Origin of the sequence: Azospirillum melinis, assembly GCF_013340935.1 — a bacterium.
Classification (GTDB): Bacteria; Pseudomonadota; Alphaproteobacteria; order Azospirillales; family Azospirillaceae; genus Azospirillum; species Azospirillum melinis.
In genome coordinates this window covers 1-80997 of record NZ_WHOS01000032.1, presented here as the reverse complement: position 1 = coordinate 80997, position 80997 = coordinate 1, and the positions used below count along the sequence as shown (strand labels likewise).

At 68.8% G+C, this 80997-nt stretch carries 68 protein-coding genes; 34 read left to right on the top strand and 34 right to left on the bottom strand.

Going from position 1 to position 80997, the window contains the following annotated elements:
• Positions 1 to 19: 19 nt before the first annotated feature.
• Positions 20 to 2308: an HlyD family efflux transporter periplasmic adaptor subunit gene (locus GBZ48_RS22200; RefSeq protein ID WP_343049628.1), complete on the top strand. Its 2289-nt coding sequence runs from the start codon at positions 20 to 22 to the stop codon at positions 2306 to 2308.
• Between the two features lie 10 nt (positions 2309 to 2318).
• On the opposite strand, the gene GBZ48_RS22195 is transcribed toward GBZ48_RS22200, so the two are convergent.
• From GBZ48_RS22195 to GBZ48_RS22180, 4 genes are all read right to left on the bottom strand, one after another.
• Positions 2319 to 5303, bottom strand: a complete 2985-nt coding sequence (locus GBZ48_RS22195; protein ID WP_246307372.1) for a M10 family metallopeptidase C-terminal domain-containing protein — start codon at positions 5301 to 5303, stop codon at positions 2319 to 2321.
• Between the two features lie 250 nt (positions 5304 to 5553).
• Positions 5554 to 6882, bottom strand: coding sequence for a tetratricopeptide repeat protein (locus GBZ48_RS22190; protein ID WP_174472995.1), 1329 nt, complete (start codon positions 6880 to 6882; stop codon positions 5554 to 5556).
• 2 nt (positions 6883 to 6884) lie between these two features.
• Entirely contained in the window at positions 6885 to 10004 is a 3120-nt protein-coding gene (locus GBZ48_RS22185) for a glycosyltransferase family protein (RefSeq protein WP_343049626.1), read from the bottom strand.
• Positions 10001 to 11608 carry a tetratricopeptide repeat-containing glycosyltransferase family protein gene (locus GBZ48_RS22180; protein ID WP_174472994.1) on the bottom strand — a complete coding sequence of 536 codons (1608 nt, stop codon included), beginning with the start codon at positions 11606 to 11608 and terminating at the stop codon, positions 10001 to 10003. Before GBZ48_RS22180 ends, GBZ48_RS22185 begins: the two co-directional genes overlap by 4 nt.
• Positions 11609 to 11784: 176 nt before the next feature.
• On the opposite strand from GBZ48_RS22180, the gene GBZ48_RS22175 reads away from it, so the two are divergent.
• Positions 11785 to 13128, top strand: coding sequence for a hypothetical protein (locus tag GBZ48_RS22175; protein ID WP_174472993.1), 1344 nt, complete (start codon positions 11785 to 11787; stop codon positions 13126 to 13128).
• Between the two features lie 40 nt (positions 13129 to 13168).
• On the opposite strand, the gene GBZ48_RS22170 is transcribed toward GBZ48_RS22175, so the two are convergent.
• Both GBZ48_RS22170 and GBZ48_RS22165 read right to left on the bottom strand, forming a co-directional pair.
• Positions 13169 to 13720, bottom strand: coding sequence for a hypothetical protein (locus tag GBZ48_RS22170; RefSeq protein WP_211105845.1), 552 nt, complete (start codon positions 13718 to 13720; stop codon positions 13169 to 13171).
• Positions 13721 to 13843: 123 nt separating this feature from the next.
• Positions 13844 to 15049, bottom strand: coding sequence for an RNA-guided endonuclease InsQ/TnpB family protein (locus GBZ48_RS22165; protein WP_174472992.1), 1206 nt, complete (start codon positions 15047 to 15049; stop codon positions 13844 to 13846).
• Positions 15050 to 15490: 441 nt separating this feature from the next.
• On the opposite strand from GBZ48_RS22165, the gene GBZ48_RS22160 reads away from it, so the two are divergent.
• The 3 genes from GBZ48_RS22160 to GBZ48_RS22150 all read left to right on the top strand — a co-directional run bounded on the left by GBZ48_RS22160 (position 15491) and on the right by GBZ48_RS22150 (position 18721).
• On the top strand, positions 15491 to 16078 hold the full coding sequence (locus tag GBZ48_RS22160) for a D-sedoheptulose-7-phosphate isomerase (RefSeq protein ID WP_174472991.1): 588 nt from the start codon (positions 15491 to 15493) through the stop codon (positions 16076 to 16078).
• A gap of 8 nt (positions 16079 to 16086) precedes the next feature.
• The gene (locus GBZ48_RS22155) at positions 16087 to 17823 is read left to right on the top strand and encodes an O-linked N-acetylglucosamine transferase, SPINDLY family protein (protein WP_174472990.1); all 1737 of its coding nucleotides are present in this window, start codon (positions 16087 to 16089) and stop codon (positions 17821 to 17823) included.
• Positions 17824 to 17887: 64 nt separating this feature from the next.
• Positions 17888 to 18721: a class I SAM-dependent methyltransferase gene (locus GBZ48_RS22150; RefSeq protein WP_174472989.1), complete on the top strand. Its 834-nt coding sequence runs from the start codon at positions 17888 to 17890 to the stop codon at positions 18719 to 18721.
• A 73-nt stretch (positions 18722 to 18794) separates the two neighbouring features.
• Here the strand turns inward: GBZ48_RS22150 and GBZ48_RS22145 are convergent, their stop codons facing one another.
• The 3 genes from GBZ48_RS22145 to GBZ48_RS22135 form a co-directional block, all read right to left on the bottom strand.
• The gene (locus GBZ48_RS22145) at positions 18795 to 19451 is read right to left on the bottom strand and encodes a hypothetical protein (RefSeq protein WP_174472988.1); all 657 of its coding nucleotides are present in this window, start codon (positions 19449 to 19451) and stop codon (positions 18795 to 18797) included.
• A gap of 142 nt (positions 19452 to 19593) precedes the next feature.
• Entirely contained in the window at positions 19594 to 20625 is a 1032-nt protein-coding gene (locus GBZ48_RS22140) for a ParB/RepB/Spo0J family partition protein (RefSeq protein ID WP_174472987.1), read from the bottom strand.
• The gene (locus GBZ48_RS22135; RefSeq protein ID WP_174472986.1) at positions 20622 to 21365 is read right to left on the bottom strand and encodes a ParA family protein; all 744 of its coding nucleotides are present in this window, start codon (positions 21363 to 21365) and stop codon (positions 20622 to 20624) included. Before GBZ48_RS22135 ends, GBZ48_RS22140 begins: the two co-directional genes overlap by 4 nt.
• Positions 21366 to 21864: 499 nt before the next feature.
• On the opposite strand from GBZ48_RS22135, the gene GBZ48_RS22130 reads away from it, so the two are divergent.
• The 13 genes from GBZ48_RS22130 to GBZ48_RS22070 all read left to right on the top strand — a co-directional run bounded on the left by GBZ48_RS22130 (position 21865) and on the right by GBZ48_RS22070 (position 34461).
• A complete protein-coding gene (locus GBZ48_RS22130; protein ID WP_174472985.1) occupies positions 21865 to 22200 on the top strand; it encodes a hypothetical protein in 336 nt (111 codons plus the stop codon).
• Positions 22201 to 22281: 81 nt separating this feature from the next.
• Complete coding sequence (locus GBZ48_RS22125; RefSeq protein WP_174472984.1) at positions 22282 to 22959, top strand: lytic transglycosylase domain-containing protein; 678 nt, start codon at positions 22282 to 22284, stop codon at positions 22957 to 22959.
• Positions 22960 to 23003: 44 nt separating this feature from the next.
• Positions 23004 to 23372, top strand: coding sequence for a TrbC/VirB2 family protein (locus GBZ48_RS22120; RefSeq protein WP_174472983.1), 369 nt, complete (start codon positions 23004 to 23006; stop codon positions 23370 to 23372).
• 1 nt (position 23373) lies between these two features.
• Positions 23374 to 23712, top strand: a complete 339-nt coding sequence (locus GBZ48_RS22115) for a VirB3 family type IV secretion system protein (RefSeq protein WP_174472982.1) — start codon at positions 23374 to 23376, stop codon at positions 23710 to 23712.
• Complete coding sequence (locus GBZ48_RS22110; RefSeq protein WP_174472981.1) at positions 23705 to 26092, top strand: VirB4 family type IV secretion/conjugal transfer ATPase; 2388 nt, start codon at positions 23705 to 23707, stop codon at positions 26090 to 26092. Before GBZ48_RS22115 ends, GBZ48_RS22110 begins: the two co-directional genes overlap by 8 nt.
• 31 nt (positions 26093 to 26123) lie before the next feature.
• On the top strand, positions 26124 to 26852 hold the full coding sequence (locus GBZ48_RS22105; RefSeq protein ID WP_174472980.1) for a type IV secretion system protein: 729 nt from the start codon (positions 26124 to 26126) through the stop codon (positions 26850 to 26852).
• Positions 26853 to 26855: 3 nt separating this feature from the next.
• A complete protein-coding gene (locus GBZ48_RS22100) occupies positions 26856 to 27266 on the top strand; it encodes an EexN family lipoprotein (protein WP_174472979.1) in 411 nt (136 codons plus the stop codon).
• Positions 27267 to 27272: 6 nt separating this feature from the next.
• Positions 27273 to 28334: a TrbL/VirB6 family protein gene (locus GBZ48_RS22095; RefSeq protein WP_174472978.1), complete on the top strand. Its 1062-nt coding sequence runs from the start codon at positions 27273 to 27275 to the stop codon at positions 28332 to 28334.
• Between the two features lie 220 nt (positions 28335 to 28554).
• Positions 28555 to 29274 (top strand): VirB8 family type IV secretion system protein, encoded by a 720-nt coding sequence (locus tag GBZ48_RS22090; RefSeq protein ID WP_174472977.1) that lies wholly within the window; start codon positions 28555 to 28557, stop codon positions 29272 to 29274.
• Positions 29271 to 30131, top strand: a complete 861-nt coding sequence (locus GBZ48_RS22085) for a TrbG/VirB9 family P-type conjugative transfer protein (protein WP_174472976.1) — start codon at positions 29271 to 29273, stop codon at positions 30129 to 30131. The genes GBZ48_RS22090 and GBZ48_RS22085 overlap by 4 nt, the downstream gene beginning before the upstream one ends.
• Positions 30128 to 31243, top strand: coding sequence for a type IV secretion system protein VirB10 (gene virB10, locus GBZ48_RS22080; protein ID WP_174472975.1), 1116 nt, complete (start codon positions 30128 to 30130; stop codon positions 31241 to 31243). The genes GBZ48_RS22085 and virB10 overlap by 4 nt, the downstream gene beginning before the upstream one ends.
• Entirely contained in the window at positions 31240 to 32313 is a 1074-nt protein-coding gene (gene virB11, locus GBZ48_RS22075) for a P-type DNA transfer ATPase VirB11 (protein ID WP_174472974.1), read from the top strand. The genes virB10 and virB11 overlap by 4 nt, the downstream gene beginning before the upstream one ends.
• Before the next feature lie 15 nt (positions 32314 to 32328).
• Positions 32329 to 34461 carry a type IV secretory system conjugative DNA transfer family protein gene (locus tag GBZ48_RS22070; RefSeq protein WP_174472973.1) on the top strand — a complete coding sequence of 711 codons (2133 nt, stop codon included), beginning with the start codon at positions 32329 to 32331 and terminating at the stop codon, positions 34459 to 34461.
• Between the two features lie 523 nt (positions 34462 to 34984).
• Here GBZ48_RS22070 and GBZ48_RS22065 read toward each other — a convergent pair.
• From GBZ48_RS22065 to GBZ48_RS22015, 11 genes are all read right to left on the bottom strand, one after another.
• The gene (locus tag GBZ48_RS22065; protein WP_174472972.1) at positions 34985 to 35470 is read right to left on the bottom strand and encodes a response regulator transcription factor; all 486 of its coding nucleotides are present in this window, start codon (positions 35468 to 35470) and stop codon (positions 34985 to 34987) included.
• A 69-nt stretch (positions 35471 to 35539) separates the two neighbouring features.
• Positions 35540 to 35812 (bottom strand): LuxR C-terminal-related transcriptional regulator, encoded by a 273-nt coding sequence (locus GBZ48_RS22060; RefSeq protein WP_174472971.1) that lies wholly within the window; start codon positions 35810 to 35812, stop codon positions 35540 to 35542.
• A gap of 93 nt (positions 35813 to 35905) precedes the next feature.
• Complete coding sequence (locus GBZ48_RS22055; RefSeq protein WP_174472970.1) at positions 35906 to 36385, bottom strand: hypothetical protein; 480 nt, start codon at positions 36383 to 36385, stop codon at positions 35906 to 35908.
• Between the two features lie 149 nt (positions 36386 to 36534).
• Entirely contained in the window at positions 36535 to 36975 is a 441-nt protein-coding gene (locus GBZ48_RS22050; RefSeq protein WP_174472969.1) for a glycine-rich domain-containing protein, read from the bottom strand.
• 14 nt (positions 36976 to 36989) lie between these two features.
• On the bottom strand, positions 36990 to 37805 hold the full coding sequence (locus GBZ48_RS22045) for a helix-turn-helix transcriptional regulator (protein WP_174472968.1): 816 nt from the start codon (positions 37803 to 37805) through the stop codon (positions 36990 to 36992).
• 461 nt (positions 37806 to 38266) lie between these two features.
• On the bottom strand, positions 38267 to 39157 hold the full coding sequence (locus GBZ48_RS22040; RefSeq protein WP_174472967.1) for a DMT family transporter: 891 nt from the start codon (positions 39155 to 39157) through the stop codon (positions 38267 to 38269).
• An 11-nt stretch (positions 39158 to 39168) separates the two neighbouring features.
• Positions 39169 to 39441, bottom strand: a complete 273-nt coding sequence (locus GBZ48_RS22035; protein WP_174472966.1) for a ribbon-helix-helix domain-containing protein — start codon at positions 39439 to 39441, stop codon at positions 39169 to 39171.
• Between the two features lie 325 nt (positions 39442 to 39766).
• On the bottom strand, positions 39767 to 40873 hold the full coding sequence (locus GBZ48_RS22030; RefSeq protein WP_174472965.1) for an SLOG family protein: 1107 nt from the start codon (positions 40871 to 40873) through the stop codon (positions 39767 to 39769).
• A gap of 501 nt (positions 40874 to 41374) precedes the next feature.
• A complete protein-coding gene (locus GBZ48_RS22025) occupies positions 41375 to 42220 on the bottom strand; it encodes a DUF932 domain-containing protein (protein ID WP_174472964.1) in 846 nt (281 codons plus the stop codon).
• A 103-nt stretch (positions 42221 to 42323) separates the two neighbouring features.
• The gene (locus tag GBZ48_RS22020) at positions 42324 to 43094 is read right to left on the bottom strand and encodes a hypothetical protein (RefSeq protein WP_174472963.1); all 771 of its coding nucleotides are present in this window, start codon (positions 43092 to 43094) and stop codon (positions 42324 to 42326) included.
• Positions 43043 to 44194 (bottom strand): ParB/RepB/Spo0J family partition protein, encoded by a 1152-nt coding sequence (locus GBZ48_RS22015; RefSeq protein ID WP_343049627.1) that lies wholly within the window; start codon positions 44192 to 44194, stop codon positions 43043 to 43045. Before GBZ48_RS22015 ends, GBZ48_RS22020 begins: the two co-directional genes overlap by 52 nt.
• A 26-nt stretch (positions 44195 to 44220) precedes the next feature.
• On the opposite strand from GBZ48_RS22015, the gene GBZ48_RS22010 reads away from it, so the two are divergent.
• From GBZ48_RS22010 to GBZ48_RS21995, 4 genes are all read left to right on the top strand, one after another.
• Positions 44221 to 44412, top strand: coding sequence for a hypothetical protein (locus tag GBZ48_RS22010; RefSeq protein ID WP_174472961.1), 192 nt, complete (start codon positions 44221 to 44223; stop codon positions 44410 to 44412).
• Between the two features lie 63 nt (positions 44413 to 44475).
• Positions 44476 to 45381 (top strand): relaxase/mobilization nuclease domain-containing protein, encoded by a 906-nt coding sequence (locus GBZ48_RS22005; RefSeq protein WP_174472960.1) that lies wholly within the window; start codon positions 44476 to 44478, stop codon positions 45379 to 45381.
• A gap of 291 nt (positions 45382 to 45672) precedes the next feature.
• Positions 45673 to 47184 (top strand): tetratricopeptide repeat protein, encoded by a 1512-nt coding sequence (locus tag GBZ48_RS22000; protein WP_246307371.1) that lies wholly within the window; start codon positions 45673 to 45675, stop codon positions 47182 to 47184.
• Positions 47181 to 49166 (top strand): O-linked N-acetylglucosamine transferase, SPINDLY family protein, encoded by a 1986-nt coding sequence (locus tag GBZ48_RS21995; protein WP_174472958.1) that lies wholly within the window; start codon positions 47181 to 47183, stop codon positions 49164 to 49166. The genes GBZ48_RS22000 and GBZ48_RS21995 overlap by 4 nt, the downstream gene beginning before the upstream one ends.
• Before the next feature lie 44 nt (positions 49167 to 49210).
• Here GBZ48_RS21995 and GBZ48_RS21990 read toward each other — a convergent pair whose 3' ends face one another.
• Together GBZ48_RS21990 and istA are read right to left on the bottom strand one after the other, a co-directional pair.
• Positions 49211 to 49462 (bottom strand): ATP-binding protein, encoded by a 252-nt coding sequence (locus tag GBZ48_RS21990; RefSeq protein WP_281362464.1) that lies wholly within the window; start codon positions 49460 to 49462, stop codon positions 49211 to 49213.
• Complete coding sequence (gene istA / locus GBZ48_RS21985) at positions 49462 to 50766, bottom strand: IS21 family transposase (RefSeq protein WP_174472957.1); 1305 nt, start codon at positions 50764 to 50766, stop codon at positions 49462 to 49464. Before istA ends, GBZ48_RS21990 begins: the two co-directional genes overlap by 1 nt.
• Positions 50767 to 50802: 36 nt before the next feature.
• On the opposite strand from istA, the gene GBZ48_RS21980 reads away from it, so the two are divergent.
• The 4 genes from GBZ48_RS21980 to GBZ48_RS21965 all read left to right on the top strand — a co-directional run bounded on the left by GBZ48_RS21980 (position 50803) and on the right by GBZ48_RS21965 (position 53134).
• Positions 50803 to 52044, top strand: a complete 1242-nt coding sequence (locus tag GBZ48_RS21980) for an ISL3 family transposase (protein WP_174472956.1) — start codon at positions 50803 to 50805, stop codon at positions 52042 to 52044.
• Positions 51984 to 52352, top strand: coding sequence for a transposase (locus tag GBZ48_RS21975; protein WP_174472955.1), 369 nt, complete (start codon positions 51984 to 51986; stop codon positions 52350 to 52352). The genes GBZ48_RS21980 and GBZ48_RS21975 overlap by 61 nt, the downstream gene beginning before the upstream one ends.
• A gap of 18 nt (positions 52353 to 52370) precedes the next feature.
• Positions 52371 to 52727, top strand: coding sequence for an IS66 family transposase (locus GBZ48_RS21970; protein WP_425486009.1), 357 nt, complete (start codon positions 52371 to 52373; stop codon positions 52725 to 52727).
• Between the two features lie 68 nt (positions 52728 to 52795).
• Positions 52796 to 53134: a hypothetical protein gene (locus GBZ48_RS21965; protein ID WP_174472954.1), complete on the top strand. Its 339-nt coding sequence runs from the start codon at positions 52796 to 52798 to the stop codon at positions 53132 to 53134.
• A 271-nt stretch (positions 53135 to 53405) separates the two neighbouring features.
• On the opposite strand, the gene GBZ48_RS21960 is transcribed toward GBZ48_RS21965, so the two are convergent.
• Together GBZ48_RS21960 and GBZ48_RS21955 are read right to left on the bottom strand one after the other, a co-directional pair.
• On the bottom strand, positions 53406 to 54005 hold the full coding sequence (locus GBZ48_RS21960; RefSeq protein ID WP_174472953.1) for a hypothetical protein: 600 nt from the start codon (positions 54003 to 54005) through the stop codon (positions 53406 to 53408).
• A 38-nt stretch (positions 54006 to 54043) separates the two neighbouring features.
• Positions 54044 to 54484, bottom strand: coding sequence for a hypothetical protein (locus GBZ48_RS21955; RefSeq protein ID WP_174472952.1), 441 nt, complete (start codon positions 54482 to 54484; stop codon positions 54044 to 54046).
• Between the two features lie 630 nt (positions 54485 to 55114).
• Here GBZ48_RS21955 and GBZ48_RS21950 point away from each other — a divergent pair.
• Positions 55115 to 55348, top strand: coding sequence for a hypothetical protein (locus tag GBZ48_RS21950; RefSeq protein ID WP_174472951.1), 234 nt, complete (start codon positions 55115 to 55117; stop codon positions 55346 to 55348).
• Between the two features lie 39 nt (positions 55349 to 55387).
• Here GBZ48_RS21950 and GBZ48_RS21945 read toward each other — a convergent pair whose 3' ends face one another.
• The 3 genes from GBZ48_RS21945 to GBZ48_RS21935 are packed head-to-tail and all read right to left on the bottom strand — an operon-like array spanning position 55388 to position 60345.
• Positions 55388 to 56740 carry an SEL1-like repeat protein gene (locus GBZ48_RS21945; RefSeq protein ID WP_174472950.1) on the bottom strand — a complete coding sequence of 451 codons (1353 nt, stop codon included), beginning with the start codon at positions 56738 to 56740 and terminating at the stop codon, positions 55388 to 55390.
• Positions 56741 to 56742: 2 nt separating this feature from the next.
• Entirely contained in the window at positions 56743 to 58176 is a 1434-nt protein-coding gene (locus GBZ48_RS21940) for an HlyD family type I secretion periplasmic adaptor subunit (protein ID WP_174472949.1), read from the bottom strand.
• 12 nt (positions 58177 to 58188) lie between these two features.
• Positions 58189 to 60345: a peptidase domain-containing ABC transporter gene (locus tag GBZ48_RS21935; RefSeq protein ID WP_174472948.1), complete on the bottom strand. Its 2157-nt coding sequence runs from the start codon at positions 60343 to 60345 to the stop codon at positions 58189 to 58191.
• A 363-nt stretch (positions 60346 to 60708) separates the two neighbouring features.
• On the opposite strand from GBZ48_RS21935, the gene GBZ48_RS21930 reads away from it, so the two are divergent.
• Positions 60709 to 62682 carry an O-linked N-acetylglucosamine transferase, SPINDLY family protein gene (locus tag GBZ48_RS21930; RefSeq protein ID WP_174472947.1) on the top strand — a complete coding sequence of 658 codons (1974 nt, stop codon included), beginning with the start codon at positions 60709 to 60711 and terminating at the stop codon, positions 62680 to 62682.
• Positions 62683 to 62768: 86 nt separating this feature from the next.
• Here GBZ48_RS21930 and fcl read toward each other — a convergent pair whose 3' ends face one another.
• On the bottom strand, positions 62769 to 63785 hold the full coding sequence (gene fcl / locus GBZ48_RS21925; protein ID WP_281362463.1) for a GDP-L-fucose synthase: 1017 nt from the start codon (positions 63783 to 63785) through the stop codon (positions 62769 to 62771).
• 180 nt (positions 63786 to 63965) lie between these two features.
• Here fcl and GBZ48_RS21920 point away from each other — a divergent pair, with 180 nt between their 5' ends.
• The gene (locus GBZ48_RS21920) at positions 63966 to 65147 is read left to right on the top strand and encodes a glycosyltransferase family 4 protein (RefSeq protein ID WP_174472946.1); all 1182 of its coding nucleotides are present in this window, start codon (positions 63966 to 63968) and stop codon (positions 65145 to 65147) included.
• A 26-nt stretch (positions 65148 to 65173) separates the two neighbouring features.
• Complete coding sequence (locus tag GBZ48_RS21915) at positions 65174 to 65845, top strand: formyltransferase family protein (RefSeq protein WP_174472945.1); 672 nt, start codon at positions 65174 to 65176, stop codon at positions 65843 to 65845.
• A gap of 13 nt (positions 65846 to 65858) precedes the next feature.
• On the opposite strand, the gene GBZ48_RS21910 is transcribed toward GBZ48_RS21915, so the two are convergent.
• Positions 65859 to 67670 (bottom strand): tetratricopeptide repeat protein, encoded by a 1812-nt coding sequence (locus GBZ48_RS21910; RefSeq protein ID WP_211105843.1) that lies wholly within the window; start codon positions 67668 to 67670, stop codon positions 65859 to 65861.
• 214 nt (positions 67671 to 67884) lie between these two features.
• On the opposite strand from GBZ48_RS21910, the gene GBZ48_RS21905 reads away from it, so the two are divergent.
• Positions 67885 to 69507: a tetratricopeptide repeat protein gene (locus GBZ48_RS21905; protein WP_174472943.1), complete on the top strand. Its 1623-nt coding sequence runs from the start codon at positions 67885 to 67887 to the stop codon at positions 69505 to 69507.
• 168 nt (positions 69508 to 69675) lie between these two features.
• Here GBZ48_RS21905 and GBZ48_RS21900 read toward each other — a convergent pair whose 3' ends face one another.
• Genes GBZ48_RS21900 through GBZ48_RS21890 form a run of 3 tightly spaced genes read right to left on the bottom strand, consistent with a single transcriptional unit; the run spans position 69676 to position 73393 of the window.
• Positions 69676 to 70611, bottom strand: coding sequence for a class I SAM-dependent methyltransferase (locus GBZ48_RS21900; protein ID WP_174472942.1), 936 nt, complete (start codon positions 70609 to 70611; stop codon positions 69676 to 69678).
• Positions 70604 to 71362 carry a class I SAM-dependent methyltransferase gene (locus tag GBZ48_RS21895; RefSeq protein ID WP_174472941.1) on the bottom strand — a complete coding sequence of 253 codons (759 nt, stop codon included), beginning with the start codon at positions 71360 to 71362 and terminating at the stop codon, positions 70604 to 70606. The genes GBZ48_RS21900 and GBZ48_RS21895 overlap by 8 nt, the downstream gene beginning before the upstream one ends.
• 54 nt (positions 71363 to 71416) lie before the next feature.
• Complete coding sequence (locus GBZ48_RS21890) at positions 71417 to 73393, bottom strand: tetratricopeptide repeat protein (protein WP_174472940.1); 1977 nt, start codon at positions 73391 to 73393, stop codon at positions 71417 to 71419.
• 238 nt (positions 73394 to 73631) lie between these two features.
• Between GBZ48_RS21890 and gmd the strand changes: the two genes are divergently transcribed.
• The 3 genes from gmd to GBZ48_RS21875 all read left to right on the top strand — a co-directional run bounded on the left by gmd (position 73632) and on the right by GBZ48_RS21875 (position 76252).
• Positions 73632 to 74687, top strand: a complete 1056-nt coding sequence (gmd, locus tag GBZ48_RS21885; RefSeq protein ID WP_209798318.1) for a GDP-mannose 4,6-dehydratase — start codon at positions 73632 to 73634, stop codon at positions 74685 to 74687.
• An 80-nt stretch (positions 74688 to 74767) separates the two neighbouring features.
• Positions 74768 to 75763, top strand: a complete 996-nt coding sequence (locus GBZ48_RS21880; RefSeq protein WP_174472938.1) for a GDP-mannose 4,6-dehydratase — start codon at positions 74768 to 74770, stop codon at positions 75761 to 75763.
• A gap of 60 nt (positions 75764 to 75823) precedes the next feature.
• Entirely contained in the window at positions 75824 to 76252 is a 429-nt protein-coding gene (locus GBZ48_RS21875) for a hypothetical protein (RefSeq protein ID WP_174472937.1), read from the top strand.
• A 31-nt stretch (positions 76253 to 76283) separates the two neighbouring features.
• Here GBZ48_RS21875 and GBZ48_RS21870 read toward each other — a convergent pair whose 3' ends face one another.
• Both GBZ48_RS21870 and GBZ48_RS21865 read right to left on the bottom strand, forming a co-directional pair.
• Positions 76284 to 76538, bottom strand: a complete 255-nt coding sequence (locus GBZ48_RS21870; protein ID WP_174472936.1) for a hypothetical protein — start codon at positions 76536 to 76538, stop codon at positions 76284 to 76286.
• A gap of 357 nt (positions 76539 to 76895) precedes the next feature.
• The coding region (locus tag GBZ48_RS21865) for a beta strand repeat-containing protein (protein ID WP_174472935.1) at positions 76896 to 80997 on the bottom strand (4102 nt) is incomplete at its 5' end.

The following is an 80997-nucleotide window of genomic DNA, read 5'->3' as shown; positions in this document are numbered from 1 at the left end:
CCTCGCGGTCGGCCCTGGCATAACGGCCGGGCTTTGCGGCTGTTGCAGGCTCGGTGCCGGCGGGCCGCGCGGGAGGGGCTTCGGCCAGATAGGCGCTGGGGACGTAGCCCTGCGGCTTGCCGCCCCGGCCGATCCGCTGGCGTCCGTGCGGCTGCCGGGGTTGCGCGACGATCTGGCCCTGCTGCCGGCGCCGGCGGGACAGGACGGGGCGCCGGGCTGGACCGTCCACGACCCGGTGCGCAACCGCTATTTCCGCATCGGGCCGGAGGGATTCGCGCTGATCGCCCACTGGCACCATGCCAACCCGCGCGCCATCGCCGCGGCGGTGGCGGAGCAGAGCCTGTTCGAGCCGACGGTCGAGGACGTCATCGGCTTCTACCAGTTCCTGGCGGCCAACAACCTGACCGTCACCGCCGACACCGCCTTTCTGGCGCGCCAGGCGGCGGCGCGGCACACGGGCTGGTTCTGGTGGCTGATCCACAACTACCTGTTCTTCCGCATCCCGCTGGTGCGGCCGGACCGCTTCCTGTCGGCGACGGTTGGGCTGGTGGCGCCGCTCTACAGCCGGGCCTGGATGGCCGTGGTGCTGCTGACCGCGCTCCTGGCCGGGTTGCTGGTGGCGCGGCAGTGGGATGCCTTCCTGCACACCTTCCAGCATTTCTTCTCGCCCGAAGGGCTGGCGCTCTATGGCGTCACCCTGCTGGGCACCAAGATCTGCCACGAGCTTGGCCATGCCTACACCGCCAAGCGCTTCGGCTGCCGGGTGCCGACCATGGGGGTTGCCTTCCTGGTGATGTGGCCGGTGCTCTACACAGACACCACCGACGCCTGGAGGCTGGTGTCGCGCCGGCAACGGCTGGCGGTGGGGGCCGCCGGCATGGTGACCGAGCTGACGATCGCCGTCTTCGCCACGCTGGCCTGGAGCTTCCTGCCCGACGGACCGCTGCGCAGCGCCGCCTATTTCCTGGCGACGGTCAGCTGGGTCACCACGCTGGCGATCAACCTCAGCCCCTTCATGCGCTTCGACGGCTATTACCTGCTGTCCGACGCCCTGGACGTGCCCAACCTGCAGGAGCGCGCCTTCGCCATGGCGCGCTGGAAGCTGCGGGAATGGCTGTTCGGCCTCGGCATGGCTCCACCGGAGGAGATGCCGGCGGGACGGCGCCGCATCCTGCTGGCCTATTCCTATGTCACCTGGGTCTACCGGCTGGTGCTGTTCCTCGGCATCGCTCTGCTGGTCTACCACGTCGCCATCAAGGTTCTGGGGATCCTGTTGTTCGCCATCGAGATCGGCTGGTTCGTCGCGCGCCCCTTCCTGACCGAGGCCAAGGCCTGGTGGTCTCTGCGCGACCGTTTCCATGTGAACCTGCGCACCGGGCTGACGCTGGCCGGGCTGGCGGTGGCGGTCGGGCTGACCCTGCTGCCGGTGACCGCCACCGTGTCGGTGCCCGTTGTCTGGCGGGCGTCGGGATTCGCCACCGTCTACGCTCCCTTCCCCGCCCGGCTGGAGGAGACGCTGGTCGCCCGCGGCCAGAGCGTGGTGGAGGGCGAACCGCTGTTCCGCCTGACCGCCCCCGACCTGGAGGGCAAGCTGGGCCAAGCCGAACTGCGCATCGACTGGATGCAGGAGCAGATCGCCCGCATGACCGCCAGCCGCGAGCAGCTCGACCGCGTGCGGGCGATGGAGGAGGATCTGGCCGCCGCCCTGGCCGAGCGGCAGGGCATTCTCGACAGCCGCGACCGGCTGGTGGTGCGCGCTCCCCTGTCGGGCACCGTGCGCGACATGGAGGATGCGCTGATCCCCGGCCGCTGGATCGGTCCGAAACTGCCGCTGGCGACGGTGGTGGCGCCGGGCAGCGGCGAGCTGGTCGGCTATGTCGGCGAAGGCGATTTCGACCGGCTGAGCCCGGGGGCCGGAGCGCAGTTCCACCCCGACGACCCGCTGGCCCCCCGGCGCGCGGCGACGGTGCGCGCGGTCGACCCGGTCGCCGTGTCGGTTCTGGACGTGCCGGCGCTCGCCTCGGTCAATGGCGGTCCGGTGGCGGTGGAGGGGCAGGCGGGGCCCCAGCCGGGCCAGCAACCCCATGGCGGTTCCGCCCGCAGCGCGCTCGCCCCGGTGGAGGCGGTCTACCGCATCACCCTGGACGTCGAACCGGTAAAGGTCGGGCCGGACGCCCCAGGCGGCGCACAGGACGGGCCGGAGCGCGTCAGCCGCGGCATCGTCCGCGTGGCGGGCGAGGCCCGCAGCATCGCCGAGCGCTTCTGGCGCATGGCCGCGTCGGTGCTGATCCGCGAGACGGGATTCTGACCGGGCCGGATCACCCCAGCCCCGCTGCCAGCATCCCATCGTCCGACGCGGCGAAGCCGGCCGCGGCCGGGCGGACATAGCCGATCGGGTTGGGGCGCGTCTCGTTGCGGCCATACTGGATGAAGTGGACCAGCGCCTGCTGCTGGTCGCTGCCGAAGGCGCGCTGGAGGTCGGGGTTGGCCATCAGATAGGCAAGCGCGTTGAACCGGGTCGGGCGCCCGCCCGCCTGGCCGATGGACTGGTAATGGGCGGTGGCGGCGGCGGTGTCGGTGCCGAAGGTTGCCGCCAGATCCGGGTTGGCGGCCAGATAGCTCAGCGGGTCGAAGCCGGCGGCGTCGCGCCGCGATGTGTTGCCGTAGAGCACGACATAGAGCTTCACCTGCTGCTCGCTGCCCGAAAAGACGCTCAGCAGATCCGGATTGGCCAGCAGATAGTCATGGGCGTTGAAGCTGGTGCTGCGGTTCTCCAGCCGGCCATAGCGGATGTAATGCTCCTCCGCCCGCACCGGATCGTTGCCGATTGCGGCGGCGAGGTCGCGGTTGGCCGCCAGATAGGAGAGCGCGTCGAAGCTGGTGCTGCGCCCCTCCCGCCGGCCGCTGGACAGGTAATGGCCCGCTGCCCGCGCGGCGTCGGTGCCGAAGGCGGCGGCGAGGTCGGGGTTGGCCGCCAGATAGGCCAGGCTGTCGAAGGTGATGCCGCGCCCCTCGGCCCGGCCGGAGGTTACGTAATGGCGGGCCGCCGCCGCCGGGTCCAGCCCGAAGGCCGCCGCCAGATCCGGGTTCGACACCAGATAGCCGTAGCCGTCGAACCGGGTGCTGCGCCCCTCCCGCTGTCCGCTGGACAGGTAATGGCGGGTGGCGGCCGTCGCGTCGGTGCCGAAGACGGCGGCGAGGTCGGGGTTGGCCGCCAGATAGGCCAGCGGGTCGAAGCTGCCGGCCGACCGCCCTTCCCGGCGGCCCAGGGTCAGATAATGCCGGCTCGCCGCAGCGAGGTCGTAGCCGAAGGCCGCCACCAGATCGGGATTGGCGGCGAGGTAGGAGAGCGGATCGAAGGACCGGGTCCCCCGCCCCTCCGCCCGGCCGGCGGACAGGTAATGCGCACGCGCCGCCGCGGCGTCGGTGCCGAAAATCGCCGCAAGGTCGGGGTTGGAGGCGAGATAGGCCAGCGGGTCGAAGCCGGCCATCGTCTCGGCCAGCGTGGTCACCCGCAGGGTCACGGTCTGGCCGCTGACGGCCCCCTGGCTGTCGGTGACGGTGTAGGAGAAGGACCCCGGCGATGCCGGGGTGCCGGTCGGTGCCTGATAGGTCAGGCCGGCCAGATCGGCCGTGCCCAGCGTCATCCCGCCGGTGACGGCGCTTCCGTTGGCAAGCCGGAGCGTGCCGGCGGACGGCAGGCGGACCAGCGTCACCGTCATGCTGTCGCCTTCGTCCGGATCGCTCGGCCGGTCGATGCCGAGCGCGATGGCCGGCCCGGCCTCCAGGGCGGTCAGGGTCTTGTCGCCCTGGACGGCCGGCGGCCGGTTGGCCGGGCGCGAGGCGATGGTGAAGCCGATCCAGCGGCTCCACGCAATGCCGTTGTAGGCGCGCACCGACAGCTCGTCGATGCCCGGCAGGGTGGAGGCGGCGAAGGTGATCCCGGCGAAGGCAGCCGCGGTCAGCGGCACCACCGCGCCGGCACCTTGAGCCGTGCCGCCGACCATGATGGAGCCGGCGCCGTCGGTGTTGTCGACCAGTTCATACTGGGTGACGAGGCCCCCGGCCGGATCGGTCGCCGTGATCAGGCTGGCGATGCCGACGGAGGAGCCGATGGAAACCCGGCCGGCCCTGGCGGTGACCGCCGGAGGCAGCAGGCTGATGCGGGTGTCGGCGAACAGGGCGAATTCAACGTCGGTCAGCGTGTCGGTGCCCTCGCCGCCGCCGGAGATGGTGGCCCCGTCGGAGGTGACGGTGATGGTGTAGGAGGATCGGCTGCCGTTGTAGACCGCGGTGTCGGTTCCGCCGCCGCCCTGCAGCGTGTCGTCGCCGGCACCGCCGGTCAGCGTGTCGTCGCCGGCACCGCCAACCAGCAGGTTGTTGGCGCTGTTGCCGATCAGGATGTCGCTGCCGCTGCCGCCGATGGCGTTCTCGATGGTGACGCCGGTGGCGATCGACACATTGCCCACCGCCAGCCCGCCCGAGCCGTTGGGGCCGATGGAGCTGAAGGCGCCAGGGGTCAGGTCGATGCTGACCGCCGATGCCTGGCCGCTGGCATCGATGGTGTCGGTGCCGCCGGCATCCCAGATGGACTGGCTGACCGCGACCGTGTTGCTGCCGAAGGCATAGCGGTCGTCGCCGATGCGGGTGTTGGCGTTGGCGCCGTAGAGATATTGGGCCGCCGCGATGTCGTACAGCGCCGGCCCCGTCGCCAGCCCGTTCAGTCCCAGGCTGGGGTGCCTGTTGTAGGACATGATCGTGTAGCGGTAATTGTCCTCGGTCGAGGACAGGTAGGGCGGCTCGCCCCCGCCGCCGGTGGCGTTGTAGTTGCCGGGATGCTTCAGCCCGATGGCATGCCCGATCTCGTGCAGGATGGTCAGGTAGCCATAGGTTCCCGGCGTCGGGCTGGTGTTGGTGGCGCTGCTGTTGGAAAGGTAGATGTCGCCGCCGCCGTCATAGAGCGAGCCGCTCGGATAATAGGCGTAGGCGGCGCTGGAGCTTTGCCGGTTGGTGCCGATGCGGATCGACCCGCCCTGCCCGCTGTTGGCGCTGTCGGAGGTCTCGACGAAGAAGATGTTGGCGACGGCGCTCCAGGCGGCGAAGGCCTGGCGCACCGCGTCGCGCTGCGTGGCGGACAGCGGCGCGAAGCCTGTCCTGTCCGAGCTGGTGGCGTAGGACGGCAGCTGCTCCATGAAGCTGTAGGTGACGGTTGCCCCGCTGCCGACGCCGCCGCTGCCCCAGCGCGGCGTCCCCGACGCCAGCAGGGCCGAGACGGTGGCGGAAGCAGTAGCCTGCGGAAGCATGCCCTGTGACGCTCCCTGCAAATCCGGCGCTGCGGCGATGGCGGGAGCGCTCCAACCGGCAGCGCTGCACAACAGGCAGGAACAGGCGGGCATCGTGCCGCCTGGGGCGTCGGGCAGGTCGGAAAGGGTGAGTGTCATGACCGGGAGGAAAACCGCACCGCGGACTGCGGCACGGCCACTCTACAGCCTTTCATTCTCCTATCGAAAGGGGCGGTTATCCCGGACCTTTTTTCTCACCGGCTGGTAATTTTCAGAAGCCGTTGGCCCGCAGGATGTCGTCCCGCTTTTCGCTGTAGGGGCTGTTGCCGTGCTTTCCGGACAAGGCTCCGGTCAGGATGAGCGGAAGTTCGTCCCCCGGCCGCGCCGGCAGGACAGCGTCGGGCCAGACGGCATGGGTCATCTCGCTGCCCAGCAGCTGTGCCGCCCGTTGGACGCAGACGAACAGCGCCACCTGATCGATCATCCAGAGATAGAAGCGCTCGAAATTGGTCCTGAGGAAATCCGCGATCATCAGAAGCGTCAGATAACCGGCCGGACCATGGCGGAAACAGACGAAGGACGCGTTGTAGCGGCTGCACAGGGGTTCGCCGCGATAGTCGGTGTGGAGGACGTCGCCGTCCGCTGCCGCCCTGACGATGTCCTCCGGCTTTTCGCGGAACAGCACGTCGGCGTCGCACACGATCACATTCGCCTTGTGCCGCAGCATCGCCTCGGGCGCGACGAGGAAGCGGGAGGAGGCATAGTGAGGCTTGTCGAAGGCATCTCCCCGGAGCGCCCAGGTCTCATGCGTGAAGACGAGGGGCATGGTGCCGACCGCCTCGCGCAGACGCCCGATCAGCCGGTCGACCTCATCGTCGCCGTTGATGATGTGGTAATGGACCGTGACCGCCGAACCCAGCTCATGCAGGTTCAGGATCTGGGCGGCGGCGTAACGCTTGAAATAGGCGGCGTCCACCGACACCAGCAGGACGGACGCCTCCGTCCGTGGGAGCGGCAGGACCTCGTCGGCCTTCGCCAGAACCCAGGCGGCGCGGCGGAGGGCGAGAGACGACAGATCGATCGCGCACAGACCGTCCCGGACATATTTGCCCTGGCGGAACAGGGCTTCGGCGAGCCAGAGGTGGAAGATGACGTTTTGGCTGCCGGCAGCGGCACGGCCATGGGTCTCGGCCAGTTCCGGACAGCCGGCCTCATTGTACAGGAAGGACAGGTTGGCGTGAATCTGCAGCCGCAGGGGCGACGGCGCCGCATGCTCCAGCGCGCGGTGGAGAAGGGCGATGCCCTGGCGCGGAATTCCGGGGTCGCGCTGAAGGACGCCCATCCCGGCGAAAGCCATCCGGTCGGCGAGGGCAAGATACAGCTCCCCGTCATCGGGCCGGCAATCGATCAGCGCGTCGGCCAGCCGCCATTTCTCCGCCTCGTCGCCGATCTGGCCGATCAGCAGCGCCAGGACCGTGTAAAGCTGCCGACGGTCGCCGCCCGCCTCGATGATGCGGAAATTGAGCTGGAACGAGGCCGGATCGCCGCCCAGCGCCGCGGCGATGCCATCGACCACCTGCTGGAACCTGTGCCGATCCATGGTCAGGCCCGTATGCCTTCAAGCTCCGCCTTCCGCCCGATCAGCTCCTCGAACACCGCTTCGATGCGGTCGACGGAGCGGGCGACGGTGAAGTCGCGGGCGCGGTCGCGGCCCGACAGGGCCATGCGCTGCCAGGCCGCGCGGTCCTTGACCAGGCTGCGCAGGCGGCCGGCAAGCGCCTCATGGTCCTCCGCGGGAAACAGCAGGCCGTCCACGCCGTCGCGCAGCACCTCGCCGCTGCCGCCGGTGCCGCTGCCGACCACGGTCAGGCCGGCGGCCATCGCCTCCACCTGCGAGATGCCGAAGGGCTCCTGGAAGACGCTTGGGAAGACCAGGACGTTGCAGCGGGCGAACAGGCCGGACAGGCCGCGGCGGTCGAGGAAGCCGGTGAAGCGCACCTTGCCGGCCATGCCATGGCGCGCCACGAAGTCGCGGCAGCGGGCGGCGAGGTCGGCGTCCGGCGCCTCCCCGGCGAAGGTGCAGTCGAAGTCGATGCCCTCGCGATGCAGGATCGCAAGCGCGTTGATCAGCGTCTGCGGCCCCTTGTAGTTGACGAACAGGCTGGCGAAGGCGATGCGCAGCCGGTCGATCGAGGGCATCGCCGCGCGGTGGAAGTAATCGACGCGGGCGCCGGGGTGGATCACCGTGGCGGACAGGCCGTAGCCGCCGGCGGCCAGCCGCTCCGCCACCCAGCCGCTGGCGGGCCCGGCACGGTAGAGGGGGGAACGGGGTGCGGCTTCCGGCGCGTAGCCGGGATGCTGGTTGCCCAGGCAATGCAGCACCGGAACCCCCATCTCCCGGGTCAGCGGGTCGAGAAACTCGGTCGCCAGCATGTCGAGGTTGCCGACCAGGCAGGCGTCGGCGCGGAAGTCGCGGGCGGTCTCCAGAACGCGGCGGATGTTGGCGCGGATCAGGGCCGAACAGTGGGCCGGGTCGTCATGGGTGAAGGCCCGTCCGGACTTCCAAGTGCCGTAGAGGGTCAGCGACCGGTCGACCTGCGCCTCGATGTCCTCGGTGCCGGCGATGCCCGGCCGGGCAAGCTCGGGTATATCGGCGGTCAGCACCTTCACCGCATGGCCGCGGCGGATCAGCTCGGCCGAGAATTCCCACAGCTTGCGGCCATAGCCGCCGAACTCCTGCGGCGGAAACAGGTTGGTGACCCCCAGGATGCGGCGCGGCCGCCCGGTGGAGGAAACCGTCGCCTGCCGGAACAGCGCGCCGTAGCGCTCCAGCCCCGGATGGCCGCCGGCCGCGGCGGCAAGCGCACCGGCGTCCAGGTCGGGGGCGGGATCGGCCTCCCCGGCAAGGCCGGCGGCACGCCGGGCCTCGCCCAGATAGATCGACGCCTCCACCGGGCGTCCGCCCGCCGCGCACAGGCGGGCCAGCCCGGCGAGCGCATCCGTCAGCCCACGGTCCAGCCCGACGGCTTTCAGCAGGAAGCGCTCGGCCAGATCGTTGTCGCGGAAGCGGGCGGCCAGTTGGGCGACGCCGACCATCTGGTCGGGGGTCTGCAGCACCGGCTCCAGCGCCGCGAGGCGCGCGCGCCTCAGGCCCGGTGCCAGCTCCGCCGCCAGATCCGGATCGGACAGCGAGCGTCCGGCATAGCGCAGCACGTCGGCGCACTGGAACAGGATGCCGCCCGGTCCGCCGGAGCCGGCGTCGGCCGGCGCGAAGCCCCAGCCGGCAAGATAGGCGGAGGCCTCGGCATGGTCCCGCGCCGAGGCGGTGGGACAGAGGATGGAAGCGCCGGGCAGCCGGACCATCCGGCGGTCGGTTTCGGTCCTGTCGGTTTGCGCCCTGTCGGTTTGGCGGCCTGGCCAGGGCAGCAGCATCACCGCCTCATCGCGCACGCGGGCGGCGGAGGGGGGCAGCGGCAGGGCAACCGGGTCGGCCGGATCGGGATTGGCAGCGTCGCCCGGTGTGGCGAAGGCCACCCGCGGCAGGTCGCGGACCATGAGGCGCAGGTCGACGGCGAAGCCGTCCTCTTCGGCGGCATGGACGGTCAGCCGCGACGCGGTCAGCTGCAACCGCTGCAACGCCTCGTAGGCGGCGAGACGGCAGCGGAAGCCGGCACCCCGGACAGGCAGGGCCGACAACCCGCGCCGCTCCCCGCGGACCTCCAGCGCCGGGTCGACGCGGTCGTCGAACACCGCGGCGTGGAACTGGGCGCGCTTGACCTGCGGGCTGTGGAATTCCAGCAGATGCGCCTGCCCGGCCCGGCGGATCGCCATCGCCTGATCCGGATGGTCGAGGTAATGGCGCACCAGCTCCACCAGCTCGTCCGGCGAACGGTAGGTCGCGAGATGGCGGCCGGGGATGAAGCAGCGCTCCAGCCCGGCATCGTCCGACAGGGCGTCGGTGACGAGGAAGCCGCCGGCGCCCAGCGCCTCGAAGACGCGCAGGTTGAGGTCGCCGTTCAGCGAAACGTTCAGCGTGATCTGCGAGCCGGCATAGATGTCGGCCGCTGTTTCCGGCGGCGCCTGCATGCCCACCAGCGGCAGCCCGACCTCCACCAGCCGGTCCAGCACATGACGCCGCCAGGGATGGAAGGCGCCGATCTGGCCGACGAAGGTGAGCGGACGGTCGGGGACCGCGGGAATGTCGCGCCGGCGCAGCGCATAGTCCACCGCCGGGATCCAATAGACGCGGTCGAACCCCGCCTCCAGGAAGGCATGGGCATGCTGGCGGGTGTGGTCGAGCACCACCGCGTCGAAATTCTCCATCGCGCCATAGGCCAGCAGCGTGCGCAGCGGGCTGGCGAAATGGTGGCTGTCGCCGACCAGCAGCACCTTGGTCCCCGGCAGCCGGTCCAGCCCGCGGGGAAGGTTGCGCCGGGTGGCGTCGGCCTTCACCACGATCAGTTCCGGACGCTGGTGCGCCGGCAGGCGGGCGGTGATGGCCGGCAGATCGAACTCGCCGGGCGGGGTGTTCAGCGAGGCGAAGCCGTCGCCCGTCTCCACCGTCGGGCAGTCGGGCCCGCAGAACACCTCGCGCTCCGAGAACAGCGGCCGGCGGTAGTAGTCGGGCGGAGCCAGGCAGCAGAACAGCGTGACGGGGTTCGGCAGGCGGGAGGCCGCATCGGGCGCGGCCGGACCCAGACCGGGGGCGGCGAGGCTGGTCACAGCGCGTCCAGCTCCCGCAGAAGGGCGATCAGCCGGCGGGTCGCGGCCTGCCAGCTGAAATGCTCCAGCAGATGGGCCTGCGCCGACCGGCGGGTGCCGGCGGGGTCGTCGATGACCGCGCGCAGCAGCCGGGCGGCTTCGCCCTCGTCGGGGCTCCACCAGCTCTGGCCGACATAGGCGCCGATGCCGGGGGTGACGGCGCTGGGGATCATGTGCGCCACCTGCGCGTCCAGATAGGCGTGGTAGGCGCTGTGGTCGGGGGCCAGCAGGGTCAGTCCCATCGCTCCGGCCTGGGCCATCGGCAGATCCCAGCCCTCGCCGTGCGACATGCTCCAGTAATGGGTGGAGGCGGCGTGGAGCGACGTCATCTCCGTATCCGACAGCTTGCCTTCCACCAGGAACACCGGAGCCGCCTGTTCCGTCGTCCGGCCGGTCTGCGCCGACACCCTGGCCAGAAGATCGCGAATGCCGCCGGAGACCCCGGCGGCCTTGCCGGGCTTCAGCAGCAGGGCGGCCGGATCCTCCTTCCGCGTCGTGCGCAGCCAGACCCGCAGGACCCCGTCCAGATTCTTGCGGTCGTTGAAATCGGAGACGTTGAGGATGCGCACCGGATAGTCGGCCAGCCGGCGGCCCAGATTGTCGACGATGACGGCGGGGGCGGCGCGCGAGGCGTCCCCTGGGGCGTTCGTCTCCACCCCGGCGGGGCAGATGTGGATGCGGTCCGGCGGATGGCCGGCGCGCAGCCAGGCCATCCGCGAGGATTCGGTGGCGACGACGACATGGTCGTGGCGCCGGCTGTGGCCCGCCCACAGCGGCGGGATGTCGACCGCCTCGAACATGCTGAAATTGATGGTCTTCAGCCCCGGAACACTCTCCACCGCCGGCGGGGTGGTGACGGTGACCACCGCCTTGGCCCGCACCGGCCGGTCGAGCGAGAGCAGAAGCGGGTCGATCTGGCTGTCCGGCAGGTTGTCGGCGCCGCCATAATTCAGATCGACCAGCCGGACCCGGATCCCGGCCGCCACCAGCTCCTGGACGAAGCGGCGGACGACGTAGGCATAGCCGCTGCTGTCGCGGAAGACCCCGCGCACCACCAGCCCGGGCGGCAGGGACGGGTCGGCGGCATCGTCACGGATCGCCCGGGCGGTGACGCAGCGCTGGAGGGCATGGCGCAGCAGGTCGGCGGCTTTGTCCCCGGTCTCCATCGCGGCGGCCCGGCGCAGCAGCCGCTCGGCCTCATCGAGCCGCCCGCAGGCAAGCGCATCCCGTCCCAGGCGCGACAGCGTCATGACGCAGTCCGGCTCCACCTCCAGCTTGCGGCGGAAATGCGCCATGGCCGCGTCCAGCCGGCCCATCTGCACCAGGGAGTTGGCTTGGTTGAACAGGGCGCCGGAATGGGCCGGCACCAGCCGCAGGGCGCAGTCCACCAGCATCGCCCCGTGCAGGGGGGCGGTGCGACGCCCCAGCAGCCCAAGCAGATGGAGGGCATCCGCCTGGGCCGGATCGACCGCCAGGATGCTGCGGTAGAGCACGATCGCCCGGTCGGTTTCACCGGCTTGGTGCAGGCCGACGGCCCTGGTCAGGAGGTCATGGAGCGTGGTCATGGCACAGGCGCTGTTCTGGAACCGGGGCAGGGAAGATCGGACATCCGGATCGATGGAGCCGGAAAGCGCAGGAAGATCGGTGAAATTCCTGAGCCTTGCAACAAGGCAGCTTGACCCCCCGGCCGGCGCGGGTGCAATTCAACGCGACTCCGCCCCATCCTTTCCGGGTACCCTTTATGGTCGCCGCCAGCGAAACCGCCGCTCCCATCGAGATCGAAACCCTGCCGGGGCAGCGGAAGGCGGTCCCCGATGCCGTCAAGCAGGCGCTCGACTATTGCAATTCGGGCTGGCTCGACATCAGCATGGACATCTGCGGCCGCATCCTGGCCGTCGATCCCGGCAACGCCCATGCCCTGCTGGTCCAGGGCATAGCCGCCTACAAGAACCGCGAACCGGCCCGCGCGGTGGCAATCCTGGTGGAGGCGTTGCGCCGCAATCAGGGGTCGGTCGACATCCTCCATCACCTGGGGCTTGCGCTGTTGCAGTGCGGGCATCTCGACCGGGCGGAACTGGCGTTCGACTGTGTCCTCCAGGGATCCTCCGACCATGCCGAGGCGATGGCCGGGCTGGCCGACGTGCGCCGGGCCAGGGGCGATGCCGATGGCGCCTACGAGCTGCTGAAGCGCTCGGTCGCGCTGAAGGGCAATTATTCGCCCTCCTACATCGCCTATTCGCTGATGCGCTTCGACCGCTCGCTGCCGCCGGGGGAAGAGGGGGGATGGAACCGGCGGCGGGAGGTGCGGCGCGACCGCCCCCGGCTGACCATGGCCTCGCTCGGCTCCTACGGGCGCTTCGCCCAGACGGTGAACGAGTATGTCGCCGTCCGCCTCTATGCCGAGAAATACGGGATGGAGTTCCTGACCCCCGACTGGGTCGGGCATGCCTTCTTCTCCCTCGACGATCCGCGGCTGGACCCGTCGGCGCTGCCGGAATTCCAGGGCTGGCTGCAACAGCGCAAGGACTTCGCCCGCGGCTTCGACGACCGGGTGGCCGACCCCTTCCGCGACCGCGACCTGTTCCTGGGCGGCTCGCCGGTCAACCCGATGCTGACGGAGCGGCGGGCCGACATCCTGTCATGGCTGACCCCGCGCCCCTGCTGGGACCGCTTCCTGGAGCCGCCGGTGGAGGCGCTGCGCCGCCGCGGACGGACGCTGGTCGCCGTGCACATCCGCCAGACCGACTGGTGGAACCGGGACTACACGCCGCTGTCGCTCTATCTGGACTGGCTGGACGGGCTGTGGCCGACGCTGGAGGATCCGGTGCTGTTCGTCGCCACCGACGAGCCGAGCGTCGTGCCCGAGTTCGCCCGCTTCGACCCGGTGACCCCGGCCGACTTCCCCGTCCGCTGGGAGGGGCTGGAGTATCTGCAGGATTTCCACGTGATGACGCGGGCCGACATCCTGGCGATCAGCACGGGAGCCTTCGCCGCCACCGCCGCCGCGCTGAACCCCTCCCCCCGCCTGCTGGTCCATCCCGAAGAGGGCAACCGCGGGCTGGTGCCGTTCAAGGTGTGGCTGTAGGGGGCGGAGCGCTGCTCCCGCTCCTTCGCCTATCCCTTCTTCAGTCCGCCGCTTCCGGCGGCTTGGCCGCCTCGGTTGCGGAGCCGCGCGCCGGGTTCCGCATCGGGTTCCTGGGGTCGAACAGGCCAAGCCGCTGGAGGGTCTGGGCGAAGCCTTCGGTCAGCATGGTGATGCGGTCGCTGATCTCGGCGATCTCACGGGCGGAGATGACCGGGGCATCGGCCGAGATGCGGCCGTGGGCGCGGTAGTTCAGGCGGATGGCGACGTCGTCCGTCTCGCCCTGGATCCAGGAACCGTGCAGAATTTTATTGCGCTCGCGTCCAAGCTCCAGCGCCTCGTCGCAGCGGGACACCAGGGCCTTGGCTTCGTCGGCGGGCAGGCGCAGGCCGGCGATGGCCTTCAGCGCGTCGAAACGGGCCTTGACCTGCATGTTGGAGGCGATGGGAAGGAATTCGGTGTGATCGGCGCCGAGCAGCCGGGAGATGCACAGCGATACCATGTCCTCGAGCTGGGCCCAGGACACGGCGATCATGCCGATCGCGCAGTACATCTTCACGCTGAGGGGGCCCAGCCGGACCGTGCGCGTCGTCATTGGCCACCCTTGCCATTTTCGTCCCGCCGCCGGGACACAGGACCGAAAATAAGCGTTCCGGACGGTATGGGAAAGCCCTGACATCCCCTCCGCCCTGATGGGCGAAGGTTCCAGAGAGCCGCATCATGCAGCCCCCTGGCTGGTTCCTGCTTCATCGGGCCGCTTGGTGCGGTGTTCCTCCACAGGCTTCAACGCGCCGCCCGCACGCCGTAGAATGTTGATCGCCGCGTTGGTGTCGGCGTTGGCCCTATGGCCGCAACGCCCGCACACGAAGACGGCTTGGCTCGGCCGGTTGGCGGCATCGACATGGCCGCAGCAGGCGCAAGTCTGGCTGGTATAGGCGGCAGGCACCTCGACCAGCGTGCCGCCGCGATCCGCCAGCTTGTAGGCCAGCATGGTGCGGAACAGACCCCAGCCTTGATCGAGGATGGCCCGGTTCAACCCCGCCTTCTGCCGGACCCGGCGGCCCGGCTCCACGACCGTTCCTTGTGCCGACGCGGACATGGCCCGCACCGGCAACGCCTCCACAACGACCACGCCGTGGTTCTTGGCGATGGCCGTGCTGTGCTTGTGGAGGAAGTCCTTGTGGGCGTCGGCAACCCGCTTTTGACGTTTGCCGACCCGCCGCACCGCCTTGCGCCAGTTGGCCGACCCCCGCGCCTTGCGGGCCAGGGCACGCTGCGCCTTGCGCAGTTTCTTCAGCGCTGCCTTGCCGTGGTTGACCGGGGCGATGCTGGTGCCGTCGCTGAGGGCGGCGAACGCCGCCACGCCAAGGTCGATGCCGATAGGTGGCAGAGGGGATGGGACGGGTTCGGCACCCTCGCGCTCGCACTGCACGGCGGCGAACCAGTGCCCGGCGCGGCGGGATACCGTGATGTTGCGAATATCGCCCGGCAGTGCCATCCAGCCGCGCAGGCGGACCCAGCCCAACTTGGGCAGCTTCACGCGGCCTGACGAGGCGCCTGTGCGCTCGACCGCCAGCGAAACCGGATCGGGAAAGCGGAAGCTGTCGTTCACGTTCTTTCGGCGCGGGGTCGGCGCCCGGGCGCGGTCGGCCCACCAGTTCTGATACGCCCGCTCCAGATCGCGCAACGCCTGTTGCAGGGGGTGGACCGGCGCCGTCTTCAGCCACGCCACCTCGGCCCGCAGCTGGGTGAGCTCGCGGCATTGGCTGGCAAAATTGAACTTCCGGCCAGGACGGTACCAGTTCCGGCGCTGTTCCAGGGCAAGGTTGTAGACGAATCGGCACGCCCCCGCGATCTGCGCCATCTGGGCGGCCTGCTCGGGTGTTGGGTAGAGGCGGAACAGCACCGCCTTGCGGTCGATCATGCACAGCCTCCTGACAATGTCCTGTGATGTGAGGAAAGCGACGTCGGGCACTGACTGGCTCTGTATTTTCGCCACGCACATTCAGATCGTCTTCGTGACCAAAATACCGTCGCCGTGTGCTCACCGCGACCATGCTGGACGACACCCGAACCATCTTCGCCTCAGCCTCGGCCGACTTCGTCGCTGAGCATGATCGAGAGGGAAAACGAGGGCGACCAGGTGCATCGTCTCGAGGACCGCCGCCCAAGGTGGCGGTCTCGACGCTGGTGAACAGCCTCAACGGCGTGTCATTGCGCGGCTTGCAGTTGACAGGCCACCGCGTTCCATAGGATGCACTGGCCGCTGCACAGGGCGCGTGCCTGGATCCATGCTCCGATCCTGTCCCATCGCCGCCCCCTCGCCGCCGAAACGCACCATCGGTCACGCAAAGGTAGTCACCCCATGGACTCACAGGACATCGCCGCCCCTTCGCTGCACGGCTGCCTCACCGCCGCCATCGACGTCCTGCGGCGCACCATGGACAGCCTGGACCCCGCGAGGGTCGAGGCGGCGGTCGCGGCGGTCACGGCGGCGCTCGGCGCCAACAAGGCACTGCTGGTCTGCGGCAACGGCGGTTCGGCATCCGACGCGCAGCACATCACCGGCGAACTGGTCGGCCGCTTCCTGAAGGAGCGGCGCGGGCTGAAGGCGATCTGCCTCAGCTCCAACGCGGCCGTCCTGACCGCCTGGAGCAACGACTATTCCTACGACAGCGTCTTCGCCCGCCAGACCGAAGCCTATGGCGAGCCGGGCGGCGTCCTGCTGGGCATCTCCACCAGCGGCAACTCGCGCAACGTCATCGCCGCCTTCGAGGTGGCGAAGCGCCTGGGCATGACCACCATCGCCATGACCGGCGAAGGCGGCGGCAAGATGGCGGCCCTGAGCGACATCCTGCTGGACGTGCCGTCGCGCTCCACCCCGCTGATCCAGCAGGTCCATATCTGCCTCTACCATTACCTGTGCGAGCAGGTCGAAGCCCGTCTGGCCTGATCCCCTCCATGACCTCGTCCACCCTGGGCACGCTGAAACGCCAAGCGCTGGACGCTTTGGGCGCGGGGCGGCTGGAGGAGGCGGCGGATCTCTACCGCCGCCTGCTGGCGCAGGACGCCGGCGCCGCCGACCTGTGGAACAATCTGGGCGTCATCCTGTCCGAGCTGAAGCGCCCTGCCGAGGCGGCGGCGGCCTTGCGTGCCGCCCTGATCCTGCGGCCGGACTACGACAAGCCCTGGGTCGGGCTGGGGGGCGAGGCCTATGGCGGCGACCGGCTGGACGAGGCGGTGCGCTGCTGGACCCGGGCGATCCGGCTGGATCCGCAACAGGGTGCCGGGCTGTGGTTCAACCTGGGCGTGACCCGGCAGATGCGCGGCGAGGCGGCGGAGGCCGCCCTGGCCTTCGACAGGGCCGAGGCGCTGTTGCCGGACGATCCGCGCGTCGCCAGCCAGCGGCTTCTGTGCCTCAACTATCTCGACCTGTCGGGCGAGCGCCTGCTGGCCGAACACCGGCGCTTCGACGAGAGATTCGGCGGGCGGGCGGGCGGCCGGACGGGCGAGCGGGCGGAGGGCGGAGCCAGCAGCCGGCCCGCGATCCCGCACGCCAACCGCCCCGATCCGGAGAAGCGGCTGCGCATCGGCTACCTGTCGGTCGAGTTCCGCGAGCATCTCGGCGCCTATTTCCTGACGCCCCTGTTCGAGACGGCCAGCCGCAGCCGGTTCGAGATCGTCTGCTATTCGATCCTGCCGGTCGCCCATGGCGACGCCCACACCGCCCGCTTCAAGGCACAGGCCGACGGCTGGCGCGATGTGGGCCATCTGGACGACGAGGCGTTGGCCGCGCAGATCCGTGCCGACGGCATCGACATCCTGGTCGATCTTGCCGGCCATTCCGGGCTGAACCGGCTGCCGATGCTGGCGCTGCGCCCGGCGCCGGTGCAGGTGACGTGGCTGGGCTATCCCAACAGCACCGGCATGACGTCGGTCGACTACCGCATCGTCGATCCGGTCAGCGATCCGGTCGGCCCGACCGACACCCATGCGGTGGAAACGCTGGTCCGGCTGCCGGCGCCCTTCCTGTGCTTCCGCCCCCCGGCCTCCGCCCCGCCCGTGGTGCCGCTGCCGGCCGGTGCGACCGGAGCCGTCACCTTCGGGTCCTTCAACAAGCTGTCCAAGATCACGGACGGCACCATCGCGCTGTGGGCCGAGGTGCTGCGCCGGGCGCCGGACGCGCGCCTGCTGCTGAAGGACCGGCCGCTGTCCGATCCCGGCACCGCCGCCGCGATGAAGGCGCGCTTCGCCGCCGTCGGCGTCGACCCGGACCGGCTCGACCTCGTCGGCTTCATCAGGGACGCGGCCGGACATCTGGCCGCCTACAACCGCATCGACATCGCGCTGGATCCGCATCCCTACAACGGCACCATCACCACCTGCGACACGCTGTGGATGGGGGCGCCGCTGGTGACGCTGGCCGGCTCGCGCCACGCCGCCCGTGTCGGCGCCAGCCTGATGACCGCCATCGGCCTGCCCGAACTGGTCGCCGCCACCCCCGACCGCTATGCCGCCATCGCCGCCGACCTGGCCGGCGACCTGACCCGGCTGATGCGGCTGCGCATGGGCATGCGCGAGCGGGTGAGGGCATCGGCGCTGTGCGACGAGACGCGCTTCATGCGCAACCTGGAAACCGCCTACCGGCTGATCTGGCGGCGCTGGTGCGACGATGCCGCAACCGGGCGCTTGGCTTGACAAGCCCGCCCCCCGGCTTCTACCGATAGCCCCTTCTCCCGATCCACCACACCGGACCGCCGCGATGAGCGAAGCGCCGCCCTCCTCCCCCGCCCCCGACGCCGCGTCCGCGGTGCACAGCGGGTCGGCCGACCGCTTCGGCTACGAATGGGGCCGCTATGCCGAGCTGAAGGGCATCTACGAGGAACAGTTCCGCCGCTGGACGCCCTTCATGGCGCCGGAGGACTGGCGCGGCCTGACCTTCGTCGACGTCGGCTGCGGCATGGGACGCAACAGCCATTGGCCGATGAGCTATGGCGCCGCCGGCGGCCTGGCCATCGACATCGACGAGCGCAGCCTCGCCTCGGCGCGGGCCACGCTGGCGCCGCATCCGGCGATGGAGGTGCGCCGCCAGAGCGCCTATGAGCTGAACGAGGTGGAGCGCTTCGACCTCGCCTTCTCGATCGGCGTCATCCACCATCTGGCCCATCCAGAAACCGCACTCGCCAACATGGTGCGCGCGGTGAAACCCGGCGGCCGGGTGATGATCTGGGTCTATGGCCGCGAGAACAACGGCTGGATCGTCCGGTTCGCCGACCCGCTGCGCAAGGCGCTGTTCAGCCGCCTGCCGATCGGGCTAGTGCATGCGCTGTCCCTGCCGCCGACCGCCCTGCTGTGGCTGGCCTTGCGGCTGGGGCTGGACCGGCTGGAGTATTTCCGCCTGATCCGGCGCTTCGACTTCGCCCATCTGCGCTCCATCGTCTTCGACCAGATGCTGCCGAAGATCGCCAACTACTGGCGCCGCGACGAGGTCGAGGCGCTGATGACGGGCGCCGGGCTGGAAGACGTGCAGCTCGCCTGGGTCAATGAGATCTCCTGGGCGGCGATCGGAGCGAAGCCCCGCGACGGAGTGCTTTGATCGATTTCAATCCGGTTGGCGCCGCTTCAATTTGCGTCCACCGCGCATCACGCCAGCCCTGTGCCCGCGCATATCATCCGTCCTCACGGCAGCGCGCGGCCAGCCGCCGCGGCCGATTCTTCCGACGCTTTTCGGCCATGCGGATTGCGGCTGCGGCACGCTCGGCCGCCCCTGGCGCCGCATCCGGGCGCTCGGCATCCGGCAGGCCCCAATAATCAAAGTTGCCGGTCATCACCGCGACGAGGCGGCGCATCTCGATCCGGACCAGATCGCCGGCCTTGCGCGCGGCGTCGCGGTGTTCCCACGGACACAGGCCAGCATCGGCAGCCTGGGTCAGCGTGCGAATGCTGCGCTCGAGGCTGGTGCCGATGGCCCGCAGTTCACGGAACACCGCGCGCAGCGCCTCCACCTCCGCCGGATTCCACTGCGGCCGCCCCATCAGGTGCACCAAGGCCAGCGAGCGTAGCCAGGTCGCGGAACTGGTGCCATGGGCCCGGGCGGCCTCGGCCAGAGCCGCGCGCTCGGCGTCCTTGAAGCGGACCCCGACTTGGTGGCCCGTTCCGCTCCCTTGCGGCGCGGCCGGCGTCTGACCGTCCATCGCCTGGAGGATGAGCCGCCGCAACGCGGCAGAGGCACCACCGTCGGTCCGCCGCGCCCAGGCCTGGAACCGCTCAGCCAGAGCGGCATCGACATAGCCTCCAACCATCTTCTGTCCGGGCTTTGGCGGCATCACGCCAGCCTCGTTTCAAACCTGCTCCCACCAAACATATCCTGCCCTCCCCCTTCCCTCCCTAATCCTCGATGCCGTCAAAGACCCGCTTGCGTTTGCACCGTGCAAAACCTGCGATGCGCTTCGCCTCCCAATAAGCCGGTCACTCGACGCGCACGATGCGCAGATCGGCCGCCTTTACCTCCGCGACGCCGCTGGCGTAGGCCACCAGCACCAATCCGGCCCCGCCGGCCCGCCGATCGACGATCAGGCGGCCCTCCGCCCCGTCGCCGGCCGTAACAAGGAACACCGGCTGCTGCACCGTGCCGACCGCCGTTGGTCCCGGGGCTGCCTTCAGCTTCGATTCGTCCTTCTTCCGCCCATACCCCTCCGGCATGGTGGGGTTTGTACCGTGGAAAAGGTCACCGTGCGGGAGGCTGGCAGCCGGCACGCTGGTGCCGTCATGAACTGGATCCGGGGCCGCAGATGCTGGCATCGGCCGATCTGGAACGAGGCTGCCGGTCGGTCGGCCGGTGATGGCGCCGACAATCCGACGCGCATCGGTGATGGTGAGGACCACGTCGGCCGCTGGCAGGGCGTCGAGCACGGCGTCGGGGGTCTTGCGCCATTGCCGATAGAGGTCGTAGAGCGCCCGCATGTCGGCATGGTCCATGCGCGCCCGCAGTTCGGGCGGAAAGTTGACGGCTTGGCGGAACGCCGAAACTTCATACCCCTTGAGTGCGCAGATTGTGGCGATCTGCTTGCCGGTGTGCCCGTCTGCCGCCAGCCGCCTGATGGCGGTTGCGAGATCGCTGTTGGACAGGGGGGCGCGGTGCTGGTTCTCGATCACTTGGCCAGCGAAGTCGCCGTCGCCCGCCCGCCGGATCACCGCTGGGATGTCGGCAAGGCCGGCCAGCCGGGCGGCTCGCAGCCGCCGCGCCCCGAAGGCGAGCCGGTACCGCCCGTCCACCGCCGGCCGCACCACCACCGGCTGCACCACGCCGTGCGCGCGGATGGATGCGGCCAAGAGCGCCAACTCCTCTTCCTCAAAGAGGGTGCGCGGCTGACCGGGGTCCTCGTCGATGTCGGCGAGCGGCAGGTGCAGCACCTCACCCTGCCCTTCGCCCAACGCCGCGCGCAACGCCGTAAAGCTGGCCGCGGCGAAGGCGGCACGCGGTTTGACCGGCCCGCTCATGGCCGGAGTTCCATCCGCTCGGCCACGGTGGCGAGCACGCCGCGAATCTCCGAAGCCGCCTCGCGCGCCGCACTGCCCGGCATCGCCCAGACCGGCGCGCGGTCGCTGGCGGCACGGGCATAAGCATCGCGCTTGGCCAGCAGGCCGGGAAACAGCAGCTGGCCGAGGTCGGCGGCCAGGCTCTCGAACAGCGCGCGCTCGCGCCGGCTCTTGCGGTCGAAGATCGAGGGCAACAGCCCGAGAAACAGGGGCTCAGGCCGGTCATAGTGCCGCGCCACCCCTTTGATGGCGCGTAAGAGTTCGGCCACCCCCTGGAGCGAGTAATCGTTGATGCCGATTGGCGCCAGCACCGCGTCGGCTGCCAAGAGGGCGCCAAAGGTGCGGTTCGTCAGCGCCGGTGGGGTGTCAATCACGCACACGTCGTAATCGGTCGCCATCGCCGCAAGGCTGTCGCGGAAGGTGGCGATGCAGGCGCGTTCCGCCCCTTCCACGCCGAGCAGGTCGCGGGTCGAGCGGGTGACGGTCAGGCGGCCGGCTTCCGGCACCCGGGTCGGGCGGACGAACAGGTCGACGCTGTCGACCCGCCCAAGATGCGCGCCCAGCGTGGCGGTGAGGTTGGCCTGCTGGTCGAGGTCGATCACCAGCGTGCGGAAGCGCTCGGCCAGATACCAGCCGGCATGGGCGGTGAGACTGGTCTTGCCGACCCCGCCCTTCTCGTTCATCACGGCCAATGTTTTCATCGGACCTCCTCAAAGGGGGGTGCCCAGCCGCACGCCGTCCCCAGGCCGGGCCCGCACCGGGGCGTTTTTACAAAATCGCTTTGATCGTCGGCGAAATGTCGGCTCAGCGTGCGTGACTACAAAGGCGACCGCCGTTCGCGTCCTCCTTGCACGAACGAGTCCCGGAAGACCGGCAGAAAGCCGCTTTTTGTCCCACCCCACTGCGTGTTCGCGCGGCAATGATTTTCCCGTTTCCGCTGTATCCAGCCTGCCCTCCGCGATTGGTGTTTTTATAAAAACACCGTCCTTTTTTTCATTCTAAACGCCTGTGCGCTCTTCCAAGGGAGGCCCACGGAATGATGAGGTGCCTATCCGCAAGTACCACTCGCTCCAGCTGCGCTTGCGCTGGTAAGACAGCAGCGGCAGGCGGGACGCCTCACGACACTGGCTGGCTGCGGCCGGTCGACCGGGCCGGGCCGCCCTGTCGGCGCGCAGGGGGGCGGAACGGCGGGAGCGGGGCTTGGCGACCGGGTTGCAGGAAGGCGAGATCAGGCAGGCCCTCCAGGAGGGCGGTCGCATCCGCAATGTTCTGGTCGTCACCAAAAGCATCGGCCGCGCAGTCGAGCATCTCGCCTATCTGCGGGCGAGTTGGCGGCGCGACTTCCTGCCCTTGCGCACCTGGAACGACCGCGGCGACCGCACCTACCGCGACCTCGACCGCCTGCTCACCCTCATCCGGGTGGAGTTCGGCTTTGCCGGCTGCGTTCCGGTCTACCTCGCCGGCGACCCCGAACTCGCCCGCTACAAAGCACTCGCCCAAGACTTGGCGGCGACCGGACCGCTGCCGCTGGACTGAGACGCCGGGCCTTGCCCACCCGTCGGCCCGGCTCTGGGCGGCCGGTGCCGGTGCCGCCTCTCTCCGGCCGGGAGAATGGCGATGACCCTCTCAATGGCGCTTTTCCTCCAGCTGGCCGCCACCTGCGGCCCAGGGGTGCATGTCGGCACGCTCGCCGCCGTCGCCCACGCCGAAACCGGCCTCGATCCGCTGGCGATCGGCGATGCCAGCGCTGGCTGCTCCCACCGCCCGTCCAGCCCCGCCGCCGCAGTCGCCCAGGCGACCGAGCACTTGCGCCGGGGTCATTCTCTCGATCTTGGCTTGATGCAGTTGAACAGCACCACCCTGGCCCAACTTGGCCTCAGCGTGGCCGACGCTTTCGAAGCTTGCCGTAACATCGCCGCCGGCGCGCGGGTGCTGGCGGGCGGCTTCGATCTCCAGGACGGCGAGGATGGTCAACAGGCGCTGGTGCGGGCGCTGTCGCGTTACACCGGCTCGCCCTCCCGCGGCGTCGCCAACGGCTATGTCGCCCGCGTTCATGCCGCGGCAACCGCGGTGGTGCCGGCGATCCGGCTGGAGGGGACAGCAAATTCCGATCCCGAGAGGCCGGCACCCTCGCCGCCCGCAGCCGCGGCGGTCCTCGAGCCGGAGCCGCCGGCCTGGGATGTCTACGCGCGGGCCCGTCGCGACCGCGAGCGCGCCCTGAGGCCACCGCCGCTGCCGGCCATACCCGCTCCGCACCCGCCGGACCGCCCGCCGGCACCGGAGGGCCGACCCTAGCGTCCTGACAAGCCCCCAGCCCAGTTTCGAGGAGGCCTTCGTCCATGGTCAACTTCCACTCCGTGCCCGCCCTGCGCCCGGCTGCCGGGCCCGCCCTCATCAGCGCCCGCGCCGGCCGCATCCGCCACTCCCACCTGACGGCGCTCGGCGTCGGATTGCTGGTATTGCTGGCCACCGCCCCCGCCTTTGCCCAGGCGGCCGGCGGTGGCGGCGACCTCAGCACCTTCCTGCAGAATCTCGTCAACCTCCTCACCGGCACCCCCGGGAAGCTGATCGCGGTGATCGCTATCTGCATCCTCGGCATCGGCGCGGTGATGGGCGCGCTCAGCCTGCGCACCGCCGGCGGCGTGCTGCTCGGCATCATGCTGATCTTCTCCTCCGCCTGGATCGTCACCCAGATCGTCGGGGCCTGACATGGAGGCCGACATCCTCGTCGAAGACCCGTTGTTCCTCGCCTGCACCCGCCCGGCGATGTGGCGCGGCGTGCCCTTGGAGGCGGTGGCGGTCAACGGCATGGCCACCAGCATCGTCTTCGTCCTGGCCGGTAACCCCGCCTGGCTGCTGATCGGCGTCGTCCTCCACCACGCCCTGCGGGTTCTGGTGGCCCGCGACGTCCATCTGTTCGGCACACTGCGGCTGTGGGCCGACACCAAGGCGCGTGCCCGCAACACCGGCTATTGGGGCGGCTCCTCGGTCAGTCCGCTGCCGCTGAGGGCCGCCCGCAGCACCCGGGAGGTCCGCATCCATGCCTGACACGGCGCTTTGGACGCGCGAGCGCGAGCCCGACACCTATGTCCCATATCTCGGCCACGCCGCCCCCGGCACGCTGCTGCTCGATGACGGCGCGCTGCTCGCCATGATCGAACTCGGTGGCGCTGGCTTCGAGATGGCGGCGGCCGCTGAGGTCAATGCCCGCCACGCCCGGCGCAACCTGCTGCTGCGCAACATCGCGTCCGACCGGCTGGTGCTTGCCACCCACACCGTCCGTACGCTGGACAACGACCCTTGCTATCCCGCTGCCCCTTGCGCCAGCGCCTTCGCCCGTGAGCTCGACGCCGCCTACCGGGCGCGCCTGCTGGCCGGCGGGCTGTTCTGCAACCGTCTTTACCTGTCGGTGCTGCTGCGCCCGGCCGGAGCCGGCGAGCGCAGCCGGCTGGCCAGCCTCTTCGCCCGGCGCCGGCGCGGCGACCTTGCCCGCCCGGCCAGCCCCGTGTCCCTGGAGGCGCTTGATGCCATCGTCGCCACTCTCCTCGCCGAACTCGACGACCACACAGCCCGGCGTCTGGGCTTGCGCGAGCAGGGCGGCGTGCTGTTCTCCGAGCCGGCCGAGGCCTTGCGGCTGATCTTGACCGGGCAATCGCTGTCGGTGCCCTTGGTCAGCGGCCATCTCGGCGGCGCGATCTACACCGACCGCGTCATCGTCGGGCGCGAGGCGATCGAAATCCGCGGTCCCGGCGGCTCCAGCTATGCCGCCGCCTTCGGCCTGCGCGAATATCCCGCCACCAGTTGGCCCGGCATGTTCGACGCGGTGCTGGCCGCCCCCTACCGCTGCGTGCTGACCCAGAGCTTCGGCTTTCTCCCCAAGCAGGCGGCCCAGGCCGTGCTGACCCGCAAACAGAACCAGATGGTGACGGCTGAGGACAAGGCGGCCAGCCAGACCGCGGCGCTCAGCGAGGCGGCCGACCTCCTGGCCTCCAACGCCTTCGTCATGGGCGACCATCATCTGAGCCTGATCATCTTCGCCGGCACGCTGGCGGGCCTGCGCGAGGTCGCCGCCCGCGCCCGGCGCGATCTGGCCGAGAGCGGTGCTGTGGTGGCACGCGAGGATTTGGCGCTGGAGGCGGCCTACTGGGCGCAGCTGCCAGGAAACCTGCGGCTGCGCACCCGTCCCGGGGCGATCAGCTCGCGCAACTTCGCCGCCATGGCCAGCCTGCACAACTACCCGGCCGGGGCGGCGCAGGGCCATTGGGGCGAGCCGCTGACCCTGCTGCGCACCAGCGGGGGCACCGCCTACCGCTTCCACCTGCACGCCCCCACCGGCACGGTGAGCGACCTCGGCAACGTCTTTGTCGCCGGGCCGGCCGGTTCGGGCAAGACGACGCTGATGCTGTTCCTGGCGGCGCTGGCCGGACGCCAGGGGGCGCAGGTGGTGTTCTTCGACAAGGATCGCGGCGGCGACATCCTGGCCCGCGCGCTCGGCGGCACCTACCTCGTCCTGCCGGCCGGTGCGCCGTCGGGCCTGGCGCCGCTGAAAGCTCTCACCGGCTCCCCCGCCGACATCGCCTTCCTCAAGAGCCTGCTGCGGCCGCTGATCAGTGAACCGGGCGTCGGACTCGGGCCGGAGGCCGAGCGCCGGCTCGACCTGGGCTTGCGCGCCGTGCTGGCGCTGCCGCCCGAGGCGCGCGCGCTGGGCGAACTGCGCGCCTTCCTCGGCCAAGCCGAAGCCGGCGGCCCCGGCGCCCGGTTGGAGCGCTGGTGCCGTGGCGGCGCGCTCGGCTGGGTGCTCGACAATGAGGCCGACGCCCTGGCGCTCGACGCTCCCTTCTTGGGATTCGACGTCACCGCACTCCTCGACGACCCCATCGCCCGCGGCCCGGTGCTGGCCTACCTGTTCCACCGGGTGGAGCGCCTGCTCGACGGTCGCCGGCTGGTGCTGGTGATCGACGAGTTCTGGAAGGCGCTGCTCGACCCCGGCTTTCGCGAGCTGGTGAACGACAAGCTGAAGACCATCCGCAAGCTGAACGGGCTGGTGATGCTCGGCACCCAATCGCCGGCCGACGCACTCAAAAGCCCGATCGCCCATTCGATCATCGAGCAGTGCCCGACTCAGATCCTGATGCCGAACCCGCGGGCCGACGCCGCCGACTACCGGGACGGGCTGAAGCTGACGGAGCCGGAGTTCCGCGCGGTGCGCGAGGACCTCACCGTCGGCGGCCGGCGCTTTCTGCTCAAGCAAGGCACCGCGTCGGTCGCCTGCGCCCTCGACCTCGGCGGGCTCGACGATCTGGTGGCGGTGCTGTCGGCCCGCGCCGGCATGGTGCGACTGGTAGAGCGGCTGATCGCCGAGCATGGCGCGGCCCCCGCCGCCTGGCTGCCGCACTACCGTCGGCAGTGGCGCAGCGCCCTCACATGACACCGCCCTCACCAAGGATGGAGATCCGGTGATGACCAGACGCCTTGCGCTTCCCACCCTGGCACTCGCCGCCACGCTGATCCCGGCGGCTCCGGCCCCGCCTGCCCGAGCCCAGCTGGCGGTGATCGATCCCGCCAACCTCGCCCAGGCGGTGCAGCAGGTGCAGCAGATGGCCCAGCAGCTGCAGATGATGCAACAGCAGTACCAGCAGCTCCAGCAGACCTACCAGGCGGTCGCCCATGCGCCGTCGGACGCACTGACCGAGCTCGGCCGCCAGCTCGACGTCGAGGCGTTGCGCAACGCCCTGCCGGCGCAAAGCGGCGAGTTGGGCGCGGTGATGACCGGCACCGCGCTCGGACCGGGCGGCTTCGGCACGGCGGCGCAGGGCAATCTGGAGCGCAACCGCGTCTATGCGCCGTCCGGCGCCGACTTTCAGGCGCAGGAGATGCAGCGCAGCGCCACCAGCATTGCCGGGGCGCAGGCGATGGCGAGCGGGCTTTACCAGTCGGCGGCCAGCCGGATCGCCGCCTTGCGGGCGATCGAGGGCCAGCTCGCCAGCGCCGGCGATGCCAAAGCGGTGGCCGACCTCGCCGCCCGCCTCACCGCCGAGCAGGCCTACATCCAGGCCCAGCAGGTGCAGGCGCAATCGCTGGTGCTGTGGCAGCAGGCGCAAATGCGCAACCAGGACCAGCGCGAGCAGGAACGGCGCCGGCAGTCGATTGACGCGCTGATCGACCAGGCCAAGGCGCGGGGAGGCTGAGCGATGAGCGGCACACCATTCCGCCAGTGGGCCCAGCCCGCCCTTCTCGTCCTGGCACTGGCCGGCGGACCGGCGACGGCGCAAGGCTCGCTGGCCACGGAACCGCGCACCGTAAGCTGGTACGCCGACCACCCGCGAGAGCGCGCGCAAGTCCAGCTTGCCTGCTTCGACGACCCCGGCCGTCTGGGCCGCGACCCCGACTGCGTCAATGCCCAGCAGGCCAGCGTCGAAGTGGCCCTGCGCGAGGCGCGGTCGCGCACCGGAACCATGGATCCCAATGATCCAGCCTTCTGGTCAAACGATCCACAAACCCGGCAGGGCAAACTCATCATGTGCCGGCGGACTCCTAGCCTTGATCATTGCGAGGCCGCCAAACGCTCGCTGCTTATCGAAGCTGGAAAAATTCAGAGGTGATCCTCTATGGGCGACATCCAATGGCAGATTTTTGCTTACATCGTCTCCCAGGTAGAGACCCCGCTGGTAGATGCGGTCGCTGATGTGCTGACTGCATTCTTAATCTTCGTGGCTACGCCGCTACGGATCGCTTTGGTGCTGTACATCGCGCTCACCGGCCTGCTCGTCATGCGCGGTGAGATGACTGAGACCGGTGCAGTGCTATTTGGCCGCTTGCTCAAGATGATTCTAGTGGTCTGGGTTATCACGGGAGCCGGTATTTATCAGCAGTATATCCATGATCTCTTTTTCACGACACTTCCCGTAAGTCTCGCAAATGCTCTGACTTCGTCTGGAACTGTCAGCACGGTCAATGCAAACAGCTTCGATCAAGTATGGTTGAAAGCATGGCGGGCCGGTCTTGAGGTATGGCGCACGCTGGGCTGGAGCGACATCGCCGAAAAGGCCGTCGTCGTGCTGTTCTGGGCTGCCGCCATCCTGTCCACCGGCTTCTGCTTCGCCATCTGGCTGATCTCGCGGGTGATCCTGGCGCTCTACATCGCACTCGGCCCGCTGCTCGGCCCGCTGGTCCTGTTCGCCGCCACCCGCGCCATCTTCGAGCGCTGGATCGGCTCGCTGATCTCCTGCGTCATCCTGCAGATCACCACCATCGTCCTGCTCTACATTGTCCTTAGTGTGGAACAGCAGGTTGTCGGCCGAATTGTCATTATGGGCTCGGTGGACCCGATGGTGATGCTGCAGGTGCTGCTCGCCGGGATGATCTTCTTCGCCGTCGCCGCCTATGTCGCCTTCCAGCTGCCGGCTTTCGCCGCCTCGCTGTCCGGCGGCCTTGCTTTCCACACCGGCGCGCTCGCCCGCGCCGCCCAGGGTGCCCTTGGCTCCGTCGGGTACAGCCGGGGGGATGCCCTGGGCGACAGCCACCGTGCCGGCCGTTCCGGTGCGCTCGGCGCGTTGCACCTCGCCGGCTCGGCCGGCTGGCGGGCGGCCGCGGGGGCCGGCCGCGCGCCGCGGCCGCCACGTCGCACGCCTGCCGGCGGCTCCCTCTCCGACCGCGGTCCGCCGGTTTGAGGCGGCGCCGCTGTGCGCTATCGCCCGGAGGCCGCCCTGTCCCTAGGACACCCATCATGAAACAGCGCCTCGCCTGTGCCGCCCTTCTTCTCGCTCTGTCCGCCTGTGCCGGCCAGTCGGGAGCCCCCGAGCCTTCAGGCCCTTACCGCGTGCTCAATCCTGGCCGCTGGACGCCCGCTGCCGGCGACCTGCAGCCTGGGCTGCCCGGGGAGGCAGACCGATGACCGCCCCACCTCCCGCCGACGCTTTCCTAGCCCGCCCGGTCGCCGCCGATCCCAAATTGCTCGACGCCTATTTCGCTCAGGTCGCCAGCTACGAGGCCGACCGTCTGCGCGCCCACCGGCGCACGGCGCGGATCGGCGTGGCGATCGGCGCCGCCGGCGCTCTGGTCGGGCTGGCCGGGGCGCTCGCCGTCGCCGCGCTGACCCCGCTGAAAAGCGTGGTGCCGCTGGTCTTCCGCGTCGACAACACCACCGGTGCGGTGGAGCGCGTCTACGACCTGCAGGGCGGCCCGCTCGAGGCCACCGAGGCCGAACGGCGCTATTTCCTCTGGCAGTATGTCCGCCTGCGCCAGGGCTACAGCGCCGCCGAGGCGCCCGCCAACTTCGAGGCCGTGGCCCTGCTGTCGGCGCCGCCGGTGCAGGCCGACTATGCCGCCGAGTTCCGCGGCTCCAACCCGGCGAGCCCGCAGGTGTTGCTCGGCCGCGACGGCACGGCGACGCTGCGCTGGGTTTCCACCAGCTTTCTCGGCCCCCATCTGGCCCAGCTCCGCTTCGTCCAGCACGAGCGCAAGGGCGATGCCGCGCTGCCGGTCAAGCGCATGGTCGCCACCATCGGCTTCGACGTCGTGCCGGGTCCGGTCAGCGCCTCGGCGATCAACGTCAACCCGCTCGGCTTCGTCGTCACCAGCTACCGCGCCGATGTGGAGGCCACGCCATGATCCCCCTCCGTCCCGCCAGGATGGCCGCCGGCCTGCTGGTCGGCGCCGTCCTGGCTGCCGGCGCCGTCCGCGCCGAACAGGCGCCCAAGTCCGGCGGCTTCGACACGCGGGTCCAGCTTGTCGTCTACAATTCCCTGGACGTCGTGCGCATCGTCGGCTGCCCAACGACCTCGACGCAGATCACCTTCGCCACCGGCGAGGAGATCACCCAGGTCTCCATCGGCGACGCGGAAGCCTGGCTCGCCCAACCGGCCGCCAACATGCTGTTCCTCAAGCCGACCGAGGTCCGCGCCGCCACCAACGCCCAGGTCGTCACCAGACGCGCCGACGGCAGCTTGCGCTCCTACCAACTGCATCTCATCGCCGAGCAAAGCGGGAAGGACACCGGCTGCGCCATCTACGCCGTCCGCTTCCGCTACCCACAGGACGAGCGCGCCGAGCGCGCCGACCGCCGGACCCAGGCGGCGGAGCAGATCCGGGAGCGCGACGCGCAGGCCCGGCTCGCCGCCGCCTGGACCGAGGGACCGCGCAACTGGCGCTACGTCGCCCAGGGCTCGGCCGCGCTGGAGCCGGCCGAGGTCAGCGACAACGGCCGGCAGACGGCGTTCCGCTTTCCCGGCAGCCGGCGCGTCCCGGCGATCTATGCGGTGGCCCCGGACGGCAGCGAGGCGATCGTCCCTGCCAGCATGGCCGGCGACACCGCCGTCGTCCAGACCACCGCCCGGGCCTTCCTGCTGCGCGACGGGCAGGAGGTTCTGCGCGTCGTCAACCGCGGCTTCGATCCGGCCGGCCGCGATCCCGGCACCGGCACCGGCACGCCCGACCTCACCCGCAGCGTCAGGAGCACCGGCCCATGAGCGACGATCCCGGTCCCCCGCCGACTGGCGGCGCGCTCGCCGGCGAGCGTCACGTTTCCGACGTGGCCGGCCGCGGCCCCGGCGTCGGCCGCAAGGCCGGCATCGGCGCGTTGCTCGCCGGCACCGTGCTGGCCTGCGGCGCCATCCTGCTGACCGCTGAGAAACCCAACCTGAATCCGCAGGACGGCCCGCCGCCGCTGGCGCGCCCGGCCATCCGCTACGAGCCCCCGCCACCGCCACTCCCGGTGCAACCGGCGGCCTTGAGCGTACCGCCGTTGCCGCCACCGCCGCTGCCCGAGACGCCGGCGGCGGCACCCCCGGCCCAGACGGCGCCGCGGCAGCCGCCGCGCCTTCTCGTCTACACCGCGACCGCAACCGGCGCCGGCACGGCCGCAGCGGGCGGCCTGGGCAACCCAAACGGCACGGTGGCGCTGGCCGGTGTTTCCGGCGTGCCCGGCGGCGGGCAACCGGCCGCGGGCGCGCTGGCCGCGCGCCTGGAGCCGACCCGGCTGACCGGCGTTGCGGCCGGCCTGCTGAGGAACCAGCCCTATCTGCTGACCACCGGCACCGTCATCCCCTGCATCCTGCAGACCGCGATGGACTCCACCCTGCCCGGCTTCGTCACCTGCATCGTGCCGCAGGATGTGCTCGGCAAGACCGGCCTGACCCTGCTCGACCGCGGCACCAAAGTGGTCGGCGAGTTCCGCGGCGGTGTCCGCCAGGGGGTGGAGCGGATGTTCGTCCTGTGGACCCGCGCCGAGACGCCGCAGGGCGTGGTGATCGCGCTCGACAGCCCGGCCACCGACCCGCTCGGACGCTCAGGCCTCGACGGCGAGGTCGACCGCCATTTCTGGCAGCGCTTCGGCGGGGCGCTGCTGCTGTCCTTCGTCGACGGCGCGATCCAAGCCGGTGTCGCCGCGGCGTCGAAGGAGGGCAGCACCACCATCAACACCGGCCAGACCCAGTCGGTGATCGCCGAGAGCCTGCGCGGCAGCATCGACCTGCCGCCCACCCTGCGCAAGAACCAGGGCGAGCCGGTCAGCGTCTTCGTCGCCCGCGACCTCGACTTCTCCACCGTCTACCGGCTCCAGCCGGCCGGGGCCCCACGATGACGCGCCCTGCCATACGCCTTGGCACGCGACCCGGCGAGACCACCTTGCGCCTGCTGCTGGAACCGCTCACCGCCCTGCTCGCCGATGTGGACGTCACCGAGCTGGTGGTCAACCGGCCGGGCGAGGCTGGGGTGGAGCGGGCGGGCACTTGGTCCTGGCACGCGCTGCCGGAACTCGGCTTCGAGCGGCTCGACGCCATCGCCACGCTGTGCGCCGCCCTGTCGCAGCAGGATGTCGGACCGCAGCAGCCGCTGTGCGCCTCGGTGCTGCCGGACGGCGAGCGGGTGCAGATCGCCCGCCCGCCGGCGGTCGCCGCCGGCACGCTCAGCCTGACCATCCGCCGGCCGTCCCGCAGCACCCCCACCGTCGCCGCCCTGGCCGCCGGCGGGCTCTTCGCCCGCACCCGACCCTCCGGCCGCGCCCCCTCTCCCGCCGACACCCGGCTGAGGGCGCTGCACCGGGCGCAGGACTGGCCGCGCTTTTTCCCGCTGGCGGTCGCGTCGAAGAAGACGGTGGTGGTCACCGGCGACACCGGTTCGGGCAAGACGACAGTCGCCAAGGCGCTGATCGGCGCCATTCCGCTGGAGGAGCGGCTGGTCACCATCGAGGACACCGCCGAATTCATCGGCCTGCCCCAGCGCAACCGCGTGGCGCTTTTCTACAGCAAGGGCGGCCAGGGCCTGGCCCCGGTCGGGCCGGAGGCGTTGATCGAGGCGGCCTTGCGCATGCGCCCCGACCGCATCCTGATGCAGGAGCTGCGCGACGGGGCCACCTTCACCTTCCTGCGGGCACTCGCCGCCGGCCATCCCGGCGGCATCACCACCTGCCATGCCGGCAGCGCCGCCGGGGCCTTCGACGCGCTGCGCCTGATGGTCAAGCAGAACGAGGCCGGCCGCCACATCGCCGATGCCGACCTGCTGGCGCTCCTGCGCCGGCACATCGACGTCATCGCCCACTGCCGGCGCGATGCCGACGGCTTTGCCATCGAGGAGGTCTTCTTCGACCCGCCGGCCGGGGCTCCTCCCGGGGACGCCCCCGGGGGCGCCGTGCCAGTCCACACCGCCGGCTGAGGAGGCGCCCGAGCGATGGATGGCTTCCAAGACTGGCCTCCGGCTGCCAAGGCGCTGGCCGCCCTGGTGGCGGTGCTGGTGTTGGCGCTGCTGTGGTCGGCCATTGCCTCGCTGGTTTTCCTGGCCGGCACCGGCCTGCTCACCGCCGACACGTTGCCTGTGGCGCAGTTTTGGCTCTATCTCCAGCATTACGGCCTGCACCACCCGGTGGCCGGTCCCTGGTTGCGGCTGGCCGCCGCCACCGCCACCGCGGTGCCGGTGCTGCTCTTGCTCGGCCGGCTGGCACGCGGCGGCTGGCCGCGCAGCAGCCGGCCGCTGCACGGCGAGACGCACTGGGCCGGGCGGCGGGCATTGGCTGAGGCCGGCTTTTACGCGCCCGGCGGCGGGCTGTTCGTCGGGCGCGACCGGCGGGACCGCTTCCTGCGCTTCGGTGGACCCGAGCATGTCGTCTGCTATGCCCCGACGCGCTCGGGCAAAGGGGTGGGGCTGGTCATCCCCAACGCCCTGCTCTACGAGGCCTCGCTGGTCTGCCTCGACGTGAAGAAGGAAACCTGGGCGGCGACCGCCGGCATCCGGGCTGCGGCCGGACAGCGGGTGGTACTGTTCGATCCGCTCGCCCCGGATGGGCGCACCGCCCGCTACAACCCCTTCAGCTATGTCCGCCGCGGCACCGTCGACGCCTTCGAGGACATCCAGCGCATCGCCCAGATGGTCTTCCCCCATGCCGGCGGCGACCAGCAGTTCTGGACCGACGCCGCGCGTTCGGCCTTCACCGGGGCGGCCGGCTTCCTGGCGGAAAGCCCCGAGCTGCCCTTGACCTTCGGCGAGGTGCTGCGGCTGCTGTCCAGCGTCGACGGCGCGCGCTCGATGATCGAGCGCATCGAGGCCAGGCGTCGGCGCGGCCGGCCCTACACCGAGGCTACGGTTAAGGCGCTGGAGGATTACCTGAAGGGCTCGCCCGACCTGGTGAACTCGATCCGCAAGACGATCACCGCGCGGCTCTCCTTGTGGTTCAACCCGCGCATCGATGCCGCCACCGCCGCAAGCGACTTCGATCTGCGCACCCTGCGCACCGCGCTGCACGCCGTCTACATCGGCGTCACGCCCGACAACATCGCCCGGCTGCGCCCGCTGCTGGCGCTGTTCTTCCAGCAGCTCATCGACCTCACCGTCCGCACGCTGCCCCAGCACGATCCAAACGCGCGCCACCAGCTGCTGCTGCTGCTGGACGAGTTCGCGCTGCTGGGGCCGATGCCGATGCTGGCCGACGCCTTCGCCTATGTCGCCGGCTACAACATGCGGCTGATGCTGATCCTGCAAAGCAAGGCGCAGCTGCGCGACCGCGACCTCTACGGCCCCGACAAGGCGGCGGCCATCCTCGACAATTGCGGTCTGGAGGTGGTGTTCGGCACCAAGGATTTGGCGCTCTGCGAGGAGCTGAGCGCCCGGCTCGGCTACGACACGGTGGAGGGCACCGCGCGCAGCGGCCCGCGCTTCTGGCGGCTGTTCCGCCGCGACCGTCTGACCCGGACCGAGACCGACCAGCGCCGGGCGCTGCTGCTGCCGCAGGAGATCGCCCGGCTGACGCCGCGCGACGCCATCCTACTGCGCCCCGGGATGGAGCCGATCCGGGCGCGGCGCATCCGCCACTTCGAGGACCCCACCTTCACCCGTCTGCTCCGCCCGGCCCCGGAAGTGCCGGCGATCGACGTTCCGGTGCGCCTCGACCAGGGCAAGGGCTTCGAGCCGATCGCCGCCGAGGCGGAAGCCGGCTCCCTGCGGCCGCCGCGGCCGGTGCGCCGGCGGGCGGCGCAGGCGGCGGGAAAGCCTCGGACAGAGGAGACGGCCAACCAAACCGGCGGCGACGAAACCGGGGCGTCCGGCACCGACGGCCGTCCCTTGCCCCCGGCCGACCGTCCCGCCTCATGGACGCCCTCCGCAGCGGCGCTGCGGCCGCACCAGGCGGACGGGCTGATCGCGGCCATCCTCCGCACCGAGGTCGACCTCGGCGCCTACGGGCTGGAAAACGCCCAGGCGGTGGTGGCGGCCATCGTCGACGCCGCGCCAACCGTCGAAAGCCCCGGCCACAGCCGCGCCACCGACGGAGCGCCGGGCACCGCCATCCCGTCTCCAACACCGAAGAGGTGAGCCGCAGAACGTGTGGACCGCCTGATGGATACCGGCCGCTTGACCGGCAAATCCCTCCTGGCCCCATCCCCTAGCCCGGGGCGTCACCCGCAGGGCCGAGACAGGACCGGGCCTGGAGCCGGCGGACGGCAGCGCTCCAGCTGCCCCGGTGCTGGCTCGGGGAGGAGGCGCCGCCGGCGCCGACGAGTAGGACCGGAGAACCGTGCCCGGTCCGCTGCGGCTTCGCACGCTTCGAAAAACCTTGCGACCGCCGACACGCCACCGGCAGGAAACTTTCCTGTCGCGCGCCCGGCCTGCCGCAGGGCCGGCGGCTCCCGCGGCACAATCGGTGCCTCGCCGCCGGGAGGCCGTCACTGCCCGTCGCCGGCACCGCCGACCCTTGACGAGACTCGACGTCCCCGCCGCCCCTGCGGAGGCAGACGGCTCGACCGGCGGGCCCGGAGCGCCCAGGCATTCCGGCCAACAGGGAGGCGTTGCCGGTGGGCCTGGTGCCGAGGGAGGCATGCGGGTCGGGGCTGTCCGCTCAGACCGTCATCGGACCGGCAGACGAAGCCGGACATCCACCATCACCAGCGGAGAGTGCGGCTTCCCAGAGGCGGCCAAGCTCAAACAGACTGTCGCAGTGAAGCTTTTTCATGATCCGCGATCGATGGACTTCAACCGTCTTCGGACTGATGTTCATCTCGAAAGCGATGGCCTTGTTGTTTTTTCCGTCAGCGAGCCCGCCCAGGACGTCCGCTTCTCGGGGGGTGAGCTGGAAGAGCCGCTCGACGGCCTCTCGCCGTCTGTTCTCGACACCGACGCCGGCTGTTTGCAGAAGCTGTGCAACATGGGAGGATGGGGCACCTGCCTTGGCGATCAGCGCGTCGAGCTGCTCGGAAACGTGGGCGTCCATCACAGTCAGAGCGTAAGCCAGTGCGGGAGATTGCTCCCCAGGCAATGGAGGGTCTGACATCCATAAGGGTTCGTGCTGAGAGATGATGGGGGAGTTTCTGCGGTCGATCGTCATAGGCTTTTCCAGGCTCTGCGGGGGTGCGCTGACGCTGTTCTGCGGGACGGAAGGCGCATGGCCTTCACATCAGCCGGGCATGGTCCGGCCCGCTGTTTTGCGGCCGGACGCCATCTGTGTCGCTGTCGCCTCCCGATTGCTGCCGGCAGCGGCTTCCCACGCGCGCCCGAGCTCGAAGAGGCCGGAACATCCCAGCGTCTCCATGCTGCCGGACCGGTGGCATTCCACTGTCTTGGCGCTGAGGCCGAGATCGGCAGCGATGGCCCTGGTGCTTGTGCCGGCGACCAGACGCGTCAGCACGTCGCCCTCGCGCGCCGTCAGCTGGGCGAGGCGCCCCATCATATCCCGCCCAGCGGACTGAGGGGGGTCCACTCCCCGCCGTCAGCGCCCTGCTGACCGGAACGGCTGACGGCAAGGCGGGCGCGATGTCGGACATCATCGCCCCCTCACCGTCAGGGAGACCAGGGATCGGACGGCGGCGACATAGGCGGCCTCCAGCGTCGGCTGGGGGGCAGACTGCAGGCGGCACCAGGTGCTGTCGGCGCAGTGGGCCACGAAGGCATAGGCGGTACCGCGGTCCATGTGGCGCCGGATGACCGCGTGGATCGCGGTGATCGGCGAAGCCGGGCGGCCGGGCTGATCGCCGACCATGCGCCCGCGCGCCGCCTGCACCAGCTGGGTGAGGGCGGTTTCGATCGTCAGCCCGCCCAAGCCGGCGGCGATGCTGCCGCCGCACCGCTGCTCGAGCATCGTCGCCCGCGCTTCGCAGCGTTCGGCATCCTCCAACAGCATGGAGACGGTACCGGCAGACACTTGATCGACCATCGCCAGCGCGTCGGCGCGGTCATAGGCCGCCCGACGGCGAAGCTGGTCGACGGACAAATGATCGATATACGGTAAATGTGCATCGGGCATGCGCTTGCCCTTGCACCCGCCGACTACGGCGGTATGCTCATGGTTGATCATCACGGCTCCCAAGCTATGTGTGATCGGTTCGATTCGGTTACCGGATTGAACGGCTGCGCCCGCCTGGGCCAACAGGCGGGCGCATGCCGTGCATCGGCTTAGGCAGCCTTGGTCGCGAGCGGATCCTCCTGGTCTTCCCCTGGCTCCTTGCGGAAACAATCGGCGCCGGCCATGTCGTCGTTGGCGTACGCACATTCCGGCATCGACTCACCGAACGGTGCCAGCTTTCGCGTCGCAGCGTATGCAGCCTCATATTCGGCGGTTCCCGTCACGCCAGGCGTATGGTCAATGATCTCGCCAAAGGCCAGCATGCAGTCCTGATGATATTTCTTCGGCCGGCACATATGTGCGTGCCACGCCTTATCGATCAGTTTGGTGGGAACCACAGCAGCGGCCGGATGGGCTGCGATGGTCGCGAGAAAATCGCGGTAGAGCGAAACGGCACGCTCCGCCTGTCCTGCATCCAAACCGGATCGGGTGAGATCAAAAACGATCTCAGAAAGATCGAGTTCATATGCGTTCGAGGTCTTATGCTTCATTTTTCTCTCATATTTTATTGGTTGCCGCTCTTCCGGGCGGCGCCGGTAATCGACGCCAGAACGGATACCCACCTTGACAGCTCAATCTGTCCTTTAACGGCGATGTTCTGACGAGCGAGCTTCTTGAATATATTGTGAAGTTGCTCGCGACCTGTTGCGGGAGACTTTCCAAGAATTTTTGATACTTGGTCATTTGTCTTCCCGCCGCCGATTTCCACTGCGAGCGTCGCCTCAGCCGAAGTCAGACCGAATTGATCGCGCAACAGTCGCGTCACCGCCACATCATCGAGTTTCGCGGACGATATGGCTACAATCGCAGCCACACCCGGCTGATCGGCACCAGCGGTAATGGAGACCGCATGCGGCGCCCCAGGTTGACAGCCCGCGATATGCAGCAACGACCGACCTCCAGGGATTTCCCCCATGGCCGCCATGGCCACTGTGCGCGCAAAGAATGGATCAACCGTTGGATCTATGGCGCGCAGGCGGCCATTGTCATCAACCAAGAAGCCATCGTTACGCTGACACAAACTCTTTGCCGCATCATTGGAGTGAAGCACCCCAGCATCTGGTCCCACCACCACCACGGCCAAAGAGACGCTATCGAGGGCGCGGGCACAACGCTTGGCTTGCTCGTGGCGGCGTATTGCCTCCACGATGCCTGTAACTGGCATGTCTGCGGTAAAGTAGTGCTCAAGGCCGGCACGTTCCGGCTCCACGCGCAATTGTGCGCTCCAGCCCGACCCGATGCGGACATGATTGCAAATCAATCGACGCGGCTGAGTGCGAACAAACTCCAACCTGATGCGTTGCCGGCTGGCCCGCGCCATCGCTAAGCTAGTCTCAAGATCAGGGGGCGCACCAACCTCCCGATTCCCGCCATATTCCCATGCGCGCCGCAGAATTGCCTCGAAGTCGGCAGGGCGTGAGAAGTCGCAGAACTCGTAAACTCTGCGCATCCACTCGCTTGTGTATCTGCATTGATCCTTCTCATCAAACACGACCAATGGCGCCCTTAAACGGGCAGCCATCACCGCCAAATCGGAGAAAGGCGTCGGTATGTCTGACGGAATTGCGAGCATTAAGAAATTTAAATTCCATAGCTGAGTGCAACGCCTGGAACCTTACCAGCGGTTGGCGCCAATCATACCCCATATGCGTTGGGTATGCTCAACTGTAGGCTAACAAAGTTGCCATCACATACTCTGGTATATCGCCATGTCCAATTTGGATAATAATCTTACACAGCACATCCATGCCGCGTATCGCCGCTTGGAACCGTAACCATTTTTTATGCTGCGACTCGGATGCGTCTCGGACGTGCATCCGTCATGGATGTGACATAGGCTGCCGCTGCGATGATGATGACAGCTCCCACCACAGCGTTGACGCCCGGCATCTCACCGAACAGCAAATAGCCGGCCGACAGCGCCACCGGCACATCGATCAGGGTGATAGGCATGAGGACAGCCGGGCTGGCGTGCTTGTAGCTGCGGACGGTCGACCATTGGGCACAAGCCGACAGCACGGCGATTCCGGCCAACCACGGCAGATCGTCGGCCGGCGGTTCCACCATGACAGAGGAGGCCGGCACCGCCACAATGGCGCTGACGAGGATTGCGGCAACCGCCACCACCACAGAAGCGGGGTTCGTCCTGGCAAGCCGGCGCATGGCGATCTGGCTCCCGGCCCCGGCAAAGGCAGCGATGACGAGGGAGGCGACCGCCCAATCCCAATGCGGGGTGCCGATTGCCATCAGGCGCGGCCACAGTGCGACCAGGGCACCGACGATGCCGATCCCCGCGGCGATCCACACCCGCCGGCCGGCCCGCTCGCCAAGGAAGACTCGCTGCATCGGGATGACCAGCAGGACGCGCGTGTACATGAAGGCGGTCACCAGGGCGACCGGGAGTGCCGGCGAGCTGTAGGCATGGACCAGGGCCATGAGGGACACCGCTCCCACCGCGGCGCGGATCAAGTGTCCCTGAGGGTCCTGAAGCTGGCGCAGATGCAGGAAAGCCCGCCATGCCACCACGACCAGGATGAGCCCACCGGCCGAGCGGAAGAGTGCCATCTCCAAGGCTGGAAGCTTCGCAGACAAGTGCTTGATGAGGAGGTTGGCGGCCATGAAGCTAAAGGCAGACGCCAATGTCCAGAGGGCCCCCTTGGTCGCGTGACCCATGGTGAGCTTCCTCAAACGTTTGTTGTCCAGAGGGCTGGCATACCGTGGCTCTGAACTTTCTCGCGTCCAAAACCGCCATGGTCGGGCGACTTGTTGAGCAATTCACGAAAGTGTGACACGGCGGTTACCCGCAGTTTCCTGGTAAGCGGCGCTTCGCCGCGCCCCTCGTCAATCTGGGATACCAGATCGGTCATCGTGAGCCTGCGGTGCTGAGCCACATCCTCCAGGGCTTCCCAGAAGCCCCGTTCCATCCGCACGCTGGTGCGTCGACCATTGATCGTCATGACCCGGCGTATCATCGCATTTCCCTTAAAGTCGATGCATGCGTTGGTAATCAGAGTTCAGAGATGAATCTGTGAAATGGTTTACCCGTGAAAATGGTTCTGATGCGACCGAACGCCGCTGCGGCACAAAATGAGCCCGCCGACCGAAGCCAAACCGTCGGCCCTCATCGGCCCTGCCGGAGGCCCTGTGCGGTGATGGCCGCGAACGCGGCCGCCCGGCGGCGCTCCGCGCCGCCGGGCAAATTTTCCAGGCTTTTGCGTGTTTCCCGCATTTGCCATGCCGGCGGCGAGCCCCCGCCGGACAGGGTGGGGGCTGCCGGTGCGCTCACTGCTGGGTGGGGGCCGGCCGGTAGGCGACGTCGCCGGGCTCCAGCAGGCGGCGCTCGGCGAGGCACCAGACGCGCATCCCCTGGCGCAGGCCGGCGGCGGCAAGGTGGCGCGAGCCGGTGTCGTCGCGGTCGGCGACCAGCACCATCCGCCCCTCGCCGGTCAGGGCGGCGCGCACCATGGCGCCGTTGCGCTCGAAGCCGGCCGCCTTGCCGCCCGCCTGCCAGCGCGGGGCATGGACGATGCAGGGCACGCCGTGCTCCAGCGCCCATTGTGCCGCCAGTGTCTGGACGCCGCGGCGGTTGCCGGTGCGCAGCACCAGCGTGTCGGGGTGCTGGGCGAGCGCGCGGTCGAGTGCTGCGGTCAAGGCAGCCGCGTCGGCGGTCTCGCCGCCCATGACCAGCAGCTGGAACCCCTCCACCACCCGACGCTCGTCGGCGGCACGGCGGGCGGCGCGGGCCTCCTGCCAGTCGCAGGCAACGACGCGGGCGGCGGTAACCTGGGGAACCGCCTGGTTGAAGGAGGAGCGGTGGGCATAGACGTCGCCGGTGACGCGGGCATAGGCGGTGGCGGCGCCGATGGCGGCGGCGCGGGCGAGGTCGCGCATCGCCTCGGCCTGGGCCAGCTGATGCTGCAGCCGCTCCAGGCGCAGGCTGCCGATCTCGGAGGCGGGCTGCAGCCCCTCCTCGTCGAGCTGCTGGCGCAAGGACAGGGCGAGGCGGTCGATGCGCTGGTCGGCCAGTTCCAATTGCCGGTAGAGGGCGTGGCAGAGCGCGCCGAGGATGCCGGCGGCCGGCAGCAGGGCGCGGTCGGGATCGAGCTGGCCGTCGAGGTCCTGGCCGAACACGGCACCATGGTCGAGGAAGGGCTGGGCGATCGCCTGCACGGCCTCCTCGGCCTGCAGGCGGACATCGTCTTCGCTCCAGTCCGCGTCGGGGGCGGGCAGGACCGGGCGCATGGCCTGGGCGACGGCGGGAAGGCGGGCGCGCTGCTCCTCCGCGCGAGCGCGGCCCCGGGCGGCGCGGTAGGCCTGCACCGGGTCGGGGCTGACGGGAGCGGTGTGCGGATGCGTCCTGGCCGGACGGGTGGCGTCGGTGCTATGCATGAATGTCGTCCCTTTTGAGCTTGAACCGTTTGAAGGGATGGCCGGGCGTGGGGAGTTGCCGCTCCCTGCGCCCACCTTTTTTGGGGAGACCGAGAAGACCCCGATCGCTGGTCCCTCCGCCGTCCTCACAAGACCTATTATGCCAGAGGCGCCAAACAAAACAATGGCGCAGAGGATCTAGTTGCCTATCTTTATTTGCATCTTCCAATCATTTCATTGCAATATATCGACAAATCGCGCCGCTTCTCAAGTAACGATGCAGCAAATAATCTGATTTTATTTCTTACTTTCTTCGCCTGATATCCCTTTGTTCGACTGGAAAGGATCATCCCTCCGTCCCGACCTCGGTCCCGCAGGGCGACGCGCGCAGGGGCGGTCAAGGAGGCCCGACAGGCACCGCGAAAGCGGCGCGCGCCAGCGCGTCCTTGACGGCCCCGAGCACGGCGCCACACTGGCCTCACGGGCGGAGGATGACAGGCGAGAGCTGCCGCGTGGCGCATCTCAGACGGCCCTGCCCTCCAACTCCGCCCACGGCTTGCTGTCGATCAGCCGCGCCACCCGTTCCTGGCGGGTGTGCACCGTCGCCATGCGGTTGCCACCGCGCGTGGGATCGTGGGTCGCCCAGTGGGTGAGCGTGTTGAACAGTGCCCACAGCGTGTCGTCCTCACGGCTGCCGACCCAGGCGGTGGTCAGCTGACCGACCAAGGCGTCGCTGGCCCCGGGCAAGGCGCCCAGCACCCGCACCGCCCGGTCGGTGTCGACCGGCACCGCCGCCCAGCGGATCCAGCGTGCGGTCTCGGCGACATAGAGCGCGCAGGCCGCCACCATGCCGCGGGCGAGCGCCTCCATGTCGAGCCCGGCGGAATGGCGGGCCTTGGCGGCGGCGATGTCGCGGCCGATCACCGTGGTGTTGGCGCAGACGAAGCGGTAGCCGCCGCCACGCCAGGACACCGCCAGGCTGCCGTCGTAGCTGTTGAAACCGACGATGCGCAGCGCGGTGACGTCACCGGGGCGGACCTCGACGCTGTGGGCAGGCAGAACATACTGGCGGAACAGCCGGCGGCCGTCGTGGGTGAGGTCGGTCGCCACCAGCATGCCGGTGGTGTCGAGCCCACCGGCGCGCAGGGCGGCGTCGAAGGCGGCGGTGGCGTCCGCGTGCGGCACCAGCTTGTAGCCATCCTGCCAGCAATGCAGCACCCTCCCGGTGTCGGCACGCATCAGGGCGCGCCAGCCCTCGATCGTCCGCCCGGCCGCCCTCATCGGCACCAGCTCAACGGGAAAGAAATTCGGAGCCCTGTGGTTGGCGGGCACGAAGCCGTAGCGCTCCATCTGGTCGATATGGCCCATGGCGGAAGCTTCCTGTGGGGAGTGGGGTTGAGGGACGGTGTGCCCGGACGCTCCAGGCACCCCTGCGTCTTGTCGCGTCCTGACTGGCTGAGCGGCCCTTGTGTCACTCCGCCGCGATGGCGAGCGGAGCGGCACCGGGGGCGTCACCGGCGGCATCGGCGGGAAGGGCGGTGCCGGGCGGCAGCCAAGACGCCGCCGCCGCTTGCGCCGCTGCCAGGGTGCCGCGGGAGACCGACACCGCGCCGCCGGTGAGGTCCGGCCACGCAGCGGGATCGCCACGATGCTCCAGGCAGCGCCCGACCCGCTCGGCCATCTCCGCCTTGCGCAGCCGGGCGACGGCCTGGGCGAAGCCGGGGGCGATGGCCCGGGCGGCCTCCTCGATCAGCGCCTTGGGCAGACGCTCTAGGACAGCCGGACCGGGACGCCAGTCCGCCGCCACCGAGGCGCCGAGCGCGCGCGCCACCTCCAGGCCGATGCCGGCCTCGCCGTGGCCGAGATGGCAGCGCACCGCCACCAGGACGGCGAACAGGCGGGACAGGTCGACCGCCGGGTCGCCGAGGGCCACCCACAGCGCCGGCGGATCGGCGGCGTAACCGCCCGCCTCCAAACCGAGCCGGCCGGCCCAGGCCGCCTGCACCTCCTCCACCCGCCGCCACGCCTGGCTGGCGTACTGCTCGCGCGTTCCGGCGGGAAAGCGGTGCGCGGCCCCGAACAGGCCGCACGGCCCGGCCCCGGGCGCCAACAGGGCGAAGCAGGCCAGCCGCAACGCCATGGCGGGCGTGCCCAGGACAGCCGCCTGGAGGCTCGCCGTGCGCACCGCGCTCAGCTCCCCGCGCACCGCCGCCGACAGCGTCGGCGCCTCAGGCGTGTCCACCGCCCCCCGCCAGCCGGCGGGCCCTCCCAGGGCGGCAGATCGTCGTCCTCCACCGGGGCCGGCTCGGGCTCGCGGCGGCGCAAGCCCTCCACCCACTGCACCGCTCCGTCCGGTGCCAGCACCGCCACCACGCCGCAGGCGCGGCGCTCGTACTCCGGCTCGATGGCATCCAGCCGGTGCTCCAGGAGGGCGCGCTCCGCCTCGGTGAGGTCCGGGCGCTCCAGCTCCCTCTGAAGGCCGGCGACGAGCACCTGCTGCTCCGGCGTCAGCGCCGGCACGGCATGGCTGAAGGCGCCGCGCCAGCTCCAGGCCTGGGGACCGTCCTGCACCTCGACGAAGGCCCAATCGCTCCGCCGCCGCTCGACCTCGGCTTCGAGCGCCGCCCGCTGGCTGGCGAGGAACAGCGCCGGGTCATCGACCAAGCCGTCGTCGGCACCGTCGAACAGGTCGCGGGTCAGCGTGCCGCCGGCAGCCGCATAGGCCTCCAGCACGCCGGGCAGCGCGTTGCCGGCCGGCAGCCGCGCCCGGCGCAGCGCCTCGCGCACATAGCGGGCGGCGTCCACCGGCGGGCACTCCACCACGCGCAGCAGCAGCTCCTCCTGACGGGCATGCGAGGCGGACAGGGTCAGCGCCTCGGCGACCGCCAGCGGGATGCGGCCCTCGCGCAAGCCCTCCAGCACGGCGGGACTGAGGGCGGCCAACGCCAGCCGCTGGCGGACGTAGCGCACCGGCCGGCCAAAGCGCGCCGCCAGTGCCGCCGGCTCGGCGCCGTCCCCGACCAGCCGGGCGAAAGCCAGCGCCTCGTCGGCGGCGCAAGGGGCGACGCGTTGCAGGTTCTCCGCCAAGCTCAGTTCGCGGGCCTCGGCCTCGCGAGCGCGGCGGCACACCGCGGCGAGCCGGGCGGTGTCGGGCCATTTGCCCTCGGTGACCAGCGCACGGGCGGCCAGCGTGCGCCGGGCGCCGGCGACGACCGCGAAGCCGTCAGCGTTGGGGGCTCGGGTGACGACGATGGGCTGCAGCTGGCCATGCACCAGCAGCGAGGCCTTCAGCTCCTCCAGGCCGGCGTTGCGGTGGGAGGTGCGCATGTTGGTCTCGGCCAGCTGCAGCCGGACAGGCCCGCAGCACTGTGCGCGGGCTGACCGGCAACGCGCTCCTCCAGGTCGGTCAATGCCTCGGTCAGGCGGTCCAGCGGTCGGTCCGCGATGGGCTGAGTGCGGCACAGCGCCCGGCAGGTGTCGAGCCGGACGCACAGGCGGTGCATTCGGAAAAGACCGGGGTCCATTGGATGGTCCGGCTGGACACGGCCCTGGCGGCATGACAGTTCATTCACTTGGCCGCCGCCGTCGGCGTCGGCCAGGGCCACTCTTCGCGGGCGCAGACCATGAGCGACGACGATGTCTGGCGACTTCCGCCAACCCGACACGGCCGCGACATCCGGCTCGGACGGGAGCGCGCCCCGCCGTCCCTGCCCTCCGGCGCCAAGGCCCGGTCCGGGGCTCCCGCGGTCAAGACACCGGAAGCGGTGGTGAAGCTGACCGGCCGCGCCCGGGGCGTTGCCGGCCATCTGCTCGCCCAGTTCGACTACATCACCCGCAACGGCAAGCTGCCCGCCGAAACCCACGAGGGCGAGTGCATCACCGAACGCACGCAGTTGCTCGCCCTCCACGACGACTGGCTGCTGGCCAACGCCGTGGACGGCCGGGGCCGGGATGCGGCGAACGCCGCGCAGAGCGTCGCCCTGACGCTGTCGATGCCCCCCGGCACCCCGCCCGACCGGGTGGAGGCCGCAGCCCGCCGATGGGCGCACGACACCTTCGCCGGCACCCACGACTGGGTCATGGTCCGCCACGACGACACAGAGCACCCGCACGTCCACATCGCGGTCCGCGCGGTCGGTGCCGGCGGCCGGCGGCTGGCGCCCGGCCCCGCCGACCTCCAGCTTTGGCGCGAGCGGTTCGCGCGTGAGCTGCGGCGCCTCGGCGTGGACGCCGAGGCCACACCCCGCGTCGCCCGCAACCGGCTGCGCGACGCCGATCCCCCGACCGCCCACACAAGGCGCCGCCACAGCGCAGACCCGCACGCAGCCGATACCGGCGCCGGCCCATCGTCGCCACCGTTGATCGACGAGAGCTGTGATCCCAGAGGGCGGCGGGGGCTCGCCAGCATCCCGCGAAACCCGCAAGACAGCGAGCGTGAATCCGTGCCCCGCTTTCCCCCCCAGTCCGATGACGCATACGAACTGGATGCCCCCAAGCCCACCCGATCCCCTCCACGAGGACGGCGCTGATCCCCAGTTCAGCGCCGCGACGAGGGGAAAGCGCTGATGACGGGCGCCGGGCTGGAAGACGTGCGGCTCGCCAGGGTCACCGAGATCTCTTGGGCGGCGATCGGCCGGAGATCACAGAGGTAAGGTCCCGGCCGCCGCAGGGGGTAGATCAAAGACGTGCAAGAGGCAGCGCTTTATTGCTGATGGCCGGGGTCTTGGGTTAAGAAGCCGCGGGTCCGTGCGACAATCGATCCGCGCCGCCGGTCATCGGTGCGATCGAGCGTCAGAGGCCAAGCGTTGGGGTCTGAAGCGTTGGGGGTTGCCATTTCCGAGTTCTCACCGGCCTTCGTCGAGGCCTTCAACGGGGGCGCCGCCCTGTTCCGGGACGGCCGTTTCGACGAGGCCGCCGCGACCTTCAGCCGACTGGCCGACGAGCATCCCGACATCGCCAACCTGCACGGCAATCTCGGTCTGTCGCTGCGGGCCGCCGGCCGGCCGGACGAGGCGATGGAGCCGCTGCGCCAGGCATTGCGCCTGCGCCCCGCCTATCCGGACGTTCTGAATGCGTTGGGCAGCATCCTGCTCGACCGGCGCAACCTCGATCATGCGCTGGTCGCCTGCCGCGAGCTGGCGCGGCTGCAGCCGGACTATCCGGGGGCGCTGCTGACGCTCGGCAACCTGTTCATGTTCACCGGCGACGGGGAACGGGCGCGCGCCGTCTACCGGCTGGCGCTTGCCGTCGAGCCGGACGTCGCGGTCAACCACAACAATCTGGGCGCGGTCAGCCTCAGCCTGGGGTCTCCGCATGACGCGGCGCTGAACTACCGCCGGGCGCTCGCCATCGCCGTCGGCAAGCCGGAATACCGCAAGAATCTCGGCACCTGCCTGCTGATGGCCGGCGACTACGCCAACGGCACCGTCGCCTATGAGGGCCGGCTGGAACAGCCGGTCTGGCGCAAGCGCAACATGCCGGGCACGCTGTGGCAGGGCCAGCCGCTGGAGGGCCGGACCCTGCTGGTGCATTACGAACAGGGGCTGGGCGATTCCTTCCAGTACATCCGCTATGCCGGCGTGCTGAAGCGCATGGGCGCGCGGGTGCTCTACGAATGCCAGCCGACGCTGAAGCGGGTGCTGTCGACCGCGCCGGACCTGGACGGGCTGTTCGCCTTCGGCGAACCGCTGCCGCCTTATGATTATTACATCTCGCTGATGAGCCTGATGCACCGGCTGGGGACCACGCCGGACACCGTTCCGGGCGGCGTGCCCTATCTGCGGGCGGAACCGCCGCTGGCGGCCCGCTGGGCGGACCGGCTGGACCGGCTGGAGGGCGGCAGCCGCCCGGCCTTGCGCGTCGGCATCAACTGGCACGGCAACGAGACCGGCAAGTCGATCCCGCTGGAGTGTTTCGAGGCGATGGCGCGGCTGCCGGGCGTCCGGCTCTACAGCCTGCAGAAGGTGTCGGGCCTGGACCATCTGGCGCGGCTGCGCGACCGCGTGGCGGTGACGGAGCTGGGGGCGGATTTCGACGCCGGTCCGGATGCCTTCCTCGACACCGCCGCGGTGATGGCCAACCTGGACCTGATCGTCTCGTGCGACACCTCGGTCTGCCATCTTGCCGGCGCCATGGGGCGGCCGACCTGGGTGGTGCTGAAATGGTTCGCCGACTGGCGGTGGATGCGCGACCGGCTCGACAGCCCCTGGTATCCGACCATGCGCCTGTTCCGTCAGGCGAGATCCAACGACTGGGCCGAGGTGATGGGCAGGGTGACGGCGGACGTGGCGGCGGAAGCCGCCGCGCGGGTCGCCGGAGGGGCTGGGCGATGACGCTGAACGAAGCGCTGCAGGCGGCGCTGACGCATTTCCGCGCAGGCCGGATGGCGGAGGCCGAAGGGCTGTGCCGCGCCATTCTGCAGGCCGCCCCCGGAACGGGCGAGGTCGCCCAGCTTCTGGGCGTGACGGTGATGATGCAGAACCGGGCGCAGGAGGCGGAGGCAATCCTGCGCCAGGCGATCGCCATGCGCCCGGACCTGCCCGACAGCCACGGCAATCTCGGCACCGTGCTCCAGTCGCTGGGCCGCATGGCCGAGGCATTGGCGGCCCATGACCGCTGCGTCCAGCTCTCGCCCTCCACGCCGGAGGCCTATGTGAACCGCGGCTCGGCCCGGCTGGCGCTGGGCGACCGCAACGGAGCGTCGATCGATTTCGCCCGTGCGCTCCGGCTCAATCCCATCAGCGCGCTCGCCGCCGCCAATCTGGGCGTGGCCCTGCGCGAGAGCCATCGCGTGGCCGAGGCCGACCGGGCGCTGCGCCGGGCGCTGGTCGTGGAGCCCGGCCATGCCGAAGCGATGCTGGGCCATGCCCATACCCTGCGCGAGCTGGGCAGGCTGTCGGAAGCGAAGGCCGCCTATAGCCGTGCGGTGGCGCTGTCCCCGGCCAAGACCGAGGCGCTGTGCTACCATCTGTACCTGATGCAGACGCTGTGCGACTGGGACGATTATGACCGGCTCTGCGGCCGGGTGAGGGAGATCATCGATCAGGACGGGGGCGTCGTCATCCCGCTGGCCGCCCTCTCGATCGAGACCACACCGGCCCAGCAGGACCGCTCCGCCCGCCTGTTCTTCGACCGGGTGGTCAAGCGCCCCTCCGTCGCGTCCCTGCAGCCGCGCCTCCCGTCGCCAGGCGGGCGGCTGCGCATCGCCTATGTCTCCGCCGACTTCCACGAGCATGCCACCGCCTTCCTGGCGGCCGAGCTGTTCGAGCTGCACGACCGCGAGCGGTTCGAGGTGCTGGCCTATTCCTACGGCCCGGACGACGGCAGCGCGATGCGCCAGCGGCTGGTGAAGGCCTTCGACCGCTTCCGCGACATCCGCAGCGTACCGCTCGACGCCATCGCCCGCTGCATGGCCGACGACGGCGTCGACATCATGATCGACCTGAAGGGCTACACGAAGCAGACCCGGCTCGACCTGCTGTCGCGCCGGCTGGCGCCGGTCGAGGTCAGCTACCTGGGCTATCCCGGGACCATCGGCTGCCCGCACATGGATTACGTGATCGGCGACCGCTTCGTCACCCCGCCGCAGCACCAGCTCTTCTATGCCGAGCGGCTGGTGCTGCTGCCGGACGCCTACCAGATCAACGACCGGCGCCGGCCGCTGCCCGACAGCGTCCCGTCGCGCAGCCAGTGCGGCCTGCCGGAGACGGGTGTCATCTTCGCCGCCTTCAACACCGCCTACAAGATCAGCCCCACCATGTTCGGCTTTTGGATGCGCATCCTGAAGCGCGTACCGGGTTCGGTGCTGTGGCTGTTCGAAGCCAACCCGCTGGCGGCCGGCAACCTGAAGACCGCGGCGCAGGCCCAAGGGGTCGATCCGGCCCGCCTGGTCTTTGCCCCGCCCCGCCCGCTGGCCGACCACATCGCCCGCTACCGCATCGCCGATCTGGCGCTCGACACCCTGCCCTACACCGGCCACACCACCACCAGCGACGCGCTGTGGGCGGGCTGTCCGGTGGTCACCTGCCTGGGCGGAACCTTCGCCTCGCGGGTGGCGGCCAGCCTGCTGAATGCTGCGGGGCTGCCCGACACGGTGACGCAGTCGCTGGCCGAGTACGAGGATCTGGCGGTGGCGCTTGCCGGCGATCCCGCCCGCCGGGCCGGTTTCCGCAAGCGGCTGGAGGATGGGCGGATGACGGCGCCGCTGTTCGACAGCCACCGCTTCACCCGCAACCTGGAACGCGCCTATCAGGTCATGTGGTCGCTGCACAGCGCCGGCCGCCCGCCTCAGGGCTTTATACTGCCGTCAGGCTGAAGGCAGCGGAGCGGGGATGGGAAAGCCTTTCCCCGCCCGGCACCTTATAGCGAGGGTTGGGCGGCGAAGTCGAAGCCGGCCAACTCCCGCACGAAGGGGAAGCGGGCCAGCCCGAAGCCCATGTCGATGCGGCGCTGGTCGCGTCGGGCGATCTCCCGCTCGCAAAACAACGCCAAGGACTCGCGGATCGTCAGTTCCCGCCGCCCGGCCTCGTCGATCAGACTGTCAAGCTGGTCGCGCAAGGCCGTCAGCTTCAACCGGTTCAGCATGGCGATCAGATGATCATGGTCGGTCATCAGAAACCTCCCCCGGCCACGGCTTCGTATTCGGCCAGCGGGCGCAACAGCGCCGGCACCGCTGCCACCGCGCCGTCGTCCTCGGGCCGGACGACGCGGACCGGGCGGCCGTCCGCCCCGGCGACGCCGACCAGATGGGCATCCTGCATCGAGCGCCCGTGCCGCCCCTTCAACTCGGCATGGATCGCCACCTCGCGGCCGGCATGGAGAATCCGCACCGTGCCGGCTTCCACCATCACCCGGACCCGCTCGCCGATCAGCCGCCAGGGCACCGAATAGGCGTTGCCGTCCACCTCCACCGCGCAGTCCGTGCCGACCCGGCGAACCAGGTCGCGCGCCGTGGTGAAGGGCTGGATGCCGGCCAGCGGTTTCAGCGCCTGGGTTTCTTCCCGCCGGTAACGCTCGATCGGTGCTTCACCGGTCGTGCCGTGACACCGCTGATCGGCGATGTCCCTCGTCCAGGCCTCCAGATGCGCTTCCAACTCCGCCCAGGTCGCAAAGGACCGGCCGGCGATGGCGTTGCGCTTGACGTAGCCGACGCCACGCTCGTCCTTGCCCTTGGTGCGCGCCCGGTATGGCGCGCAGGCCCGCACCCGGAAACCCCAGTGCCGGGCGAAGGCGTGCAGGCGCGGGTGCAGAACCACCTCCCGGCTGGCCGCGTCGTGGTACAGGACCAGCGCCCGCGCATTGTCGAGCAGGACCTCCTCGGGCACACCGCCGAAGGCCCGGAAGGCGCTTTCCAGGCCGTCGAACCAGCTGTCCTGCTTCTCATGCCCGTAGGCCCGCACATGCAGCCGGCGGGAAAAGCCCAGCGTCGCTACGAACACGAACACCATCGTCGTCACCCCGCCGATCTCGATGCGCCGGACGCCGAAGACGATCTGCATCTGCTCGCCCGGCCGCGTCTCGAAACGCACCGTCGCCCGCGCCTGGGCGACCAGTTCCCGGCGTAGCGGCGCCACCGCCCGCTCCACCGTGCGCAGGCTGACCGCGATCCCTTTCTCCCGCACCAGTTCCTGCCGGATCACGTCGGCGTTGCCAGCATGCCGCCGGAACCGATCGGCCAGCCAATCGCCATGTTCATCCAGCCGCTTTGAGCGCGAGGGCGACGCGCATGGACGCCAGCCTCCCAGACCAAGCCACCGTTTCACCGTGTGCTTGGAGCAGCCCAGTTCCGCCGCAATCCGCTTCACGCCCCAGCCCAGCGCCTTCAGCTTCAGCATCGCCAACACATCATCCGGCGCCTTCATCACGTCCCTCCGCGGTTCACAGCCCCGCGGAATAGCCTCGTTCAAGCTCGCCATCCCTCAAGTCCCCTTCTCTCAAGGGGGCAATTCCTCATGGCGCCAGGGGGGCAGTTTGACGGGTCGCCTGACAGCCCTCGACGCTCGTCAGTCCCGTGCCCACGTTGCCACGCGCCTTCATCGCGCGTGTACAGCCGTTATGAGCGCCGGTTGGCCGATCTGCCATGGCAAGGCCGGCCGGTAATTCTCCGCCTCCAAGCACGCCGGTTCTTGTGCCGAGAGGCCAGTTGCCCGAAGCGCACCTTCACCGAACGGCTGCCGGGGATTGTACAGCCCTCCGCCCGGCGCTCCGAGCGCCTCGTTGATATTCAGCGCCACATTGCCCTCGCCCTGGGCGGCGAAGCCGGCGGGCGACTCGTCCAGCGCCTTGCCATGCCGGTCTCTGCCGACACCCTCCTGCGGCTCGCCACCACCGCGCTACGCATCGACACCCCTGCGCCTCGGGTGCTGGGGGTGGGCGAGTGGGCGTGGCGCAAGGGCCATCGCTATGGGACCATCCTGGTTGACCTCGAGCGTGGCGACCTGGTGGACCTACTGCCGGATCGGGACGCCTCCAGTTTCGCCGCATGGCTGCGCGCGCACCCTGGGGTCGAGGTGATTGTTCGCGACCGGGCCGACGTATATGCCGACGGCGCCCGCCAGGGCGCAGCGAGTGCGGTCCATGTCGCAGACCGGTGGCATCTCCTGCGCAATCTCGGTGACGCCGTGTGCGCGGCGATCGGCGCCCACCACGCTGCTGTCCGACGCGCCGCGACTCCTTGCGCATCGGCAGGCGCACCTCCGGTTACTCGGGCGCCCGCAAAGCCGTCGGCACGGGACGTGAGGAAGGTGGCCACGCACGCTCCCCGTCTCGCCCGCTACGCGGAGGTCCGACGGCTAGCGGACGCCGGCGCCACGGTCAGTGCGATTGCCCGGAGCTGCGCCCTGGATCGCAAGACGGTGCGTGCTTGGCTGCGTGACGGCGGCCCCGGCACCTGGGCTCGCCCATCAGGCGGCGGGGGGGGGGCCTCGCGCCGTACCTCGAGCACTTGGAGCACCGCTGGGCCGAAGGTCAGCGAAACGCCACCGCGCTGTGGCGTGAGATCGGCGGCCGGGGTTTCACCGGCGGCCGATCAACGGTGCGGGCGTGGGCCGCAATTCGGCGCCGGAGGTCCTCGGATCCGCTGGACGCCGGACCCTCGAAAACGGACAGATGGAAGCCTCCGTCCATCCGGGGCGTGGCGCGCCTTCTGCAAGCCGACCGGAAGGATCTGGCGGAGGCTGACCGGGTGTTCGTAGACACGCTGCTGGCCGATGTCCCCGCGCTCAGCGACATGCGCAATCTCGCGCACGGCTTCGCCGCGCTGGTGCGCAAGCAAGGGACGGGCACCCTCGACGATTGGCTGGCGGCCGCCGCCGGGACACCGTTGGAGGGCTTCGCGTCCGGGCTCCGGAAGGACTTGGCGGCCGTGCGGGCGGCACTGGAGACGCCCTGGTCGACCGGCCCGGTCGAGGGGCGGATCAACCGACTGAAGACCATCAAGCGCACCATGTACGGCCGAGCCGACTTCGAACTCCTGCGTAGCCGCACGCTATATGCAGCGTGAGCGGAGCCTTCACGCAAAGTGCGGGAGAACCAAACTTCATTCGGCCTTTACAAGGCCGAACGCCGCCTGGATGCCCTGCTCGGTGTGCCCGCCGCCCATCCAGCCGGACGTGAGTTGCAGCGCCAAGTCAAGGCGTGGCGCGGCAAGTTCTTCGTCTTCCTCAGCGACCGCCGCGTGCCGCCCACCAACAACGGCAGCGAGCAGGAAATCCGCCCGTCCGTGATCTTCCGCAAGGTCACCAACGGCTTCCGGGCCGAGTGGGGGCCGGGTATTCACGCCGGCTATCGCTCCGTCACTGGAACCGCGCGCCGCCAAGGCCAGTCCGCCTGGACCGCCATCCGCGATCTTGTCGACGGCACCTTCGCCGTCGCTTAACGGCTCAGCTGCCGCCACCCGGGTGAGCAATCACTCCCTCCGGGGCACCGGTGACCCAGACGGTCCCCGTGTTCGACGAGGTGGAGGTGGAGACCATCGTCCAGCCGGCGGTCCAGCGCCTCCACCGCCGCCTGCACACCGGCTTCGGCGCCCGTCAGGTCCGGGATGCCGTGGAGAGGACCGGACAGGACTATGCTTGCATCATCCACGACCCCGAAAGCGGCGGCTATGGGCTGCGCTATCAGGAGCTGAGGCGCTGCTGGTACGCGCGGTCCAGCAACTGCATGAAAGCGTCGCGGTTCTGGAAAGTGTGCGCCATACGTGATGTGGACCGGTGGCAACCGCTGGCATTGCGCCTTTCCGGCGGTTGCGCCATAGCATCCCGACTTTCCCGAAACGACGGATGATTGACGGGGATGATTTTCTCAGCACTGTCCGATGATGCGGAAGGAGTGGCGCCATCGCCGCATGAGGATTCTCATCACAGGCGCCACCGGCCATCTGAACCCGATTCCCGCAGAGGAGGAGGCACGAAGGTTACAAAGTCCAGATATCCTGGCCAAGCCACCCCTGACACTGTAAGGCTGAGTCAGTGAGTTCAGGCATCCTCATGAGTTGAGAGACGACAGCGATGAAGCGGTTGCAGTCCCAGAGCCGGTCGAACAATCGCTGTGATCTTTACTTGCTCAAATGAAGATCATGGTAATAGTACAGCGCCTCAGAAAGGTATGTGACCACCTCGTCTACGCTTCGATCATTCTCTATGAACACATTAAGCTCATCAGCGGACTGATCCCGACGTTCACCTTCCTCTGAGAAAAATATATCCCGAACTTTTCCAACCAAGTCATTATAACATTTATTGGAAATAGAGTCACTTTTTCCAGACTTGTCTATAAGAAATTGCCTGATTACCTCGCACCTTATCGCATCTTGGCCAATAAATTTCCAGAAAAGTGGAAACGCAGAAATTAGACCTTTCGGCCAGCCGACATTGATAAATTGTGGTGGCATTACGCTGGGAACTTCAGGAACTGGCAGCCCTATAATTTCGTAAAAATCCGAAACTGTATCTCGGACATTTTCCTCGAGTGTAAATTTTATCGAGCTTTGCGAGAGCCAGAAATTTTTCCAATCTTCTATTGCCAGCAGATTCCCCCAGTATGATTTTTCCAAGCCGCGGAAAAAATCCATAGCTGGGGTTGGCTGGAGGTACTTCCGTATCCATGTTGAGAGCGACTCTTGCTCAATCCAGCCCCACTGGAGCCATGACTTCAAAGAATGCTCAACAATGTTTGGATAGTAGAAAACAACGTTTACATTATATGATGCCGCGAGGATGCGCAAAAATTTAAGAAAAAAACATCCTTGAGAACGATGGATGCCTCAAATCCTTCCGCAGAAACAATTATATGGTCAAATTTTTCTGTTAGATTGTGTATTTTTCTTTCAAGAATACCCGCAAAGAGCCGCAATGACCGATAGTCACGGGAAGCTCTAAGCCTCTTATAGATTTCATAAGGAATTTCAAATGAGGCTGTATAATCCTCAACAGAACCATTATCTACGTTTCCAATATCGATGCACCTCTCAAGATCTTCCAATCTCATTTCAGATTTATAGATCTCGCGAGTCAAGATAGCTGGCGATATGGAGGCGGCACGAAGGCGCTTCATATCCATAACCATATAACTTTGGATTGCCGTCGATCCATTTTTACTTGATCCGCCGTGTATCGTTATCGTCTTGCGTTCCATCTACACACCTTTTTAGGCAGAATCATTCGATAAACCGCAATCGATTTCGCTGAATCGACGATTCGAGTTTCTATCAAAAGCCCAGAGAGTGAACTCAAGCTATTGACCTGCCTCGGCACTACATAGCTTTGCTCCACCCTTTTAACACAAGGTGACCAAGCGGATTACCGAATGCTCATTGGAAATCTGTTTTAACCCTAACATTTTTGGGATGCAATTCCAGTCTTGCCCGGACAATATCGCCGAGGCAGAGTGCTTGTCGCACAGCTCCACACTAGCAATCTGCGGTGCGGCCTTTCTAGCCCATGTGAGCTTCAGAACCAGAGTTGAAGGCGGCAGCCTACAACGCTTCGCGCAGCCTCATCTTTGGAAGGCGGCCTGAACCTTGGTGCCGGACTGCGGATGGCAAGGCCGCATTCTGTGCTTCAATAGACCTACCCGGCGCACGATGAGTGACAGGTTGATCCGCCTTGAGCGGTTCCGGTGTCCTCGTCGGTATAGACGATCCCGACGCCCCCCCCCCGGCCAGAGACGCCTGGACCAGGGGAAGGAAAGCCGGATGCCGCCGGGCACCGTCGCCACCGGCGCATCATCGGCTTCGATGTCGAGAAGCGTGGAACGGCCGGGCGCATGCTCGTCGAAGGCCCAGCCGTGCAAGGCGCCATGCTCGGACGCTTCGACCAGACCATGCAGGTGCGGCGGGAAGAAGATGTCCCCGACATCCCTGGCCGGTGCCGACCCGCTGCTTCTGTCGACGATCCGGATCAGGTGCGGGCGACCGTCCAGCACCGTGTCGGGCAGTTTGACCGCAAAGCCATCCAACCGATCCCGTGGAGCCGCTCGATGGCCTTGAGTTTCCCCTGAACTGCCAAGACGCCCTCACGTGCCCCGAACGGTTCCGGATCAGGCCACCGCCATCGACTTGGGATTCTTCTTCCACTCTTCCATGATGACCTGGGCCTTGTGCCGATCCTCGCTGCCGAGGCTGGCGCCGAGTTCATGGGCCTTGGCCTCCAGCCCGTCACGGTCGGGACCGGGTTGGGTGGCGGCGGCGGCCATGATGGTCCAGACATAGGCCTGGATCGGGTTGTGGGCCTTGCTGTCGCGGTTGGCGTAAAGGGCGCCCAGATTGGTCATGGCACCGGCATGACCCTGCGCCGCGGCCTTGCGCAGCCAGTCCACGCCCTCGACCAGATCGGGGCGGCCGGCCCAGCCATGGGCCAGCATCAGCCCCAGATTGACCTGGGCGCCAACATTGCCCTGTGCGGCGGCCTTGCGGTACCAGACCGCCGCCTCGCTATAGTCGGGGGCGCCGGCCAGACCGTTGGAATGGATCAGGCCGAGATTGAACTGGGCGTTGACGTTGCCCTGCTCGGCCGACCGGCGGCACCATTTGAGGGTTTCCGCATAGTTCTGGGGCACGCCGTGGCCACGGGCGTACAGCAGGCCCAGATTGACCTGGGCCACCGGATGCCCCTGCTCGGCCGCAAGCCGGTACAGCTCCGCCGCCTTGGCCGGATCGGCCGGCACGCCGGTGCCGTGCTCATGCATGATGGCGAGCGCAAGCTGCGAATTCACGTAGCCCTGGTCGGCAGCGCGTCCATACCAGAAAAGCGCCTGCCCGATGTCGCGCTCCACCCCCTGGCCGTTGGCATAGAGCGAGGCGAGCGCATGCTGGGCGATGGCGTAGCCCTGCTCGGCCGACCGGCGGTACCAGTCGGCGGCGGCAGCGACGTCCTGGGCGACACCCTGACCGTAGGCGTGGAACAGGCCGATGTGGTGCTGCGCCTCGGCATGGCCGCCCTCGGCAGCCTGGCGGTACCAGTGCAGCGCCTGGGCGATGTCCGGACCGATCCCCAGGCCGTTGGGATAGAGCAGGGCCAGGTTCGCCTCGGCCGTCGGCGGGCTGGCCTTCGACACGGTCTTGTACCAGCGCACCGGCAGGGCAGTGTCCTGGGGCGCGCCTTCGCCGTTGGCATAGCACAGGCCGAGCGAGAACTGCGCCTCGACATGGCCCTGCTCGGCCGCCTTGCGGAACCAGTGGGCGGCGTCGCCGAAGTCGCGCACCACCCCCTGGCCGCGGGCATAGAGCTGGCCCATGCGGTACTGCGCCTCGGCATGGCCGTGTTCGGCCAGCGGCATCCAGTCGGTGACGGCGGCGGCATAGTCCTCCGCCTCGAAAGCGGCGAGGCCACGCTGGAAATCGGGCTTGCGGGTACCGGTGGATTTGCTTCGCTTCAACAGCTTGCCGAACAAGGTCAGGGCTCCCGCAGGCTTTCGTCGACCCCGCGCAGAATCGGGCGGAGGAAATAGGTGATGATCCGGCGCTCGCCGACCTTGATGTCGGCCACCAGCGGCATGCCGGGGATCAGGCGGAAGTTGGAGGGGACATTGTCCAGCGTGGCCGTCAGCAGCTTGATGCGCGCACGGTAGAAGAGCAGCCCGCCGGCATTGTCCTTGTTAGAGAAGGAGTCCTCGCTGATCGTCGCCACCTCGCCGTCGAGCGAGCCGTGCTGCATGTAGGGATAGGCGTCGAGCTTGACGCGCACCTTGTCGCCGACCTGGACGAAGGCAAGGTCGCGGGCATCGATGTTGGCCTCGACCTCCAGGGGCGCTCCGACCGGGACCAGGGTGAAGAGCGGCTCGGCCTCCTTGGCGATCGAACCGGGGGCGGCCTTGGGCGAAACCTCCAGAACGATGGCGTCGACCGGGGCGTCGAGCTGGACCAGCGACTGGCGCTTGCGCGCCTTGGTCAGCTGCTCGCGCAAGGCCTCGCGCTCGTTGCGCTGGGAGGTCAGTTCCTCGATGATCTTGCCGTTCCACTGCTGGACGAAGACGTCGCGGTCGGCGAGCAGAGCCTGCAGATCGTGGCGGTTGCCCTGCAGCTCGTTCTGGTTCAGGACCAGATTGCGCTCGATGTCGATGCGGTCGCTGGTGGCCTGCAGCAGGTTCAGCTTGCTGCCGACCTGGGTGGCCAGCAGCGTGGACCGCATGGTTTCGATCTCGCGCACCACCTTCAGCCGCTCGTTCAGATGGACGCGGTCCATCTCGTACTTGGAGACGTTGGACTGAAGCCGGGCGAGCTTCTCCTCGTAGCTCTGCATCTGCGACTGGTACTGGGCCTGACGCTCGCGCCACAGCGACTGCTGCAGCGTGCCGTAGCCGTAACGGTCGCTGCCGCCCACAAAGGTCTTGCCGTCATGCTCCGCTTCCAGCCGGGCGATCAGCGCGTCGGCGTTGGCGAGGCGGGATTCGAGCTGGAGGACGTCGGCCTGGGTGAAGGTCGGATCCAGCGTCGCCAGAACGTCGCCCTTGCGCACGACATCGCCGGGACGGACGAGGATCTGCTTGATCGCCGCCATCTCCAGCGGCTGGACCATCACATTGGGCTCGGTCGAGATGATCTTGCCCTGGGAGGCGACGATCTTGTCCAGGTAGGACAGCGACGCCCAGGCGATCAGGCCGATGACGAACAGCGCCAGCAGATGCAGAGTGACGCGCGCCAGGAACGGATCGGGGGCGTTCTGGATCGCCTCCGTGTCCTTCTGGAAGGCACCGATGGCCGCCTTGCCGCGTGCCTTGGCGCGCTTGTCGAGCGGAGAGGCCGGCGTGCGCGGAGCCACGTCGTTGGCGGGAACGCGCACCGTCTCGATTTTCGCAAGCTTTTGTGCGGTCGGCTTTTGTGCGGACACGGGCGCGCGCTCCTAGATGTGCCGGTTCTGCTGGTGCCAGAGATGCTGGTAGATGTCGCAGCGCTCCAGCAGTTCATCGTGCTTGCCGCTGTCGACCACCTTGCCGCGATCCATCACCAGGATGGTGTCGGACGGCACCAGGGACGACAGCCGGTGCGAGATGATGATCATGGTCCGGCCACGGGCGATGTTCATCAGATTGGCCTGGACGATCGCCTCGCTCTCGGCATCGAGTGCGGAGGTCGCCTCGTCCATGATCAGGATCTTCGGGTTGGTCAGGAGCGCACGGGCGATGGCCAGACGCTGGCGCTGACCGCCGGACAGATTGGACGAGCCTTCCTCCAGCATGGTGTCGAGGCCCTTGGGCAGCCGCTCGACGAACTCGTCGGCGCCGGCCAGCTGGATGACCTTCAGGATCTCCTCGGTCGTCGCCCCCGGCTTGGCGGCGGAGACGTTCTCGCGGATGGTGCCGGTGAACAGGAAATTGTCCTGCAGCACCACGCCGATCGAGGCGCGCAGATGGTCGAGGTCGTATTCGCGCAAGTCCCGGCCGTCGATGCGGATCAGCCCTTCCTGCGCCCGGTGCAGACCCTGCAGAAGCCTGGTCACCGTGGTCTTGCCCGAACCGGAGCGGCCCATCACCCCGAGGATGGTGCCCTCGGACGCGGTGAAGGACACGCCGTCGAGCGCCGGCGGCGACGAGGGGGAATAGCGGAAGCGGACCTCCTGGAAATCCACCGTGCCGCGCAGCGGCGTGCGCAGGCCGCGGCCGGTGCGGCCCTCTTCCGGAGCGTGGTTCATGATCGTGCCCAGCATCTGGACCGAGATCGACACCTCCTGGAACTGCTGCACCAGCTGCGCCATCTGCAGCAGCGGCTGGGTGACGCGGCCGGCCAGGATGTAGAAGGCGATCAGGGCACCCATCATCAGGTCGCCGTTCAGCGCCAGATAGGTGCCAAGCCCCAGCAGGCAGGCCATCATCAGCTGGTTCAGCGGCTGGGCGATGGTCTGGCCGATGATCATGATGCGGCCGACGTCGAAACGCTGTTCGGCGGCGCGGGCGACGCGGTGGTCCCATTCCAGCTTCTGACGGCCATCGAGCGCCAGCGACTTCACCGTGCGCATGCCGTGGATGTTCTCGATCAGGAAGGACTGCTGGCGCACCTCGGCCTGATACAGCTCCTTCAGCCGGCCTTTGATCAGCGGGATCATGATACCGATGTTGATCGCCATCAGCACGGAGAAGGCCAGGACCAGGACGGTCAGCGGCACGCTGTACATGAACATGATCGGCAGGAAGATCACCAGCGAGACCGTGTCCAGCAGCGTCATGAAGAGCTGACCGGTGAGGAAATTGCGGATGCGCTCGGCCTGCTGGGCGTTCTTGACGATCTCGCCCGACGACACCCGCTCGAAATAATGCATCGGCAGGCCGACGAGCTTGTTGAAGACCTGGACGTTCATCTTCGCGTCGATCTTCTTCGTCGCGTAGAGCATCAGGTACTGGCGCAGGTAGGAGAAGGCCGCCTCGAACAGGATGACGCCGACCATGCCGATCATCAGCACGCCGAGCGTGCCCATGCTGCGGTGGACCAGCACGCGGTCGATCACCAGCTGGAAGAAGATCGGCACGGCGAGCGCGAACAGGCTCATCAGGATCGCCGCGATGCCGATGTCGCGGAAGATGCGCTTGTGGCGCAGGATCTCCACCAGGAACCACTTCAGGCCGAAGGGCTGCTCGGCGTCGGTCAGGCCGTAGTCGCGCTTCAGCAGCACGATCTCACCGGCCCAGGCCTGGCTCAGGCGGATGCGGTCGACCGGGAGAATGAGTTCCTGGCCGGCCAGCGGATCCTGCAGGATGGCGACGTCGGTGTCGCCCTGTTTGCCGAAGCCGAGCACGACCATCGAGTTGCCGTTGCGCAGGCGCAGGATGGCCGGGAAGGCGTCGTGGAGCTTTCCGAGATCCTCCCAATCCAGCGTCGTCGCTTCGGCCTTCAGGCCGATGGACTTGGCGACGCGCAGGAGGCGGGCGGTGTCCAGCTCCTCGTTTCCGATGACGTTGCTGTGCTGAAGCCGCTCGGCGGAAACGTCCAGGCCACGCTGGCGCGCGACGGCAGCCAGGGAGTGCAGCCCGGTGTGGGCGCAAGGGACTTCGGCAGCGAGTGTCATGGGAACCGCCATAAAGGATAAGGAGTGCGTCGCGAAAGCAAGGTCTTCATACCGCCTGATCACCCGGTTTCGATCGACCGTACGCTCCTTGGGATCCGGGGCGCGATGAAGCGCGTGCGTCCGCCACCCGCGGACGATGCATACCCACGCGATTCCGCTGGAATAGCAGAATTGGGCCAACAGCGGCAAGCCATCTGTCCCCAATGGCATCCCTCATCCATCATATGTCCCCGGTTCGTGTGTTCGTTGCGGCACAGCGGACCGTAGGGGCGAGATGCCACTTGCGGACAGTGTGCGGTCGTTGCTATCGACCGATGGCACGGTTCTTTGCCGACAAAGACTTAACGCCAAGCGGTCAGCCCGATGAAAAAGCCTTCACGAAAGCAGGCCAAGGCGAAACGCCCGGCCGTCCCGGCCCCCTCCCCGCGGGCCGCAGCCCCAGGGATACCCGCCGGGACGGTTCCGGCGGCGGAGGCCGGCTTCGCCCGGGCGCTGACCCTGCACCGGGAGGGCCGGGTTGCCGAGGCGGAGGCCGGATACCGCACCGTGCTGGCCGCCGATCCGGGCCATCCCAACGCCAACAACAACCTTGCCATCGTCCTGCGCGCCCGCGGCGACTGGGACGAGGCGCTGGACTGCTACCGCCGGGCGCTCGCCCGCAACGCGGCCGATCCCTTCGTCCACAGCAACCACGGTTGCCTGCTGCTGGACATGGGCCGGGCCGCGGAGGCCGAGGAGGCGCTGCGCACCGCCGTCCGGCTGAAGCCCGACTATGCCGAGGCCCATTTCAACCTGGCCAACATCCTGCGCAACCGCGGCGACCGCGAGGGCGCCCGCGCCGCCTACGGCGAGGCGCTGCGCCTGAAGCCGGACATGGCGGCGGCCCTGTGCAATCTGGGCGACCTGCACAAGGGGGCCGTCGAACTCGCACGGGCGGTGGAATGCTTCGTGGCCGCCCTGAAGGCGGACCCGAAATCGGCCGAGGCCTGGAACAACCTGGGCGAGACGCTGAAGGAGATGGGCCGCATCGAGGAGGCGATCGGCGTCTTCCAGAAAGGGCTGGAGGCCAACCCCACCCACACCCTGATGCATTCCAACCTGCTGCTGGCCCTGCACTACACCCCGGCCGTCCCGCCCGAGACCGCTTTCAAGGCCCATGCGGGATGGGCGCAGCGCCATGCCGATCCGCTGCTGCCCGCCGGCAAGCGCCACGCCAACCCGCGCGATCTCGAACGCCGCCTGCGCGTCGGCTATGTCTCGCCGGACTTCTGCGCCCATTCCGTCGCCTTCTTCGCCGAACCGCTGATCCGCGAGCATGACCGCGACCGTTTCGAGGTGTTCTGCTACCACGCGGCCGCGCGCTCGGACGTGGTCACCGAACGGCTGAAGGGGATGGCGGACGGCTGGCGGTCGCTGGTCGGGGTGGACGACGCGCGCGCCATGGCGCTGATCGAACAGGACGGCATCGACATCCTGGTCGACCTGACCGGCCACACCGCCAACAACCGGCTGACCCTGTTCGCCCGCAAGCCGGCGCCGGTCCAGGTCAGCTGGCTGGGATATCCCGACACCACGGGCATGCGCGCCATCGACTGGCGCCTCAGCGACGCCATCGCCGAACCGCCGGGCGAAGCCGACCGGCTGAGCGCCGAGCGCATCGTCCGCCTGCCGCACGGCTTCCATAGCTACCGCCCGCCGGTGGACGTCGCCCCGCCGGCCGGGCCGCCGTCGCGCGCCAACGGCCATGTCACCTTCGGGTCCTTCAACAACACCTCCAAGGTGACGGGGGAGGTGGTGCGCGTCTGGTCGGAGATCCTGACGCGGGTGCCGAACTCCCGCCTGATCGTCAAAAGCGCCCAGATGGGCGACGAGGAAACGCGCCGGCGCTATTTGAACACCTTCGTCCAGTACGGGATCGACGCCGGCCGCATCGAACTGCTCGCCCGCATCGACGCCGCCGACGGGCACCTGCGCGCCTACGACCGCATCGACATCGGGCTCGACCCCTTCCCCTACAACGGCACCACCACCACCTGCGAGGCCTTGTGGATGGGCGTGCCGGTGGTGACGGTGGCCGGCGCCAGCCATGTCGCCCGCGTCGGTGCCAGCCTGCTGACCCATTGCGGCCTGACCGAGCTGATCGCCGCCGACGAAGCCGGCTATATCGCCACCGCGGTCGCCCTTGCCGGCGATGCGGACCGCTTGGACGAACTGCGCCGGACCATGCGCGACCGGCTGAACGCAGCTCCGCTGACCGACTACAAGGGCTTTGCCCATCAGGTCGAGGCGGCCTACCGCGCCATGTGGCGCGACTGGGTGGCCCGCAGCGCCGCCTGAGGGAGCGCTGCCCGGGAGCGTGAAGAGGAGACGGCACGGCTCGCCGGCGCCGTCTCCCGCTCCCGGCAGGCTTTAGCGCCCGGGGGTCACAGCCCCCCCCGCAGACCGCCGTGGCCGGCCGTCTCCAGGAACCAGCGGTAGGTGGTGGCGAAGCCGTCGCGCAGGGACGTAGGCGCGGTCCAGCCCATCCCGGTCATCCGGCTGACCTCCATCAGCTTGCGTGGGCTGCCGTCCGGCTTGGAGGTGTCGTAACGGAACTCGCCCTCATAGCCGACGACGTCGCGGATCAACTCGGCCAGTTCCCGGATCGACACCTCGATCCCGGTGCCGACATTGACGTGCGGCTCACCCGAATAATGCCGGGCCAGGAAGACCAGCCCATCGGCCAGATCGTCGGCGAACAGGAACTCGCGCTTGGGCGCGCCCGTCCCCCACAGCTCGACGAAGGGCAGTCCCTCCACCTTCGCCCGGTGGATCTTGGCCAGCAGGGCAGCGGCGACATGGCCCCCCTGCAGGTCGAAATTGTCGTTCAGGCCGAAGAGATTGGTCGGCATCGCCGAGATGAAGTCGCAGCCATACTGGCGCCGGTAGGCCTGGCACATCTTGATGCCGGCGATCTTGGCGATGGCATACCACTCGTTGGTCGGCTCCAGCGGGCCGGTCAGCAGGGAGTCCTCGCGCATCGGCTGCTCGGCCAGCCGGGGATAGATGCAGGAGGATCCCAGGAAGACCAGCTTCTTCACGGCCGTCCGGTAGGCGCCGTGGATGATGTTGGTCTCGATCGCCAGATTGTCGTAGAGGAACTCGGCCGGCCGGGTGGAGTTGGCGAGGATGCCGCCGACGGTTGCGGCGGCGACGAAGACCACATCCGGCTTCGCTTCGGCCATCCAGTCCTCGACCTCGGCCTGACGGCGCAGATCGACGCGGTCGCGGCCGACGGTGAGCAGGTCGCACCGCTCGCGCTCCAGACGGCGGACGATGGCCGCCCCCGCCATGCCGCGATGCCCGGCCACCCAGACCCGTTTCCCTTCCAGGGAGAAAAGCGATTCCGTCCCCACCCTTGCGCCCCATGCCGCTATGAAAAGCCACCGCTGTCGTAGCATCGGGCCGGCGGGGAATCCAGCCCGCTCCACTCGACTTGACAAGCGCCGGTCCGGCGCGGGATCGTCCGCCCGCTCTTCGGGCCGGCGCCCGGCAGCCGCCGACATGGGCAGACGATGCGGAGCGCCGATGCGGGCCACCGGTGCGGGCGGCCGGATTTGCGCAGAACTGGGGTTTCCATCATGATTCCGAATTTGGCCTTCACCTGGCAGCTCACGGAGGTCCACGGCTGGGGGCTGGTGGGTGTCCACACCGCCCTCTACCTCGCCGATCAGGGCCGGCCTCCGCTGTTGCTGGAAAAGCCGCTGATGGGCACCCTGCGTCCGGAGAACCGCGCCAGGCTGCAGACGCTGGAGGCGCCCTACCAGCAGATCGCCGCCATGGCCGACAACGCCAAGGGCCACATGCTGCTGCTGAAGGAATTCGACGTCCTGCACGCGCTGGGCAATGGCTTCACCGCCGGCGGCCCGTCGACGCGCTTCCGCGGCCGGCGCAACATCGGCGTCATCGCCTATGAGGAAACCCGCTTCACGCCCGAGGTGATGGCCCGCGCCCGCCAGTACGACCGCATCGTCGTGCATTCCACCTACAACAGGCAGCTTCTGGAGATTTGGGGGTTCGACAATGTCGGCCTCGCCTTCCAGGGCATCGACCCGACGGAGATGGTCGAGGCGGAGCCGAGCGGCCGCTTCGGCGACCGCTTCGTGGTCTTCTCCGGCGGCAAGCTGGAGTTCCGCAAGGGCCAGGACATCGTCCTGGCCGCCTTCCGTGCCTTCCGTCAGCGCCATCCCGACGCGCTGCTGGTCACCGCCTGGCAGAACGCCTGGCCGGAGGTCGGCATGACCATGGCGGAATCGCCGCTGGCGCCGAAGCCGCCGCGCATCCTCCCCAACAACATGGTCGACGTGAAGAGTTGGGCTTTGGAGAACGGCGCCGACGAGGAGGGCTTCGTCGATCTGGGCTTCCTCGGCCGTCATCAGATCGCCGGGATCCTGGCCGACTGCCACGCCGCCGTCTTCCCCAACCGCTGCGAGGGGGCGACCAACCTCGTCGCCATGGAGGCGATGGCCTGCGGCGTGCCGGTGGTGCTGTCCAACAACACCGGCCACCGCGACCTGCTGAAGAGCCCGACCCAGGGCGGCGACCTGTGCCTGACGCTGGACCGCCAGGTGCCGGTCGCCGACCGCGACGGCAGCCGCTTCGGCTGGGGCGAGTCCTCGGTCGACGAGCTGGTGGAGGCTCTGGAACGGCTCTATGCCGACCGTGCCGCCGCCAGGGCCCGCGCCGCCCGCGCCAAGACCTTCATCCGCACCGAGCGCAGCTGGCGCGCCTTCGCCGAGGCGTTCGTCGACGCCACCCAGTAAGCCCGCCGCCGAAAGGCATTTGCCGGATGCCCGCCACCCTTGCCCTGCTCTGTCCCCAGGAGGATGCCCGCCATCTCGGCGCGCTGCTCGCCGTCGCCAACCGGGAACTGGTCGTGGTGACGGCGACCGACGCGGCACAGCTGGAGCGGACGGTGGCGGACGCCGAAAGGGTCGACCGCATCGTCGCCTTCCGCACCGACAGCATCGTGCCGGCGGACCTGCTGCTGCGGGTCCCGGGTCCCTCCTACAACTTCCACCCAGGGCCGCCCGGCTATCCCGGCCGGCATCCCTTCGCCTTCGCGCTGTATGACGGAGCGGCGCAATATGGCGTCACCGCCCACGAGATAACGGAACGGGTGGACGCCGGTGCGATTGTCGGCGCCCTGTCCTTCGCGCTGCCGGACCGGCCGGATGCGGATTGGCTGATCGACCGGACATACACCGCACTGGTCCACCTGTTCGTGATGCTGGCCCCGCAGCTGGCCCGGACCGACGAGCCGCTGCCCCGCACCACCCTGATCTGGGATCAGAGCCGCCGCTGCACGCGCAAGGCGCTGGACGCGCTGCGCGACCTGCCGCCCGACATCGGGGGCGAGGAGATGGAGCGCCGCATCCGGGCCCTGCGCAGCGTCCGGCACGAGGGCATCCGCCCCCACCTGACCCTGCACGGCCGCCGCTTCGTGCTGGACGGGGATTAGAAGAGGACGGGGATCAGCGCCCCACCCCGTCCAAGGCGTCGAGCAGCCGCGAGGCGGCGGCGTCCCAGGTGAAGCTGTCCATGAGATGGCGGGCGGCGTCGCGGCGCTCGCCCACGGGGTCGCGGATGACGCGGGCCAGGATGTCGGCCGCGGCGTCCTCGTCCGGATGCCACCAGTCCAGCCCGTGGAAGGGCGGGTAATAGGCGTTGCTGTAGGGCATCAGCGCCGGGCCGGTGGTGCAGGGGATCAGGTGGGCGACACCGTCGTTCAGATAGGCGGTGTAGGCGCTGTGCCTGGGAGCGATCAGACCGGCGCCGAGGCAGCCGGCACGGGTGATCGGCAGGTCCCAGCCCTCGCCGTGCGACAGGCTGAGATAATGGGTAGCCATGGCGTAGAGACTGGCGATGCCCTGCTCGTCGTAGCGGTCGGTCAGCAGGGCGATGGGAGCGGCCTCCTCCACCCGGCGGCCGGTGGCGCGCATGCCCTGCTCGACCAGCCGGCGCACCTCTCCGGCCAGGGAAGCCCCGCCCTTGCCCACCTTCAGGATCAGGATCGCGTCGTCGTCGGCACGGGTGGCCCGCAACCAGACCCGCAGAAGCCCGTCCAGGTTCTTGCGCGCGACGAAATCCGAGATGTTGAGGACGCGCACCCGGTAATCCATCACCGGCCGGCCGCGCGGCCCCATGATGGACGGCGGCATCGCCCCGGCATCCGCCGGATTGGGGGCGATGCCGGGCGGGCAGACATGGATGCGGTCTTCCGGATGGCCGGCGGCGATCCAGGCCAGTCGGGAGGAGTCGGTCGGCACGATCACCATGTCGTGCCCCCGGCTGCAGACGGCCCAGCTGTCGGGGATCCGCGGCCCTTCGAACATGGTGTAGTTGACGGTCGGCACGCCGGGGATCGGTTCGACCAGCGGCGGGGTCAGCACGCTGAGGGCCAGCCGGGACCGCAACGGCTCGGCCAGCCGGCGCGATGCCGCCTGGAGGATCGGGTCGGCGAAGAACGGGCGCCAGCTCTCCTCGCCCTTCAGCCCGGCAAGCCGCAGGGTCTGCCCCCGCTCCATCAGGCTGCGCACGAAATGCTGGGCGAAGTCGCCGTAGCCCGACAGGACCGAGAAGGGCGCGCGGACCAGCAGCCCGTCGGGAAGCTGCGGCCGGCCGGCCTCGTCGGCGATCCGGCGGTAGAGCCGGGCGCGGGCGATGACGTCGGCATCGGCCCCCGGCATCGGACCGCCATCGCACAGCGCCTGTTCCGCCAGATCGGGACGGCCGAGCGACAGCAGGCATGCCGACAGATGGTTGCGGGCGTCGGTGTGGTCGGGGCGCTGCGCCAGCACGCCGGTCAGGATGGTGCAGGCCTCGGCATGCTCGCCGTTCGACATCAGCGACACCGACAGCAGCACCCGGCGGTCGGGGTCGTCGGGGGCGAGCCGGGCGGAGCGGCGAAGATGGCGCGACGCCCCGGCATAATCACCCAGCCCATGCAGCAGGTTGCCCAGCCGGTCCTGCACTTCCAGCCGCTCGGGCATCAGCGCCGCGACCATGCGGAACTGGGCGACGGCCTCCATCCGGGCGCCTTTCGCCTGCTGGATCACCGCCAGATTGATGCGCGCCTGGAAGAAGAGGGGATCGAGCGTCACCAGACGCGACAGGCGCCCCTCGGCCTCGTCCAGGCGTCCCATCCCGTACAGGATGACGCCGGCGAGGTTGAGCGCCGCGCAGTCGTTGGCGTTCTCGTGCAGGGCCTGCTCGACCAGGGCCAGGGCATCGTCGTGGCGACCGGCCCGGTAATGCTCTGTGGCATGCGTGATGTCTTGACCCATGAAGCGGCTATCCACTGACCTGACGGGACGAAGGGCGGGAGGAGGGACGGGCGATGCAGGCTTGGCGGAAATCGCGGCTCTCCAGACTGCGGCCATAGCACGGCATGTTTTTTCCGGTCAACCGACCGCGACCCGCTTCCCCGGTCAGCTTGTGGAATTGCAATCCCCGCCGCCCACCGGCCATAAAGGCGTCCTGCCCTTTACGAGCCAGTCCATGACCCAGCCGCAGATCTTTCTCATTCCGGCCATCCAGGCCCACCAGACCGACCGGCTGGACGAGGCCCAGCGGCTGTACCGCAAGGCGCTCATGATCGACCCGGCCCAATCCGACGGGCTGCAACTGCTGGGTCTGGTGGAGAAGCGGTTCAACCGGACCGGCGCCGCGGTGGCGCTGATGCGGCGGTCGCTGCGGCTGGTCCCGGACTTCACCACGGTGCGGCAGAATCTGTGCCGCACCTTGCAGGGGACCGGCGACCACAACGGCGCCCTGGCCCTGCTTCGGCAGTTGGTGGCCGAGCTTCCCGGCGATGCCGAAACCCTGTACCAGCTGGGCAGCACGCTGCTGCGGCAGGAGCGGCGGCGGGAGGCGGCCGTGCCGCTGCGTCGGGCCGCCCGACTTCGCCCGGACCATCTGGAGACCCGCATCGCCCTCAGCGAGGTGCTGCTGCTCGAACCCACCTCGCAGGGCGCGGAGTTCGAAGAGTCCCTGCGCAACGCCAGGGCCGCAATCATGCTGAGTCCCGGCAACCCGGCCGCCCATCTGCAAATCGCCCTGGTGCTGGAGGAGATGGCGCGCGCGGCCGAATCGCTGGCGGCCTGCCGCCGGGCGCTGCGCCTGGAGCCAGGCATGACCGACGCCCGCCACATCGCCGGCATCAACCGGCTGCGGCTCGGCGACTTCGTCGGCGGCATGGCCGACATGGAAGCGCGCAAGAACAATGTCTGGTTCCATGCCGACGGCAGCCCGATCCCGGTCTGGGATGGCCGGCCGCTGCCCGACGACAGGGTGGTCCTGGCGGCAGAAGGCGGCTGGGGCGACATGATCCATTTCATCCGCTACGTGACGCAGGTCGCCCGCATCTGCGGCGAGGTGGTGGTGGTCTGCCCGCCGCGCCTGCAACGCCTGCTGTCGACCGTGCCCACCCCCGGAAACATCCGCTTCAACCCGGAGCGCATGCCTCCGCTCCGGGCGCGGGCGATGTTCCTCAGCCTGCCCCATCTGCTGGGATCGACGGCCGACACCGTGCCGAACCGCCCCTATCTGTCGGCCGATCCCGAACGGGTACGGCTGTGGACGGACCGGCTGGCCGGGTTGGGCGGCCTGCGCGTCGGACTGTGCTGGAGCAACGGCGACGCCACCCGCGCCGCCGACCCCAAGCGCTCGGTTCCCTTCGAGTTCGTACGCCCGCTGGCCGCCATCCCCGGCGTCAGCCTTGTGGATCTGCACAAGCAGGACAACGCCGCCAAGCGCCTGACGGATGCCGACGAGGCGCTGCTCCACCGGCTGGGTCCGGATTTCGACGCCGGGCCGGACGCCTTCCTCGACACCGCGGCAGTGATGAAGGCGCTGGATCTGGTGATCGCCATCGACAGCTCCGTCCTGCATGTCGCCGGCGCTCTGGGCGTCCCGACCTGGCTGCCGGCCCCCTACCGGATGGACTGGCGCTGGATGAACGATGCGGAGAGGAGCGTCTGGTACCCATCCTTGCGGATTTACCGCCAGGACCGCCAATGGGACTGGTCCGGCCCGATGGCCCGCATCGCCCGCGACCTCGCCCGCGCCGCCGGGGCGAAGGCGGCCGGGCTGTCTCCCGACCTGCTGCCGCAAGCCGGCTGACAGTGCGGGTGGAACATTTGGAACGCCGTGAAACGGAAATCCACGCCTGTTCCATTGTTCCACAGGTGCAGCCGGCTGACGGGTCTTTCTATCACGCGGCAGGGGCGGAGATAAGCGCGGCCTGAAAAATCCACCGCGGCAGGACGGGACGCCGGCGCGCGGTCCCGCTCAGCGCTTGCGCGCCGCGAAGATGATCGGGGTTTCCCAATGCAGGCGCCGGGCGAGCCAGATCGCCGGCTCCAGCAGGCCGGAGCGGTGGACAAAGGTGACGATGCGCTTGGCGACCGACAGCGCCGCCCAGTCGCCGAATCCCAGCGTGCGCAGGCGCTGCTCGAAGACACCCCAGCCCCAGTCCAGCACCTCCAGCCCGCCGGGGTGGCGGCCGAGCCAGCGGTCGAACCAAGAGCGGTCGATCAGGTTGAGGGTGTCGACATAAGAGGGGTCGCGCCCGAACAGCCGGACATAGAGCTTCGCCAGCCCGGCCGACATCCGCGGCAGCCACAGGATGCCGTAATGCCCCTCCCACCAGGAACCGTAGTTGGGCACGACGATCAGCAGCAGCCCGCCCGGCTTCAGCACGCGCAACGCCTCGTCCAGCACCGCCGCCGGGTCGCCGACATGCTCCAGCACGTTGGAGGAATAGACGATGTCGAAGCTGGCGTCGGGAAAGGGGATCGCCTCGCCGGTGGCGTCGCGCACCGCGTCCGCCGGCAGGCCGTAATGGTCGATCAGCCGGCGGCAGACGTCGAGGGTAGAGCTGTATTCGCCCATGCTGGGCTCGATGCCGTGGATGTCCAGCCCATGGGCGGTGCGCCCGCGCACCACGGTCATGCCGCAGCCGGACCCGACCTCCAGGATGCGGGCCTTGCCGGCGTCGATGCCGGCGGCCGCGGCCGTCCGCCGCAGCTCCGCCACCTGTTCGTCGGCCCGCGCCTCCGACAGCATGTCGCGCACGACGTCCCCGACCGGCACGCGGGTGACGCCGCCGATAAAGCCGCTGTCGATGTAGCCGCGGGACAGCAGCCGGCCCAGCTCCGTCCAGTCGGGCGTCTCCCGATCCGGATGGGCCGTCCGGCCCTCCTGTCCCGCCGCCGCCTCAGCCATTCTTCGTCGCCCGGATCACGAAGATCGTGGCGCTCTTCATCCGGCCCAGCCGGTCCTGGATGCAGTCTGCCTTGAAGCCGTTGCGCTCGAACAGCGCCACGATCTCCTCGATCGAATAGAAGGTCTTGTAGGGTGGATAGTACCAGTCCTCGACCTGCGCCTGGATCGACACGTTGTCGGCGCGGCGGTTGATCTCCTGCCCCTTCAGCGCGCAGGCGACCTTGGTCAGGCCGGTGAAGAAGCCGCCGACCAGCTTGCGCCGGGCCGGCGTGTCCATGTAGGCGCGGCAGAAATGGCGCACGCCCTCATGCACCGGCGACAGCCAGGTCTTCAGGTAGAGGCCGAGATAGACGGTGCCGCCCGGCTTGGTGACGGCCATCAGGTTGCGCATCACCTTCATCGGGTCGGGGGCCATCATCGCGACACCCCAGCACCAGACCAGATCGAACGGACCGAGATTCGTATCCAGTTCCTGGAGATCCTGGTGGTGGAACTCGATGTTGTCGCGGCCGAAGCGCTGGGCCTGCTGGCGCGCGGTGGCGAGGCTGTCCGACGACACGTCGACCGACACCACCTGTTCCGACATCTCCGACAGGATGACCGAGCAGATGCCGTGGCCGCAGCCGGCATCGAGCGCCCGGCCGATCTGCCGCTCGGTCAGAGTCTCCAGCATGTACTTCTTGGTCTCGTCGTAGATCGGCACGAAACGGGGCCAGAAGTCGTCGTAGAATTCCTTGGTCGCGAGATCCATGGGGCTGCCCTCCCGCCCGCTGAGGGCGTCGCTTTGGTCGTGATGACGGTGGTCTTAAGGGGTGCCGGACGGCGCCGCGGGCGAAGCCGTCCAGGGGGAATAGGCCTTGATGCGCCGCGCCGACGCATCCGGTTCGACGAACAGCCGGGCGTTGCGGTTCAGCAGGGCGGCCAGCTGGCTGTAGCCGCTGTGGGCGCTGACGCCCAGCACGTCGGCATTCATCAGCACATGGAAGTCCTGCAGGAACTCCAGACCCGTCCACGGCTTCACCGATCCGCCCTTGGCCAGATCGTCCCTGGCCAGATCGTCAAGCGAGACCGGCGCGAACTCCGCGAAGTCGGCGATGGTCGCCGGATCGTCGGTGGCGATGTAGAGCACCGGCCGGTCCAGCGTCGGCCACAGCGCCTTCAGCCAGTCGACGTACCAGGAAGTCTCGGTGATGGTGTAGCGGAACCAGACGAAGTCGCCGCGGCGGATGTGCAGCGCCACGACCGTGTTGCCGCGGGCCTTCAGCGCCTGCATCACCGGATCGACATGGCCCAGCCATTCCGGCCGCGGCCGCAGCCAGGACTGCACCCGCTCGCGCCACTCCTCGCGATGCTCGAACAGGAACAGCGGCGAGAGGATGTCGACGTCCGGACGCGGGTCGTCGCGCCGCCCGGTCACCAGATCGTTCAGGATGCGCCGGGCGAAATGCATCGGCTTCAGCCCGCCGGTCGGCCTGGGGTCGTCGAGGTCGAAGTAATAGCCGCCGACCCAGTCCGGCGTCTCCAGCCGATAGCCGAATTTCTCGGCATAGAGCCGCAGCAGCACATATTCCAGGACGTTGTGGGCAAAGCGCCCGTGGGTGGCCAGCGTCGAGGAGCAGATGCGCGGCTGCGACGGGTCGGGGTTGGCCGGCCGGTCCAGCCGCTTGCCCTGCCGGGCCAGGACCTGTTGCAGCCCGGCGATCGACTTCACGGTGAAGAAACGGCTGCCATGGCCGTGCACGCCGGCCAGCACCTCCACCGCCCGGTCGACCTCGCCGGCCGCCAGCCAGCTTTCGGCGATGGCGGTCAGGCATTCGATGCGAAACCTGTTGGGGTCGCCGGCATGGGGATAGCGGTAGTCGGCGAAGAAGCGCCGCGATTCCTCGTAACGCCCCTGGCGCGCCAGCAGGGCCGACAGCATGTCGATGGCGCCGGCCACGTCGCTGCCCGGGCTGGTCAGCGCCAGCCGCAGCACCTGCTCCGCCTCGCCCTCGCGGCCGAGGCCGGTCAGCACGTCGGCCAGCCGGGTCAGCGCCAGAGCGACGCCGGCGCGCGCGGCGCGGGCATAGCTGTCGACCGCCGCATCGGCCAGTCCGGCGGCATGCTCGACGTTGCCCTGGTTGTAGAGGGCACTGCCCTGCTCCGGTTCGATGGCAAGCGAACGGCGAAAGCAGACCAGTGCCTCGTCCAGCTGGCCGAGTTCGACCAGCAGATTGCCCAGATTCATGTGGGCGGCGGCGAAGTCCGGGCGCAGGACGAGCGCGGTCCGCTGGCTGGCCTCCGCCTGGACCAGGGCGCCGGCATCGACCGCCCCGCCCTGGCGCAGCGCGATGCCCAGATCATGGTAGGCCTCGGCCCGCTGGGGGGAGAGACGCAGCACGCGGCGGAAGGAGGCGGCCGAGGCCGACCAGTCGCGCGGGCCGCCACGGCTGCACAGCAGGCTGGCGAGACCATGATGCGCCGCCTCCAGCGCCGGATCGATCGCCAGGGCGCGCCGTTGTGCCGCAGCCGCTTCGTCCACCCGGCCGAGATCGGACAGGATGCCGGCGAGATTGCAGCAGGCGTCGGCCATGTCGGGTGCGATGTCGAGCGCCGCGCGGATCAGCTCGATCGCCTTGTCGCGCCGACCCAGCCGGCGTTCGCTCAACCCCAGCAGATGCAGGGCGGCGGCATTGCGCGGATCGGCCTCCAGGATGCGCAGATACAGCGAGCGCGCCTCGTCCAGGCGGCCGGTGCGATGGAGCCCGACGGCAATCTGCAATGCTTCGGCAACGGTGGTCATGACGATCCGTACTGTGCGGCATCCACGCAAAAGGGCGGCTGGCCGGTTCGGCGCGCACCCTATCGTCACCGGATAGGCGCATCAACTCAGTTGATGGCGATGCGCCGGATATCCCGGCCCTTTCCTCCCGTCTTTCCCCGTGTCCTTCACAGGACACGAACTCAAGAACCTTGCCTTGCCAGGATCCTTTGAGGATAGTGCCCGATCATCAACGCCGTACAGATCAAGGGTCGGTCCTTTGCGCAAAGTTGCCCTCATCACCGGCGCCACCGGCCAGGATGGCGCGTATCTTGCCGAGCTTCTGCTGGGAAAGGGCTATATCGTCCACGGCATCAAGCGCCGGTCGTCGTCCTTCAACACGGGCCGGGTGGAGCATCTCTACCGCGATCCGCATGAAGAGGACGTGAGCTTCTTCATGCATTACGGCGACCTGACGGACAGCACCAACCTGATCCGTCTGGTCCAGCAGATCCAGCCGACCGAGATCTACAATCTGGCCGCCCAGAGCCACGTCCATGTGAGCTTCGAGACGCCGGAATACACCGCAAACGCCGACGGCATCGGCACGCTGCGCCTGCTGGAGGCGATCCGCATCCTGGGTCTGGAAAAGACCGCGCGCTTCTACCAGGCCTCCACTTCGGAGCTGTACGGCAAGGTGCAGGAGACGCCGCAGCGCGAGACCACGCCCTTCTACCCGCGCAGCCCCTATGCCGCCGCCAAGCTGTACGCCTACTGGATCACGGTGAACTACCGCGAAGCCTATGGCATGCATGCCAGCAACGGCATCCTGTTCAACCACGAAGGCCCGACCCGCGGCGAGACCTTCGTCACCCGCAAGATCACCCGCGCGGTCGCCGCCATCGAGCAGGGCCGGCAGGACTGCCTGTATCTCGGAAACCTCGACGCCAAGCGCGACTGGGGCCATGCGCGCGACTATGTCGAGGGCATGTGGCGCATCCTGCAACAGGAGCAGGCCGACGATTACGTGCTGGCCACCGGTGAGACCCACAGCGTGCGCGAGTTCGTCGAACTGGCCTTCGGCCATATCGGCCGCGGCATCGAATGGCGGGGCGAAGGCGTCGACGAGGAAGGCATCTGCCAGAAGACCGGCAAGGTGGTGGTCCGCATCGACCCGCGCTATTTCCGCCCGACCGAGGTCGACCTGCTGCTGGGCGACCCCAGCAAGGCGCGCGAGAAGCTGGGCTGGACCCACACCACCGCCTTCCGCGATCTGGTCCGGGAAATGGTCGAGTCCGACATTCGTCTGGCCGCCAGCGGGGACGATCACCATTGATCTGCCGCCATTGACCTGCGATCGCCGGTCCGCCATCGCCGACCTGACCCCGCGACCCCGTGACCGATGAGGCGCCGTTCATGACCATCGGAGCGACGGCCCGAAGCGAACCGAAGACCGCGCTGATCTTCGGCGTTTCGGGTCAGGACGGCGCCTATCTTGCCCAGTTGCTGCTGGACAAGGGCTACACGGTCCATGGCACCTCGCGCGACTGTGAGATGTCGAGCTTCGCCAACCTGCGGCGGCTCGGCATCTTCGGCCGGGTTGCGCTGCATTCGGCCGTGCTGACCGACTTCCGCAGCGTGGTCGAGGTGATCGCCCGGATCCGTCCGGCCGAGATCTACAACCTCGCCAGCCAGGCTTCGGTCGGACTGTCCTTCGAACAGCCGGTCGAGACGCTGAACAGCACCATCAACAGCACCATCAACATCCTGGAAGCGATCCGCTTCCTCCGCTTGGACACGCGCTTCTACAACGCGTCGTCCAGCGAATGCTTCGGCAACACCGGCGAGCCGGCCGACGAATCGACGCCGTTCCACCCCCGCAGCCCCTACGGCGTGGGCAAGGCGGCCGCCTATTGGGCGGTCGCCAATTATCGCGAAGCCTATGGGCTGTTCGCCTGCTCCGGCATCCTGTTCAATCATGAATCGCCCTTGCGGCCGGTGCGCTACGTCACCCAGAAGATCGTCCGCGGCGCTGCCGACATCGCCGAGGGCAAGGCCGACAGCCTGGAGTTGGGGACGCTGTCGATCGCCCGCGATTGGGGCTGGGCGCCGGAATATGTCGACGCCATGGCCCGCATGCTGTCCCTGGACGAGCCGCAGGATTTCGTGATCGCCACCGGCGAGGCGAACCGGCTGGAGGATTTCGTCGCCCAGGCCTTCTCCTGTTTCGGGCTGGACTGGCGCCGTCATGTCCAGGGCAATCCGGACCTGCTCCGCCCGTCCGACATCGCCTTCAGCGTCGGCAACCCCGCCAAGGCGGAGCGGCTGCTGGGCTGGCGCGCCGAACGCCGGATGGCCGACGTGGTCGCCGGGCTGGTCGACGCCGAGATGGCGCGGCGCGGCGCCGACTGATTCCCACCCCCGCCCTGTCCCCCTGTCCTGTCCCCCTGCCCTGTCCGGAGAGCGCAGTTCATGTCGGCCAAAAGCAGGCTGGTCATCAATGTCGAGGTCGACGACCGAACCGTCCTGTTTCCCGACGGCAAGTTCCTGTCCCACATCGCCTTGAGCGAAGAGGACATGGCAGATGACGGCGCCGTCCGGCTGGAAGGCGTCTTCCTGTTCAACGAAAGCCGGCTGGGGCCGGAGGTCGCCACCCTGCCGGTGGAGGATGCGCGCGAATTGGCGCGGTCGATCCTCGATGCGGTGTTCCAGGGACGAACCCAGCATGTCCTGTCGGAGACCGCCAAGGTCGCCGTCGTGTTCAACCCGAACGGCTTCGTCCTGCGCTTCGGCGAGGGCGATGCTCTGCGCGAGCTGTTCATCGGCTCGCCCGCCATCATCCGTCTGGCTCAGGGCATCCTGCGCATGGCGGACCGGCTGTCGGCCCTGCCCCCCCACTGACGGTTTTCCCCAACTGCGGCCCGTTCCGGCTTTACGATCCCCAGCCGCGCGCACTGGAGCGGAACGGGTCATACATATGCCCGACATAGCTTTCCCAATCGGGAAAGGATGACGGTCGGGACATCGCGCCGGAGATCCGGGAGAAGATGCGGGCGCGGCAGGCGATGTCGACATAGCCGGCGACGGCGACCAACTCCCCGAGATCCGAAGCGTGCAGCAGGGAGGCTCCCATGGCGGAGCGCATGGCGGAGCGCATGGCGGATCCCGCCAGCGTGACGACCGGCATGCCAAGCTCCAACGGTTCGACACGCGACGTCACAAAATAGCCGCCAGCCTCATCTGCTGACGATCCGCCCGAGAATGGTTCTGGCAGGCGCTCTTGGCCGACGAGAAGGCAACCCGGCCGACATCGTTCGGTCCGCTGAATCCGACCTCAGCAATCAACCTGTCGCCGCTTTTGCACCTCATTGCATTCTTTCAGGAAGCTGCCCGCAAAGGTCGCTTCTGGAATGCTCCCTGGATGCCTCGCAGGCGGACAAGGCATCAAGCTGCCCGCCACGGAGGGAACTGAACACGAAAAGAAGAAGGGGCGCCCTTTCGGGCGCCCCTCCTTTTACCTCGTTGCTGAAGCTCAGCCGATTGATCAACCGAGGTTGATGTCGGAGAGCGAGAGCACCGTGCTGTTGTAGACACCGAGCAGACGAACCTCGGTGGCGGCCACCTGGCCGTCGCCGTTGGTGTCGACCACCTGGTACAGGCCGGAGCTGGTGCCGTTGTTGGCCAGAACCAGCGTGCTCGCACCGGCCGACGAGTTCGTCAGCGTCCCCAGGGCCGAGCGGAAGCTGGCCAGGTTCGCATCCGTCAGGCTGCCGCTGACCGCAGAGGACAGGCTGACCAGCTCGTTGGTCATGCTCACCCCGTTGGTCGCCGCGGTCGCCGTGGTCAGCGAAGCGTCGCCGTTCCGGTCCGCCGTCGTCCGGGCCACACCGGTCAGCTGCACCTTGTCGGTGCCCGACTGGAAGTTCGACACCGAGATGAAGCCGGTGTTCGCACCCAGCGCCGAGATGTCGCTGAAGGACGAGTACACCACCGTATCGGTGCCGCTGCCCGACGCCAGGCTGATGCTGTCGCCAGTACCGCCCTGGAAGCGGATCGACCCGCTGGTCACCGTGATCGCATCGGTGCCGAGGCCGCCGATCAGCGTCTCGACGTTCGAGACCGACATGGTCACGCCGGTGTTGCCGGTGGTGATCACGTCGTTGCCCGTGCCGCCGATCAGCGTCTCGATGCCGCGCAGCAGGACCGTCGAGCCGCCGTCGCCGAGGCTGACCACATCCGTGGCCGCACCGCCGACGATGATCTCGATGCCGCTCTCCGCCCGCATGGTGACGCCGGTGTCGCCCAGGATCACCAGGTCGCTGCCGGCACCACCGATCATCGTGTCGATGCCGCGGGTGATGACGGTGTTACCCGACGCACCCAGGGTCACGACGTCCGAACCGGTGCCGCCGACCAGGAACTCGACGCCCGAAGCCAGCATCGTCACGCCGGCCGAGCCGGTGAAGACGATGTCGGTGTTGGCGCCGCCGGTCAGCGTGTCGATGCCCGACACCGTGACCGTGTTCGGCGTGTCGCCGAGCGTGATCACGTCGTTGCCCGAGGAGCCGATCAGCGTCTCGACCGCACGGGTCAGCAGCGTGCTGCCCGAGGTGGCGAGGCTGACGACATCCGTACCGGCGCCGCCGATCAGCAGTTCGATACCCGAACCCAGCGCCATGGTGACGCCGGTGTCGCCCAGGAACACCCAGTCGGTGCCCGCACCGCCCGACAGCGTATCGATGCCGCGGGTGATGACGGTGTTGCCCGAGGAGCCCAGGGTGACGACGTCGGTGCCGGCACCGCCGACCAGGAACTCGACGCCCGAGACCGTCATCGTCACGCCGGTCGAGCCGGTGAAGACGACGTCGGTGCCGGCGCCGCCGGTCAGGGTGTCGATGCCGGTGACGGTGATCGTGTTCGGCGTGTCGCCGAGCGTGATCACGTCGGTGCCGGTCGAACCGATCAGCGTCTCGATCCCGCGGGTCAGCAGGGTGGCGCCCGAAGTGCTGATGGTCAGCACGTCGGTGGCCGTGCCGCCGACCAGGATCTCGATGCCGGTGCCCAGCGTCATCGTGTTGCCGGTGTCACCCAGGAACACGAGGTCGGTGCCCGCACCGCCGATCAGCGTCTCGATGCCGCGGATGGTGGTGGTGTTGCCGGCCGAACCCAGGGTCAGGACGTCGGTGCCGGAGTTGCCGATCACGTAGTCCGCACCCGAGACGGTCAGGGTCGCACCCGCCGAACCGGTGAAGATGACTTCCAGGCCCGTGCCGCCGATCAGCGTCTCGATGCCCAGAGCCAGCAGCGTGCCGCCGGCCGTGCCGATGGTCACCACGTCGGTGCCCGTGCCGCCGATCAGCGTCTCGATGCCCGACACCACCATGGTGTTGCCGGCCGTGCCGAGAGTGACGATGTCGGAAGCCAGACCGCCGGTCAGCGTCTCGATCCCGCTGACGAGCAGCGAGTTCGCGGTGTTGCCCAGCGTGACGACGTCGGTGCCGACGTCACCGGTCAGCGTCTCGATGCCGCGCAGCAGCACCGTGTTGCCGGCCGTGCCCAGGGTGATCACGTCGGTGCCGGTGCCGCCGATCAGGATGTCGATCGCCGAAACCAGGGCCGTCGTGCCGCCCGAACCCAGGAAGACCAGTTCCGAACCCGAACCGCCGGTGATCGTCTCCAGCGCATTGGCCAGCAGGGTCGAGCCCGTCGTGCCGATGGTGATGACGTCGGTGCCCGTGCCGCCGGTGACCGTCTCCAGAGCCGAAACCAGCAGGGTGGTGCCGGTCGTGCCCAGGGTGATGGCATCGGTGCCCGAACCGCCGACCAGGGTCTCCAGCGCCGAGACCAGCATGGTGGTGCCGGTGTCGCCGATGGTGATGACGTCGGTGCCAGCAGCGCCGGTCAGCGTCTCCAGGCCGCGCAGGATGACCGTGTTACCGGCCGTGCCCAGCGTGACCACGTCGGTGGTGGTGCCGCCGATCAGGATCTCCAGACCCGAGGCCAGGACCGTGTTGCCCGACGAACCCAGGAACACGAGGTCGGACCCCGTGCCGCCGGAGATCGTCTCCAGGGAGTTGGCGAGCAGGGTGTTGCCGGCCGTGCCCAGGGTGACGACGTCGGTGCCGACACCGCCGGTGACCGTCTCCAGAGCCGAAACCAGCAGGGTGGTGCCGGTCGTACCCAGGGTGACGACGTCGACCGAAGCGCCACCCACCAGGGTGTCGATCAGCGAGATCGCCAGGGTGTTGCCCGTCGAACCCAGGGTGACGACATCGGTGCCCGTGCCGCCCGTCAGGGTCTCCAGCGCCGAAGCCAGCAGGGTGGTGCCGGTCGTGCCGAGGCTGACCACGTCGGAGCCCGTGCCGCCAACCAGCGTGTCGATCAGCGAGATCGCCAGCGTGTTGCCGGTGTTGCCCAGCGTGATGACGTCGGTACCGGCGCCACCGGTCAGGGTCTCGATGCCGCGGAGCAGAACCGTGTTGCCGGCCGTGCCCAGCGTGACGACGTCGGTGCCAGCACCGCCGATCAGGACGTCGATGCCCGAGACCGAAACCGTGTTGCCGGACGAACCCAGGAAGACCAGCTCGGAGCCCGTGCCGCCGACCAGCGTCTCCAGGCCCGAAGCCAGCAGCGTGGCGCCGGCCGAACCGATGGTGACGACGTCGGTGCCCGTGCCGCCCGTCAGGGTTTCCACAGCCGAGACCAGCAGGGTGTTGCCCACCGTGCTCAGCGTGATGGCGTCGGTGCCCGCACCGCCGGCCAGGGTCTCCAGCGCCGAGACCAGCATGGTGGTGCCGGTGTCGCCGATGGTGACGACGTCGGTGCCAGCACCGCCGGCCAGGGTCTCCAGACCGCGGACGATGATGGTGTTACCGACCGTGCCCAGGGTGATGGCGTCGGTGCCAGCACCGCCGACCAGCAGTTCCAGACCCGAAGCCAGCAGGGTGTTGCCAGCGGCGCCCAGGAGGACCCAATCGGTGCCCGTGCCGCCGGTGATCGTCTCCAGCGCCGAAGCGGTGAGCGTGCTGCCCGCCGTGCCCAGCGTGATGACGTCGGTACCCGTGCCGCCGGTGACCGTCTCGAGAGCCGAAACCAGCAGGGTGTTGCCGGCCGTGCCGAGGACGATGACGTCAGTGGCAGCGCCGCCGATGATCGTCTCGAGCAGGTTGACCCGCAGGGTGTTGCCGGCCGAACCCAGCGTGACGACGTCGGTGCCGCCCTGGCCCGTCAGGGTTTCCAGAGCCGAAACGAACAGCGTGCCGCCGTTGGTGCCGATGGTGACGACGTCGGTGGCGGTGCCGCCGATGACCGTCTCGAACAGCGAGACCGACGCGGTGTTGCCCGTGTCGCCCAGCGTCAGCACGTCGGTGCCGGCGCCGCCGATCAGCGTCTCGATGCCGCGGAGCAGAACCGTGTTGCCGGCCGAACCGAAGGTGACGACGTCGGTGCCCGTGCCGCCGATCAGGATGTCGATGCCCGACACCGAGAGCGTGTTGCCGGCCGTGCCGAGGAAGACCAGTTCGGAGCCCGTGCCGCCGACCAGCGTCTCCAGGCCCGAAGCCAGCAGCGTGGCGCCGGCCGAACCGATGGTGACGACGTCGGTGCCCGTGCCGCCCGTCAGGGTTTCCACAGCCGAGACCAGCAGG

Bases quoted from the DNA above. Each gene is read 5' to 3' on its own strand.
- GBZ48_RS22195 (WP_246307372.1), bottom strand. From the start codon at position 5,303: ATGCTTCCGCAGGCTACTGCTTCCGCCACCGTCTCGGCCCTGCTGGCG.
- GBZ48_RS22190 (WP_174472995.1), bottom strand. From the start codon at position 6,882: ATGGATCGGCACAGGTTCCAGCAGGTGGTCGATGGCATCGCCGCGGCG.
- GBZ48_RS22180 (WP_174472994.1), bottom strand. From the start codon at position 11,608: ATGACCACGCTCCATGACCTCCTGACCAGGGCCGTCGGCCTGCACCAA.
- GBZ48_RS22175 (WP_174472993.1), top strand. From the start codon at position 11,785: ATGGTCGCCGCCAGCGAAACCGCCGCTCCCATCGAGATCGAAACCCTG.
- GBZ48_RS22170 (WP_211105845.1), bottom strand. From the start codon at position 13,720: ATGACGACGCGCACGGTCCGGCTGGGCCCCCTCAGCGTGAAGATGTAC.
- GBZ48_RS22165 (WP_174472992.1), bottom strand. From the start codon at position 15,049: ATGATCGACCGCAAGGCGGTGCTGTTCCGCCTCTACCCAACACCCGAG.
- GBZ48_RS22160 (WP_174472991.1), top strand. From the start codon at position 15,491: ATGGACTCACAGGACATCGCCGCCCCTTCGCTGCACGGCTGCCTCACC.
- GBZ48_RS22155 (WP_174472990.1), top strand. From the start codon at position 16,087: ATGACCTCGTCCACCCTGGGCACGCTGAAACGCCAAGCGCTGGACGCT.
- GBZ48_RS22150 (WP_174472989.1), top strand. From the start codon at position 17,888: ATGAGCGAAGCGCCGCCCTCCTCCCCCGCCCCCGACGCCGCGTCCGCG.
- GBZ48_RS22145 (WP_174472988.1), bottom strand. From the start codon at position 19,451: ATGCCGCCAAAGCCCGGACAGAAGATGGTTGGAGGCTATGTCGATGCC.
- GBZ48_RS22140 (WP_174472987.1), bottom strand. From the start codon at position 20,625: ATGAGCGGGCCGGTCAAACCGCGTGCCGCCTTCGCCGCGGCCAGCTTT.
- GBZ48_RS22135 (WP_174472986.1), bottom strand. From the start codon at position 21,365: ATGAAAACATTGGCCGTGATGAACGAGAAGGGCGGGGTCGGCAAGACC.
- GBZ48_RS22125 (WP_174472984.1), top strand. From the start codon at position 22,282: ATGACCCTCTCAATGGCGCTTTTCCTCCAGCTGGCCGCCACCTGCGGC.
- GBZ48_RS22120 (WP_174472983.1), top strand. From the start codon at position 23,004: ATGGTCAACTTCCACTCCGTGCCCGCCCTGCGCCCGGCTGCCGGGCCC.
- GBZ48_RS22115 (WP_174472982.1), top strand. From the start codon at position 23,374: ATGGAGGCCGACATCCTCGTCGAAGACCCGTTGTTCCTCGCCTGCACC.
- GBZ48_RS22110 (WP_174472981.1), top strand. From the start codon at position 23,705: ATGCCTGACACGGCGCTTTGGACGCGCGAGCGCGAGCCCGACACCTAT.
- GBZ48_RS22105 (WP_174472980.1), top strand. From the start codon at position 26,124: ATGACCAGACGCCTTGCGCTTCCCACCCTGGCACTCGCCGCCACGCTG.
- GBZ48_RS22100 (WP_174472979.1), top strand. From the start codon at position 26,856: ATGAGCGGCACACCATTCCGCCAGTGGGCCCAGCCCGCCCTTCTCGTC.
- GBZ48_RS22095 (WP_174472978.1), top strand. From the start codon at position 27,273: ATGGGCGACATCCAATGGCAGATTTTTGCTTACATCGTCTCCCAGGTA.
- GBZ48_RS22090 (WP_174472977.1), top strand. From the start codon at position 28,555: ATGACCGCCCCACCTCCCGCCGACGCTTTCCTAGCCCGCCCGGTCGCC.
- GBZ48_RS22085 (WP_174472976.1), top strand. From the start codon at position 29,271: ATGATCCCCCTCCGTCCCGCCAGGATGGCCGCCGGCCTGCTGGTCGGC.
- virB10 (WP_174472975.1), top strand. From the start codon at position 30,128: ATGAGCGACGATCCCGGTCCCCCGCCGACTGGCGGCGCGCTCGCCGGC.
- virB11 (WP_174472974.1), top strand. From the start codon at position 31,240: ATGACGCGCCCTGCCATACGCCTTGGCACGCGACCCGGCGAGACCACC.
- GBZ48_RS22070 (WP_174472973.1), top strand. From the start codon at position 32,329: ATGGATGGCTTCCAAGACTGGCCTCCGGCTGCCAAGGCGCTGGCCGCC.
- GBZ48_RS22065 (WP_174472972.1), bottom strand. From the start codon at position 35,470: ATGACGATCGACCGCAGAAACTCCCCCATCATCTCTCAGCACGAACCC.
- GBZ48_RS22060 (WP_174472971.1), bottom strand. From the start codon at position 35,812: ATGATGGGGCGCCTCGCCCAGCTGACGGCGCGCGAGGGCGACGTGCTG.
- GBZ48_RS22055 (WP_174472970.1), bottom strand. From the start codon at position 36,385: ATGCCCGATGCACATTTACCGTATATCGATCATTTGTCCGTCGACCAG.
- GBZ48_RS22050 (WP_174472969.1), bottom strand. From the start codon at position 36,975: ATGAAGCATAAGACCTCGAACGCATATGAACTCGATCTTTCTGAGATC.
- GBZ48_RS22045 (WP_174472968.1), bottom strand. From the start codon at position 37,805: ATGGCGCGGGCCAGCCGGCAACGCATCAGGTTGGAGTTTGTTCGCACT.
- GBZ48_RS22040 (WP_174472967.1), bottom strand. From the start codon at position 39,157: ATGGGTCACGCGACCAAGGGGGCCCTCTGGACATTGGCGTCTGCCTTT.
- GBZ48_RS22035 (WP_174472966.1), bottom strand. From the start codon at position 39,441: ATGACGATCAATGGTCGACGCACCAGCGTGCGGATGGAACGGGGCTTC.
- GBZ48_RS22030 (WP_174472965.1), bottom strand. From the start codon at position 40,873: ATGCATAGCACCGACGCCACCCGTCCGGCCAGGACGCATCCGCACACC.
- GBZ48_RS22025 (WP_174472964.1), bottom strand. From the start codon at position 42,220: ATGGGCCATATCGACCAGATGGAGCGCTACGGCTTCGTGCCCGCCAAC.
- GBZ48_RS22005 (WP_174472960.1), top strand. From the start codon at position 44,476: ATGAGCGACGACGATGTCTGGCGACTTCCGCCAACCCGACACGGCCGC.
- GBZ48_RS21995 (WP_174472958.1), top strand. From the start codon at position 47,181: ATGACGCTGAACGAAGCGCTGCAGGCGGCGCTGACGCATTTCCGCGCA.
- GBZ48_RS21990 (WP_281362464.1), bottom strand. From the start codon at position 49,462: ATGACCGACCATGATCATCTGATCGCCATGCTGAACCGGTTGAAGCTG.
- istA (WP_174472957.1), bottom strand. From the start codon at position 50,766: ATGGCGAGCTTGAACGAGGCTATTCCGCGGGGCTGTGAACCGCGGAGG.
- GBZ48_RS21980 (WP_174472956.1), top strand. From the start codon at position 50,803: ATGGCGCCAGGGGGGCAGTTTGACGGGTCGCCTGACAGCCCTCGACGC.
- GBZ48_RS21955 (WP_174472952.1), bottom strand. From the start codon at position 54,484: ATGGAACGCAAGACGATAACGATACACGGCGGATCAAGTAAAAATGGA.
- GBZ48_RS21950 (WP_174472951.1), top strand. From the start codon at position 55,115: ATGCTCGTCGAAGGCCCAGCCGTGCAAGGCGCCATGCTCGGACGCTTC.
- GBZ48_RS21935 (WP_174472948.1), bottom strand. From the start codon at position 60,345: ATGACACTCGCTGCCGAAGTCCCTTGCGCCCACACCGGGCTGCACTCC.
- GBZ48_RS21930 (WP_174472947.1), top strand. From the start codon at position 60,709: ATGAAAAAGCCTTCACGAAAGCAGGCCAAGGCGAAACGCCCGGCCGTC.
- fcl (WP_281362463.1), bottom strand. From the start codon at position 63,785: ATGCTACGACAGCGGTGGCTTTTCATAGCGGCATGGGGCGCAAGGGTG.
- GBZ48_RS21920 (WP_174472946.1), top strand. From the start codon at position 63,966: ATGATTCCGAATTTGGCCTTCACCTGGCAGCTCACGGAGGTCCACGGC.
- GBZ48_RS21915 (WP_174472945.1), top strand. From the start codon at position 65,174: ATGCCCGCCACCCTTGCCCTGCTCTGTCCCCAGGAGGATGCCCGCCAT.
- GBZ48_RS21910 (WP_211105843.1), bottom strand. From the start codon at position 67,670: ATGGGTCAAGACATCACGCATGCCACAGAGCATTACCGGGCCGGTCGC.
- GBZ48_RS21905 (WP_174472943.1), top strand. From the start codon at position 67,885: ATGACCCAGCCGCAGATCTTTCTCATTCCGGCCATCCAGGCCCACCAG.
- GBZ48_RS21900 (WP_174472942.1), bottom strand. From the start codon at position 70,611: ATGGCTGAGGCGGCGGCGGGACAGGAGGGCCGGACGGCCCATCCGGAT.
- GBZ48_RS21895 (WP_174472941.1), bottom strand. From the start codon at position 71,362: ATGGATCTCGCGACCAAGGAATTCTACGACGACTTCTGGCCCCGTTTC.
- GBZ48_RS21890 (WP_174472940.1), bottom strand. From the start codon at position 73,393: ATGACCACCGTTGCCGAAGCATTGCAGATTGCCGTCGGGCTCCATCGC.
- GBZ48_RS21880 (WP_174472938.1), top strand. From the start codon at position 74,768: ATGACCATCGGAGCGACGGCCCGAAGCGAACCGAAGACCGCGCTGATC.
- GBZ48_RS21875 (WP_174472937.1), top strand. From the start codon at position 75,824: ATGTCGGCCAAAAGCAGGCTGGTCATCAATGTCGAGGTCGACGACCGA.
- GBZ48_RS21870 (WP_174472936.1), bottom strand. From the start codon at position 76,538: ATGCCGGTCGTCACGCTGGCGGGATCCGCCATGCGCTCCGCCATGCGC.